The organism is Bacillus sp. Pc3, from assembly GCF_000815145.1.
Taxonomy (GTDB): Bacteria; Bacillota; Bacilli; order Bacillales; family Bacillaceae; genus Bacillus; species Bacillus velezensis.
On sequence record NZ_CP010406.1, the window covers coordinates 634,387 to 749,729 of the forward strand.

Below are 115,343 nucleotides of genomic sequence, written 5' to 3' on the forward strand. Positions count from 1 at the left end.
TTTAAGTTATCGGAATGAAGGGAAGGAGCAAGCTGTTTATACTTCATTTGCATCAGCACTTTTGTGATAGAAGCAATTCCCGCCGCAGCCTCTAGGTGTCCGATATTTGACTTAACCGAACCAATTGCACAACGATAATCGCTTTTCGAGCTGTGCAAAGCTTTGGTTAAACCTGAAATTTCAATCGGGTCTCCCAAAGATGTCCCGGTGCCATGCGCTTCAATATAACTTATGCTGTCTGCATCAATCCCCGCCTTATCAAGAGTTTCACTGATGACGTTTGCCTGCTCGCCTGGATTTGGCACAGTGTATCCGTTTGTTTTTCCGCCGTGATTTACAGATGTTCCCTTAATCACACCGTAAATCCTGTCCCCGTCAGCCTTCGCGGCAGAAAGCGATTTCAAAAGAACGGCCCCGACTCCTTCTCCCGGCACATATCCGTCTCCTCCCGCTCCAAAGCTTCTGCAGCGCCCATCGCTTGAAACAAAATGATTTTGTGAAAGCAAAGTATATTTATCCGGGTGTAAGGATAAATTCACTCCTCCGGCAATAGCGAGGGTGGATTCTCCCCTTTTTATACTTTCACATGCAAAATGAACAGCAGAAAGTGAAGAAGAACACATTGTATCAATTGCAAGGCTGGGCCCGTGCAGATCAAAGAAATATGATACCCGGTTTGCGATAGACGAATAAGAAGACAAGAGCGCCTGACGTTCCTCATCATCTGAAGCACCGGCTGCAAATAACTGATAGTGGCTGTAGGTGACACCGACAAATACACCTGTCTTATGCCGTTTCAACTTTTTCTTTGTGTAACCCGCATCTTCAAACGTGTGCCATGCTGTCTCTAAAAATAACCGTTCCTGAGGATCAATTAACTCGGCATCACGAGGCGAAATTGAGAAGAACAGCGGATCGAATTTATCAGCGTCTTTTATAAAACCTCCCCATTTGCTGTCATGACGGGCATTGTCACCTGTGTGATAATATTTCCGAAAATCCCAGCGCTCTTTCGGTATTTCCGTTATACAATCTTTTCCGGAAGAAATATTTTCCCAAAACTGTTCCACATCTTTCGCCATCGGGTAGCGGCCGGCTATACCGATAATCGCAATATCTTCCTCGGAAGGTGCGGATGGTGTGCGGGAAACGGAAAGCTTCTCCCGTTTCGCCGGCGCCGAATGATCAATTCGCTGTTCGGCTACCGGTAAAAACGCCTTCTGCAACTCATGCTGATAGTGTTCAAGAAAATACTCTGACAGCTCTTCAACACTGCTGTATTCAAAGAAAAGAGTCTTAGACACTCTTCCAAAATATTTTTCCAGACGGGAGTTAAGACCTAAAATCGTTAGAGAATCAATTCCGTAACGGTCAAACGTATCCTCGGGTAAAATACTGTCCGCCGGTCTTCCCGTTTCCGCTCCGACGATCTCTGTTAAAAGACGGACCGTTTGCTTTTTCAGATCTTTTTCATGTAATTGCGGAAGGTTACTGTTGTTTTCAGGCACAGTCTCTATTTCTTTATGATTAGTTGAGAGTAATTCACTTATTCTATCTTTGTCTCCGCTGATAACAGCCAGCTGAGAAGCAGAGCGGCTCATACTGTCCTGAAAAGCGGCAAGCCCTGCTTGGGCGGATAAAAGTTCCAGCCCTGCATGTCTTAAAGCCTGCAGCTCTCCCGGCCCGACTGTCATATTGCCCGCATCCCATAACGGCCAATTAATAGAAAGTGTTTTCCCGGGACGTCCCTTAATGCTTCGATACTGGGTGAATCCGTCCATACATCCGTTAGCGAAGGCGTAGTCGCTTTGACCCGCATTAGGCAGAACGGCCGAAAGGGATGAAAACATAACGAAGAAATCTAGAGGCTCTTCTTCAGCTGCTTTATCCAGCCAAACGGTTCCGAATACTTTAGGCGCTATAACTTCTTCTATGCTTTCTTTCGTTTTTTTTATGATAAATGCATCCTTAACAAGTCCGGCACTGTGCAAAATTCCGTTTAATTCTCCGAATGTCTGCTTAATGTGCTTAATCAAAGCGTCCGTCTCTTTTTCCTTTGAAATATCTGCCGGGACATATAAGGCCTCAGCGCCGAGATTTTCTAGAGCGCTCAATTTTTGCGCCGTTTCACGGGAGGCCGGGGAACGCCCGGTTAATATCAGCTTGACTTCTGCCTGTTTCGCCAGATATTCAGCAAACAGATACCCGAGACCGCCGGCTCCTCCTGTAATTAAATACACACCGTTCTTTTTTACACTGAAACTATGTTTCTCCCCATCTTCTTTTTTTACTCTTTGAAGCTGCCTTTTATAATAATGCCTCGGCTCATAGCAGGTAAAGTGGTCCGTCTTACATTGATTGTTCCATTCAAAAGAGATGACATCTGCAATATGCTGCTTTGTAAACGGCTCGTCAAACATTGATTTCAGCTCTGCAGCCTTACATGTGAAATTCGGATTTTCGGCCTGTACGGTCTTAAGAAAACTTTCAACCGCGTTATAAATCGGCTGAACCTCGCCCTCGGCATTTTCATACAGATACAAAATTTCTGCTTTCGGACAAAGTTTGTTCGCCATGAAGGCCTGAAACATTTGAAACAAGGAATACAGACTTTTATTGAGCTGCTTTCTCATTGCATCTTCTGTATTTTTGAAGAGCCCGGCAGCCAAAAAATGAATAATATGGCGGGGTCTTATATTTTGAGAACGCAGAACCCCGCATAACGCGTCATAATCCTCACCTTTTGCAAAGTTCATTGTAAAACGGCCGTTCCGGCAATCTTCGAAACGCTCGCCGGAAGTCACGTAAATGAAAGGCGCCTCATAACCTTCAAGCTGTTTCTTCATTACGGTATACATGCTGTCGTCTTCGCAAAAAAATAAAATTGGCTCTTTCGTATGCGGGAATTTTTTACTGCCTTTAAATGCATGTCTATCCCATACCATTTCATATAGATGGGTTTTCCCCAAGCTCTTAATTAATTCCAGCCCTTCTTCAGGTGTCAGGCTGCATTCTTTCACCTTTTTCACGATTTGCTCAATTTGCATCGTTTTTTCATTCATGGAAAAGCAACTCCTCTATCAGCTCTGACGTCTCTTTCGTATTCATCTCACCTGTTTGTGCTTTTTCAAGAAGCGACATGATTTCTCCATCCGCTGTATCTTTATTTGAGTTGTGAAGCTCAGTGTTCGAGAAAGCCTCAGCCTTCTGCGCTTCATCTTTATTTAGATGAATCCAATGTCTGTTCTTGCTGAAAGGATAAAGAGGAAGAGACAGTTTAACCGGTTTGAGCTCCTCCTCATACAAGTCTTCCCAGCTGATTTCACAACCGATCGTCCACAACTGAGCCAGTTTGGCCGGCTTGTTTTGCTGAATCAGTGATAGAACATATGCATGACCTTCGGGGCCGCCGAATAAAGGAGCGTACAGACTATCAAAATCCGTTACATTTCCTTCATAAACACCTTGCAGCCTGCTCCCCTGAATGTAACCGTTTAATTTTTCAAGAAGATCACCTGTATTCGAGCAAGTGATCGCAAGGCGGCATTCAAATGGTTCCCTTCCGGTTTGCAGCGTATATGCTATTTCTTCAAGACCGAATCCGGACTTTTCTCTAAAATTGCTGTTATACGGTTTATCAGCTGATCGATTCCGGATGCTGCTGATATAGCGGCACAGCTCGCTCAGTGTCTTTAATTCCTGAAATATGTCAAGTGATATTTCTGTGCCGTACATTTGGTTTATAAAAGAGATTAATTCGGAATAAGCCAACGGATCAAATCCGAATTCCGATAGAGGTGTCTTTGCATCTATATCTGCGGTATCTAAACGCAGGATACCCGCTGCCGCTTCCCGAACCGCCTCTTGCAAATCACGTTCCTGTACCTCTTGCTGACTGAATTGAACTGATAGTTCTTCATGTAAAAACGTTGTTAACTCTTTGGCTTTAACCATCAGTCTTTCCTTTGTTTTGGCCGATAGAACAATGATTTGTTCCCGCTCGCCAGTTACTGCTTTATCTTGTCCGTATTCAAATTCTTCCACGATGACATGAGCATTTGCCCCGCCGAATCCAAAGGAACTGACTCCGGCACGGCGCGGAATTTCATTTCCTTTTCGATCTTTTAATCTGGCCCACTTCATAGTTTTATTGACAATATGAAACGGTGTTCCGCTTAATTGAATGTAAGGGTTCAGTTCCTTGACATGTAGTGTGGCAGGCAGTGTTTTATACTTCATGGATAGTAATACTTTAATCAGCCCCGGCATTCCAGAGGCGGGCTCTAAATGACCGATATTCGTTTTTACTGAACCGATGCCGCAATATTGGTCATGATTCTTTCCTGGATGCGGCTCAAAAGATCCAAACGCTTTTTTCAAGCCTTCAATCTCAATCGGATCTCCCAGTTCTGTCCCGGTTCCGTGTGCTTCAATATAAGATATCGTATCAACAGGAATATCGGCATTTTTGTAAACAGACGTTAACAGTTCAGCCTGAGCTTCCGGGTTCGGAGCGGTCAATGAAGCAGATCTTCCTCCGTGATTTGCTCCGGTTCCTCTCAGAACTCCGTAAATATTGTCTCTGTCATTCATTGCCGCTTGCAATGGTTTCAATAACAGAACAGCTGCACCTTCACCGCGGACATAACCGTCGGCAAGTTTATCAAATGTCTTACACCGGCCGTCTCTAGACAAAATACCGAGTTTATCAGTATACATATGCGTGACTGGATCTAAGAGCAGCGAAACCCCGCCTGCTACCGCCAGCTCACTTTCACCATTTTGAATCGAGCGCACAGCTCTGTGGATTGCTACAAGACTGCTTGAGCAGGCTGTATCAATGGACTCACTCGGACCTCTGAAATTAAAATAGTGGGATACACGATTGCTGATGAGCGCCTGGCTGTTTCCGGTTCCCGCAAACGCATGCGCCCCGTCCGAATGCCTCATCAGCAGCTGGCGGTAATCATTAAATTGAATGCCCGTAAACACCCCGATATGTTTGCCTGACAGCTTTGAAGCTTTGTAACCCGCATCTTCTATCGCTTTCCAGGTTTCCTGCAAATAAATTCTGTGCTGAGGATCCATGAGTTCTGCTTCCCGCGGATTAATATTGAAAAACGCCTCATCAAATTTATCAGCATCTCTGATAAAGCCGCCCCATTTCGAATGTACTTCGCTGCTTCCTTTGCCTTCGGCGTATTTTTTCCAATCCCAGCGATCCGGGGGAATTTCCTGAATTGAATCTTTTTCATTGATTAAATTGATCCAAAACTCATCTGCATTTTTTGCTCCCGGAAAAACACAACTCATCCCGATAATGGCAACTGGCTGCTTCTCTGGATGATGGTCAGCCTGTCTTGCTGTCTTTTTTTCAAACGGAAAACTTCGCGGCGGCTTCACTGTTTTCCCGGCGTGCACTACTTTCCTTTTTTCAGAAATGTTTTTTTCTGCATCTGTATTCCCTTTTGCAACAGTACGCAGTTCACTGTTTAGAAATTCCGAAAGAGACTTTATATGGCTGTAAGTAAAGAAAACGGCAGGTGTCAGCTTAAGCTTGTATTTTTTATTCAGTCGGACAGCTAATGTTTTCAAACTGATAGAATCAAAGCCGAGATTGCCGAAATTCTCTGCCGTATCCAGCTGTTCAATGTTAATTTTCAATAATTCCGATACCATTTGCTTCAGTTCTTCAAGGACATTGTCTGCAGAATCCGGTCCTGTATAAGAACTTTCCTCTTGACGAGCCGGAAGTGTATTTACTTTTTGATGCGGCAGATCTTTTTTTGCTGGTGTTGTTCCGGCATCCCCGGTAACAACCGAAATTTGCGGACAGTCACATGCCAAAATCGTCTCAAAAGCCGCTATCCCTTCTTCCGTTTCCAAATAATCAAACCCGGATGCGGAAAGATATGCGTCTTCAGCTTCTTTGTTTAAATGCATTCCGCCTTTACGCCACAACGGCCAGTTAATCGAAATGCTCTTGCCTTGTCTCTCTTGCCGGCGGCTCTGTTCGGATCTCCAATTTATATATTGATCTTGAAAATAATTGCCCATCGCATAGTTAACCTGTCCAAAATCACCGAAGACCGAAGAAATAGAAGAAAATACAATAAAGAAATCAAGCGGCTCATCTTTCGTTAATTCATCTAAGCATACCGTTCCTTCAATTTTAGCAGTCATGCCTTCTGAAAAATCAGTCAGATTCATCTCTGTAAATAACCGATCATCGGCATGACCAGCTGAATGAATAACGCCTTGAAGGGAGCCCCAAGTCCGTTTCGTTTCTTCTATGACCCGTCCCATCGTCTTTTGATCTGCGGCATCAGCTTGATAATATACCGCATCCCCTCCAAGCGCCTGCAGCCGGTCAATGTTATGTCGTTTATCAGCTGTTAACGGTGACCTTCCCGTCAATACCAATTTTGCTTGATACTGAGAGGCTAAATATTTCGCGAAAATCAGGCCCAGACCGCCCAAACCGCCCGTTATGAGGTAAATCCCTTTCTGTTTCAGCTGATGAGAGTGCTCTGTATGATTGAATACATACTCCTTTAATGTCTTAACATACCTCTTGTTATTTATATATTTAACTTCTTCCGCCTGCCGTTCCACGCCTGAAACCATTTCGTTAAGACAAAATTCAGCCATTTTTTCAATTGATATACGTTCTGAAAAACCGATTGACTTCACATTCTCTGCGGATGGCACCAACATATTTGCCGTTTTTAAACAGCCTGCAAGAGCGCCCGTATACGGATCATTCACGCCTTCTTTAAAAGAGTGAACAAGAAGCAAAGAATGGAGGTAAAGAGAGGCGTCACTGCGGGCGCTCAGGGCTTTTAATAAATAAAAAATTGATTCCAGGCCGCTGAGAAGGCGGTCACCCGCGTAAAATGTTTCTCCCGTGTGCAAGATGACATCAGGAGAAAACCCCTTTTTCTCCAATTCTTCGAATAAACGAATATAATCTGACGTCACTTCCGGGTTTATACAGAATGTCAGCAGATTTTGATCGGTCTGCCGCTGATCCGGCGTGACGAGAATGACACGGCTGTCTGATTGATTTTTCAGAGCTCCAGCCAATGCTTCATCTTTTGCAAAAACCAGAATTGTTTTTGGCTCCCTATCTTTCATTTCAATCAGAGGGTTTTTTTGATCCCACTTATGCTCATAAAAACGTACATTTTTATTAGGCTTTTCGCCAAAAACCAGCCCGCTCAGTTCCATCAAAATCCCGCCGGCATTGTCTAATACATACACATCATAAGCCGAATCGCTTTCTTCAGTTTGTTCTGCATATACATAAACGGGTTCAGTCTCATGATCAAAAATCGTACATTCTTTAATATTTTCCGGGGTCTCTCCGGCATTTTCCCCCGCAAGGTATATGACGGCTTGATATGCGCTCTCAATCACTTCCGGTTTGATTATGCACCCTTTCGGCCCGGCCTTTGCTTTTATCTTTAAAAGCACCTGTCCGTTCCTGCTGACGCAGTGCTCTGCCGCTTTCAGACTGTCACTGCAGCTGTATCCGAATTCGGCAAGCCGCTGATAAAACGCTTCGTACAGTATGCGGTCTGCACGCTGAGACAGAAACGGCTCAAGATGAATATTTCCGTTCTCGTACGCCCCGTCTTCTAATTCGATCCGCCCTGAGGAATAAATGGATGAGTCGCTCTGTTTTTCTATAGAATACGATGCACCCTGATTATCCGGGGTTAATACAATCCGGATCTGCTCATTGCTTTCGCTTTGTAACATCGGTTCTCTAAAGGAGAGCTCAGTTAATTTAATAATCGGATTTCCTGAAGCCATCGCTCCGGCAGCTCTCGCCATTTCAATCTGGCTGAGAAACGGAAACATTTCCTTGTCTTGATACTTTGTTTTTATATACAAATCGGTATCGCTTACATTGATAAGAAACTTCTGTGCTTTAAAATCAGATATATTGCATGAAATGTAAGGATGCAGATCGTTATTTACGTTCATAAAGCGGCTTCCCGTATTTTGCGCATCTATTCTGCATAGCTCTTTGGCAAATGGATATCCGGGTGCTGATACCCGTCTCAAAGTGACATCTTTATAAAGTGACGGCCAATCTACTCCGTTACCGCCAACCCAGTATTCAGCAATCTTCACAAGATCCCTGTTTGCGGCTGCTTCTTCAATCTCAGCTTTGTTCATCCTTTGAGCTTCTGTTGTGTCTTTGCCGCTTGTAAAAATATGATCCCTCGCGTTTCCGAGAGTATAGTCTGTCAGCCCTTTAAGCAATTCATCTCTTGTGGAGGCGATAACAGCCAATCTGTGCGGCATTTCTTCTCTGCCGGTTTGTAAAGTAAATGCTGTATTTCTAAGTGTTTCTAATGGATAATCTCTGGCTGCTATATGTTCTTTTGCGCGTTTTGCATATTCTGCCAGCCTGTCGGCATTTTTTGCAGAAAAAACAAATAAAAGCTGTTCAGGTTCTTCAGCCGCGAGAGGAGAGGTAGCTTCATCCGCAAATTCTTCTAAAATAACATGGGCATTAGCTCCTCCTGCCCCGAAAGAACTGATTCCGGCACGCCTGGGAACGGATGACTCCCATTTTTCTGCACTGTCCGGTACATAAAAAGGTGTTTTTTGAAACGGTATATTCTCATTCAATTCAGCAGAATGAGTCAGTGACGGAACAATCGTTTTATGTTTCATTTGAAGAATAACTTTCGTAATGCCCGCTATGCCTGCAGCAGCCTCAAGATGTCCGATATTTGATTTAATCGACCCGATCGCGCATGTCTTCTTATCGCGTTCGGCACTTGAAAATGCTCTGGTCAGACCGGTGATTTCAATCGGATCTCCTAACGCGGTGCCTGTTCCGTGAGCCTCTATATAGCTGATGCTTTTTGTATCAATACATCCTTTTTTTAAGGCCCTCGTAATGACCTCACTTTGAGCTTTTGGATTCGGCACAGTATATCCATTCGTCTTAGCACCGTGGTTAATGGCTGTTGCCTTAATAACTGAATAAATCTGATCACCGTCGGCAATAGCCTTTTTTACAGGTTTCAGCAGCACGGCACCTGTCCCTTCTCCCGGCACATAGCCGTCTCCTCCTGAACCGAAGCTTCTGCACCGGCCATCACTGGATAAAAATCCGCCTTGAGTCAGGAGTTCATATTTATGAGGATGAATGGATAAATTGACGCCTCCTGCAATTGCAATTTCACATTCATTCCTGATTAAACTTTCACAGGCAAAATGAACAGCCGTTAATGATGAGGAACACATCGTGTCCAAAGCAATACTTGGTCCGCTGAAATTAAAGAAGTACGATACCCGGTTGGCGATTGATGCATATGAGGAAGAAACGGCCGCTTCGTGACCAACGCTGTACAGCTGATAGTGGCCGTACATAACCCCTGCAAAAACACCGACGTTTTTTCGTTCAAGCGTTTTCTTTGCGTACCCCGCATCTTCTATGGTGTGCCAAACTGTCTCTAAAAACAGTCTCTCCTGCGGATCAATTAATTCAGCTTCAGCAGGAGAAATATTAAAGAACAACGGATCAAAATGATACACATCGTCAATAAATCCCCCCCATTTGCTTTGGTTTTTTACTTCATCGCCCGCTGCGGGCTGATAGTGCAGCCCCGAATCCCACCGATCCTCAGGTATCTCAGTTATACAGTCTTTACCGTTCAATAAGTTTTCCCACAGAGTATCAAGATCATTTGCCATCGGGTAACGTCCGCTGATACCGATAATCGCGATATCATTGTCATGATACTTCTCCTGCTGCACCTGATTTTTCATCTGGATTTTCTGTTTCCCGTTAACTTCGGCTGTCTGTTCATGATCTTTTTTCTTCTGTGATGGGGTGCTGCTCCTGTTTTCTCCTAACCGGAGTTTATGAAGAAGAGTATCCCTGTGCTCCTCAACGAAATACTGTGACAATTCTGCCGCAGTCTGATATTCGAATAACAGCGTTTTTGAGAGCGCGCCGAAATGTTTTTCAAGCTCATTCGTCATATTGATAATCATAACGGAATCAAGTCCGTATTTTTCCAATGCCTCTTCTGCATCTATTTTGTCCGCAGGCATCCTGAATTCTGCAGCAATCACTTTTATGATGAAATCAGATGTTTCAGCTTTCAGTTTCTCTGAATCAAATGATTCGATATTTCTCCCTGTTCCTTCATCTGCCTGAATATTGTCTTTTCGTTCATATAATTGCTGAACATGATTGTCAATTTGCTCATCTCCGTAAAATACAGTAAATTGCGAAAAACCGGAGGACAATGCGACTGCAAACGCTTCTTTACCTTCCTCTTTTTCTAAAGGATAAAAACCCGCCTTTTTCATTGTCTCTACCGTGCGCTCATCCACTTGCATGCCGACTTCTTTCCACAGCGGCCAGTTCAGAGAGAGAGAAATCGTATCAGAATCCTGGGCAGAACGCATATTCATGAAATGATCCATATAACTGTTTCCGAACGCGTAATCAGATTGCCCGACATTTCCCAACACTGCGGAAGTAGAGGAGAAGCAAATGAAAAAGTCAGGATTTTCTTTCTCAACAGCATCATTCAGCCACATCGTACCCAATACTTTCGGTCTGATTACCTGATCGAATTCCTCTCGTGACTTGTTAAGAAGGAAAGAGTCACGGATGATTCCCGCGCCCTGAATGACCCCGTTTACTTTTCCATAAGAAGTTTTGGCTGTTTTGACTACATATTCGGCTTCTTCCTTATTGGTAATATCAGCCTGAACATAAACAGCTGACGAACCGGCATCCTCTAATCGTCTCAGCTGTTTTCTTATATGATCTGAAAGCGGAGATCTCCCCGTTAAAACAAGGCAGCATTTTGTTTGAAAAGCCAAATATTCCGCAAAGGTAAATCCTAATCCGCCCGCGCCTCCTGCGATAATATATACTCCATTTTCTCTCAGCGGCACATCTCCGCTTCGGGAATTTTTTTCGGGTTCATAAGTTTTGAGCTGTTTGACATAACGCTGCATGTCTTTATAACGAATCTCTACATCTGAAGGCTGGAAATCACTCAGCTCATTGCGTATGATATCAGCTGCGTGAACAGCTGCTATTGACTGCTCCATCTCAATGCTTTTTGCTGAGATTAACGGATTTTCCAGCTGCAATGTCCGCAAAAATCCGCTTGCCGCCGCGTAAAGAGGCTGTTCTCCAGAAAGATGCGAAAAATATCCATATAACAGTTTGATCGGTTTGCGGCAGTTATTTTTGAAGAGCGCCTGTTGTAGTAAAAACAAAGAATAGACTCCGCTGTCGCATTGTTCACGAATCGCTCTCTCTGTCTTTTCAAACGGCATGTCTGACCATAAATGCACCGCTTCCCGTATATCTGACTTCTCTTCTTCTATAAGCCATCCTAACAGGTTTATGTAATCTCTTTCAGAGCGGGGGTCGATTTCAAATACACCGTCCCCGGTTTTTCGAAACTCTTTCCCCGGCTTAACCAAGATAACCCTTGTATCATGCAATGCAGCAAGTTCTTTACTCACATCTTCATTTTTATCAAATAATAAAAGGCTGCCCTCACGCCGGCCGCCTTTTACATGAATGCTGAGATCTGTCCGCTGCCAGACCGTCTGATAATATATCGCCTGTCCGTTACCCCCTGCGGAATGAGAACCAAGCTGCTGTATCCGCTTTACTCCTTCTTCCAAAGAAATGATGCCGCTTTCTATGTCAGAAAGTACTTTTTTTCTAATATGACGGGCTTCTTTCATAAAAATCTTCATCCCCTTTACAAATGGCACTGCCGCAAAATGATAAACTAATCCTGCATACGTTCCAGCGCATAATCTGCTTCCTCCGCAGTCAGTTCGCCCGCTTTTAATTGTCTGAGGAGCTCTTTTACTCTCTCGTTCTTTCCATTGGAATCCGCTGTTGCACGAGTCTGTCCCTCCGCGGAAAACGTTTCTTTTTTACGAATGGTTACATCCTTCAAACCTGCAAGTCTTTCTCCTTGTTCATTAAGCAGCTGAATATCGTAAATAAGCTCGGATTGACCTTTTTGGCCTGTTTTACGCGCATAAGCCCAGCATTCTGCTGAAACCTTTTTCCGAACCGTAACCTCTCCTATTGAAAAAGGAACATAAACAGATGCCTCTTCTCTTCCGTCGGTAATTCCGAACAAAGATTGCAGAGCCCCATCAATTAAAGACGGATGCAATGTATAATGTTCAAGAGCATATGCGGCTTCTTTTGGCAGCAATAAGTGTGCAACCGCTTCTGTTTTCCCGCCCCATAAACGTTGAATCGGCTGAAAAGCGCGCCCATACAGGAACCCGTTCTCCCGAAAATACTCGTAACATTCATCTTGTTCACGGACAAAAGCACTTCTGTTTATCATCTCTTGTCTGTCGATGTTCTCTATATCATCATCACTGTAATGATGATCATAATCTAATTCCCCCGTCACAAATCCAGTCCTTACAGCAGCATCCTCGTCAGGTGACATGTTAAATAATATGCTGCCGTCTTTTACGGAAATGTGAGTGTAAATGGTCAGGCTCTCTTGCAAAAGCATGGCCGGTCTGGCAAATATCACGTTTTTTAAACGAGTGACCTTTTTCTTTCGATATGACCGCGTTCCCGCTGCGCATGCCATTTCAAGAAAAGCAGCTGCCGGGAGAATGCTCTTGTTTTTTACGATGTGGTCTTTTAACCAAATCTCTTTTTCTCTTAATGTCGTTTTAAAAAACTGCTGTTCCAGAGTAGATTCATTCGAATCCAGAAGCGGGTGCAGTGAAGACTGTCGCGGCAATATTTCCGTAAATGTTGCACTTTGGTTTCGAGGCACCCAGTAAGACTCCTCAGCAAATGGATATAAAGGAAGCTTGACCTTTTGCGGGGTATATTCTTCATATAACTCTCTCCATTGAATATCAGCCCCGAAAGACCATAATTTTGCAAGAAGATTCAAGTCCTTTGTCTCCATCATCACCTCGAGGAATTTATCTTTCCTCTTTTGATCATGAAAGATAAAGACTTTATCAAAATCTTTCGTAACATTCCCTTTGTATACGCCCTCTCCAATTGTTCCTTCAGTACAGAAAGTTCTCAGCTTCTCCTTAAGTTCCGGCAAATCGGAAGCTACAACAGCAAGTCTGTCTTCCATCGGTTCCCTGCATGTCTGCAATGTAAAAGCGATATCAGCTGCCGAGACCTTTGTCTCCCGCTCTGTGAATTGCAGAAGGCGCCGGGCGTATTCTTTCAGTCTGTCTTCATTTTTAGCAGAGAGAACTGCGGCAAACGGACCGCTTATTGTTTGTGTGTCCGCATGGTTTTGATATTCTTCCACAATGACATGGGCATTTGCTCCGCCCGCTCCGAACGAACTGATTGCTGCTCTCCTGCGGGAGGCGCCTGATTCTTTCCGCCACTCTTCTTCTTTCTGCTGAACGTAAAAAGGCGTCTTTTCAAATCGGATATTTTGGTTCAGCTGTTCCGAGTGAATGGATGGCGCCAATTTCTGATGCTTAAATTGTAAAAGAACTTTTGTAAGGGCTGCTATACCTGCGGCAGACTCTAAATGTCCGATGTTAGACTTCACTGAGCCTATGGCACAAAATTGTTTATCGTCCGTAAATTTCTCAAACGCTTTTGTCAATCCTGCAATCTCAATCGGATCTCCGAGCGAGGTACCCGTTCCGTGTGCTTCCAAGTAGCTGACGGATCGCGGACTGATGCCCGATTTCTTAAAATTTTCAGCAATCAGCTCAGCTTGTGCATTCGGATTCGGAACCGTAAATCCATTGGTTTTTCCGCCATGATTTACAGATGTTCCTTTAATCACTCCGTATATATGGTCCTGATCAGCAATTGCTTTTTCCAAAGGTTTCAAAAGAACGGCGCCCGAACCTTCTCCCGGGACATAGCCGTCTCCGCCCTCTCCGAAACTTCTGCACAATCCTTCGGTGGAAACAAAATTACCTTGACTCAGCCAAAGGTATTTGCTGGGATGTATGGACACATTAACGCCGCCCGCAAGCGCAATTTCACTTTCCCCTCTTTTAATGCTCTCACATGCCAAGTGAATGGCCGTCAGCGATGATGAACACATCGTATCCAGTGCAATGCTCGGACCGGAGAGATTAAAAAAGTATGAAACCCTGTTCGCAATAGATGAAAAGAAGGAACTGAGCGCAATCGGATTGCCCCGCGCAGTTTCTTCTGCGCCGAATAATTGATATTGTCCGTACATGGCTCCGACAAACACACCGGCTTTCATACCGTCAAGCTTCTCTTTTGTATATCCAGAATCTTCAAACGTATGCCAGGAGGTTTCGAGAAAAATTCGCTCCTGAGGGTCCATCAGCTCAGCTTCTTTATGAGAAATGTGGAAAAACAGCGGATCGAATTGATCAACACCGCTGATAAAACCGCCCCACTTACTGTTGATTTTTCCCTTCTCCATTTTGTCAGGACTGTAATTCGATCTGAAATCCCAACGTTCCTCGGGGATTTCAATAATACAGTTTTTCCCTCCGGCAATGTTTTCCCAGAACTCCTCAAGAGTATCCGAATTCGGATATCTTCCGCTCACACCGATAATGGCAATATCCTCACCCGGCTGAACCTTGCTCGGTGCAGATGCAACCCTCTGCTGCCGGTGCTGTTTTTTACTCAGATTTTCTCTTTTCTTCGGCACTCTTGTTACCGGAGCTGCCCCTGCGGCCTTAAGCACTTTTTCTTTAAAAGATGTTAGGAAGAAGTTTGAAAGCTCTTCAATGTTCTGATATTCAAAAAAGATTGTTTTGGGAAGATCCCCGAAAGTATCTTCAAGCTTTGAAATAAGTGACATGATCATAAGTGAATTGATTCCGAATTTCTCAAAAGAGTCCTTCACATTTATTTTATGAGCTTGGATTTTCAAGACACCGCTGATGATCTTGATTAAATAGTCATTGACTTTTTCTTTCGCAGCATATTCCTCTTCTTCATCGTGTTCCGCCGTGAGTGTATCTTGATCTGCTGCAGCTGTATTTCTTTGAATCGAAAGCGCTTTTATCATTTTATCCCGCTTTCCTTCTGCAGGCATTAAGCTGGTAAATGAAGACCGCAGCATTTTCAGAAACGCTTCCAAAACAGAGGAAGTTCGCATCGGAGTCATTCCGTATTTTTCTTTTATTTGGTTGATTCCATTGCTGTCGAGACTCATCCCGCCATCTTTCAATAACGGCCAATTGATTGAAAGGGTTTTTCCGTTTCGGGAGAGCTGAGATCGAAGCACTGCAAAACTGTCCATAAAATGATTTGCGTACGCATAGTCACTTTGGCCGGCATTTCCGTAAGCGGAAAAAGAAGAAAAGAGAACAAAAAAATCAAGGTCTTCGTCTTTTGTCAGCTCATCCAGCCAGATTGTCCCGTAAACTTTCGGTTTCAGTACGTCCGTAAAATCACTGAGACTTTTATTTACAAGAAATGAGTCACGAAGGATGCCGGCAGCATGAATGATCCCGTTTATGCTGCCGTACCGCTGTTTAACGCCGAAAATGAATCGCTCTGCCTCTGTTCGATCTGTGATGTCCGTCCGCTGATATTCAACAATAGAGCCGCTCTCATTAAGCTTACTGATCCGTTCTTTTTGATCAGCGGTTAAAAAAGAACGGCCTGTAAGTATAATCACGGCTTGGTTTTCTTTAGCGATGTGTTCCGCAAACAGCAGCCCGAGTTTTCCCGCTCCTCCGGTAATGATATATATGCCGCCTTTTTGATACGTTACAGATCCGTTATCGTGTTCAGGAATATCAATATGCTGCAGCTCTTTCACATAACGGGTATATGAGTCTATTAAAATCTCACATTCATCCGTTTGAAAGCGCTGTATTTCACTGATTGCAGCATCCCACATCTCGGAAACCGGAGGATTTTTGTCAGAATCCTCATGGCGTATCTGTATGGTTTTCGCTTTAAGCTTAGAGCTTTCCATGTTTACCGTTTTCATGAACCCTCCGACAGCTTCATGAAACGGCTGATTCAGACCGCTTGTCCAATAAATATGCAATAACGTAACAGGTTCGTTTCTCCGCATTATAGCTTTTGATAATAAAAAGAGCGAGTTGATCCCTCTGCGAAGAGTTTCATTAACGGATTTTTCAGTGAATTCTCTGATTTCTCCGTTCCATAAATAAAGCACGACATCAGGTGTAAATCCGTTTTCAGCCAAATCAGACAGCAGCATTTCGACATGATTTTCATCAGAAGGATTGATTGTGCATCTATTCCGTTCAATTCTATAATCAGAATCGGGCGTTACGAGAATGACACGGTTATGATCTCCATTCATCATCTCGGCATGCTGAAAAAGACGGTTATCCTGATCAAAAATCAGCATATTCCCCGGTGCCTGCTGATTCGGCATATCAATGTTGTTTGTTCTTACCCAATCGTTCTTAAAGAAAATGGTTGGGGACGGAGCTTGTGATTCCGGCTCCGCCTTTTTTTCCATTTGTTCTTTTCTGTAAGTGCGAATTAGCTCCAGTCCTGCATCAGGAGACATTTGCTGTTCTTCAATTAAGGAAAGTATTTGTTTGATCTGCACTATTTTCCCTCCAGCAGCTGATAAACTTGGTCAGCAGAAAGTTCACCGTTTTTCAATTGTTCTAATAAGAAGAGAATTTCCTGATCTTCATTTTTACGTCCTGCGGTTAATTCTCCCCCGGTCACTTTTCTGACAGAAAAGTCTTTCATGCTCACGGCTATTTCGCCGCTCTCGTTAATAAAATCAATGTTATACGTATAAAAACCGGTTTCTCTCACCGAGACATGGCATCGGGCAGTAAGCGCCCTCTTAATGTGAAGCTCTCTAAGTGAATATGGAACAAATAAGCCGTCTTTCTCATTATCTCTTAACAAAAATGCCGCCGCTTGAAAACCGCCGTCAATTAATGAAGGATGAAGTGTAAAATGTGAAAACCCGTTCGCTAAATGAGCCGGAAGCTCCAATTCTGCCATTAACTCCATATCACCGCGATATACGGCTTTCAACGTTTGAAAACTGCTATGATATGTCAGGCCCATACGACTGAAGCGGTGATAACACTCTTCCCGGCTTATGACAGCCTTACTGCTGCGTTTGAACTTATCAATATCGACATACTCAGCATTGCTGTTTATGTCCCCGAATACTGTTTCACTTTGTGTGCAGATTTGCTGCACGCCATCCGGACCCTCTTTACATATCGTTACGTTCAACTTATCTTGTTTCATTTCCAAGTCGGTATAAATGTGCAGCGTTTTTCCTTTATATAATATAGGTCTGTTCCACATCACGTCTTTTATTTTATATACTTTACTTTCTCCGCTTATTTCCGCACAAACAAGAGCCATTTCAAGCGAAGCGGCTCCCGGCAGCACATAGTCTCCTGAAACAAGATGATCAGTGACGAAAAATTCAGTTCCGGAAATAACAGTTTTAAATGCTTGTTTCTTTAGTGTTGAGACATTCTCGCTGATTAATGGGTGAAGACTTTTGCTATTAACCTCGCTTTTGTTCTTTTTCGGGGTGAACCAATAACTCTCTTTTGCAAACGGATAAGTTGGCAGCGGCACTCTATTCAATTTCTTATTGCCGATTGTCTTCCATTCAAACTCGGCTCCATTGGCCCACCATTGTGCGAGCAGCTCCTCTTTTCCGCTATGAAGAGCCTCCTCAATCATATATTCAGAAACAGCTGTGGGCTCTTCAGTGTTTTCGCTTATAAATACGCCTTTTTGCACCCTGCTGTCATCAAGAAAGCTGACGTATTTATCTCTCAGCTCAGTCAGACTCGCTGCACATACGGCAATTCTTTCGTTCATTGCTTCCCGGCCGTTTTGCAATGTAAATTCCATGTCACTGGCATTAACGGTCATCTCACCGGCAATCACGCGATCCAAGTACTGAACCATATGCCGGATATACTCAAGTAATTGATCTTTGTTTTTCGCAGATAAAACAAAAATATGTGTGTTACCGTTGTTTTCCGGCACTTCTTTTTGAGGTTCCCTATATTCCTCTAAAACAATATGCGCGTTCACACCGCCGAATCCGAATGAGCTGACACCCGCTCTCCTCGGCAGATCGTTGTTCTCTTTATCTTTTATCGGATTCCACTTTTGAGCGGTTTCTGTGATATAAAATGGCGTATTTTCCAGTTTGATGTATGGATTGAGTTCTGAAAAATGGGCGAGTCCCGGAAGTTTGCGATATTTAAATGCCAGTAACACTTTCATCACTCCGGCTATTCCGGCAGCGGTTTCGAGATGGCCGATGTTTGTTTTCACAGACCCGATTCCGCAGCATTTCTGTTTCGCAAAAGGAATGTCCCATTCTAGATATAACGTTTTAAATGCCTTTATGATGCTGTTTACTTCAATCGGATCGCCAAGACTTGTCCCTGTGCCATGCGCTTCTATATATCCCGCAGTGGCAGGGCTGACCCCCGCCTTCCGCCAAGCTTCGGTTAATAAGTCCGCCTGTGCGTTCGGATTCGGAGCAGTCAAAGAATTGGCGCGGCCGCCGTGATTTACAGCTGACCCTTTAATCAAACCATATATATGATCACCGTCTGCCTGTGCTTTGCTGAGCGGCTTAAGCAATACTGCAGCCGCCCCTTCACTCCTTACATAGCCGTCAGCGCTTTTATCGAACGTTTTGCACTTTCCGTCTTTGGAAAGCATACCTGCTTTATCAAAAGCTATAAACAGAGTAGGGCTTGTCATAATATGCACTCCGCCTGCAATCGCCATTTCAAAATCGCCTCTTTGAATCCCCTCAGCCGCACGATGGAGTGCAACTAACGAACTTGAACAGGCAGTGTCAATCGGTTCGCTCGGACCCGTCAGGTTCAGCTGGTAAGAAATACGATTTGCCAATATACAATGATTTAAACCGGTTGCGGTCTGCGCCTGAACAGAGACGCCATTTTCATTCAGACGTTCAGCATAATCCGTTGTGGCGACCCCTGCAAACACCGCGGTTTTCGTCCCTGCCAAATCAGACGGCTTATAGCCCGCATCTTCTATTGTTTTCCATACAGTCTCCATAAAAATTCTTTGCTGGGGATCCATTAATTCTGCTTCGGCGGGAGAAATCCCGAAAAACAACGGATCAAAACTGTCCGCGCCTTTGATAAATCCGCCTTTTTTTATTTTTGTTCTATTGACGTCCCTGATCGGATCGCCGTCAAACTCTTTCCAGTCCCAACGATCTTCAGGAATGTCTGTAATCATATCCCGCCCTTTTTCAATTCCTTCCCAAAAGTCTTCCAGCGAATCTGTTTGGGGGAAACGGCCGCTTATTCCCACTATTGCAACCGGTTCATTCATATGTCTTTCCTCTTGCCTGGTTTTGTTTTCAGGCTCAAGGGAATGTTCATAGGTTTCCGGCGGAGGCGTGCTGTACAATGTTTTTTCGTCAGCTGCAGAAAAAGATTCTGTCTCAGCAAAAAGAATTTCTCCGTATTGCTCGATTACATAATCAGTTATTTCAGCCAGTGAATTGCATTCAAAGAAAATGGACGGCAATAATTCCGTACCATATTGTTGATTGATTTCATTTCCGAGTCTGGTAAACGTAATCGAATCAAATCCGTACTCGCCGAATGAAGTCTCTTCTTCTATTTCCTTTCTGTCAATCTTCAAAATACTTGACATCATCTTTGCGATGCCCTCAATCAGATTTTCTCTCCGGTCTTTCGCCGCAGATTCATCTGAAGAAAAAGAACCGCAGAGATGAAGCTCCTCGGAATACTCACTCTTTAAAAACTCAAGAAGTTCATTAAAATCAGTAAGACCGAAAAAATCTGACGGCATCATTGATATTCCTAAAGTTTCGTTTAATTCGTTGCCCAGCATTGTAAACATAATTGAATCAAATCCGTATTCACTTATCGGCAGTTCAAAATCAAATTCCCGTTCTTCAATTTTTAATACGCCGGTGATGATGCGCGTCAAAGTGCTTTTTAAAGATTCAGTTATTGACAGCTCTTTCGGTTCGTGATTTTCGTCGGCGATTGCCGGATCACTTTTTCCGCTGTCAATCGTTATCATTCGTTCCAGCTTTAATTCATTACCGCTAAATACCATTATTTGATGTTCACACCCTGTCATTGCTTGATCAAATGCTGCAAGGCCTTCCCGTTTTCCCAGAGGCAGCATTCCGAAACGGTCATAAAGGAACTTCTCTGAATGAATATCAATTTGCATACCGCCTTCTTTCCATAAAGGCCAATTAATCGAGACTGTTTTTCCGGGTTTATTTTCCGCCGCTCTCATTTCCGCAAAATAATCCATAAACCGGTTTGCATAAGCATAGTCAGTTTGTCCGGCATTCCCGATTATTGCGCTGATAGATGAAAACATAACAAAAAAGTCCAGAGGTTCACTGTCTGTATACCGGTCAAGCCATATCGTTCCGTAAACCTTGCTGGCCAAGACTGAATTGAGATCCTCTTCACGCTTATTGATGAGTAATGAATCTTTTATCACACCGGCGCTGTGAATAATTCCTTTAACAGGACCTAATTTGTTTTTGACGAGTTTTATCAGGTTATTGACATTTTCCTTATCAGAAATATCGGTTCTTACATAAAAAACCTCTGATCCGTTTTTTTCGAGCTCTTTTACATTGCTTACGGCTTCCTCAGAAAGCTCTGACCTGCCGATAAGGACAAGTTTTATTCTCCCTTTTCGCACAAGATGTCTGGCGAAAATCAGTCCCAGACCGCCTGTTCCTCCTGTAATGAGGTAAACTCCCCCTTCTTTTACTTCCATCTTTTCGGGGGGCTCGGCACTTTCAATTTCTGCAGAGTGCTTTACCTGCCTTATTCCATCTCTGTATCTGATTTCTGAAGTTTCATCGCTGATGATTGTTTCTTTCACAAGGTTTTTTAATTCAGGCAGACCGGCGTTCAGCTGTAACTGAATTTCGTCGCTGTGTATTTCAATATTTTTACCGGACAACATAGGATGTTCTAAATGAAGCGACCTAAAAAAGCCGCTGATTGCCATTTGATAAGGTAAGATTTGATTTTCCCTTGTGAAAAATACATGTGATATCAGGATTTTATGTCTTGGGATTGTTGCTAACAGAGCTTTCGTTACATTGAAAACCGGCAAAACAGCCTCTTCCAGCTTTTCACGAATGTTATGCTCAATTCCCGTTTCAGGGCTCATCCCGATTAAAATGACGCGGTCAATTGTCACTTGTCTTTCTTTAAGAATCGCCAGCAATTTCTGATAGCCGTCAAGTTTGACGCTGTTCAATTCAAAGGAATCAGCTTCTTTTTCTTGAAAACTGCCGCCATGGCGGACAAAGATCATGTTCAGGCCGATATCTTTATATGCCTGGCGGATCAGCGGTTCTGATATATCCCGACGGAGTGAAATCACAAGGCAGCTGTTTAAACCGCTGGCTTCAGGCTGATGAAGCAGAGGGGCCCGCTTCCACATATCTGTATAATACTTAACTGAATGCCGCTCATCCTGAGTCTGCGGTGCAGCCCTTAATGCCTTCAACGCTAAGTTTTTTATTTTAAGACTTACAGATCCGTTTTCATCCATGAATAGTATATGAAACCTTTTGACATCATCATGTTGTCTTTCATCGGCAGCTGTAATGTAAGCATAGCCGTTTGCCGAAGGTGCGTGAAGAATCTCCAGCTCACCTAATTCAAAAGGCAAATATGCGGTGTGATCGTCTTGCTGACCGGACGTAAACCCTGTTGTGGATTGAAAAATGCCATCCAATAAACACGGTTCCAGCAGCGTGCCGGATTTTTTATGAATGCTCTCAGGAAGTGATATTCGTGCAAGAACAGCATTTTCATGGATAAACAGCTGTTTTATTACCTGAAAACTGGTTCCATAGTCCAAACCGCTCTGCCGGAAATCCCTATAACACTCAGCGCCGCTGATTAATCTTTTCTGTCCGGTTAACCAGCTGTCCAATTGAAAACGCTCTGTTTGAGAGGCATCTTGATCTCCGCATGTGATAATGTTTCCTTGGCAGTGAACTGCCGCTTCAGGTTGCATATCGGTTTTCACCACAAATCTGCCGTCTTTTTGATTCGGCAGCAGATCTATCATTATCGTCTTTTCTTTTTCAACGGTTATCGGAACCGCCCATACAACCTGACTCAGTTTTATGACTGATTTTCCGTACAGCCTCTCTCCCGCTTCTCTGGCCGCTTCGATGATTGCCGCTCCGGGCAGAACCGCTTTCCCATGCACAACATGGTCTTTTACATAATATTCAGAATCAGAAAGCATTTTATAAAATCGGCACTCACCTGCTGAAAAATCAAATAAAGGAGCTGTACCGGCTGCTGATGTTGTTTGCGCCTTATTTGACACCCACAGTCTGTTTTTTAAGAAAGGGTAAGTCGGCAGGGCAATTTTTCTCGGTTTTCTGCCGGTGCGGAAATCTTCCCAGCTTAAATTGCCTCCTGATACCCAAAATTCAGCCATTTCGGTTAATGTGGTGCTGCCGGATTTGAGCGGAAGATCCGATTGCCGCTGTCCGCGTTTATGATTCGGTTTTTTCCCTCTAAATATTTCGTGATCGTCAATTCCATTATAAAAGTGATTTAATTTCAACATCAGATCATCGATATTATTTGAAATGACAGCAAGCCTTTCCGGCATGGCTTCACGCCCTTCAAGAAGGGTATACGCAATATCAGAAAGGTGAAGCGGCTTGTTTGTTCCCGGCGGCTGTAAAAACTCGCCCTGCTTATGACGGGCCTTTTGAAGATATTCCTCCAGCTGTTTTGCTGATTCCCGTAAACTCAGTGAATGCTTGGCTGAGAGTACGATAAGTTCCTCACTTTCCTCACGCCTCGTATGACAGTCAGCAGCAGACTCATACTCTTCCACAAGGATATGAGCATTTGCCCCGCCCGCTCCGAAAGAACTTAATCCCGCACGCCGCGGATATTTGCTGTCAGAATGTTTTTCATTCGCGGGTTTTATCCAGTCGGCGGTTTCCTGTTGAAGACAAAAAGGTGTCTCTTCCAGATAAAGATCCGGATGCACCCGTTCAGCATGCAGTGTTGCGGCTATTTTTTTATACTTCATTTGTAAGATAATCTTTGTCAGGCCGGCAATACCCGCGGCCGCTTCCAGGTGGCCGATGTTAGATTTAATCGATCCGAGAGAGCAATATGAAACATCTTCGGTATAAGCTCTAAACGCCTTGGTCAGGCCTCGGACTTCAATCGGGTCACCCAGCGGCGTTCCCGTGCCGTGGGCTTCAATAAAGCTGACACTTCTGGCGCTCCAACCGGCCGCTTTAAGAGCTCCTTGAATTAAATCCGCCTGTGCGGCAGGATTAGGCACCGTATAGCCATTTGTCTTTCCGCCATGATTAATTGCCGTTCCTTTAATGACGGCGTACACAGTATCATTATCACGTATGGCATCTTTAAGCGGTTTAAGAATAACGGCCCCGACACCTTCCCCGGGCACGAAACCGTCGCCGCCTTCTCCAAAACTTCTGCATTTTCCCGATTTTGAAAGCATCCCCATCTGACATCGGTATAAATAGTCAGAAGGATGAAGATACAAATTTACTCCTCCCGCAACCGCAACCGAGCACTCACCCTTTGTTAAACTTTGGCAAGCCATGTGAATTGCCGTTAAGGATGAAGAACAAGCCGTATCTACAGGGACACTGGGACCTGTAAAGTCAAATGTGTAAGACACTCTGTTCGCGAGAGACCATGGGAACGAATTTGGAAGTACATCGTTTTTGTCCGTCGGTATTCTTTCGCCGAGCAGCTTGTAAGAATTGGTCGTCACTCCCGCAAATACACCGACATGTTTTTCGGTCTGCTTTCTCAACCCTTCAATGGTATATCCCGAATCTTCAAATGCTTTCCATACGGTTTCGAGAAATATTCGTTCCTGAGGATCCATCGCTTCTGCTTCTCTCGGCGATATTTGGAAAAACAAAGAATCAAATGATTCAGCATTCTTTAAAAATCCGCCCCATTTGCAATAAATTTTCCCCTCATGCGCTTTAGCGGGGTCTGGATCATAGTAGGTCTCATAATTCCATCGTTCTTTCGGAATTTCTGTGATTGCGGTTCTCTCTTTTGATAGAAGCTCCCACAATTCTTCGATATTTTCAGCCCCGGGATAACGGCCGCTGATACCGATTACCGCTATCCCGTCAAGATGTTCTTTTTCCTCCGCCGCAGGTGCAGTGATGTTTTGTTCCGGCCTGGCGGGGGTAATGCTCTGAATCTGTTTTCCTTTTTCCTCCCGTGAAAATAAACGCCCCAGCCGATCCGGATATTCCTTTACAAGATGATCTGCTAAATCTCTGATTGTATGAAATTCAAATAAAAGCGTTTTCGAAATTGCTCCCAGTGACTGCTCCAGCTTTGTGTTGCATTGATGAATCATAACCGAATCCATTCCATATTCAGCCAGATGCACATCTTGATCGATCTCTTCCCGTTCTGCACCGATCTCAGAGGAGATGATATTGGTTAAAAACAAAACTGTCTGATCCAAAATATCGCCTTGAGCCAAAGGAATGGCACTGCCTGTCTCTGTTTCATCCGTCAAAAATCTCTGCCGCATAAATTGTTCAAAGCGCTCATGATCACCGCAGACTGCAATATTATGCAGCTGACCCGAAGTTACAATCCGCGAAAACCATTGCGTTCCGTCTTCAGCAGGAAGTTCTTCGAGCCCGGAACCATGAAAAAGAGACGTCCGCCCTTGACCTGACAGGTTCGCCCCCATTCCGATGTCTTGCCATAAAGGCCAATTGATTGTCAGCGTGCGGCCGCTGCGCAGAGAATTTTGCCGTTTCTGTTCCCGATATTCGGCAAAATGATCTAAAAAGCCGTTTGCATATGCATAATCACATTGGCCTTCGTTCCCTGCAATAGAGACGACTGAAGAAAAAACGGCGAAAAAATCCAATTCCAGCGACTTCGTTGCATGATCAAGATTCAATGCACCATGAACTTTCGGAGCAATCACCTCTGAAAGTTCATGCTTTGTTTTTCGAAAAAGCAGCGAGTCTCTGATAACTCCTGCACAATGAATGACGCCATGAAGACCTGCATGCTGATCGGTAATACCGTCAATCATTTTTTTTACCGCTTCTTTATCGGATATATTCGCCTGTATATAATAAACCTTTGCTTTAAAGCTGTTCAGGTATTCTAAATGTTTCTGCATATCTCCGTTTAAAACAGATCGCCCCGATAGGATAATGGTGGATCTTTCAGTTTTCGCGCAATATTCAGCGACTTTACTGCCAATCCCCCCAAATCCCCCTGTAATTAAATACACTTTATCTTTTTCAGGGTATTGAACGGTCTTTCTGTTTGTTTCTCTCTGCTTCACTAACATCCGTACATATCTTACGCAGCCTCTGTAAGTGATATGAATATGCCGATCAGGCGCTGTGTTTATTTCTTTATAAAGAATGTCAGCCCTTTCTGAAAATGAAACGGATGCAGAATCATGTTCAAAGCAAACCGTCTTACAATGAAGCTGCGGGTATTCTTGTTTTACCGATTTTAAAAAACCGTTCACACCTTCAAAATACGGCAATTTTTCTTTTTGATCTGCGCTGAATGTATAAATGAACGTTACTTTGTTTATAAGGTTCTCGCTGATTAAAGCCTTAGTCAGATAAAACACGGAATAAATTCCTGATTCGAGTGTTTCTTCCAGTTCAGGCTGTTTTTCAGACCACGTATGCAAAATTGCATCAGGCGCTACGCCTTTTTCCTTTAACAGACGAATGACACCTTGATAATCTTCGGGACGCTGCCTGTTGATCGTGAAAACACTGTCGCTTATCTGCTCTAAACGCTCACCGGGCATAATAAGATATGCGGACGTATTCTCTCTTTTTTTCAGCTCTTCAAAATAGTCTTTATTCCCGGAGAACAACAAAATAGTACAAGCTTGTCGGCTGCCCGCTTCATTCTCAATTGCGGTTTCTTTCCATACCGGCGTATAAAGTGCCTGATTCTTCTTTTCTGAAAAAGCCGCGTCTGATTTTACCGGCTGAGGGTTTAAAGAAAATTGAGAGCGCTCAAACGGATAAGGCGGAAGCGGGGCTTTTCTTTTATGATCATCACCTAGTTTCGCCCATTCAATCTCTTCTCCTGAAAGCCACATTTGCATAAATGAATGATATAGAGCCTCATCGGCTGGTTTGTCCGCTTCAAAAGCAGCCGCTTTGTTTAGTTTTGCTGATGGAGGGAGCGATCCGAATTGAAAAACTGAAAAATCAGAAATATTCACATCCGGCTCCGTTCCCTTTTCTTCCGTGTGAAGCGGCATATGGTCAGCTATCTCCTGAGACACGGCATCCATTTGATTGTATTCTGTCATCAACGGAAAACGAGTTTTATCATAAAAACCTGCCGGCTGCTCATTAATACAAGCAACAGCCTGTTTAATTCCGTCTTGCTTTTTCAATAACATGCTCAGAAAAAGTTCTTTAGACAAGATTCCTTCATCCAGTAAATTTAATATTTCCAGAACATAATCATTATTAAAGAATCCATCATAATCTGTTAAATCCCATCTCTTATACAGTCTTCTCATAGAGGCAAGGATAGCCATGATCGCCGCTTCCTCATCAGCCGGCAATGCGTTTCTTTTATCCGCCGTGCGCTTCACAATATAAGATAAAATCTCGATTTCCTGAGTCTTCCCCGCTTTATCCCACTCTTCTAAAAACCCTTTAAACGTATATTGGTGCTCAAGAAGCAGCCGTGTTTTCCCGTACAGGCGGTCTGCAAAATCAGCCGGGAAGCTCAGACCGTTCAGCAGCACCCTTACATATTCTTCATTTAATCGAACCGGCGGGTACGTTTTTGAAGTGTACGGATTGACAAATGGAATGGACGGCGGCTCACAGGATAAATGCGAAGGTTTTTCAGCGCCTGTGATGACAGAAATGGCCTTTTCAATTTTGATGATATCCGCTGCTGCAAGAGCGACGTAATATCCGTCTCCGGCGCCTGTAATGAGGCTTGGCTTAAAACCGGATGCCAGGATACTTTTTATGATTTCCGTATTGATAACTAAAGAATACAAGCGGATTTTCTCAGGTGTCCATTTTCTTTTAAATGAACTGTGCAATGTTGGTATACCCTTCAGCACCGGCCTTACGTTCTTTTCTAAATCAGGGAACACCCGTTTCAAAACGGCAAATTGTTTATAACTTTCCCATTTGAAGTCACCGATGGCAAGCGCCCATTCAGAATCTTGTTTCCTCCGAAAACTCAATCCCTCTTTAAGCTGATTTTTAAATTCCTCCTTGCTGCCTGCCAATAAACCAGCCCTGTAATCAAACGATGTCCTCCCCGTTAAAAGGGTGCTGCTGATCACTTCATTTGATATTTTGCAAAATTCCTCTGAATCGTCAGCAAAGGTTCTCCAATGATGTATCATTTGTTTCATGCTTTCTTCACTTTTAGCGGAAAAAAGGAAGGGTACCCTTCCTTTTCTATCAGATTCGTCTTTTGTATGTATAAATTCTTCGATGATGACGTGAGAGTTAACACCCCCAAAACCGAAGGAGCTGATTCCCGCCCTGAGCGGAGCCCCGTCTGCCGCCTTCCAATCACTTGAATCAAGCGCCGGCCTAAACGGTGTTTTTTCAAACTGTATAATTGGATTTACCGTATGTACATTCAGGCTTTTCGGCACCCTCCGGTGTTTCATCATCATTAGAACTTTTATCAATCCGGCCATTCCCGCTGCTGCTTCTGTATGACCGATATTTGTTTTCACACTTCCGATCCTGCAATATTGAGTATCCTCAGTATATTGCCGATACGCTTTTGTCAATGCTTCTATTTCTATCGGATCGCCCAGAGATGTACCTGTGCCATGTGCTTCTACATAAGAAACCGTCGCAGCATCGACAGCAGCATTGTGTAAAGCTTCTGAGATGACCCGGCACTGCGCTTCTGCTCTGGGAGCGGTTATGGAACGGGTTTTACCGCCATGATTAACAGCTGTCCCTTTTATGATCCCGTATATATGGTGACCGGCTTTTACTGCATCACCAAGGCGCTGCAGCAATACAACGCCTGCCCCTTCTCCGGGAACGTACCCGTTCGCTGCTGCGTCAAAGGTTTTACATTTGCCGTCAGGACTCAGCATTCTGGCTTTAGAAAAAGAAATATATTTTCCGGGTTGGAAATTCAAGTTTACTCCCGATGCGATTGCATAATCGCTTTCTTTTGTCCGCAATGACTTAACCGCTTCATGTAAAGCAACAAGCGACGATGCACAAGCGGCATTTACAGACATGCTTTTTCCGGTCAAACCGAATGTGTATGAAAGCCGGTTGGAAAGCATAGCTTCGAAACTTCCTAAACAGGCATAACTGTCGATTTCCGATTCAGCATGACCTGTCTGCCGGTAGTCAGAATTCATAATACCCGCAAAAACAGAAGTGGTTTTACGCTGGAGATCCTGCAAAGAAACCCCGGAATCTTCGATGCACCGCCAAGTTTCTTCTAAAAGGATTCTTTGCTCAGGGTCCATGTTTTTCGCTTCCCGGGGGGAGATATTAAAAAACTTATGGTCGAAATGGTCAGCTTTATGAATAAAACCTCCCCACTTGCTGATTGTTTTGTTCGGTATACTGATATCAGCTGAATAATAAAGATCGGGATCCCACCGTTCAATCGGCACTTCCCGGATGGAATCTTTGCCGCTATTTATGTTTTCCCAGAATTCATGATAATGATCTGCATCGGGGAATCTGCAAGCAACCCCGATTATCGCGATATCCGCACTCTGTTTATTCAAATGAACCATTGGCCTCCACCCGCCCCTTCTTTAGTGTAGAAATAACGTATCCAATCTGCGCCTTAGCAGACTTTCGGTCTCATTCATCAATTTTTCACCAATGTCATCGACATGTCTGTTTCTCCATGATTCCAAATCCGTGCCCTTTACCCAATGATTAAAAGCGCCTAAAGACGGGCCGCAATGAACTTGGAAATTCACCTTTTGTTCTTCCTGCCCTTCCAAAGCAAGCAGACATCCTCTCTGCAAATACCACTTAAATAGTAACAGCATCTTATATTTTTGATTGCGCTCAGCTTTTTGGGCCAGGTTCGGCTGTTTTTCTATTATGCTTTCGTAGATTTCATCAAAAGTCTTGTTAAAATAATCATTTTCGAGCTGAATTTTTGTCTTTTCATCTATCTCACTCAAAGACTCATATTGTTGGTAGATTTGAAATAATTTATTTGCCCTGACCGGAAACAGCGTGCCCTTTTTCAGCACCTGAACTTTTGTTCCGAACTCAAACAGAGTCTCCGAAGGCGCATAAGCAGTATCGCATATTCCTGTCTCACTCAGCATTTCTTTAACAAAACCGCTTGTTTCGGCTTCAACTGTACATTGATTAATGGATCCCGTCATAATAAAATCAGCGCCCATTAAAAAAGCAGACGCGGCAGACTCGGGAGTTCCGATTCCTCCCGCAGCCCCGACCCTTATCTTCCTTGCGTATTTGTGTGTTTCCATCATTTCATCCCGCAGGTTAACAAAAAACGGCAGCATCGCTGTCAATGAGCCCTGTTCAGTATTACTTCCGCAATCTGCTTCAATAATGATATCGTCTGCTGCCGGAATACGGCTGAGCCACTCCGCCTGCTCTTCCGTCAGCATACCGTGCTGACACATTCTCTTTACGATACTTTGAGGAGGCGGACTCAGAAATGCGGCCGCAACTTCCGGCCGTGAAACTTTGGCAATGATCCGATTATGAGGTATGACCCTGCCGCTTTTGTCTATCTTCAACTGATGCGCTTTGTAATAGATTAATGGTGCGCTGACGGAAAGATACGAAGACGCTTCTATTACTCGTACGTCATGCTTGATATATAAATCTATCAATTCCTTTTCTCTATCTTGATGATCCGGCTCAAATCGCAGATTCATTCCGTAGGGCTGGCCATTTTTGAGTGTCTTCTTAATAGAAATAAGGGCCTGTTCAATTTCCCTTATAGGTAAACCCGCTGTGCCAAAGAACCCCAGCATTCCTTTCTTCCCGAGGCGGATCAGCATTTCAGCGGAAGAAATCCCCCTATTCATCGCACCTGCCAAATACGCGTATGTCAAACCGTAATCTTCTTTGAAAGATTGATCACCCAATCGGGACACCGGTGAAGCTGCACCGCTCTCTATATTTTCGGCCAAGAGGCTATGCTCTTTCCCGCTTTCCGAATTGTCCTTGTTCCCTTCAGAAAAAAAGAGACTGTCTTCCGGCGCACTGATAGTAAGCGGTTCCTCATCTCTTTGTATGGTTTGAATTAATTTAGTCAGAATGTTTCCGGGACCGATCTCTTCAAACAGAGTGACGCCTTGTCCCATTAGATACCTAATGCTTTCAGTCCATTTTACCGAGTTTGTTATTTGTTCAATTAAATTCCGTTTGATATCTTCTTGTTTATAAGGTCTTGCCGTATAGTTAGAAATGACCGGGAAATTCAATTCAGAAAAATGAAACTCCTCGATAAATTCCGCAAATTCACGCTGTGCACTTTCCATGAAACGAGAATGAAAAGCTCCGCCGACTTGCAATACGATATAAGCTTTCGCCCCTTCTTTTTCAAAAAAAGAGGCTGCCCGCTTTATCTCTTCTGCAGCCCCTGCTATCACAATTTGTGAAGATGTATTGTAATTGGCGATATCTATCTGGCCGAGTTCATACTTTTGAAGTATTTTTTTTATGTGATGCTCATCCAGTCCGATCACGGCAGCCATTCCGCCCTCGGAAGCCTCACTCATTAACTCGCCTCTTTTAGCAACCAGCCGGAGACCTGTTTCAAAATTAAAAACGCCGGCCGCAAAAAGCGCAGTATATTCACCCAGACTATGTCCTGCAACAGCATCAGGGCGTGTATGACCTTCTTTTAAACCCTTTAAATATTGCAGTGCGCTCACTGTATAAATTGCAGGCTGTGTATACTTCGTATCAGTCAGCCTTTCTTTTTCATCTGAAAGGCATAAATCCTTTATGGAGTATCCTAAAATATGATCTGCCTTTTTAATGAGCTCACTGAATTCATCGAATAAGTCTCTGCCCATTCCTTTAAACTGCGCTCCCTGTCCGGGAAAGACGTAAGCAAGCATTTGTTTTCCTCCTGTTCCGTATTTCTGCCGTTTCTTTTCGTTCCGATTTTGATTAACGTTTTTCACTTCAATTTTAAAATTGTCGTTTACTCTCAGCACCCTTACTTAATAAGCATTACGAAGCAAAATAAAAAAACCTTTATGCCGGATAAAGGTTTAAAAGCAAAAGCATGTACAAATATCATATCGCCGTAAATATAAATAGATAGAATTTTCTGATAATTAAAATCGCATTTTCATTCTGTTTTATATATATCAATATAATAAAAACATTCCAACGTGCCGAAACAACGATTGGTTTTATGTGAATATTTCCCTAAATAAATACTATACCATGATTTACTTGTTGTCAATGGGAAACACACGTATATACCAATTCTTCAGCCGCCTTTTTACAGGCGGCTGAACTCGGTTGTTATCAGTTCATCAGCCCATGCCGATATGCCTTCACTATACTATTTGCGGAATAATAGTTCTTTCTCTTTGTTGTAGTCTTTAGTAAATTGATTGAACTCATCTGCTTGTTTATGCACCTTTTCGTAAACTGAGTTTACTTTGCTGATTTGCTCTTCCAGCTGCGCTAATGTGAGCTTTTTATCTTTAATCAGTTTATAAAGGTCCTTATCAAGTGAAATGGCTTTTTCGTACTTTTTGTACAAAAGATCATAAGATGCATACCTTTTCTCCATTAAAGCGACAGCATGCCCGGCTTTTTCTTTTACTTTCTTATCCTTTATTTCTTGAGAAGTTTTTTTTGCGGATTCAAACGCTTTTTTTGAATCATCAATACTGTCTTTTTCTGCTTTCAGATGTTTTTTTCGCTGATTTGCATTACTCAGAGCCTGATCAGACAGTGTGACAATTTTCTGGTAATCATCCATATTCAGTTTAACCGCGCTGTCGTATAGCTTATGCTCTTTTTTCTCCAATTTTTCTAATGTTTTCTGCTCTTTTTGAAACGGTTTTTCCGCTTGAACGGCTTTTTCCATCGAGTCATGAAGCGATTCAACCGGATCTTTTCCCCCGCAGCCGGCAAGAAGCATACTTGCGGCGCCGAGCGCTCCGATTCCTGCTAATACCTTTTTTTGAATCATATTCACTTAAAATCCCCCAATCTTGACAATTTCCACTATAGAAGCCCGAACGCTTTTTGACAATAGCTGAGCTGTAATTGGCGTGACCGTGTAAAGACGCTTACGGTGCTTTCAAAGAATACTTGCGTAAAAAATTGAGAAAACAGGGCGGATGACCATACATCTTTTTGGCTTTTACATAGTTTATAGTAGACGCCGGCCCTGCTGACAGAGGGTCAGCGTAATTAAAAGAGGAGGTTTTTTTATGTACGGATATGGATTTGGCGGCGGATTTGGCGGCGGTTGTTGCGGCGGCGGATATGGTTATGGCGGCGGTTACGGTTACGGCTGCGGCGGCGGATACGGCCGCACATTCGCATTAATCGTCGTATTGTTTATCTTATTAATCATCGTCGGTGCCGCTTATTTAGGCTGCGGCTGCTGACATTATACACCATGACATCGGCCGGCCTGCTATGGCCGGCCAATTGTTTCATTGCGCCGCGATAAAGAAATTCGCTATAATTTACATATTAAGCTTTAGGAGTGAAGTTTCTTGATTACTATGGAAAATATTGTACGAGACGGACATCCCGCGCTCAGAGAGATCGCTGAAGAGGTACAGCTTCCCGCTTCTGACGAAGAAAAACAGCATCTTGCTGATATGATTGAGTTTGTGAAAAACAGCCAAAATCCTGAATTAGCCGAGAAATACAAGCTTCGTCCGGGCGTCGGTCTTGCCGCTCCCCAAACAGACGTAAAAAAACGGATGATCGCCGTCCATGCAGAAGATGCGAAAGGCACTTTATACAGCTATGCTCTTTTTAACCCTAAGATCGTCAGCCACTCAGTGGAAAAAAGCTACTTGACGAGCGGAGAAGGCTGCCTGTCGGTAGACGAACCCATTCCCGGCTATGTGCCGCGCTACGCCCGCATCCGCGTAAAGGCGGTGACGCTTGAAGGAGAACAGATTGACATCCGCCTCAAAGGTTTTCCGGCCATCGTGTTTCAGCACGAAATCGATCATCTGAACGGCGTGATGTTTTACGACCATATTGATAAAGAAAATCCGTTCAAAGAACCTGAAAACGCCATTGCCATTGACCGTTAAAAATAACCGGCACTTCCCAAAGTGCCGGTTTTCTTTATTTCAAAAGGCCCAGTTCTTTGACGGCCCAGCTGATTCCTTCCTCATCCACCGGCTTTGTGACGAAATCAGCGGCAGCTTTTAATTCCGGAACCGCATTTCCCATCGCCACCCCGGTGCCGACAAAACGGATCATCTCAAGATCATTTAGTCCGTCGCCGAATGCATAAGTGTCACTTACGCCGTACGGAAGCCGCTCAAGCACTCTTTTAATGCCTTCCGCTTTTGAACCGCCTTTCGGAAGCACATCCGTTGACAATTCATGCCAGCGGACATAATCAAACTCCGGAAAAGCGGCATATGCTTTTTCTTCATGTCCGCGGCAGAATAAAAGCAGCTGATAAATTTCTTTTCCTTTATAAAATGTTTCATCAACTTCGGGATAAGGCGCTTTCAGACTGCCGATTCCTTCCGAGACGTGCGGATGTCCGGGGACGGTCGTTTTCATCGTGTCTTCCGCCATAAATACGACGGGGTGCTCCCCTTCTGCCGCCTGCTTTAATAAACGCGCAACCGCATCTTCAGGAAGCGGATTTTTATAAATGACCTCACCTTCAAATACGACATACTGGCCGTTGTATGAAATAAATGATTCAATCTCAAGCTCTTCCAGAATCGGTTTTACCATAAACGGGGACCTTCCGCTGGCGATAAAAACGTGATGGCCAGCTTCTTTAAGCGCCTTCACGGCGTTTCTTGCGCTATCGGGAATATGTTTATCATGGTCATAGATCGTGCCGTCAATATCAAAAAAGATCAATTTTGGTTTCATGTCAATTTCTCCTTTTTCCCGTTTATCAGTCGTGTCTTTTTCAATATCATCATACAGAAAGTTTTTCTTCCGGAAAACCGCCTTGATGAAATTCCAGTTTTACCCACGAAAACAAATTCATTTTTTCCGCATACTACTGCTATAAAGGGCTTTAAAGGAGGTATACGATGCTGCGCCGATTACGGAAGAAACTCAGAAGACAGTGGGGCGGAATGCTCCGGAAAAAAGTCATCGCGTAGAAGGGATCTTTCGTTTTTTGAAAGTCCCTTTTTTGCTCGAGACTTTCCTTATAATCCGTTTTCGAATATAATAGAATAAGCGAGTCTAACATACGGCATTTAAGGAGAGATTTGGATGATTTATAAGGTATTTTATCAAGAGAAGGCTGACGAAGTACCTGTTCGGGAAAAAACAGATTCACTTTACATTGAGGGCGTTTCAGAACGGGACGTCAGAACGAAACTGAAAGATCAGAAATACAACATTGAATTTGTTCAGCCTGTGGACGGTGCTTTTTTAGAATATGAGAAGCAGAGCGAAAATTTTAAAGTATTGGAGTTATGAGCGGAATGAAATTTGTAAAAAATGACCAGACTGCCGTTTTCGCCCTCGGCGGATTGGGCGAGATCGGGAAAAATACGTACGGGGTGCAGTTTCAGGATGAAATTGTACTGATTGATGCGGGAATCAAGTTCCCGGAAGATGAACTTCTCGGCATCGATTACGTAATCCCCGATTACACGTATTTAGTAAAAAATGAAGATAAAATTAAAGGTCTGTTTATCACCCACGGTCACGAAGACCATATCGGCGGTATTCCGTACCTGCTCAGACAAGTAAATATTCCCGTTTACGGCGGTAAACTCGCGATCGGCTTACTTCGGAATAAACTTGAAGAGCACGGGCTGTTAAGACAGACCAAATTAAATATCATCGGTGAAGACGACATCGTGAAGTTCCGCAAGACGTCAGTATCCTTCTTCAGAACGACACACAGCATTCCGGATTCATACGGAATCGTCGTCAAAACACCGCCGGGCAATATCGTACATACCGGGGACTTTAAGTTCGATTTCACACCGGTAGGCGAACCGGCAAACTTGACAAAGATGGCTGAAATCGGGAAAGAAGGCGTTTTATGCCTGCTTTCTGACAGTACAAACAGTGAGGTTCCTGATTTCACCATGTCAGAACGCCGCGTAGGCGAAAGCATTCACGATATTTTCCGGAAAGTGGACGGCAGAATTATATTTGCGACATTCGCTTCGAATATACACCGTCTTCAGCAGGTGATTGAAGCAGCCGTTTTAAACGGCAGAAAAGTTGCCGTATTCGGACGCAGTATGGAATCGGCTATTGAAATCGGACAAAATCTCGGTTACATTACCTGTCCTAAAAATACGTTTATTGAGCATAACGAAATCAATCGTATGCCTGCCAATAAGGTAACGATTTTATGTACGGGAAGCCAAGGTGAACCGATGGCGGCGTTATCACGTATCGCTAACGGGACGCACCGGCAGATTTCCATTAATCCCGGAGATACGGTCGTCTTTTCTTCCTCTCCGATTCCCGGAAACACAATCAGCGTAAGCCGCACCATCAACCAGCTGTACCGTGCGGGCGCAGAAGTCATTCACGGTTCATTGAATGACATTCATACATCCGGACACGGCGGACAGGAAGAGCAGAAATTAATGCTCCGCCTGATCAAACCGAAGTTCTTTATGCCGATTCACGGTGAGTACAGAATGCAGAAAATGCACGTCAAACTCGCGACTGATTGCGGCATACCCGAAGAAAACTGCTTTATCATGGATAATGGCGAAGTGCTGGCCCTCAAAGGCGAAGAAGCCGCTGTGGCAGGCAAAATTCCGTCCGGCTCCGTTTACATTGACGGAAGCGGAATCGGTGATATCGGCAATATCGTGCTCCGCGACCGCCGCATTCTTTCAGAAGAAGGCCTTGTTATCGTTGTTGTCAGCATCAATATGGATGACTTTAAGGTTTCGGCGGGGCCTGATTTAATCTCAAGAGGTTTTGTATACATGAGAGAATCCGGTGATTTGATCAATGACGCGCAGCAGCTGATTTCGAACCATTTGGAGAAAGTTATGGATCGGAAAACAACGCAGTGGTCCGAAATTAAAAACGAAATTACCGATACACTTGCTCCGTTCCTATACGAAAAAACAAAACGCCGCCCGATGATCCTTCCGATCATTATGGAGGTCTAAAAAAAACTGCACTCGTAATGAGTGCAGTTTTTTTATTGCAGCGGAATATGCTGAAAGGCTTTGACATCAAACAGACCGGCTGCTGTCATTTTAATATCCGGAATCACCGGAAGCGCTAAAAACGATAATGTGAGAAACGGATTGAAATCACCGGTGAATCCGAGCAGAGGAAGCTTTTCATGAAGCACGCCCAAGCTGTCATTGACCCATTCCGCCGACTTATCAGACAAAAGCCCGGCGATCGGAAGCGGAACGGAGTGAAGCAATTCTCCGTTTTTCACGGCTGTTAATCCTCCTCCAGTGTCACGGAGCTTGTTGATTGCTTTTCCCAAATCGGCATCGTTTGTACCGACGGCGATGATATTATGGGAATCGTGAGAAATGGTTGTGGCGATGGCGCCTTCTTTTAACCCGAACCCTTGTACAATCCCGAGTCCTATCATTTTTTCGCCGCTGTGCCGCTCTGTGACGGCGATTTTTAATAAATCATTTTCTGTATCAGAACAAAACGCGTCAGCAGACGGTGCAGGCACTTCTTTTTTTCTCGTCTCCAAATGATTCGGTATCATTTCGATTACATTCATTTTCTTGCCCTCTTGAATCGGTATATGAAAATCCGATTCAGTCAGCGGCGCTTTCAGCCGCACTGTATCCAACAGCGCCTGGTCCGGCGAATAGGAACCGGCAGACTGTTCATAAACCGTGCGTCCGTTCTCGGCAACGGTCCGGCCGGCGACCATGGTCTTCGTGACGGCAGCCTCCCGTACATCTGAAATGAACAGCAGATCTGCGTCAAAACCCGGCGCTACCGCCCCTTTTGTTTCAAGACCGTAGCACTCAGCCGCATTTAAACTGGCGAGTTGATACGCAAGGAATGGATCAAGTCCCGCCTTTATCGCCATTTTGACTTGGTGGTTCACACTTCCTTCTGAAAGCAGATCATCTACATGCTTATCATCCGTGCAAAAGAAAAAGCGCCGCGCGTTTTTTTCATTCACCGCCGGCAGCACATTGAGCGTATTTTTTGCCACCGATCCTTCGCGCAGCATGACGTACATTCCCCGTCTGATTCTGTCCAGCGCTTCTTCTTTTGTCGTCACTTCATGATCATTTGACACCATTGCGGTTCTGTATATATTGATGATATCTGAAGACAGTCCGGCTAAATGCCCGTCGATCCGTTTTCCGTGACGCTTGGCATCAAGCAGTTTCTGAAGCATATCCTCTTCACCTTCCGCAACAGATACATAATCCATTACTTCCGCAAGCCCGAGCACCTCTTTCTCCTGATAAAAAGGCTTTAAATCCTCGGCTTTTAATACGGCTCCTGAGCGTTCAAAGCTAGCGGCGGGAACACAGGAAGGAAGCATGAAACGGATGTTCAGCGGCGCCTTTTTCGCCTGCTCTATCATAAAAGAAATGCCTTTTGCTCCGGAAACGTTCGCAATTTCGTGAGGATCAGTAATGACAGTAGTCACTCCGTGTGGGAGGACGGCTTTAGCAAATTCAATCGGAGTAACCATAGAGGACTCGATATGAACATGTCCGTCAATAAACCCCGGAACGATCATTTGACCTTCTGCATCAATGACTTCTTCCCCTTCATATTCGCCCAGCCCGACGATCACTCCGCCCGTAATGGCGATATCTGCAGAAATCCATTCCTGGTTAAATACATCCATGATTTTTCCGTTTTTAATGACGGTATCGGCTTTTTGTCTGCCGGCTGATACATTCAGCCGTTCAGCCAGTGTTTCTTTGTTCAAAATGAGGCCTCCTCTTTTTCTTTATATGGTACAATATGCTATCGGATCGCCTGATCATAGTCAATAAAAATTGCAGAATATACCGCTTACATGATAAATGTCTTTCTATTCTGACATAATAAAAGACCGTCCTTTTACGGACGGCTTTTCACTTTGTGTGAAGCACTCTTTTTTCAAATCGGGAAATGTCCGTAAGAGAGCCGATAACGATGAGAATATCTTCTTTTTGGATCATTTCAGTCGCCAGCGGAGATACGATCACTTCTTTTTCTCTCTTGATGGCCACGATATTAATGCCGTACTTCGCCCGGATGTCCAGATCAAGCAGTGTGTTGCCCGCAAGCCTGCTGTTGGCCACGATCTCCACAATGCTGTGTTCGTCGGACAGCTCCAAATAATCAAGCACATTATTTGATACGATGTTGTGGGCGATGCGTTTTGCCATGTCACGTTCAGGGTGGACGATGTGGTCGGCCCCGATTTTCGCAAGCACTTTCTCATGATAATCGTTCTGCGCTTTAACCGTGATCGTGTTCACGCCGAGTTCCTTTAAGATCAGCGTCGTTAAAATGCTCGCCTGTATATTTTCGCCGATTGCCACAATGACGTGGTCAAAGTTGCGCAGCCCTAAGTTTTTCAGCACTGATTCATCGGTTGAATCGCCGATGACCGCGTGTGATGCGATTTTGGCGTATTCATTTACTTTATCTTCATCAATATCCATCGCCATGACCTCAAGGCCTTCTTCACTTAATGCTTTGCAAATACTTCCGCCGAAGCGTCCGAGACCGATAACGGCAAACTCTTTTCTCATAACAGTACTCCTTTAAACAATATCTCTAATAGGAATAGTATCACATTTTCGGCAATGAGTTCATATAGCGTTTAAGCTTTTCTGAAAAGGCGGGCGATAAATACAGGTCCGCTCCGCGTTCGATTTCTTCCTGATAGTGACCCGGAGGCGCAATTTCCTCAGCTTTATCAAGAACGAGAAATGTCAGGACGCCTCTGTATACACGGCCGCCGGCACACACTTCTATGAACGCGGGACGGTATGTGTGGTTATCAACACCTTCTCTTTTGTACAGATAGGTTGCCGCTTCAAACGGGAGCTTGTACAGCACGCCTTCAGTTCGTCCCCCGTCTTCAACAAGATCGGCTCTGGAACCGTCAGGACGCCTTAATGTGAATCTCGTCGAATACCCTTCAACAACCGCCCCTCCGACCGGCTCGGCAAAAAAGTGGTCGACCCTCGCCTGTTTAAACCGGGCATTGTCCATACAGGAGCCGTATGCGAAATAATAAACCGGACTGTCATTCTCCCGTTTCATAAAACGGTATTCTTTCCAGTCTCCGCTTTTGATACGGCTGAATGAGGCACACTGGTCGGGCTTTACGACATATGCGAAGGCGGTTTTATTCCCGGCATCCGTCGTCACGGCAACCTCTTTTCGATCAAAATCAGCATAATACGCATCCAGCTTACGGATCATCTGATGATCTGTTTCATACAATTCCCCGTACACAAAAGCTGTTTCTGCTAAAGACGCCGCAGGCTGACCTTTATCCGTTTCGTACAGCACGCCGTTTATCGCAGCCTGCTCGCACACACACGGAGCGCCTTTCAGCAGTTCATGGTTTTCTTCACGCTTCCGTAACAAACCGTATACAAAAAGAAGCAAGTTATTTTTCCTCCTTTTGGACAGCAGCCGCTTCTAACGGCAGAATCACCTGAAACGTACTGCCTTCTCCATTTTTGCTCTTAATGTTAAGTTTACCATTATGCTCCTTCAGAATTCGTAAACAAATCGGAAGCCCGAGACCCGTTCCCTGATCTTTTGTTGAGAAAAACGGTTTCCCGATGTTTTCAAGCTTTTCTTTCGACATGCCGTTTCCTTCATCCTGTATGCTGATCACCGCGTATTCTTCATCCCGTTTTGTATAAATATGAATATTCCCGCCGTCAGGCATCGCTTCAATCGCATTTTTAATAATATTGATAAATACCTGTTTCAGCTGGTTTTCGTCACCGTTGACCATACAGGACTCAGTCTGCCTGAAATCCTTCTCAATCACAGTGTTCGACAGCACCGCGTTCGTGTCAAGAAGCGTCGCCACCTGCCGTAAAATATGGTTGAGATGATGAGCGGTAAACGTCACGGTCTGCGGCTTGGCGAGCAGAAGGAGCTCCCCCAGCACAAGGTCAATCCTTTTAATCTCCGAAAAAATAATATCAAAATAATCCGTTCTTTCCGGATACTGGGCTTTCATCAGCTGGAGAAAGCCGCTGACTGATGTTAAAGGATTTCTTACTTCATGGGCGATTCCTGCCGCAAGCTCCCCGGCAATGGCCAGCTTTTGAGATTGCATGGCAAGGCGTTCGTTCGTTTCCAGAAGCTCGTCGACCGCTTTTTTCCGTTCACTGATATCAGACATCGTCCCCAGGCTTCCGACAAATTTCTGTCTGCGGTCATAATACAGCTTATAATGGACTTCTCCCCAAAAGATCGAGCCGTCTCTTTTAATATATTTGGCCGTAAACATTCCTGACGGGGACTGCTGCTTGATTTGGGAGATAATATAATCAATGATATGTTTTTCTTTTATAAAATAATCATTATACATCGTGCCCATACATTCGCTGATGGAGTGGCCCGTAATCGCCGTCCAGGCCTGATTCAAATATGTAATATTCCCTTGAGCATCCGTCTGAAAAACGATTTCCTGCAGATTGTCCATGATCCGGTTTTTCTCATCTGAAAGCGCCTTTGCTTTCTGCTCGCTGTCCTTCAGCTCCGCCAGCAGCTGCTTTTTATTATCCACATAATAAGCCAGCAGCCAGACGCTGATTAATGTGACGGCGGTAAAGGTGATGTCAACGGGCCAGTTAATCGGATTCCGTTCAATCATATAAAATAAATAATCCCAAAACATAATAAAAATCATTGCCAAGATTAAGGAAATGATACGCGCTTGATATTTTCCCATAGTCCCACCTGCCGCTAGCATTTCTACATATATTGTAACATTGTTGACTGCATTATTGACTAAAAAATGATAACTATTCCCAATTAATTGAGCAGGTTCGCTTACTTTTCCCGTGAGTTTTTGCACAAGTTCATAATAAAAGGACGGAATGATGCTCCGCCCTTTTTGCTGATTATGATCTATCTTTTAACGCTTCCTCGATTTCCTCAAGCAGCATTTTCGCTCCTTCAGGACTTAAAATAATTTTGCCGTTGCCGTACTCCTGATTTTCGGGAGTAATTTCCCCCGTCATTAAGCAAATGCCGTGCGGCTTGTATTTTTTCAAGACAATTTTGTCTCCGTCAACGAAAAATTCAATACTATCTTTAATAGCGATATCCAATGCTCTTCTCAATTCAATCGGCATGACAATACGCCCGAGTTCGTCTACTTTTCTTACTACACCAATTGATTTCATAGAAATCCCCTACTTCCTTTAATGTCTCTTCTTTATGTCCAAGGAAAATCCTTCATAAACGTAGACGAAAGGAACGGAGCAAAAGTTTCTCAGCATCCGGAACTGAATGTTTTTTTACAAAAGAAAATCCTTTTGAAATATGGGATACAGACTTTCCCTCCTTTTTTACAAAAACATTTCATTCCCGGCGGAAACCCCCAAAAATCGTGGTTTTTCTCAGAAACTTTAAATGTAGAATCAATTAAATCAGGATAGGGATTGGGTGAAAACATGTTTCAATCAACTGAGATCGGAATCGACTTAGGAACCGCTAATATACTTGTTTACAGTAAAAATAAAGGAATTATTTTAAACGAGCCTTCCGTTGTCGCTGTAGATACAACAACGAAAGCGGTGCTTGCCATCGGAACGGATGCCAAAAGCATGATCGGAAAGACGCCGGGGAAAATCGTCGCCGTTCGACCGATGAAAGACGGTGTCATTGCTGATTATGATATGACAACTGACTTATTAAAACACATTATGAAAAAAGCCGGAAAAAAAATCGGAATGACTTTCCGCAAACCGAATGTCGTCGTCTGCACGCCTTCAGGCTCAACAGCCGTTGAACGACGCGCCATCAGTGACGCTGTCAAAAACTGCGGAGCGAAAAACGTTCACTTGATTGAAGAACCCGTAGCCGCTGCAATCGGGGCCGACCTCCCTGTTGACGAGCCGGTCGCAAACGTCGTCGTAGATATCGGCGGCGGTACGACTGAAGTCGCCATCATCTCATTCGGGGGCGTCGTATCCTGCCATTCGATCAGAATCGGCGGCGACCAGCTTGATGAAGATATCGCCTCGTTCGTCAGAAAAAAATACAACCTGCTGATCGGGGAACGTACGGCAGAACAAGTGAAAATGGAAATCGGATTTGCATTGATCGAACATGTGCCGGAAACGATGGAAATCCGCGGGCGTGACCTTGTAACCGGTCTGCCGAAGACAATCAGACTGCAATCTAATGAAATTCAGCACGCGATGCGTGAGTCGCTCCTGCATATTCTTGAAGCGATCAGAGCGACACTTGAAGATTGTCCGCCGGAGCTCAGCGGTGATATCGTTGACCGCGGCGTCGTGTTAACCGGCGGAGGCTCCCTTTTAAACGGGATGAAAGAATGGCTGACAGATGAAATCGTCGTTCCCGTTCATTTGGCGGCGAATCCGCTTGAATCAGTGGCTATCGGCACGGGACGTTCATTAGACGTCATCGATAAGCTGCAAAAAGCAATTAAATAATAAGATTGTGCTTCTTTTTTCTCCGGCCGGCTCATATTGTGAGAACTGGAGAAACATTAAGGAGGAAGCATATGCTTAGAGATGTGGGAAGACGCGTAGCAGTAGCCGTCATTTTAAGCGGAATTATTTTGGGGGGTATGAGCATATCACTGGCCAATATGCCCCATTCTCCGGCCGGCGGCGCCGTAAAACTGAATCACCCGTAAAGACGCAGCAAAAGCTGTGTCTTTTTCGTTTGTGCTCCTTTCTTTCCTTTATGAGGCGATATCTGATATGATGAGAAAAACCGATGAGGAGGAATGAACGATGAGTTCGTTTACTGAAAAGTTACATACATATGCTCAGCTCGCGGTAGAAGTCGGCGTCAATGTCCAAAAAGGACAGCACGTCGTAATCAATGCCTCAACTGATGTCCGGGAACTTGTCAGACTGCTTGCCAAACATTCTTATGAAAAAGGCGCTAAAAACGTCACCGTAAATTGGCAGGACGATGAACTGTCCAGATTAAAATACGAGATGGCACCTTTTGAAGCGTTTGAAGAGTATCCTGAATGGGAAGCAAAAGGAAAAGAAGAGCTCGCGAAAAAAGGGGCTGCGTTTATTTCTGTCGTCTCATCCGACCCCGACCTGTTAAAAGGCACTGACGGCAAACGGATTGCAGCGTTCCAAAAAGCCGCCGGAAAAGCATTGCATACATACAGACAATATATTCAATCAGATAAGGTCAGCTGGACGGTGATCGGAGCGGCTTCAACAGGCTGGGCGAAAAAAGTGTTCCCGGATCAGCCGGAAGAAACAGCCGTTCAGCTTTTATGGGAAGAAATTTTCAAAACGACCCGCGTAAATGAAGAAAACCCTGTGGAAGCATGGAAAAAACATGATCAAAACCTTCATGAAAAAGTGGAACACTTAAACAAAAAACATTACAGCGCCCTGCATTATCAGGCTGAAGGAACAGACTTAACCATTGAACTGCCGAAAAAACATGTATGGGCAGGCGCGGGAAGCGTGAATGAGAGCGGGCACGAATTCATGGCCAACATGCCGACAGAAGAGGTTTTCACCCTCCCGCAGCGTGACGGGGTGAACGGCACGGTTTCCAGCACGAAACCGCTGAGCTACGGCGGCAACATTATTGATAACTTCACTCTTACCTTTGAAAACGGCCGCATTGTCGATGTGAAAGCTGAAAAAGGCGAGGAGATTTTAAAAGGCATCGTCGAAACCGATGAAGGCTCACACTATCTCGGTGAAGTGGCCTTAGTGCCGTACGATTCACCGATTTCACAATCAAATATTCTATTTTACAACACACTGTACGATGAAAACGCCTCTAACCACTTGGCGATCGGCAGTGCGTATGCCTTTAATATTGAGGGCGGCAAACAAATGACACGGGAAGAGCTTGTCAAAGAGGGCTTAAATGAAAGCATTACACACGTAGATTTTATGGTCGGTTCCAAAGACATGAATATCGACGGCATTACCGCGGACGGCAAAAGAGAACCGATCTTCAGAAACGGAAACTGGGCATTTTAATAAAAAAAGGAGGCGATCAGGCCTCCTTTTTTTATTTCGCTTCATACATTTGCAAGTTGGCGCAGACGGTTTCCAAAACAGGTGTATCAACTGACAAGCCTTTCGCTTTCTCAAGCAAAAATCCGTGTAAATGATCACCTTCCGTCACCCTGCCCTTTTCCATATCTCTCAGCATCGACGATTTCATATGGAAAGACATGCTTGTCAATGTGCGATAACTCTCTTCTTCCAGATCAGGATCTTTCGGGATGCCGGCAGCCTTGAAAATGGCGCCGATTTCAGCAAAGAGGCGCTTTGCCGTGTTGCGGCCGCCTTCTGTTTCTAAAATCGGTCCGACCGGCTGTTGAAACAGAGTGGTCACTCCCGCCTGCGCGGCAATAAACATATATTTTTTCCAAATGTCCTTTTCAATATCCCGGCTGATGATGACATCCGCTTTCACACCTGAAAATGCGTTTTCCAGCTCGTTCATACGTTCTGTGCGTTCCCCGCTCCATTCACCGAAAACAAAGCGGTGGGCAGCGCTCGTATGAAGAATGTCCCCTTTGTCGTTAAGGGCGCTCTCAATAAAGCAGAGGCCGCCCAGCACCTGCCGTTTTGAAAAAGCTTCAAACAGCTGGTTATAGTGCCTGTATCCGTTTAAAAAAGGAATAATGACCGACGAAGGTTTGACAAACGGTTTGACATCCCGAATGACGTCCTGCAAAGAATACGCTTTTGAAGCGATGATAACCGCGTCAAATGCTCCTTCTTCGCCCGCCATGATTAATTTCGGCTTGATTGAAACATCACCTTTTTCACTTTTGACGGTCAATCCCGTCTCTTGTAATTGTTCCGCCCGTTTCTTGCGGACGAGAAACGTCACGTCATTTCCCTTTTCTGCAAGACGCGCGCCGATATATCCGCCCACTCCCCCAGCTCCGACAACTAAAAACTTCATGATGCATTCCTCCGTCTCTTTTCAAGTTATGTATTCATTTATTGTAACGCGAAGTCAGAAGATTGAAAACTTTTTTCATAAATAAAAAAGCAGAGTCTCCCCTGCTTCTTTATTACGCGTATAGCTCTTCAAGCTTTTTCTGTACATCCGTGTTTTCAAGAAATTCGTCATAAGACATTTGTTTGTCAACAATGCCTTTAGGCGTTAATTCAATGATGCGGTTGGCAATTGTCTGTACAAACTGATGGTCATGAGATGAAAACAGCATAGCGCCTTTAAAGCTGATTAAGCCGTTGTTAAGCGCCGTAATGGATTCCAAATCTAAGTGGTTTGTCGGTTCATCCAGAATTAAAATGTTCGCGCCGGAAAGCATCGCTTTTGAAAGCATGCAGCGCACTTTTTCTCCTCCGGAAAGGACGTTTGATTTTTTGTTGACTTCTTCTCCTGAGAACAGCATGCGTCCTAAGAAACCGCGCAGAAAGCTTTCGCTTTGGTCATGCGGCGAGTACTGGCGGAGCCAGTCAACAAGGTTCGCGTCGCTGCCGTCAAAATATTCGCTGTTGTCTTTAGGGAAGTACGCCTGAGAAGTGGTCACACCCCATTTAAATGTGCCGCTGTCTGCTTCCATTTCCCCGGAAATGATTTTAAACAATGTCGTAACGGCAAGTTCGTTGCGGCCCGTAAAAGCGATTTTATCTTCTCTGTTCATAATAAAGCTGACGTTATCAAGCACCTTAACCCCGTCAATCGTTTTTGTTAAGCCTTCAACCCGCAGCACGTCATTTCCGATCTCACGTTCCGGCGTGAAATTGACATAAGGATAACGGCGTGATGACGGTTTGATATCATCAAGCGTGATTTTATCAAGGAGTTTCTTTCTTGATGTCGCCTGCTTTGATTTAGAGGCGTTGGCGCTGAATCTGGCCACGAACTCCTGAAGCTGTTTAATCTGCTCTTCTTTTTTCTTGTTGGCTTCCTGAGAAAGCTTTAAAGCAAGCTGGCTGGATTCATACCAGAAATCATAGTTGCCGACGTACACTTGAATTTTATTAAAATCAAGATCGGCGATGTGCGTGCACACTTTATTTAAAAAGTGACGGTCATGGGATACGACGATGACTGTGTTCTCAAAGTTGATTAAAAACTCTTCCAGCCACTGAATCGCTTTCAGATCCAAGTGGTTGGTCGGTTCATCAAGCAGCAGAACGTCCGGCTTGCCGAACAGCGCCTGTGCCAAAAGCACTTTCACCTTTTCTGAACCGCCTAAGTCAGCCATTTTCTTCGTATGCAGGTCTTCAGAGATGCCCAGGCCCTTTAACAAAATAGCGGCTTCACTTTCAGCTTCCCATCCGTTTAATTCCGCAAACTCTCCTTCAAGCTCAGCGGCGCGGATGCCGTCTTCATCTGAAAAATCAGGCTTCATATAAATCGCGTCTTTTTCCTGCATGACTTCGTATAAACGTTTATGTCCCATAATGACGACTTTCAGCACTTCGAAGTCTTCATATTCAAAGTGGTTCTGCTTCAGAATGGCAAGACGTTCGCCCGGGCTCATATGGACATCGCCGGTCTGCGGCTCCAGCTCACCGGATAAAATTTTCAAAAATGTTGATTTTCCGGCACCGTTTGCGCCTATTAATCCGTAGCAGTTGCCCGGCGTAAATTTAATATTGACATCTTCAAATAACTTGCGATCCGCAAAACGCAAGCTCACATTATTTACAGCAATCATTTAGAATCCTCCATCGTGTCTATCATCATTAAAAGTATACCATGAATAAAGGGGAAGAGAAATGTTTCCCTGCGAATATACGGGTTTGAAAAGATGCAGGCGTCAAACCCGGAGCCCTGTGATACAATAGATATATATACATATTCATCACGGAGGAACAAGTTGAAGCTTTTAACACTCACAGAATATTGTCTTATGATTTTCTTTACCGGGGTTTTTCTGGCCGTCACAGGCTTTACCGCACGTGACATCGGCTTGTACGTCGGAATCGCCCTCATTTATACGTTTTCGCATCTCTTTTCAAAACGGATGCTTGAAAAACGCGGCAAAGAGAAGCAGCAGGTGAATCTTTTTTTCAGCGTTCTGGCCATTGTCGGATCAGTGCTGGCCACGGTAATGTTCATCGCCATCGCCGCCTCGTTTGCCAAATAAAAAACGCCTGCTGTCCAAATCGGGCAGCGCGGCGTTTTTATTTTGTCTGACGCATATCATGAAACGGGAAGAACACAAACTTCGAGGTGCCGACGATCCGGTTTTCGGCAATTAAACCGAGTCCGTTCCGGCTGTCCATTGAGTTCAGCCGATTGTCGCCCATGACGAAGTATTTGCCTTTCGGAACCTTTACGGGGCCGAAATCTCCCGTCAGGTTGACTCCCAGTTTTTTCGCTTCTTTTTTATTGCTCGCGAGGTACGGTTCTGCGATTTTTTTGCCGTTTATATAAAGCGTGTCATTTTTCATTTCCACCGTTTCTCCAGGTTTTCCGATGAGCCGCTTTACATAATGGACTTTCGATGTATCGCCGTTAATAATGACGATGTCCCCCCGCTCGATTTCTCCGATATAATTGACGCTTTTGTTGACAAACAGCCTTTCACCGTCATGTAATGTCGGGTACATTGATGATCCTTCCACTAAGTACGGTTCAAACAGGAAATGGCGGATTAACAGCGCAAGTGCGACTGCTATGATGATGGCCTTTCCCCATTCCCAATATGTGTTGGATTTTCTTTTTACCGATTTTTCAGAAGTAGGTTTTTGTTCTTCAGTCAACGTGGTTCCTCCTAGACGATCACTGTTTCAGTTCATGTACCATCTTTACTTTATCATAACTCATCATAAAATACATAACGCTTCTATGCGTACATGATTGAAAAAAGCGCCCGTAAAGGACGCTTTTTGTTTATTTCTCTGCAACCGGTTTTTTGACGATTCCCAAGATAACCGCCGTTACAATCGCTCCGATCACGATGCTCATTAAGTAAAGCAGCGGATGGTTCGTAATGAATGCAACGAATATTCCTCCGTGCGGTGCAGGAAGCGTTACCCGGAAAAACTCTGTCAACCCGCCCGCTACCGCAGAACCGACAACGGCTGCAGGGATGACGCGAAGCGGATCAGCCGCTGCAAACGGGATGGCGCCTTCTGTAACGAAAGCTGCTCCCATGAAGTAGCACGTAATACCGGCTTCACGGTCACGTTTAGAGAATTTGTGTTTAAAGAATGTTGTCGCCAGTGCAATTCCAAGCGGCGGAGCCATTCCGCCCGCCATGATGGCCGCATGCGGCGCATAGTTTCCGGCATCGATCATCGCAATTCCGAAAGTGAACGCCGCTTTATTGAGCGGGCCGCCCATGTCGATAGCCATCATACCGCCTAAAATAATACCCATTAAAACAAGGTTTCCAGTTCCAAGGCTTTCAAGCCAATTTGTTAAGAAATTCATGAACGCTGCGACAGGTGTGTTTATGACAAATTGCATCAGAACTCCTGTGATAAAAATACCGAGCAGCGGATAAATCAATACAGGTTTTAATCCGTCAAGAGTCTGAGGAATAAAGACAAACAGCTTTTTCAAAAGGACTACGACATAACCGGCTAAGAATCCGGCAATCAGTCCGCCCAAGAATCCGGCATTCGCCTGCGTAGCCATAAATCCGCCGACCATACCCGGCGCAAATCCCGGACGGTCCGCAATACTCATTGCAATGAATCCGGCAAGAACTGCAACGATCAGTTTTAACGCATTATCGCCGCCGATAAAGTTCAGCGCTGCGGCAAACGTGTTGTATGTCGGGTCTTTCGGATCAGCTGAATGAATTCCCCAGAAGAATGAAATCGCAACGAGAATTCCGCCGCCGACGACAAATGGCAGCATGTTGCTGACACCGCTCATTAAGTGTTTATAGAAAGTACTTCCGATGCTTGTGCCTGATTTCTGTTTCGGGCCGTCTTCATTTGAAGCGGAAGATCCTCCGCCGCTGCCCTCGTAAATCGGCGCATCTTGGTTAACGGCTTTTTCAATCAGTTCCTGAGGACGTCTGATACCGGCCGTTACAGGCACTTGAAGAACATGTTTGCCTTTAAAGCGTTCCATTTCAACCTGTTTATCAGCCGCCACGATAATCGCAGGCGCGTCTTCAATTTCTTGAGCCGTCAGCTTATGTTTGATACCGCTTGAGCCGTTTGTCTCGACTTTAATGTCAACGCCGAGCTCTTTCGCTTTTTCCTTCAGTGCGTCAGCTGCCATGAACGTATGGGCGATACCTGTCGGACATGCCGTAACGGCAAGGATTTTGCCCTTTCCTGACGGCGCTGCCTGTTCTTCCTGCTCTTCTTCTTCCTCATCGTCATCTTTGTCATGCTGATTGATGATGTCAATGATCGCATCTTCTGATTCAGCTTCAAGAAGCTGTTTGCGGATTTCCTCACGCATGAGAAGCGTTGAAAGTCTTGATAATGCCTCAAGGTGCGTATTATTCGCTCCTTCGGTTGCCGCAATCATAAAGACCAGGTGTGCCGGCTGACCGTCTAATGATTCATAATCCACACCATCTTTTGAACGGCCGAATGCGATGGCCGGGTTAATGACGCTCGCCGTCTTCGCATGAGGAATGGCAATGCCTTCGCCGATTCCCGTCGAGCTTTGGCTTTCACGATTTAAAATGGCTGCTTTGTAAGCCTCTCTGTCATTTAATCTGCCGGCTTTGTCAAGCACTGTCACCATTTCATCGATAACGTTTTCTTTCTCTTTGCTTTCTATATTGAGATGAATTGTATCTCTTGTTAACAGCTCAGTTATCTTCACTTTTCTTTCCTCCTCTATAGACGTGTGACTTTAACTTCAGGAAGAAGCTGCTGTACAAACTCTTCAGTTCCGAGTTCTTCAGAAAATGCCGTCGCGCTTCCGGAAGCAACTCCTAAACGGAACGCATCTTCCAAAGGCAGCTGTTTTGAAATTCCCGCAAGGAATCCCGCGACGACGGAATCACCCGCGCCTACCGAATTGACAAGCTTTCCTTTAGGAACATTGGCGAGGAAAACCGCCTCTTTCGTAAATAAAAGCGCACCGTCGCCAGCCATCGAAACAATCGCATGTTCAGCGCCTTGTTCAATCAATTTTTTACCGTAAGGAACGGCAGCTTCGGCTGAATCAATGACCGTATTGAACATTTCCCCAAGCTCATGATGATTCGGCTTCATCAAAAACGGTTTCATTTCTGTCGCTTTCATCAGCGCTTCACCGGAGATGTCCACCACTACCCGGGCATTCTGCTTTCTGCATGCCTCAGCAATTTTTTCATACGTGTTATGCGGCAGGGAAGAAGGAATGCTTCCCGCTAAAACGACGATGTCTCCCTCTTCCAGAGCGGAGAACTGTTCTAAAAAGGCATTGAACACTTCGTCTGAAATCGTCGGGCCCTGTCCGTTAATTTCCGTTTCATCGCCCGTTTTCAGTTTTACATTTATACGCGTGTCTTCATCCACCTCAGAAAAAGCCGTTTCCAGACCTTCCTGCTGCAAAAATGACGTGATATAATTTCCGGTAAATCCGCCGACAAACCCCAATGCTTTTGACGGCACATGGTGTCTTTTCAGTAATCTCGAAACGTTGATGCCTTTTCCGCCGGGATACTTCGTGTCATAGCTGGAACGGTTTAAACCGCCTACGGCAAAATCTTCAACGTGAACGATATAGTCAACAGACGGATTGAGGGTTACAGTGTAAATCATGGTTTCACTACCTTTACGACAGTTTTTTCTTGGTAATTATCGAATGCAAGTTCTTCAGCTTCAGTGGTAATGATAGCGGCATCGCCCAAGGCGGCGAACGCTGCGAAAGAAATCTCTCCGAATTTAGAAGGATCGGCTAAAACATACGCATTTTTCGCCTGTCTCACAGCCTTTGTCTTCAGAAGAGCCTCATCCGGATCGGGTGTTGTAAAGCCGGCTTCAATGTGCACGCCGTTCACCCCGAGGAAGCTTTTGTCAAAACGGTACTGGCTGACCGCGGTTAATGAGGCGCCGCCGATCATCGCACCTGTTCTATGCTTCACATATCCTCCGAGAAGATAAAAGGGAATCCCTTTCCTTATTAAAGCGTCGATATGCATAACTCCGTTTGTGACAACCACAATGTCCTTAGATGGATCTATAAAATCAATCATGTGCAATGTAGTTGTTCCCGCATCAAGATAAATACAGTCACCTTCTTCTAATAAAGATGCCGCTTCTTCTGCGATCTTCAGTTTACCCTGAAGGTTTTTGGAGGATTTTTCAAGCATATCGGGTTCTTGCCTGCTGTTGGAAAGTTTAGACGCCCCGCCGTGAACGCGCTTTAAAAATCCGCGCTCTTCGAGTGTTGATAAATCTCTTCTGATCGTTGATTCAGAAGCATTTGTCATGCTTATCAGCTCTTGAATCTTCACCACATCACGCTTTTCAATCTGATCAATAATCAGCTGATACCTTTCAGGAGTGAGCATATTCCGCCTCCTTTGGAAACGTATTCATTTCGGCTGCAAGATAATTGTAAACGCTTTTTTTACTTCTAGCAACTAAAATCACTCAAATTCATTCAATAACTATCAAAATCTTTCACATTTGTTCATATTAACGTATGTACATAGGGTTTGTAAACTGTAAATTCGACAAAAAGGGGGACAATTGTATGACATTTTCTTTTTATCATAAATGAAAAAAGTCTATTATATTCATGCAATCATTAAAACACAAAAAAACCCCATGCAGACTGCATGGGGTGCCGGTTATTCATACCGTAACGCTTCAATCGGATCTAAGCGAGATGCTTTGTTGGCGGGCAGCATGCCGAAAATGACACCGATCAGCATACTGAACAGCACACCGATACAAACCACCTGCCAGGAAACGAGCGACGGCCAGCCTGCGATAAGGGAAACGAGTGATGCTCCCCCGTAGCCGAGACAGATTCCGATTAAGCCGCCGATTAATGTAAGCACAACAGATTCAATTAAGAATTGTGTCAGAATCTGTCCTCTCGTGGCACCGAGCGATTTGCGGATGCCGATTTCTCTTGTCCGTTCCGTCACTGATACGAGCATAATATTCATGACCCCGATCCCGCCGACAACGAGAGAAATACCGGCGATCGAACCGATGATCGTCGTCATGACGGTCGTGACCTGGCCGATTCCCGCCGCGATTTCTTCCATATTCATGACTTGATAGGCCTCTTTTGTACCGTGATTGTCATTTAAGAGACGGGCCGCTTCTTTTCCTGTTGATTTGATTTGATCAGCTGACTCCGTCTGAACGGAAACGTTGCTGTAGTCGTTAGTACCGAAAGACGTTTTCAGCATGTTGAACGGCACATACATTTCACTGAGTCCTAACGATAAAAAGCCGCTCTCTTCTTTCAGTACGCCGATTACTTCAACGGGCTGTCCGCCGGCCCAGACGATTTTTCCGAGCGGAGACGTTTTCCCGAACAGCTTTTCAGCCATTTTTTTCGAGATGATTCCTGCTCTTTTCCCGGAAAGAAAATCATTATCCGTAAATGTCCGTCCATCTTGAACGTCCAGCTTTTTTACGTCCATGTAGCCGCTGTTAATGCCGTTCAGCGTAATATCCGTGTCTTCTTCATGGTAACGGGCCGTCATGGATTTTACCGCGGAAGCGACAACCTGCTTTACGCCGTCCACTCCTTTTAATCCATTAATATCTTCTTCTGTAAAACTCGCTTCCTGTAAGGCGTTCGGATTGGCTGTTAATTCTTCATCACTGGGCATGTAAAACAATTCAATCGTATTGCCCGGCCCGCTGATGGATTGCTTCAGCATTTGCTCTCCGCCCTGGCCGACAGCCACAACAACAATTACTGAACCGACGCCGATAATGATTCCGAGCATTGTCAGAATCGATCTCAGCTTGTGAGCTCTTACGGAACTGAGGGCCATCCGGAGATTTTCTAACAGGCTCATTCCCCCACTCTCCTCTGCTCAGCATCGCGGGAAACGATCATGCCGTCACGGACGAAAATCACTCTGTTTGTACAGTCCGCCACTTCAGGCTCATGAGTGACGAGCACCACGGTCACGCCCTCTGCATTAAGCTCTGTGAACTGCTCCATAATGGAAATGCTTGTTTTCGTATCCAGTGCGCCGGTCGGTTCATCAGCTAAAATGAGCTTCGGTTCGTTCACGATGGCTCTTGCAATCGCGACACGCTGCTTCTGGCCGCCTGACAGCTCATTCGGCATGTGACGCATCCGATCCGCCAAACCGACTTTTTCCAGCGCATGCTCAGCCCGTTCCTCACGCTCTTTTTTACCGATACCGGCGTAGATCATGGGGAGTTCGACATTTTTTCTTGCATTCAATCGCGGCAGCAGCTGAAATTGCTGAAAGACAAATCCGATTGATTTGTTCCGGACCGCCGCAAGCTCTTTTTCGGTGCATGAAGAAACATCTTCGCCCGCAAGCCTGTAACTGCCGGACGTCGGTCTATCCAGACAGCCGATGATATTCATGATCGTAGATTTTCCCGATCCCGACGGTCCCATAATTGACACATATTCTCCTTCTTCAATCGTCAAGTCAATTGAACGGAGAACATCAAACGTCTCCTTGCCGATCTGATAGCTTTTTTTCACCTTTGAAAGCTGAATCATCTATGCTTTCACATCCGTTCCGTCAGTCAAACCGTCAGCCGGATTCAGAATGACTTTATCATCCTTTGAAAGCCCCTCTTTTATCTCCGTAAGCTGATTTGCGGTATCGCCGACTTTAACTTTCACGCGTTTGGCCTTCCCGTCTTTTACCGTAAAGACCCAGTGCTCATCTCCGTCTTTTTTGACTGCGGAGGACGGCAGCGTATCGGCTTTCCGTTTGTCGGTTTCAATGTTCATAATTAATTTAAATCCCGGTTTGCCTTCCGGAAGGTTTCCGATCAGCTTAACCTGAAACGGATACTGGACGGCTTGTTCCGTATTTTCCCCCGAAGCAGCGCTTGACTTTTGATCAGGAACGAGGCCGACAGCCGCCACTCTCCCTTTCCACGTTTTACCTGGAATGGCGTCTGAGGTAATTGTAACGCTTTGTCCCTTTTTCACTTTCAGCGTGTCGTATTCGGACAAATTGCCGGCAACGATCAGGTGTTCCGGGTCTCCTATATGTATAACCGGTTCTTGAATATCCGATTTTTTAGAAGCCGCTTCTTGATTTACCGAGATTACCGTCCCGTCCATCTCACTCTTAACATTGAGATTCGCCACCTGATTTTCAAGAGACTGCTTTTGCAAATCAGATTGCTTTAATTCGATTTCCGCCGTTTTTTGCTGAAGCTGCAGATCAGTCCGTTCGGATTCAATTTGTTTTTTGGCTTCCGCTTCTCCCACTTGTTTTGCCAGATCTTGTTCCTTGCTGTTTAATGCTCTGAGTTTTTCTTCAACTTGTTCGATTTGCATCCGTTTTGATTGTTCTGTCAACTCATTTTGTTCTTTATCAAGATTGAGCTGCTCATTTGTATACGTGACTAACGACGACCCTTTTTTTACTTTGTCGCCTTCTTTTACTTTCACTTTATCAAGAGTTCCTTTATCCGCTTCATAAAAAACATACTGTTCTCTAGAGAATTTAAGTGTTCCCGGAACCATAACCGTAGAGGAGATTTCTCTGTTTTCCATGGTTCCGGTTTCGATTTTTTTCCCGGCGCTGCCGCCCGCGGGAGCGGCAGACTTATAAATATTGATACCGATGAATACTGCAACAATTACGGCGATGCCGATTCCGATCCAAATTTTTTTCATGTTATACACCTGCTGTCACTGAACTTAACAGTCCTCCGACTGCCGAAACTAAAAGCATAATAACAAACAGGACAATCGCGGAAGTCCAGGCCGCTTTTTTCGAAATGCCGCCTGTATAGCGAAGTCCCAAAGCGAGCAGAATATAGCTCCAGATGCTGAAAATGTCGAACGCGCTTAAAAAGACCGCGACGCCGTCTCCGGCCGGTATGACACTCGCCAAAGATGTAACGGCATACAATGAGCCCGCACCGGTAAAATAAGTGACAAGACCGTTAATAACTAAGCCGATATTGGTAATAAATGCCGTAAACAGGCTGAGTGAGAGCATTTTTTTGTAAGTTGTCACGCCGCCTGAAATTTTGACGCACAGCCAGTAAATGAGCGGAACGATAAACAGAGCGATAATGCCCCCGAAGATTCCTCCGAACATCGAGCCGAATTTAGCGAAGGTTTTGGTCATTTCAATCTGATCATCCGTCAAACCGTCAAGAGATGAGCTGTTCAGCACTTCTTCATAATTCATCCCAAGCCCGCGCAAAATACTGCCGGCCGCGATAAGAATGATGACAATCAGGAGAGGAATGCCGATGACCGGCTTTTCTTTTAATCTTTTAAACTGCACAACAGGACTTGTAATGACGCCGAAAATTGACGGCTTTTCCGTTACTGCCGTATTGCTTTTTTCCAGGTTTGGTTCCATATTGCTGATGCCTCCTATGTATTATTCTGTTTATACGTACGCTTTAGGCTGAGAGAAGTTTCAATTTTTTTGCCGTTTGCGTATTTATGCTAAATTGTAACACAAATTCTCAGCTTTACGTTCCATAATTATGTAAAAAAAAGCATTGTCAGACCGGTATGACGGGAGGTTCAATGCCTTGTGAAGGCACTGTCTTCAGCCTATTCATGCAGTCAAAACCAGCTCAATCACAAATCCCTTTAAATCCCATTTAAATATTCTCTGGAATTCAGCGCCTATATACAAAAAAGCCGGATGGCAATGATGCACATCCGGCTCTTTTTTCACCCTCCGCTTACAGGAGGGATAAAGGCAATGGTATCACCTTCTGTTACGATGCTGTTGTCTTTTACATATGTTTCATTGATTGCGATCATGGCATTGTCAATCGTCTGAAGTCCGTACCGTTCCTTTAACAGTGTTTTTACAGCAGACGCCGCCGTCTCTTTTTCGTCAAGTTCAATGACCGGTGTTCCCGCCTGCTCCGCAAGCCCGGCAAACAATAATACTTTAATCATCGCGATTCCCCTTTATGCAAATCCGGTTTTCCGTTCGGATAGGGCGTTGTTTCCAGCTGATCGCCTATCCATTCTTCGCCGTCTTCCCAGATTTCTTTTTTCCATATCGGCACAATCTGTTTTATCCGTTCAATTGCATATTCATTCGCCTCATATGCCGCCTTTCTGTGCGGTGAAGACACGGCGATTACGACCGCTGCTTCTCCGATATCAAGGACGCCGACACGGTGAGTGATTGCAGCTTCGGCTCCTTCCCATTTCGCGCTGATTTCATCGCCGATTTGAGAAAGCATTTGAACAGCCATCGGTTCATACGCTTCATATTCGAGACGCACCGTCCGCCGTCCGGCAGTCCACTCTCTGACCGTGCCGATAAACGTTGTGATGGCGCCGGCTTCACGCTTTTCAACTTTTTTTACGATATTTTCCGCAATGATAGGTTCCCTTGTAATTTGAAAACGTTCCATTTATGCAGATTCCCCTTTCAGCTGCGAAAGCACAAACATCATGGCAGCCGGATCGTCCGCATGGAATACGGGCATGCCTGCATCTGCCGGCATATACTCCGTATTTCTGCTGATAACCGCGATCACGCGCTCCAAATGCTTCAGCTTTTGCCAATCTTCGCTGTCTTTGATCATAATGATTTTCGGATGCGGCGCATGTTTAAATCCCTCTATGAGAAGACCGTCAATTCCCAGACATTCATACAGACTGATCAAACCCGCCAGATCCCATTTTTTTCGCGCCGTAAGCTGCAGGACGCCGTCCCCTTCTACTGCCGTAACCGCGGCTCCGGCTTTTGAAAAACGCTCCGAGTCTTTTCCGTCAGAAAAAGGTTCCGGTTCTCCGCCGTGTCCGTGATGTTTTAAACATCCAATATCGCACTCTTTCGGCGCCGCTTTCAGCACACGTTCAATAAACGTTGTTTTACCGCTGTTTTGAAAACCTACGATCTGGACGATCGGGAAAGAATTGACCACGGCCATTCACTTCCATTCTCATCACGGATGAGGAGCACGTGAACCGTCCGGCCCGCTTCATATCCCCTCGTTCCTCCCGGCAGAAGGATAAACGCGTTTGCTTCGGCTAGAGATGTGACTGAGCTTGATTTGTCGAGACCGACCGGTGACGCCATCATCTTTCCGTCCTTATGATAAACAAATGCCCTCACAAATCTCGTAAACGGATTCGGTTTCGGAAAGTCGTTTGTTAACACGGCTTCCGCCCATCCGGAATGAGGTTTTTCATTCAGAAGCCACGTCTGAATCATCGGTTTGACAAACAGGGTGAATCCGACATAACATGCGGACGGATTGCCTGAAAGGCCGAACAGCAGCATGTCATCGGCCCGGGCGACAGTTGTCACGCTCCCCGGGCGCATTGCCACTTTGTTAAAAAGAACTTCCGCTCCGAGCTTATTATAAATGTCTGGAAGAAAATCAAAATCGCCGACTGACACGCCGCCGGTCGTGATCAGAAAATCAACTTTTTTCATAGCTTCCTTCACCGCATCATAGCTGTCATCAAAATCATCGGAAATTTTCCCTAAGTTCAGCGGCACCGCGCCCGCTTCAATGACCTGGGCATACACCATCGCAGCGTTGCTGTTGCGGATTTTCCCCGGCTCAAGCGGATCGCTGACATGAAGAAGCTCGGTCCCCGTTGCTATAATGCCGACAACCGGCTTTCTGACCACGGGAACGGAAGCATAGCCGAAGGTTGCTAAAAGAGCGGTTACGCCCGGCGTGATTTTCGTCCCTTTTTTTAATAGCGAGCTGCCCTTTTTCGCATCTTCTCCTTGATATGAAATATTATCGCCCGCATGGAAAGGGCGTTTCACTGACATGTAATTCGTCCCGTTTTCAGAAAACGTTTTTGTCAGCTCAAGCATCACTACGGCATCCGCGCCTTTTGGAATCTGCGCCCCCGTCATAATGCGGACCGCTTCATAAGGGCCGAGTTTTTTTTCCGATACGGCGCCGGCTCCGATATGGTCAATGACTTCAAAGGTGACGGCATTGTCACGGGAAGCCGTTTTTGAATCGCTCGCCCTGATGGCAAACCCGTCATACGGGGAACGGTTAAAGGCCGGCACATCATGATCCGCCTTAACATCCTCCGCCAAATAGCGGTGGAGACTGTCCTCAAGCGCCACCCATTCGGTATCCCCCTGTTTTTTATACCGGCTCACCCGGCGGACTGCTTCGTCCACCTGAATCGGCGTTCTTTTTTCAAGCATAGCAATATCTCCCCTTCCTACAGTCCGATCACCCTGGCCAGAACTGAATTTGCTTCTTTTATATCGTTTGTACCGTGAATCAAAGCCCGTCCGTCCTGAAAAATAACGATTCTGAAGCGCTCATACGCCATGTGCAGCAGAAATTCATTTGCTTCCACTTTACCGATCTGCTTCAGACGTTTGACAAGCTCTTCTTTATCCAGCCTCTTTAAGGCTTCCGATCTGATTTGAACGGTGTCTCTCCCGCACAGCACGCTTGCTTTCGGCCTGTTTTCAGGCTGCAGATACGGATATACGGGCTCCGCGCCGCAGGAAGGGCAATGATCCCGTTTGATCTGATCCACATTTATGCTCATATTGGTGTTATTCCACACGTCAAACGTGAAAAAGCGCCGATTTACCGCCGCATGATTTCCTGTCAGCAATTTCAGCGCCTCAGCCTGCTGATAAGCAGAGACGATATGAACCGCCGGAGGTATGATACCTGCTGTATCACATGTCGCTCCGCCCACGGGCATTTGCTCAAACAGGCAGGATAAACACGGCGTAACCCCCGGAATAATCGTCATGCACATTCCCTGACTGCTGACACAGGCCCCGTAAATCCAAGGTGTTTTCGTTTTCAGCGCCAGATCATTGATGACCATTCTCGTTTCAAAATTATCTGTCGCATCCACGATGCAATCCGCTTGTTCGATCAGCGGTTCGAGCGTTTCCGCCGTACCTTCCGCCGCGTAAGCATCGATATGTATATCACTGTTTACCGCCAAAAGACGCGCCTTGGCCGCCATTGCTTTCGGCAGGCGCTGTCTCGCGTCTTCTTCTGTATACAGCTGCTGTCTTTGTAAATTGCTCCATTCCACATAATCCCGGTCAATAATCGCCATACGGCCCGCTCCGGCTCTTGCCAGGCCCTCTGCCGCGGCTGTTCCGAGAGCTCCGGCTCCGACAATCAGGACACTGCTGTCAGCCAGCGCCTGCTGCCCTTTTTCCCCTATCGGCTTAAATCTTGTCTGCCGCGAATAGCGCTCTTCCATCTGTGTTGTCCCCTTGCATTTTTATTTCCATCATACCATGTTTCTTCCCGATCAGTCCTGATTTGAAGACTCGACATGCGCCAAAAGTCTGGTGTAATCATCCTGTGTGTTGATATTAGCGAACTCCTCCGGCCCGGCGCCGATGTCTTCAGCCTGCACATAACAGACAGACAGCCGTTTCAGCGTGTCTGTCATTTTCAGTTTGTTTTGTGTCAGCTGATCAAAAAGCACATCCTGCACCCGTTTATGGTAAACCGCCAAGAGGGGCTGCTCTCTGTTTTTACAAACCGGTATGACAGCGTCCAGATTTCCCGTCAGCTTCATTTCAAGCGCAGCCATCGTTTTTCTTGTCACGAGCGGCGTGTCACAGGATATGACCGTATATGTTTCGCCTTCCGTTTGTTTCATTGCCGTATATATGCCGGCAAGCGGGCCCATTCCCCGAAACCGCGGCTCATCGGCCAAAACATGCCGCTCTCTGTTTGATAAGAACTTTTTTATATGCTCAGGGCGGCTGATAATTACCGTTTCTCCGCCGCCGAAGGCTTTTTTCGCCTGTTCATAAAACATGCCGCCCTTCCACTTTGCAAAAGCTTTCGGTTCTCCGAATCTTCGGGAAGCTCCCCCTGCTAATATTACATTCACCCGTTTCATGTCATCTCTCTCCCATTCTATATAAAAGCATAGCAAACGCCTCAGCCGAAATACAATATTACGGTGCTTGTCTGTTTAATTAAGAGGAATAGCCGTTGATCCTTTCCCATATTGTAGTGTTAACATCATGAGGGAGATGGTTCTTATGAAAATATCCGGTCCGTTTTTCCACGACACTTCTCAAGAGAACCTTTACTTGAAATCCGAACTTTCCAGATGCAGAAAATTAATTTCAGAATTTGAAGCAAGCTACTTCCATCAGAAAAATAATAAGCTTCAGGAAGAAAACGCCAATATTAAAGAGCGGCTTCACAAGCTTTCTGACGAATTGGAAGCCATGGCTCAAAAACACAAACAGACAAGTGACACGGAACGTTCTTTGCATGAAATCAGAGCCGGGCTGCTCGATAAAATCGTCATTCTGCAAGAACTGCTTCAGCAGGAAACGTTTCGGCGGAAAAATGAGATGGAAGAAAAGCACCGTCTGCATCTTACAAATGTAAAATTTGAAGAAGAAAATAAAAACTTACATACCCGCATCCGCTCACTTGAGACCGCCATTCAAACTGAACGGACTTCTCACGAAGATATGAAACAGCGTTATCATGCCGCTGCAGACGAAAATACCCGGCTCCAAACACAAATGATAGAAAAAGAATACCAGCTTAAACATATTAAAATAGAAATTAATCATATGAGAGATCGAATACTAGAAACAAAAGAACGGCTTGTAGAAATAGAAAAAACGAAAGAAAAGTTATTTCAAGAAACCATTCTTTCGTATAAACGGCAGCTGGACGAAAGTGATGCTTGGATTGCCGGCCATTTTGCTGATATTGACAGCCGCACGGCGGAACCGGCGGAACAAGCTCTGGAAATCCCTTCTGTTTCCAAAGAGACTGTTCAGGCAGAAGACTTGCTTAAAGCCGTTACCGAACAAGTCATCTCCCTGCAAAAACAATTTGTACAATCAGAGTCCCGCGATCAGTCGTTTGATGAAAAACTGGATGCGTTGAAAGAACGTGCTGACGGCGAAAAGCCTTTCCAAAAATATGTCGTCAAGCTTGAAAAAAAGCCTGGAAAAGAGGCGTCACTTCCGCAGAATAAGCGGGAAAGCGCAAAAAAACTGCTTGAGTAACGCAAGCAGTTTTTACTGTTTTATTCAGCAGCCGTATCATTTGCCGTTTCTGCTGTTTCCTGAGAAATTTCTCCCTCAAGAATATATTGGCCGCGGTATGGTTTTTTCACTTCCGGATACATTTTAATTAAGCTTTGCATAAATGTTGTCATATTAGGAATTTCAAGGCCGCTTTCCTTTTCAATTTCCTTTTGCAGTTCGGAACTTTTAATCGCTGCATTGTGGCGTTTCAATGTTTTAATCGCTGCTTCGCGCAGTTTTGCCGCTTTTGATCCCGGTCTCGCCGTCCCTCTTCTTCTTCTTGTAGAACCGTCTGGAATGCCGGCAGGAAGAGACGTAATAGACTGCATCTGCGGCTGGGAGGATTGAGGCTGTGCCTGCGGCTTTTGATAGCTTCTCATTTCCTGTGCTGCAAGCTCTGCAAGCACCGGGAGAGAGTCACTTTTTTTCTCCGGACGAAACTCTTTTTTTGTATCGGACAGGCTGCCTGTATTGTCTAATTCTCTCAGTTTTGCATATATTTTATCACGTTCTATTTGATATTCACGAATGACTTTTACCTCTGCTTCGTTCAATTGTTCTAAACGTAAGCGCAGCGCTTCTCTTTCATTAAACATGTGTAAAACCCCCTGTCAAAAATTTAAACGCTTTTATTAAGATATTAGATTACAAAAGTAATTTTATCAACTATTATTTTATCATTTTACTATTTTATTTACTCTATGAAAAATTGCTTATTTTCTGAAAATGGTACTTTATATACAAAAATCCCTTATCATATAGGGGATTCTGGACAAAGTTCCAATTTATTCAACCATTTCAAAATATAACTTGAAATTACTTGTTTAATGAAAATTAGCGTGATATCTACAATTTTCGACTATAATATGTAAAAGATAATGATATCGATAAAACAAGCGGTACAGCGTGTTTACGGCTGTTTCTCTTATTTTTTAAGCCACACATGTCATATTGGAATTTTTTATCCAATAGGCACAAAAAAACCCTGTTACCTAAACGGCAAAGGGTTTGCAGAACCGAGACAATAGTCCGGCGGAGATTGTCCCGATTACTCAGAAGCCTGCTCCGTTTCTAAAAGTACTCGGCTGACGCGTTTTTCAAGCATTTTCATCCCGCCTCCTCCCGCTTGAAAATGGCGGAGCTGTCCGGTTTTATCGAAAAGGTAATAAGCCGGCACATATTCATTTTCACATGCTTCAGTCAGCGTATAATCGCTGTCGACGTAAATCGGCTGAGAGATATCGTGTTCAGCCGCTGTTTCCTTGATTTTCTCAAGGTCAAGATCGTCTTCGGAACGGGGCATGTGAACGGCCACCACATTCAGCTGATCTTTATATTTATCACGAAATTCGTTCATCTCAGGCATCGCTTCTTTACACATGCGGCAGCTGGCGGACCAGAAGTGAATCAGTGCCGGCTTTCCGCCGACCAGCTGTTCCTTCGTGACTTCTCTGTTAATCCATGCTTTAGCGCCTGTCAATTCAGGCATTTGCTGACGTAATTTCATCTTATTTCCCTCCTTATGAAAAAGGTTTTTTGCCGGGGCTTTCAGTTTCGCCGGGCAACGTTCTCCTGTTTTCCCTCCAAAGGATATGATTTGGCTGAATCACCATGTTAAAATGAGTGTGGCGATTCCTTAGTTCATATCTTCACAAAAATGATGATATTGAAACCGGGCAATATGAACAAATCATAAATGAAATAACTGGTTTCTATTAAAAGGTTTATCTTATTTTAAAAACGGGTATATGACTTTTAGCTTTTTCCGCAAAAGACTTGAAAGGAAGACATCACTATGATTGATTTAAAACACTTTGATTGGGCCGGGCTTCTCACATCTGCCGGGATTTTCATCATAAAGCTGGCTCTCATTATTTTAGCGTACTTTATTTTCCGGGCGGCAGGAAAAAAGCTGATCAAGCATCTGTTTCAGAAATTCGAGCAACAAAACAACCTCTCCACAGGCCGCGCTTATACTTTGCGAAGCCTCGCGCTTAATGTATATGGATACATCCTGATTTTCGTTTTTATCGTAATGATTTTGGATTTATTTCACTACAATCCGAGCGCTCTCATTGCCGGCGCCGGCGTGGTCGGTCTCGCAGTCGGCTTCGGGGCTCAGGGGCTTGTCAGTGACATCGTCACCGGATTTTTTATCCTTTTGGAAAAACAGATCGACGTCGGCGATTATATTACGGTTGCCGGCTACAGCGGCATTGTCGAGCAGGTCGGTCTCCGTACGACGCAAATCCGGAGCTTTGACGGCACGCTTCACTATCTTCCCAACCGGGGCATTACGAATGTGAGCAACCATTCCCGCGGAACGATGCAGGCGCTTGTCGATATTAAAGTGCCGCTTGAAAAAAATCTTGATGAAACCATTCAAATCCTGCAAACCGCGTGTGACAAAGCAGCCGCTGAGCTCCCGCAGATTAAGGAAGGGCCGGACGTCATCGGGGTTCAGGATTTAAGCTCGTCAGAAATGGTGATCAGAATCATTGCCAAAACAGAAAATATGGAGCAATGGCGGGTTGAACGCGTACTGCGGAGAGAAATGAAAATCGCGCTCGACCGTTTTAAAAACGCCGCTTCCGCCGAATAGAAAAACCGAAGCGTAAGCTTCGGTTTTTTCTTTTCAATGAAATTTTTTTTCCACTTCGCTGCAGATTTCGTCGGCGGTCATTCCGGAAGCCGTAATGACGGGAGCCTGAGTTGACGTATCGGCAATTCCTTGGACATTGCTGTCAAGTCCGGTTACGACACAGCAGTCACAATTCTTCGCATCCTCAGGAGTCTTCATCATCACTACGTCATATCCCTTTTGTTTTAACGCCTGTTCTACATCCGATAAAGATTGTTCAATTCCAATTTTTTTCGTCATATTGAACACCTCCGTTATGTAGAATGCTCAATTTTTGTTAGATTATTCTTCTTTTCGGATTTAATTGGCATACTTCGAAAAATATCCGACCATGACATTTACCGCGGTTTCCATCGCATCTTCATCCGGGTTCAGCTTGGCGTGATGAAGCCCGTGGGATGAATCGGCCCCCAGCCAGAACATAAAGCCGGGATATTTTTTCAGCATATATCCGAAATCTTCTCCGGTCATCGCTTCTTTCGCCGTTCTCACGTCAGCAAGCTGATGATCGCTGACAAATTGCATAAATTCTTCGGTCAGGCCGCTTGTATTATAAACTTGATGATAAACGGACGGATACGTGACTTTTCCTTTGCATCGGAAGCCGATTTCAATTCCTTTGACAAGCTCTTCAATCCGCTTTTTCACCATACGCATTGATTCCTCGGAAAGCGTCCGGATAGTTCCCTCCAGATGAGCATGCTCTGCGATGATATTTTGCGCCGTGCCCCCCGTAATCGTTCCGACAGTTATCACAGCGCTGTCAAGCGGATCCGTATTTCTGGATATGACCGTTTGCAGCTGCGTGACAAGCGTGCTCGCGGCGACGACCATGTCGTCTGCTGTATGCGGATATGCCGCATGCCCGCCTTTCCCCTCAAGATCGATGACGAGTTCGCTCGTATTGGCAAACAGCAATCCGCTTTTGGTGGAAATTGTGCCTACAGGAAGCTCAGGTGCTATATGGAGAGCGGTAATCAAATCCGGCGTCCATTTTTTCAGCACATCGCTTTCAAGCATCGGTTCCGCTCCGCCCGGTCCTTCTTCAGCCGGCTGGAATAAAAAGAGCAGATCATGTTTGACGGGATGATGGACAAAATGATCAATAATGCCGAGCGCGATGGTCATGTGCATATCGTGGCCGCATGCGTGCATAAAACCGGGGTGTTCAGATGCAAACGGAAGCCCCGTCTGCTCTTCAATCGACAGAGCGTCTATATCCGCTCTGTAGGCGAGCATTTTTTCCGGAGCCGTGCCGTTGACTTTGACAAAGATGCCGGTTCTCCAAGTTTCGATTTCAATTCTTTCCTCCGGATATTGGTTCAATAGATTCAGCAGGTACTGTTGGGTTTTATATTCCTGAAAGCCGATCTCCGGAATGCGGTGCAGATCTCTTCGGATGGCAATGAGCCGCTCTTTTTCCATATGTATTCCTCCTTGAGATAAGAATAAGGCGTGGATTTTATCATCCACGCCCATTCTATCAAACCATTCCTTACAGCTGGCGTAATTCCTGTTTGATTTCTGTTTTGCCTTTTGTTTTTTCATCAATATCTTTGATTTTTTTCGCAGGTGTTCCCGCTACAACGGTATATGGCTCGACGTCATTTACAACGATGGCTCCGGCAGCGACAACCGCGCCTTTACCGATTGTTACGCCTTCAAGCACAACCGCATTTGCGCCAATCACAACGTCGTCTTCCACGACTACAGGCTTAGCGCTAGGCGGCTCAATAACGCCCGCTAATACAGAACCCGCTCCGATGTGGCAGTTTTTGCCGACAGTCGCACGTCCGCCGAGAACAACGTTCATATCAATCATCGTACCTTCGCCGATGACTGAACCGATATTAATAGACGCACCCATCATGATAACGGCATTGTCGCCGATTTCGACTTGGTCGCGGATAATAGCGCCGGGCTCGATTCTCGCTTTAACATCTTTTAAATCAAGCATCGGGATCGCAGAGTTGCGGCGGTCATTTTCAATGACGTAATCCTCAATTTTGTCTTTGTTTTCTTCGATTGCGCTTTTAATTTCAGCCCACTCGCCAAAAACGACGCCGGATTGGCCGTTCAGGAATGTTTTAGCGGAATCGCCAAAGCTGATTCCTTCAAGATCGCCTTTTACATACACTTTTACAGGCGTTGATTTTGTACTATTTTGAATAAATGAAATAATTTCATTTGCATCCATCATTTTCATATGTATTGTCCTCCTCTGATTTTCTACCTCATTACTGTAACAAAGGAAGGATACAAAGACAAGAAAAAAAGGAACAAGCCTTTATTCTGCCGGCTGGCTGCACAGCGCGGCAAACTGTCTTCCGAATTCCCGGAGCTCTTCTTCCTCACTGCCCTCAGGGTTGTTTTCAATTTTGACCGACGGCAGCACCACCCGCCCGCCGCGGGTTTTGATTACTTTTTCCAATTCGTCAACCGCCCCGCAAAAAAACTCATAGGACGTATCTCCGGAACCGAACAAAGCAAATGTTTTTCCCGTAAACTCCAGGTTTTCCATATCTTCAGCAATATCGAGCATTTCATCAGGAAGATCCCCGTCTCCCCACGTATATGTGCCTAATAAAATATACTCGTAATCATTAAAAAGTTCGGCATGAAGATCCATCGCTTCATATCTGTCTACGGATGCTTGTGCTTCGATCAGCCCTTTTTCAATTAAATCCGCCATCGCCTCGGTGTTTCCTGACATTGTAGCGTAAACAAGCAATACATTCCCCATCTTCGTCTCTCCTTTATGCATAAAAACTAATGTGCGAGCCGTACCGCCTCATACGGTCTGACAAACTTACTTTCGTAAAGGCCCGCGCAAAAAAAGTTTTCTTCCCGGTTGGCCACCCGCCATCCGTGACCGCGGATCGTATCAAACCACTTTAATTCACCGGCGGCGAGATCAGCTTGATAAATACGCGAAAATCCGTTTTCGTCCTGTGACGATGTGACATAAATAATCCCGTTATCCTCAGAAACGTCGAGAAATGATTTTTCCCGTACGGCGGGCTCGGCTGTAATGGCAAACTCCTCTTGCGTCCGCACGTTTCGGACGGCAACCTCGCCCCGTTCTCCCTTTGCCGCGCCCTTTACTGCAATGAGCCAGTCATTCTGATACATCATCATTGAAGCCGTCATGCGCTGCCTTTCGCGGCTTATACGCCGGATGCGTTCTTCCTTCAGATCATACGCCCAAATGCCGCCATGATTCATATGAATCCGGGTGCCGATATAAATCGTCTGACCGTGTAAACAAAGCGAACGGATGACAGGCGGCTCCTTTAATTGTGAAAAGGGCTTAGCCACATGCCAAGTGACGCCGAAATCATCAGATAAGTAGAGGCAGTATGTGCCGTGGGCACAGACAAACCCGTTATTCCGCCCGGCAACGGCCCATACGGAGGCGCTGGTCGGAAACCGGGACGCCGTCCAAGTCTTTCCCTGATCGGCTGATCTGAGGACGGCGCCTTTTTCTCCAGCCGCGAATATGTAGGGCCCTATGTAAGTCAGCACATGAATTCTGCTTTTCACTTGGAACAGTCTTTTCCAGCCTTCTTCCGCCGAAAAATGAAAAATACCTTCGCCTTTCACTGCGACAAAAAATCCCGAAGATACTGATGCCATGACAGCCGTCGCGCCTTTATGAAACATGGCACCGGTCTCCGTGGTGAGCGGCCCATGCAAGAAAACCGCGGACAAATTCTTTGCAGCATTCTTGATCTTCAGCCGTCTCGGGCGCCAGCTCAATTTTCAGCGTTTCCGGATATAAATTGGCTCCGGCCTGTTCAAACGCATCGCAAAACAGCGTGACCGCTTCGCAAAACTTCGGGTAGGCGTGATCGCCTGAACCGAAACAGGCCGTTTTCAGTCCGTTGAGCTGGCTGTGCAGAATATCTTCGTAAAAATCTTCCGCTTCGTAAGGAAGATCACCGTCCCCCCATGTGTACGTGCCGACAAAAACATAATCATACGCTTCGAGAGAATCCGCATCTGCTTCGTCCATGTCGAGACAGTCAACTGCTATCTGATGCCCGCTCAGTGTTTCTTTTATAATGCCGGCAATATCCTCTGTATTCCCCGACATGCTTGCGTATATCATTAATGCTTTCTGCATATGATCACCTCGTAATTGATAATGATTTTCATTAACATATATAACACTTTAAATGATAATGATTTTCATTGTCAATAAAAAATAAAAAAAAGACAGCATGATTGCTGTCTTTCTAAAATGGGCGTTCCTGCTTCAGCATATCTTTAATGACAGAAACAAAAGCCTGCACTTGTTTTAATTCAAATGCCGGCTCATATCCGAGCAGCCATGTGTCACGGCCGATCGGATGGTCCTTTGTATCAAGCAGGGGCATTTTATTTACTTTGTCTTCCTCTTCCAAGGTGACTGACGGCAGAATGGCATAACCGATCCCGTGCAGCGCCATCTGCTTGCACGTTTCAATCTGATCGACAAGGATGGTCTGTTTCGGCGAGGTTTTGAATTTTTGATGCCACCAATGCTGAATTTCCTGAAAATATGTACTGTCACTTTTGAATTGGATAAACGGCCGATCGGTATGGGCTATATCATCAATACAGGAAATTTCCGTATCAACCAAATATAAATGATCGGTCATTAAATAATCTTTCCGGCCTTTCCATTCAGGATTTCCCCGGATAATGCCGATATGTACCTGATCTTCATACAGACTTTTCAGCATTTCGCTGCTCCACCCTGTAATGAGAGAGACCTTTGCATTCGGATAACGCTCCACATATGTTTTTAACACTTTCGGAAGCCAGTGCTGCCCGATAATGGAGGCGACGGCAAGCTTTAATGTGCCGTGAATCTCACCCTCAAGTTCATCAATGTTTTCTCTGATTCTTTCTTGCCGATCCGTGACGTCATTTGCAAATTGTATGATTTTTTCTCCTGCCGGCGTTACCGTAAGTCCTTTTTGAGATCTTAGAAAGATCTTTGTTCCCCAGGCTTTTTCAATGGTCTGCAATCGCTGGGACAGAGCCGGCTGTGACACGAATAACCGTTCGGCAGCCTTCCTCATGTTTAATTCCTCAGCTAAAACTACGAGCATATGAAGCTCTTGAAGCTGCATGTCGTCCTCCTTTTCAATGCCTTTCGTATTTCTTATCTACCATTCTAATAAAATAAAGGCTGCCGAGGCAAGCGCCACTCATATGTATGCGTTTTCTTTTTCCGGCATGCAAAAGAACAAATAGGCTGATCGTGCGAGCCTACTTATTCAATGATCTGATATGACTGCTCAACTGTTTTAACACGACTCTTCTCGTGAAAATGCCTTCAAAGACGCCTTCATCATTTTCAACGCAGACAAAGCCGTTGTTAATGACCATGCTGAACCCTTTGATAATCGGATCATTGATGTGGAGACGGGGAATGTCTTTCAGCATGACTTCCTCAACCGTAATTTGGTCCAGCTTCTCAAACTCGATCCGTTCAAGTCCGAAAATGCTGTTCATAATCATATTTGTCCCGATCAAACCGTGCAGACGGTACGAAGCGTCGAGGACGGGAATGGCGGTATAGCCGGTTTTCGTCAGCACTAATAGAGCATGTTCAAGGTTGTTTCCGACTTGAACGTGCGCCACTTTATCCGCCTCGATCATAAATTGTCCGACTGTTGCATCAAGAAGCTGATCTGATTGTAAGCTAATCATGTCACTTCGACCCCTTTACATTTTTCATCAAAGCATGTATTCCCTATATTGCAATAATATAAACATTATCATTTTTTGTCGAAAAGTTTCCGTCAATAAAAAAGATACTCTTTGCAATCGAGTATCAATTTATAGGCCGCTGATTAATTTTCGTTCCGAAAACGGTCATAGAGCGTTACGAGTTTTTTATAAGTGGTTCCATCAACGCTTTTTGACCCTGCTTCTATATCATTGATTTCGCTGGTCAAAAGCTCAATGGCATATTCTTGATTGATCAGGATATTCAGCAGAAGTTTCTGTTCTTCTTCCGTAAATCGTTCACTGATAAGACTCATACGTAATCAGGCCCCCTATTTTTAACTGAATACCTCTGAAAGCAATGTGAAATTTGCTTTCAGCTCTACCGCTAGAATAAGTAAACAGAAAAAAATCGTCAACCGCATAATTCGACATTTTGCGGATTCTGTATGAAATATTATTTTGTGTAACGATTGGCATAACTGAATGCTGTGCAGGAATCGGGCTTGATTTTCGCTTCAATGCCCATCGAGGTAATGCGGCCGGTCATTTCTTGTATCAATTCTTTTGTCAGTCCTTTTTGACCGATATCCAGATGCACTTCAAATGAAAGATCCGCCCCTTCATCCGTAAAAGGCAAGAGCAAATCTGTCAGTTCCATAAGACGGCCGTCGAGGATATGCGCAGCCATCTCCTGGCTGAACGCGGTTTCCAGCGAAATTTTTTCGCGAAGGCTATGTATCGGTCTTGCAAGATCATGATTTTTCAAACAGCCCCAAGCTCCCTTGCCTGTACGGTGCAAGTGTATAGCTGTAATAAACTTTGTGAAGTCGCGGTAAACTTGTGAATCAGTCCCTACAGACAGCACGTATGCTGAACGGGGGTCTTTATTGACAAAGCGTTTCAGCCGCTCCGTCACGTCTTGAAAGGTCATCTGTGCCTCAGAAAGATTATAAAACAGAAAAGAATCAGCCATGTACGGACACTCCTCTTTCCAGAGTCTACAACCAAACGAACAAGCACGTTCCTTTGCATAATTTTATAAAGCTCCGCTTGCGGAAGACCGGAAGCTTGGTCAGCCTGAAAAATCAAATCAAATTACTGAAGGAGCTCAAAAATTTCAATAGAAATCATGTCAATGTTATCAAACGGATATGTGTTAGGTTTTTCACCTTTTTGGAAAACCGTCAGTTCAAACGTTTGATTTTTTTCGAAATATTTAACACTGCAAATTTTTTCGCCGTTAACTTCAAAATAACGCTGCATCGGCTCGTTAGCCGCTTCCGCTGTTTCTTGCAGACTTTGCAGCCGCGTGATGATACCCATTAATTGTGACATTCTAAAAAAAGACTCCTTTCAAAAAACAACTTCAAATCAACAAGTATTTATTATAATACAAGTTCTACAGAGCATCATACCATAAAGTAGACCGGGATGGCATTTTCCCGCTGGATTTTCAAAAAGAAATAAACGGGAAAACCGTGTTTTCGAATAGTTTGAAGCTTTTTTCGGAATGTCATACACCTTTCAAAAATAATTTTTCGCTTTTTGAGCCGCCATTATCAGATGTATGTAAGGAGAAGCCTTTTTATGCGAGACGGCATAAAAAAACTTGGCGGGGGTAGCGCCAAGTTTTTTCGGATCTTGATCTGATAGAGGGGTTGGGGAACAGAGAGTAACTTCTCTCTATAACCAAATGATAATGATTATCAGTATCATTGTCAATCGTTTTTTAAAACTTTTTTCAAATGAACAAAAAAAAGCGGCATACAGCAGCCGCTTTAAAGTAACCCGTCCTGTTCATATAAATAAGAGTAAGGCAGATCGATAAATAAATACATATTTTCATCCATCGGGTATGAAAAGGTTCTGATCATCTCACCTGTTTCAATATCACTGTACAGGTCACTGAAAAAGCCTTTTCTTGAATTCCGCATCTTCATGATGTTTTCTAAAAAGTACGGACGCCAGCTCCAGTTTTTCTCCATGTATTCAGGCTGATAAAGCCATTCGCCGGACTGCTTGAACACATTTCCCGTCAGCTGATAGCCTTCTTCATCACACATATAAATTCTGAAGCAGCAGTCGGTCAGGTTTTCCGCCAGTTTTTTAATAAACTCATCGTCCGCCTGATGGGTTTTCTTCAGTTCGGAAACTGCCTGATTGACCCGCTTATAAAAATTCTCAGAGTGTTCATATACCGTTTCCAGCTTCTTTTTTTCTCTCGTAATAAATTGCTGAAACTCCGTTTTCAAGCGTGCTTTTAACAGGCTCCGGTCTATAAAATCCCCGCTCGGCGCCTGCAGATAATAGCCTTGAAAAAATCGGCCTCCGTTTCTCCATGCGTACTGGAGCTGAAAATCAGCTTCTATATCTTCATACAGCAGCGCGGCGCCGATTTTTCTCGCCAGCAATGAAATGCTGTACAGCACATGCTCATATGATGGTGACGGCTGAGATACCTTCAGCGCCTGCAAATCGATTTTCAGAAGGTCCGGTGAGAGGAGCGCGATTCTGTCCAGGTTGCTGCTCTCCTTACCTATATTGTCCACCGCGATTTTAATGCCGTATGTACGATAGTAGGCAAGCATATGGTACAGCTGTTCAATGTCGCCTTCGAAATTGTGCTCGGTGATCTCAAGCACAATACGGTTCAATTCAATGCCCTGCTCTTCGTATTCTTTCAAAAGCTCAAGAAAGCTTTCGCCGTGGTCAAGCATCAATACATTCGCATCCTGATTGATAAAAATCAACAGATCACGGTCAGCTTCTTTAAACCGCTCCAGCGCCTGCCTGATGACTCTGTCATCGACCTCAAGCTTATATTCTTCCGGAATGCCGGAATCTAAGAAAAACGGCCCGAGGCTCTCAATCTCCGCATCTGCCAAAATCCGGCCAAGCACTTCGTAGCCTACGACTCTTTGTTCCTCAGCGTTAAAAATCGCTTGGTAATACGGAATGACATCATCAATATTCGTCAGTATATCAAGTGGGTCCAACATGTTATCACCTGCTTCTCTATCTTTGTCTGATTATACACAATTATATCAGCACCACAAATGTTTAGATTAGGGGAAAAGGAGGCAGTATGGCCGCAGCTTAAAATAAAAGGGGGACATTTTTAAGATCACTCTTCAGACCGGTTAATTAAGGACGTTATTCATTTGTTTCACAATCACAAATAAAAGGATAAATATAAGAGCATTATAACCGGCAGCTGTCCAAAAATAATGGCTCCAATCAGTTCTGTTATATATCCAATCATCCTCATGTTCCAACTGAAAGAAAGTTCCTTTTTTATCTAAAGTGCCAAATGTAAGAGTTGTTAACCCGCCAACACTCTCGGAAACGTCAACTCCATACATTGAACCCGCATGATCAGTATGATGTATTGGCATATACGTATAATCTGATAAAATTGTTTCCGCCAGCTTAGTTGGCAGAGACACATATAATACAGCCGATGTATCGCCTCCGAGCCCACTCAAATACTCCCTGGCTTTAATAAATTTCGTTTCATCAGGAAAATCGATGTGATATAGCTTTTCAAATCTGATTATTTCATCAGATGTAAGATTGGTATTTTGATAATACTCCGGAGTAAAAGCACAAATAATAAAGTACCAAATATTAAAGATGATAACGAAACTGCTTACAAATAGTACAACGAACCATTTTAATAATTTCTTCAATTAATCGCCCCTTAATCTTTCAAAATTATATCATAATTTTGAATAGAAAATAAAACAAGCGAACGGCGGCTTTAACGTTCGCTTGTTTTGCAAAATAATCAATATATGAAAAATTAAAACGGATAAGGATTCAGCCATTGCCCCCCGTCCATTGTGATACAATCCCCGTTTATGTAGGACGCTTCATCAGATAGCAAAAACGCTGCCAACGCGGCGATTTCTTCCGGTGTGCCCAGCCGGCCGAGCGGCACACTGTTCATAGTGCGGGACACCGCTTTTTCCGATTCAAACAGCTTCTCCGCACCGCCTGTCCGTTCAATCGGGCCTGGGGCTATCGCGTTTGTGCGGATGCCGTATTTGCTCCCCCATTCAACGGCCAGCGTTCTTGTCAGTGACAATACCCCCGCTTTGGCTGCAGCGGAATGAACGACACCCGCTCCCGCTCCCCATGCGTATGTAGCGGCCATATTTAAGATGACGCCCTTCTGCTCCTGCTCGATCCAATGCCTTGCCGCTGCTTGGCTGCAGAAAAATGTGCCGTTTAAAACAATCTCAATAACAGCTTTCCATCCATTGGGTGTCAGCTTCTCTGCCGGGCAAATAAAGTTGCCGGCCGCATTGTTAATCAGCGCATCAAGCCGGCCAAAGACTTTTTTCGCTTCTGAAATCATGTCTGAAGCGGCGGAATCAGAACGGACATCCATTTGAAAACAGGCGACCTGCCCCTCAAAGGTTTCAATTTCTTTTTTTGTTTCCTCAAGTGCTTCATGGTTCCTCCCTGTCACCATGACGTGCCATCCTAATTCAGCCTGTTTTTTCGCCATTGCTTTTCCCATGCCGCTTGAACCGCCTGTAATGATTACCGCTTTCTTATCCATAACAAACCCACCCCTTATTATTGAATGAATAATCATTCATAATTTTATCATAGATGTCTTTCCGCGTCATTACATGCTGAGAAGGGATTTTTCAGCCAAGCTGATGATATAATAGAACAACTCTGACAAAGGTTGGTTTTACATATGGAGAAAATGACCAGAAGAACATTTTTAAAAAGAGGATTCGGCATTTTGGGTGCAGCTCTCGCAATGGCTTGCGGAGGTTACGGCTATGCCCGGTATATTGAACCGCGCATGATTGAGATCACCCGTCATACAATCACCAGCCGCCTGATCCCCCGCGGCTTTGACAATTTTAAAATCGTTCAATTCAGCGATACGCATCTCAGTGATGTGTTTACATCCGGTGACTTGAATAAAGCAGCGGAAAAGATCAATCAGCTGAAACCCGATCTGCTCATCTTTACGGGAGATTTAATTGATAAGCCGCATTTATTTAATGATCACCAGCGTGCACTCGCCGTGCTGCAAAATCTTGAAGCTCCCTTCGGCAAACTTTGTGTTTACGGAAACCATGACCACGGAGGCTACGGTACGAACACGTACAAGGCTCTGATGGAAGCGGCTGATTTTCAAGTGTTTCGAAACGGCTATCGTCAGGTGCAGCTGACAGACGGAAGCCGGATTGAACTCGGGTTTTTGGATGATGTAATGCTCGGAAAACCCGATTATGAAGGCACCCTGTCACGCCTTTCCGAAGATGCGTTTTCCATTTTAATCGTCCACGAGCCTGATGCCGCTCTCAAGATAGGCGGATATCCCGTAAACCTCCAGCTGTCGGGACACACTCACGGCGGCCAGGTCCAGCTCCCGTTTTTCGGCCCTCTCATTACGCCTCCTTACGGAAAAACGTATACCGACGGCATGTATACGCTGCATGACACAGCCGTTTACGTCAATCGCGGGCTCGGTACGACAAGACTGCCGTATCGATTTTTAGCCAGACCGGAAATCACGCTGTTCACATTAAAAACCGTACAAAAATAAGACTTTTATCCTGATGCACAGACACCCCCTCCGTAATATGTATATGGAAAAGAGCAAAAAGGAGGGTGATGAAACTGCTGACATATCAAGTGAAACAAGGAGAAACCATCTCAAGCATTGCGCAAGACTTCAGAATAAGCACTGCTGCTCTCCTTCAGGCAAATCCCTCAATCCAATCGGTCATATACGCGGGACAGCATATTATCATACCGAATCTTCCCGACCCATCCACCATTCCCTACTCCATCATCGTGTATATCGGAGCGAAGAAACTGGAGTTATACCGCCTTGGCAGGCTCATCCGTACGTATCCCATCGCAGTCGGAAAAATATTGACGACCACGCCGACCGGAGAATTTTACATCGTGAACCGCCAGCCTAAGCCCGGCGGCCCGTTCGGCGCTTATTGGCTCAGCCTCTCTAAAATTCATTACGGCATTCACGGAACAAATAATCCTTCCTCCATCGGCAAAGCGGTATCAAAAGGATGCATCCGGATGTACAATCAGGACGTCACTGAACTTGCCGCTGCCGTTCCTAATGGAACAAGGGTGACTATTATAAGATAGAAAGATCTTATTTGTTAATGGAACGAGCTGATGATAATATATTACAGTGGGACCTTTAGGGTAAGGAGCGTGTTTATGGATATATTTAAAAATCGCAATTTTGTCCGTCTCTTTTTCGCAGCACTCGCTTCTCAAATGGGAACGACTGTAGGTAATATGGCTTTCGCTTTTTACTTGCTGGACCATTTTTCAAACCAGCCGGCATACACGACTTTGGCTGAGCTGATGTATTCACTGCCGACAGTTTTCGTATTTCTGATTGTCGGTGTCGCAGCTGACCGGCTTGACAGGAAAAAGGTCGCAGAGAATTGTGACTGGATCAGAGCCGGACTGACGATCGTATTGTTTGCCGCATTATACACCGGGAGCATCCCTCTCGTGTTCTGTATTTTGTTCATCAGAAGCGCCGTGACCAAGTTCTTTTTCCCGGCGGAAGCCAGCCTTGTACAAGCTATTCTGCCTAAGGAGCATTACGCGAAAGCGGCGGGACTTAACCAGATCCTGTTCAGCATCTTCATGGTATTCGGCGTCGGTATAGGCGCGTTTATGTATAAAACGATCGGTATTCACGGAGCCATTATCCTTGATTTTGTCAGCTTTATTGTATCAGGCTTTCTGATCCGCGCGTGCCGCATTCCGAAAGAAGCCCGTCAGCCGAACGGCCCTTTTAAATGGGGAGATTCGTTTCTGAAAGACTCGGTCGCTGATTTTAAGGAAGGGATCGTATATATTGTTAAAAACAAATTGCTTGCTTCCCTTATTTTCGGCTTTTTTATCTTTGGTTTTGTCAACGGCGGCTTTGCCGTACTGCCGATGTTTACGATGAAATACGGACTTGCGCCTGATCATTATGAATCACATACTTCCATCTTCACCGTTGCACTCGGCTTCGGCCTGCTTGCAGGAAGTGTGATCGGAACGATGATCGCAAAAAAAGTCAAACCGCATCATTTGATGTCGATTCCTATTTTGGCAGCCGGACTGCTCATCTTTGTCCTCGGCTATACGGATAAGCTGTGGATTTATTATGCGGCGGCTTTCGTCCTCGGCATGTGCATCGGCCCTGTCAATATCGCCATCGGCGGCTGGATGCCGAAAATCGTTCATCCGAAAATAATGGGCCGGGTCAGCGGCTGGCAGGATCCTTTTATGATGTTTGCCCAATCGATTACACTCGGACTGGTCGCCCTGTTGTTTCCGAAATTCGTTACCAATATTGATTACCTTTATTACGGCATGGGAATCGTGATTTTAGCGGTATTTGTGTTCTATTTTATCGCTCTTCCGAAATACAGCGCCGAGGCAGCAGAGATCGATGTGCAGCAATCATTAAAGGCTGATTCTGAAAAACATGCGAAACCTGTCTAATAAAGGAAAAAGATGCGCCCTTTTCATCAGAAAAAGGCGTATTTTTATAATCAATATTTGCATTTCAACGCTAAAAAAGTATAATCTATATATGAACTTGATCAATGCAAAGGAGAGAAATAATGGACGACCACGCTTATTCGAAAGAGCTGCAGCCAACCATCGAGAATCTTTCAAAAGCTGTTTATACTGTGAACCGCCATGCAAAAACCGCCCCCAACCCTAAATACCTTTATCTGCTGAAAAAACGGGCATTACAAAAGCTTGTGAAAGAAGGCAAAGGGAAAAAAATAGGGCTTCACTTTTCAAATAATCCCAGGTTTAGCCAACAGCAGTCAGACGTACTTATCTCTATCGGAGACTACTATTTTCACATGCCTCCAACAAAAGAAGACTTCCAGCATCTTCCGCATTTAGGTACGTTAAATCAATCGTACCGCAATCCTAAAGCACAAATGTCTTTGACAAAAGCGAAAAACGTATTGCAAAAATATGTGGGCTTAAAGGAAAAACCGCTTGCCGCCAACAGGCAGCAGCCCGCTTATCATAAACCCGTATTTAAAAAACTTGGTGAGAGTTATTTTTAATTCCGCCGCAAAAAAAGCCGATGCGTTATGGGACTGACCCCCGTTTTTGAGACAGGGATCAAAACACCTTCATACAGCCAATTGCCGATATTGTATCGGCGATTGGCTGTTTAGTTTCGTTTGAATACGAATATTGTTATAATAATGAATGTATTCTATGGCAGTGCGTTCTACGATGGCGGTCGTAGTTCGATCAATGCTGTTAAGATAGAACGTTTCAGACTTTAGTGAGGAATGAAACGATTCGATGGAGGCATTATCAGCGGGCGTCCCTTTGCGGGACATGCTCATGGTAATGCCTTTTGTTTTAACAGCTTTCTGATACTCATAAGATGTATAAACAGAACCTTGGTCACTATGTAACACACAGTTCTCTGGCAGTGCGGGCAGCTAATCAAGTGTGTGTAAGACAAAGTCTGTGTCCTGTCTATCGCCAATCGTAAAAGCAATCACTTCTCCATTGTATAAATCCAATATACTGGAAAGATACAATTGTTTCTGCCCATAAGGCAAATATGTGATATCCGTTACTAGCTTTTCCAGAGGGCGATCAGACTGAAAGTTCCGATCCAATATATTCTCGGCCACGGCATATGGCTGCCCATTCTTCTTGCGCTTTTTCACCTTAACCCGGCATTGCCACTGATTCTTCTGCATAATGCGCTGAACCGTTTTATGATTCATACGCATTCCCTTTTTTAATATGGCTGTGATTTTCCGATAGCCATATCGATACTTGTGTTCTCGGCACAACGTGCCGATTTGTTTCTCCAGTCGTATCTTAGGATTACTCTTAGTCAGATTCTTTCTCCATCTATAATATGAAGTGCGTGAAATATCTAAATGGACACAGATGTCCTGTACCGTCATCGTCTTGCGCAATTCTTCTACCAGTTTGATTGTCGTTTCCCTATCAGCTTCCTTTCCAATTCGTTGTACTTTTTTAACACTTCATTCTGTTGTCTCAGATAACGATTCTCTGCCTGGAGTTTCTCTAATTCAGAAGAATACTCTGGACCCTTTCCATAAGTATATTGCTTTCCAACAGGCTGTTCGAATCGGTGGGTATCTCCAGCCTTATGCCATCTAACCCATGTCTGAACCTGAGTCTTATTTTTGATATTCAATTCCTGCATGATCTCTTTCATAGGCACGCCCGCCAATCTCATTCCTACAGCCTTCTGTTTGACTTCAACCGGATAACTCACTCTTGTCCCCATAGAAAAACACCTCCAAGTTTTATTTCGGATAACAACGGTCCGTTTTCAAACTTGAAGGTGTTTTTTGTTTGTCTCATATTATGGGGTCAGTTCCTTATGCATCGGCTTTTTTCTATTCAATCACGTACGTATCCACTTTTTTAATGAGCTCGCTGATTTCAGGCTTGCTGATCTGTTCATCCGCTCCGACGACTTCGCCCCGGTGGCGCAGGTCGTCCGTAATCAGGGACGAGAAAATCATAATCGGCACATCAGAGCTTTGCGGGTTATCCTTAAGGAGCTTCGTCAAACGATGCCCGTCCATTTTCGGCATCTCAATGTCACTGATAATCATGTCAATATGGTCTGACAGGTTTGCTCCGTTATCCGTCAGTTCCACGACGTAATCATACGCTTCTTTTCCGTTTTCAAACGTAACGATTTCACTGTACCCCGCCTCAGTCAGCTCATCCGTCAAAAGACGCATCAGAAGCGGAGAATCTTCAACGATGATCAGTTTTTTACCCGCCCGTCTTTCATCAAATCCTTCCTGATGGACATGATAAGTCTCAACTCCGGATGCCGATTCAATATCGTAAATGATCTTTTCATAATCAGGCAGAAAGATCATCGTCTCTTCCAGTTTGATGATTCCCGTTAAATGCCGCTCCATGCCCTGGTTCAAGGAAGTCGGCTTTTCAATCGCCTCCCAGGACACCCTGTGGATTTGTGAAACGGAACCGACGTGAAAGACGATTTTCCGCTTGTTGAATTCCGTTACGATATATTTATCGTCTTTTGCTCCTTCGGCATCAACGCCGAAAAAGGTATACAGACTGATGACGGGAAGAATTTCGCCTCTCAGCTTAATCATCCCTTCTACGTCTTTATGAGACTGAGGCACAGATGTGACATCTACCGGCTGAATGATTTCCCGGACTTTCATCACATTTATGCCAAATGTATTGACGCCTACTTCAAATTTGACGATTTCTAATTCGTTTGTGCCTGAATCCAATAAAATATCGTATTGTTGTAAAGACAATTCAATCCCTCGCTATCCGCATTCAGTATTGTACTGTATATATCGGCTGGAAACGGAAAAAGTGAATGTATTCGGTCCAACTGGCCATGAACTCTTTATAAAAAAATGCTTTTTTCTGATATCCCATTGACTTTTTGACATCGAGTGGTAAAATAGTCAAGGATTTTTCAGGAAGAAGGGTGTAATAAATGGGTACAGTAGTCATATTCGATCAAGATCAAATGACGGTGTTAGAAGATATCAGCAAAACGGCTTACCTGCAAATGAAAAAAGAGGCGAAAGAGCGTCCCGACAAGCCCGCTCCATACATCTTATGGCGGGAAGACGTCAGCTTTGAATACGGGTATTAATGACATTCGCCACATATCACAATAGATAGATCATGATACAATGAAGACAATCATTTCAGCTGGTTGTCTTATTTTTTTCTGAAAGAAGGTATGTTTTCACATATCGGACATATACTCGGGATAGTTCAATAAAAAGATGACAAATGCTCAGCTAGTGGTAAAATAGGAGAAACTCAATATATAGTATAAGGTGATGAATTATGGAACATTTGCTTAATCCGAATGTAAAAGAAATTGAAATTTCAGGAATTCGCAAATTCTCAAATCTTGTAGCTCAGCACGACAATGTCATTTCGCTTACGATCGGTCAGCCGGATTTCTTCACGCCGCACCATGTCAAAGCGGCTGCCAAAAAGGCAATCGACGAGAACGCAACGGCATATACTCCGAATGCGGGCGGCCTTGAGCTGAGACAGGCCGTACAGCTTTATATGAAGAAAAAAGCTGATTTGAATTATGAAGCTGAAACTGAAATCATCGTCACAACCGGGGCAAGCCAAGCGATTGACGCGTCTTTGCGGACGATTTTATCTCCGGGCGATGAAGTTATTCTCCCCGGACCGATATATCCGGGCTACGAACCGATCATCCGCATGTCGGGCGCCGTTCCGGTCCATGTGGATACGACGACACACGGATTTAAGCTGACGGCGCGGCTCATTGAAGAATCGCTGACACCAAAAACAAAATGCGTCATTCTTCCTTATCCGTCAAATCCGACCGGAGTGACATTGTCTGAGGAAGAGCTGCAAAACATCGCAGCCGTCCTGAAGGGCAGAAATGTTTTTGTCCTGTCTGATGAGATTTACAGCGAATTAACCTATGACAGACCGCATTATTCGATCGCGTCTTATTTGAGAGACCAGACGATCGTCATCAACGGCCTGTCAAAATCACACAGCATGACGGGCTGGAGAATCGGTTTCATTTTCGCACCGAAAGAAATTGCCAAGCACATCTTAAAAGTTCACCAATACAGTGTGACATGCGCGTCTTCAATCTCTCAGAAAGCGGCTCTTGAAGCGGTGACAAACGGTGTTGATGATGCGCTTATTATGAGAGAACAGTATAAAAAGCGGCTTGACTATGTATATGACCGTCTTGTTTCAATGGGGCTTGACGTCGTAAAGCCGTCAGGCGCATTTTATATCTTCCCTTCCATTAAGTCATTCGGAATGTCATCGTTTGATTTTAGTATGGCTCTTTTAGAGGATGCAGGTGTGGCTCTTGTGCCCGGCAGCTCGTTTTCAAAGTTGGGTGAAGGGTATGTGAGGCTGTCATTCGCATATTCACTGGATACATTGAGAGAAGGCTTGGACCGGCTGGAAGCATTTATTTTAAAAACGAGAGAATCCATGCAGACTATTTAAACAACGGCATAACGCCGTTGTTTTTTATTGTTTCGGGAATGTAATATGAAAGGCCGTGCCTCTATCCGGTTTGCTGTCTACTTGGATAGCTCCCTGGTGGTTTTTAATAAGGTTGAATGTGACCATCAGCCCCAGGCCGGTTCCTTTTTCTTTCGTTGTCAAAAACGGTTCGCCTATTCGTTTCAGCACGTTTTCCGGTATCCCGTCACCCTCGTCTTTCACCGTCACATTAACGGAATACTCATCTTCTGTCATGATGATGTGAACCGTTCCCCCATCCGGCATCGACTCAACGGCATTTTTAATCAGATTGATAAACACCTGTTTCAGCTGATTTTGATCACCGTTAATATACATGCTGTCATGTTCGTAATCCGTTTTGATAAAAATCCCTTTAAGATTTGCCTGCGTCTCTAAAAGAGCGGTCACTTCACTTATAATTTTCTTTAAGTTTACACGCTCTTTCACGGCGTTTTGCTGAGGTTTGGCAAGCATTAAAAGCTCACTTAAAATTAATTCAATTCTGCTCAATTCAGAAAACACAATTTCAAAGTAATGTTCGTTTTCCTCCATCGTCGGCTTCATGAGCTGTAAAAATCCTTTGATCGCCGTCAGCGGATTGCGGATTTCGTGAGCGATTCCCGCCGCCAGCTGCCCTGCGATAGACAGCTTCTCCGACTTCAGCATTAATTCCTCAGTCTGCTTCCGCTCAGAAATGTCACGCAGAATGACCTGCACGGCCGTTTCTCCGAAAAACGTCGTCGGAATGCAGACCATTTCCGTGTAGATCAGCCGGTTTTTAAAGGTAAACCACGACTGCTTAATGATTTCTGACTCGGTCTTTCGGTCGATAATATTTTGGATCCGCTGTTTTACGCCGTCATGATCGCAGGGATGAAGCTGATCATAGACGTTTTTCCCGATTAAATCTTCATAGGTTTCAGCCTCAAACAGCGAAATGCCCGACTCATTCATGAATACCCATTTATCATTGTGAATCACGGCAATCGTGTCAATTGAATTCTGAATGAGGAGCTGATAACGTTCTCTGCTTTTTTGCAGAATCGTTTGGAATTTTTTCCGTGAAGAAATATCAATCAGAAGCAGCAATTCCGCCCGCTGATTTTTATATGTCGTCGGTGCCGCCTTCACTTCTAAATGAACGGGCGTGCCGTCGAGCCTTCTCCACGTCTGTTCGATCATTCCGACTTCCATTCCTTTTTGCATCCGCACAATTCGGTTTTTCACAATGTCGTGATACTCTTCTTCAATAAACTCATAAGAGCGCCTGCCGATTACCTCGTCTTTGCTTTCGGCTCCCAGCATGGCAAGCATCGCGTTGTTGGCGTAGGCGATTGTGCCGTTGATGCTGACATATAAAGGATTCGGCAGCATTTCGACAAGACGCTCGAATTCGCCGTTTCCAGCCGCATCTTCCGACTGTTGTTCTGCCTTTTGCTTCTTTTGTTCATACATATAAGGCCGGCGGGGCGTCTTCTCCTCAAGCACCTTGATTTTGAGGATGATTTCCCGATCCGTCCCCTCCATTTGCGGTGTGACAATTTCCACACCCGCTTCAAGCCATACGATGGTATGATCTTTTTTAATAAGACGAAAGGTGCAAGGCATCAAATGATGCTCATTATAGAAGTAACTTTCAACCAAAAATTGATCTTCTTCATGCAGGAACGTTTTGAGAAATGAGCCGATCATCTCTTCCTGAGAATAACTGAAGTACGATTTGCAGTTTGCAGAAATATACATAATACGCCCGTTAGACGTCAAAACGGCATGAAGATCGGTTTTCGATTGAAACTGTTTGACATGCTGAGTATCCTGTTCCACAGAATCCCTCCTTTGCATTATACTCGCACTGCAGGCTGGACACGGACTGATATAAAAAGAAATTCCACTAGATTGATTCGCTAAAAAATGAGCATTCTCCTTCTATTCTTATTGTGAACGTCAATTTTCCTGAATGAAAGAAAGGGCGCACGAGATGTTCGGCCGCCCTTTCATTTGTTATTTTTTATTGTATTTCTTTTCAAGCTCTTTGTAAGCGTCAACTGCTCCCTTGGCAATGTTTTTGCTGACATGATCGTGATCATCCTGAACAGACGGAACGACGACGCTGAATGCCACTCTTGGATGTTCTGACGGATAATAGCCGACAAAGGTCAGGTTATACGTCTCTTTCCCCCACCAGTTTTTGTTCGTGCCGTAATAGTGCGTCTGCGCGGTTCCCGTTTTTCCGGAAACATCAGCGCCGGAACCTTGGAATGTTGAATAAGCCGTTCCTTGAGGTGAGCTTGTAACCAACTTCATTCCTTTATGAACTTGGTCAAAATCGCTCGGACTGTTATTTACTTTGTTCAAAATTTTAATATCTCGCTGTTCAATCGCTTTTCCAATCTTGCTTTTGCTGTCCGGTTCATGAATGCTTGTGACGATCCGCGGCTGGACGCGATACCCGCCGTTTGCGATGGCTGAAATATATTGAGCCATTTGAAGCGGCGTATACGTATCAAACTGTCCGATCGCAAAGTCCAGCAGCAATCCCCCGACCAATTGCGGATTTGACTGCATGCCCGCTGATTCCTGCGGAAGATCAATCCCGGTCTTCACACCCAAACCGAATTGGGCATAGTAGTTGCGCATTTTCTTAATATCGTCTAATCCGGCAGGCAGCGTGCCGTACGGCCTGTAGGTAATGCCGGCGATATGCATGGCCACATGAAACATATACACGTTTGAACTTCTTTGCAGCGCGGTCAGCTCAGTAATGGCTCCCATTTGTGTCCACGATTGTTTTCTCGTTTTGCCTTTAAATACAAGCGGTGCATCGACAAACGTTTTATAATGCGGGAGGCCGCTTTGGTAACCCGCGAGAACAGTCGCTCCTTTAACAGAAGAGCCCATCTCATATTGGGTCGTAAATGATCCGATCGCAAAATCCTGTATTTTATTTGTTTCGAGATCGATGCGTTTCCCCGCCATTGAGAGAATATCCCCGTTGTTCGGGTCCATCATGACGGCAAATCCTCTGTCAACCATATAGTTGCCTGCAGCGCGGCTTCTTCTCAGCTCTTTTTCAATGACTTTTTCGACTTTCGACTGTAATTCCATATCGAGCGAGAGCTGCAGATCGTAGCCTCTGCTGCCTTCATCGACGGGCTTTTGGCTGACGACTTCACCTTTGCTGTTTTCCACATACTCTACTTTTTCTTTATGTGCGTTTAAATAGTCTTCATACTGATATTCAATGTAGCTTTTTCCCACCCGGTCATTCAGTGAGTAGCCTCTTGTGACATAATAATCTTTCCGTTCGCCCAACAATCCCTGTTCCGGTGTCGTCACACCGCCGAACAGAGAGTACAGCGTTTTATCGTACGGATATTTCCGCGTCCAGTCATTGATTACGTCAATGCCGGGGAGCTCTTTCAGGTGCTCGGATACGACGGAAACTTCTTCATATGTCAGGTCGCTTTTTGGTTTTTGCTTGTTGTTTTCATGCTCGTCAAGCAGTGAACCGCTGTTTCCGTTTCCGTTCAGCTTATTCGGGTCCATTGATTTAACGACTTGCGGCTGATAGGCGTTGCCGCTTGAAAAACGCGTATAAATCGCCGCGATTTCCAGCTCTTTTTTATTTTGTTTGATCGCATCAATCTCCTGCTTCGGGACGCGTTCAATCTGGCGTTTGTACACTTCTTGGGATTTCAGGCTGTTTTCTGAATCCTTCATAAGCTTTTCCGCCTTCTTTGGATGTGCGGCAAGCCAGTAATCAATGATATTTCGATCCTTCATAAATTCAGTATCAATATGAATCAGTGCGGCGAGATTTTTTGCCGTTTTCAATTTGTCCTTAGCCGAGGTTTTTGAGGTAGAAACATATACAATTTCAGGCACAGCCTGGTTATCAACCGCAACTCTGTTCCGCTTGTCATACATCTTTCCCCGCGGTGTCGGATAATAGGCGGTTTTTGCATTTGCCTTCTCCGCATCCTGGCGGTGTTTATCCCCTTCGACAATCTGGACGATGCCGAGTTTAAAAATCAGTGCCGTAAAGAGAAGAAAAACAATCAAAAAATAGAGATTCATTCTCAGCGCTCTGTAACGTTTCGTTTTTTTCTTTGGTTCGCGCGCGACTTCAGCCACTTTCTGTTACACCTCTCAAATCATTGAATATATTTACATAAACAGATTTTAATTGTAACATTTTTGTAAAAGTTGTTACAGCGAAAACGGGTAAAAAAAACTGTCAAGATCAAATTATCTTAAAATATATCTAACACTTCAAATAATTTGAAGAGATGTAACGGATTTTAAAAAATAAATACAGATCGTTTTTCCTGATATAAAGCCATTTTTCTGTGCTCAATTACAATTATGACAAACGTTTGTTGTCAAAGGAAATGGCTGCCTGCATTATGACAAAAAAGCTGTGATAAGATTTTTCATGTAGAAAAAAACAACTTCTCTGGGAGGCTATAAACTTATGAAAAAAGCATTTCTCTTATCTGCCGCCGCGGCAGTCAGTTTAATTACATTCGGAGGCATTCAGCAGGCATCTGCCAAAGAGCTGTCATGCCAGCACGTCGTTACCGTAAAAAAAGGAAACACCGTACAGCATCTGACTCTTCAAGAGGCTGTTGAAAAACTACATATGAAAACGAGCGTGAAAAAGCTGAACGTTAAAAATGAGAAAGAACTGAAACAGCAGCTGCAAAAACACGCAAAGCATTCTGATATGACAGTTAAAGACGTTCAAAAAGAAACACCGGCAAAAACGGCTCCGGCAGCTGCTGAAAAACCGAAAGCCGATCAAAACCAGCAAAACCAGGCTGCTGACAATGCAAAGCAGACAGATAACACAAACAACAGCAGCGAGAAAACTCCTTCATCTGTCAGTGCGTACGAAAAGAAAGTCGTTGAATTGACAAATGCAGAGAGACAAAAGCAAGGCTTAAAACCTCTGCAGATTGATGATAAACTAAGCAAATCAGCTCACGCAAAATCACAAGATATGAAAGACAAAAACTATTTCGATCACCAAAGCCCGACTTACGGCTCACCTTTCGATATGATGAAATCTTTCGGAATCACTTATAAAACCGCCGGTGAAAATATCGCCAAAGGCCAGCCGACTCCTGAAGCCGTTGTCAAAGCTTGGATGAACAGTGAAGGCCACAGAAAGAACATCATGAATCCTGAGTTCACTCAAATCGGTGTCGGTTACGTAGAATCAGGAAACATCTGGACACAGCAATTTATCGGAAAATAAATAATAAAAAAGATTGCCCCTGCGGGCAATCTTTTTTATTTCACCCAAAGCTTATAAATGCTTTGAGTTCCGCTGTTTTCTTCACCTTGCGCGGAAAGCTTGTCGTATAATGATTTGGCGAGCGCCAATCCGGGCATCTCTTCTCCCATGAGCTCCGCTTCTTCAAGGGCGATTCCCATGTCTTTAATAAAGTGTTTCACGTAGAATCCGGGCGCAAAATCACCTTTCAGCATACGGGGAGCAAGATTTGACAATGACCAGCTGCCAGCCGCTCCGGTTGTAATGCTTTTCAGCACTTGTTCCGGGTTCAGACCGGATTTTTCAGCGTAAGCCATCGCTTCAGCCACTCCGACCATTCCCGCTGCAATCGCGATCTGATTGCACATTTTCGTATGCTGGCCGCTGCCGGCCGGACCTTGATACTGAATGTTTTCCCCCATAACGGAGAAAAGCGGCAGGCATGCTTCAAACGCTTCTTTTTCTCCTCCGGCCATAATGGCAAGCGTTCCGTTCCGCGCGCCGATGTCTCCGCCGGAAACGGGTGCATCCAGAGCGTGAATGGATTTTTCTTTGGCCTGCTCCGCAATCTTTTTCGCCAGAGACGGTTTTGATGTCGTCATATCAATGACAAACGCCCCTTCTTTTGCGTGCCGGAGAATGCCGTTTTCGCCGAGATAGATGTCCTCGACATCACTCGGATAGCCGACCATAGTAATAATAATGTCAGCTTTCTCTGAAAGGTCTTTGACCGTCTCCTGCCAGACCGCTCCCTTATTCAGAATCTCTTCCGCTTTTTGTTTCGTCCGCGTGTAGACTAAAACAGGATAGCCCGCTTCTAAAATGTGCGATGCCATACTGTTTCCCATGACGCCCAAACCGATAAATCCGACCGTTTTGTTCACTGCGCTTTCCTCCCCTGATGCGATTCATATATCACTCTTTCATGTCTATATTACCATATTATAGGCTGATAGAGACCGCGTCACAAGGTGAATTTAGAAATGGCGCTGATCAGATCTTCGCTTGCGCTCTTTAACATATCAGTCGATTGCTTCACTTTTTCAAGCGTAACGAGCTGTTCATCAGTAGAAGCATTCACTTCTTCCGCCGCTGCCGCAGATTCTTGAGAAATGGCGGAGATGCTTTGAATCGCTTCTTGAATCGCGGCTTGTTCTTCACTCATTTTTTGAATGTCATTGTAAATATGATCTATACCTTGAACGAGAGACTGCATTTCCGTCGTAATCAGATTGAGAACCTCACCCGTTTCATGAATAGCGCTGTTTTGTTCATCATTCATTCTGCTTGCCTCAATCATCGCGTGTGACGCTTCTTTTGTCTCTGATTGAATCAGACGAACCGTCTCACTGATATGGCCGGAAGAAAGAGCTGATTGTTCAGCAAGCTTGCGGACTTCTTCCGCGACGACGGCAAAGCCCCGTCCGCTTTCTCCCGCTCTTGCGGCTTCTATGCTCGCATTCAGCGCCAAGAGATTCGTCTGGTCTGAAATAGCGGATATTGCCGTCACGACTTCTTCTATGTTTTTCGTTTGTTCTTCCAGGTCATTCAGCATTGCCTCTACTTTTTTCGTTTCTGAATTGGCTTCGTTTGACTTCATCAGCAGCTGCCCGAGCGCGTCCAATCCTTTGTAGCTGGCATCCTCTGAAGATTTTGAGAGTTGTTTTATGCTGCCTGCGCGATCTGCGATTCCTTTTATTTTGACTGAGAGATTTTCTGATTTTTCGTTGATCGTCTCAACCTCTGACGCTTGCTCTGTCGCTCCGGCGGCGACTTCCTCTATCGCTTTTGCGATTTGTCCGCTCGTTTCATTTGTTTCTTGTGAAATGACGGTTAGCTGGTCAGATGTATCAGACACATTTTCTGAGGAGGCCTTGACCTGTTCGACCATCTCTTTCATATTTTCAACCATTTGGTTAAAGTCTTTTGTTAACTCGCCTACTTCATCTTTTGATTTCGTCTGAGCGCGGACGGTTAAATCTCCCGCTGAGACTGAATTTGTTTTTGCGATCAGCTGCTGAATCGGCCCGGTTATCGTTTTTGCGAGGAAATAGCTGAGTCCGATCGTAATCACAAGGGCGATCAGTGACATAAAAATGCTCACCGTGTTCATTTTGTCGGCTACTCCCATCAGCTGATCTTTTTCAAACTGCGTTCCGACTTTCCACCCTGTTTCTTTTACCGTTTGGTAGACGACCATGTTCCCCTGCAGCTCTTTGATGCCTTCTTTGTCCGCAGTGATGTCTTTTAACGTCTGATCTTCCGAAATATTTTTTCCCTGTTTTGCCGGATGGGCCAGAAGAGAGCCGTTTTCATCCGCCAAAAACGCAAATCCTTTATACGGAACCTTTTGCTCGTTGACCATGCTCTGAATGGAGGACAGCTTCAAATCTAAGCTCGCCACTCCGACGACGGTTCCGCTGTTTTGAATGGCTTTTGACGCCGTCACGATCATGTCTCCCGTCACTGCATCTTTATAAGGGTCAGTCCAGACAACCTTATCGGGTTTTTCAGCCGCCATCTTATACCACGTTCGATTTGTCGGATCATAGTCTTTGGCAAAATCGGCCTTTGGATATGTAAACATTTGTTTGTTTGCGGTTCCGACGTACGCAAGCGCGACATATTTGTCATTCTGTCCGATCTGTTTTAACTCATCGTTAAAAAGCCGCGCGGTTTCTTTCTTCCCATCTGATAGAAAAGACCGGGACAATTCACCGTCTGCTAATCTCATTAATACGGTCTCATCATTTTTCAGCTGAAGCTCAATGTTCTGACCGAGTGAATTGGTGACATTCTCTGTCGTACGTTTTGCTTCCTCCGTCATCATCGGCTTTAATGTCAAATATGAAGAAACCGTTAAAAAAATAACCGTTACGATAAGCATTGCCGAGACAAACACAGCAATTTTGATGTGCATTTTTTTAAACATAACCATCCCCTCCTGAGAGTTATATCGGTCTTTCGGCCAAGAAAATGAATAAACCTTGAAATAAATATCAAACATTTCCGCCATTTGGCGCAGCAAAAAAAGAGCCGTCGTACCGACAGCTCCGCCTTACGTAAAATATTCGATTTTCGCTTTCGGGAAATAGGTTTCGATATAAGATTCCAGTGTTTCCCTTAAAGCATGCTCTTCGTCTTTTTGGTATATATACTTGCCGATTCCGTAGCGACCCCATTTGTATCTGCGCTTTTCTTCATCAAGCTCAAGCTTTGTTTTCGGATAGTTCTTCTCAATCACCCGTTTGGCCGGTTTTGTAAAACGGTGCTGGATCAGTTCAAATGTGATGTCATGCCGAACGTCTTCATCAAGCGCCGCATCAAGTTTCTCAAACAGTTCCTTATAGCCTTCCTCCCAGCCATCGTGAATATAAATCGGCGCCACGATGAAACCGAGCGGATAGCCCGCTTTAGCGACTTTAACGGCGGCTTCTATCCGTTTGTCGAGCGGAGAAGTTCCCGGTTCAAAGTTTTTAATGACATAATCCGCATTGATGCTGAATCTGAACCTAGTCTTTCCGTTATGTTTTGCATCAAGCAAATGATCGACGTGGTGAAATTTAGTCACGAATCTGAGCTGTCCCAATTCGCTTTGTCCGAAATGTTCAATGGCTCTTTTTAATGTATGTGTCAGATGATCGATTCCTACGATATCAGACGTACAAGAGGCTTCAAATCTTGTAAATTCCGGCGCCCGTTCTTTCATATACTCATCAGCCTGATCCAGAATCTCTTCCACATTGACATATGTCCGAATGTAGGGCTTTGACCCCATCGTCGTCTGCAGGTAGCAATAGTGGCAATGCCCCATACAGCCCGTCGCAAACGGAATGGCATATTCGGCGGACGGCTTTGAAGAATCGAATTTCAGTGTTTTCCGGACGCCGATTACCAATGTTGATTTCGCGTTCCGGTATTGCTGCAAGTGATTTTTTCCCGGAATATTCCGGACTTGATTATGCGATGTCGTTTCTCTGATCTCAAGCCCCATGTTTTCAAACTTATTCTTCAGCTCTTTTCCTAACGGGTATTCGAGCGCTCTCGGTTCAATATAAACAAGCTGGGGCACAAACGGCTTCAGCATAGACAGACACTCCCTTTACATATTCTCATGTTGTTACTTTCCGTTTAAAAGAGAGTGAATATGCGTTGTAAACATTTCCTTTGATCAATGATACCGGTCTTCTTCAAAAAGCTCGCTGTAAAGCGCTTCCGCTTCCTCATATGTCGAAAAGACCGCGTCATCTTCGGCCAGCGGATGATAGGTTTCGTATAAAAACAGAGACAGTTCTCCCTCATGATACGGGTGATGGACGATCTCCGCCTCTTTAATATGGGCAACATTGGCGGCATGCGGATTGCGGTAAATCACATAGACCGTATCCCCCGCTGCAAATGATTTTGTCATGATAATCCCTCCTGTTGAAAGTTATTGTTCCCCCCTTTTTTCCGAATATGAAAAAAACCAGACGGCTTACACCGTCTGGCTTTTGTATTACTTATTGAATGTTTCTTTAACGAATGCGACAACCTCTTCTGTCGTGCTCATAGACAAGATTGTTTCTTTGAATGATTCAGCTTCTTTTTTAGAAAGCTTGCTGATCTGCGTTCTTGCCGGAAGGATGGATGTAGCGCTCATCGAGAACTCATCTAAGCCTAAGCCGAGAAGAATCGGAATCGCAATTTCGTCTCCCGCCATTTCTCCGCACATGCCGACCCATTTGCCCTCTTTGTGAGCGGCTTCAATAACAAGGGTGATCAGACGGAGAATCGCCGGATTGTATGGCTGATACAGATAAGCTACGCGCTCGTTCATGCGGTCAGCAGCCATCGTGTATTGGATCAAGTCATTTGTTCCGATACTGAAGAAGTCAACTTCTGCGGCAAACTGATCTGCGATAACGGCTGTAGACGGAATCTCTACCATCATACCGACTTCAATATCGTCAGAAACCGCTACGCCGGCTTCGACGAGTTTTTCTTTTTCTTCGAGAAGAATCGCTTTCGCCTGTTTAAACTCGTTTACTGTCGCAATCATCGGGAACATGATTTTTAAGTTTCCGTATGTACTTGCACGAAGCAGCGCACGAAGCTGAGTTCTGAAGATTTCTTGCTCTTCAAGGCAAAGGCGGATGGCTCTGTAGCCTAAGAACGGGTTCATTTCTTTAGGGAGCTGCAGGTAAGGAAGCTCTTTGTCGCCGCCGATATCCAATGTCCGCACGACAACTGATTTTCCTTCCATACGCTCAAGAACCGTTTTATAAGCGTCAAACTGCTCGTCTTCCGTCGGAAGCTGGTCGCGTCCCATGTAAAGGAATTCCGTACGGTAAAGCCCTACAGCTTCTCCTCCGTTTTCAAGAACGCCTTTTACATCGTCAGGTGTGCCGATATTTGCGGCAAGCTCTACATGATGGCCGTCTTTAGAAACAGTCGGTTCATTGACGAGCTTCGCCCACTCAGCTTTTTGCGCCAGGTAAGCACTGTGCTTTTCTTCATATTTCTTTAACGTTTCACTGGAAGGATCGATGATCACATCACCATCGATGCCGTCTACGATTACCGTAACACCGTTTTCAATTGTCCCTGTAGCCGCTTTTGTGCCGACGACAGCCGGAATTTCAAGCGAACGGGCCATGATCGCGGAGTGTGAAGTGCGTCCGCCGATATCAGTTGTAAAACCTTTTACAAACTGACGGTTTAATTGCGCCGTATCAGACGGTGTCAAATCTTCAGCCACGATAACAACCTCTTCTGAGATCATGCTCGGGTTCGGAATTTCCACGCCCAGCAGGTGCCCCGTCACACGTTTTGTTACGTCACGGATATCCGCCGCACGCTCTTTCATGTATTCGTTATCCATTGATTCAAACATAGTAACGAACATGGAAGCTGTTTCTTTCAAAGCGAATTCAGCATTGACTGAATCTGTGCTGATTTTCTCCTTTACCGGGTTCAACAGCTCAGGATCACTCAGAACTAAAAGGTGCGCGGAGAAAATGTCAGCTTTGTCTTGTCCCAGTTCTTTTAAAGCATGCTCTTTAATTTTTTCAAGCTCTTCTTTAGAACGTACAATCGCTTCATCAAAACGGCTTACTTCAGCCGCAGCATCAGCAATGTTTTTCTTTTCAACCGTTAAGTCCGGCTCTTCAAGCCGGTATGCTTTCGCAATCGCAATTCCGGCTGAAGCGCCTATTCCTTTTAATTCTTGCATTACTCGCCGAGTCCTTCGCTTTTCATTGTTTCTTCTAAAGCGTTAAGAGCATCGTTTTCGTCAGCGCCTGAAGCGGAAATTGTGATTTCAGCGCCTTTAGCGATACCTAGAGACATAACGCCCATGATTGACTTAAGGTTTACTGTTTTGCCGTTATATTCTAAGTTTACGTCAGCATCGTATTTGCTTGCAGTCTGTACAAGAACTGTCGCAGGACGAGCGTGGATTCCGGAATCTGCTGTTACTTTAAATGTTTTTTGTGCCATGATTATCATTCTCCTTTAAATTAAAGCTATTTTACTACACAATATTATATCATACAGCCGTACTTGTCATCTGACAAGCACGGCGTATTTATATGCTTATTTTCCGATTTTCACAATATCTTTTTGTTCCCGTTTTACGGTACCTTCGGCCGAAAGGGAAATCGCTTCACCCTCGGCAAGATTTGTAAAGACAATCGGTGTCATTAATGAAGGAACATGAGGTTTAACCGCTTCAAGATCAACTTCAAGCAGCTTTTGCCCCGGTTCAACCCGGTCACCCTCAGAAACAAAAGAAGTGAATCCTTCGCCTTTCAGACTGACTGTGTCGATTCCGAAATGAATCAGGATCTCTCTTCCGCCGTCAGACTGAAGGCCGATCGCATGTTTTGTCGGGAAAACATTCAGCACTTTTCCGCGGACAGGCGATACGACGATTCCTTCTTCAGGAAGAATCGCAAAACCGTCACCCATCATTTTTCCTGAGAACACCTGGTCAGGCACATCGGTAATCGGATGGATTTCGCCGGTGATCGGAGAAGCGAACACTTCTTCACCCTGCTCGTTTCGGAGCGGATCTGCGATAACCTCTTCAACCTGCTGGCTGACTTCTTCTTGCGCGGATACTTTCGGTTCAGGGCGCGGCGTGCGTCCGGCGATAATATCCTGCATCTGTGTTTTTAAACCGTCAGAACGCGGGCCGAAAATGGCCTGAATGTTGTTTCCGACTTCAAGAACGCCTGAGGCGCCAAGCTGTTTCAGACGGGCCTTATCCACTTTCTTCTGGTCGTTGACCGTAACGCGAAGTCTCGTGATACAAGCGTCAAGGTGCTTAATGTTTTCCTGATCACCCATTGCCTGCAGGATTTCATAAGGAAGGTCGCCGGCTTCGCCTGAGGCGCCCGCACCTTCATCCGCAGTCTCTTCTTCACGGCCCGGCGTTTTCAGATTGAACTTTCTGATCGCAAACCGGAAACCGAAGTAGTAAATGAGTGCTAGTCCTAAGCCGACCGGAATGACAAGCCACCAAGCCGTCCGGTTAGGCAGAATTCCGAACAGGAAGTAGTCAATCAGACCGCCTGAGAACGTCATACCGATTTTTACATGCAACAGCTGCATAACCATAAAGGAAAGTCCCGCGAATACGCAGTGAATCGCAAACAGGATAGGAGCCACAAATAAGAATGAGAATTCAAGCGGCTCGGTAATTCCCGTTAAGAAACTTGTCAGAGCGGCAGAACCCATGATTCCGGCTACAAGTTTTTTCTTTTCAGGCTTCGCTTCATGATAGATTGCAAGCGCTGCCGCCGGAAGACCGAACATCATAAACGGATATTTCCCCGTCATAAATGTTCCCGCCGTCAGCTGTACGCCGTCTTTGATCTGAGCCATGAAAATCCGCTGATCTCCGCGGATGATGTCTCCTGCGGCATCTTTATAGCTGAAAAATTCATACCAGAACGGCGAGTAGAAAATGTGATGAAGACCGAACGGAATCAATGACCGCTCAATCATCCCGAAAATAAAGGCCGCCAAGGTTGGATTCGCTTCCACAAGGCCCGTGGAGAAGGAATTCAGACCGTGCTGGATCGGAGGCCAGATCACTAACATAATAAGACCGAGAATTAATGCGGAAATTGATGTGATAATCGGGACAAACCGCTTACCCGCAAAGAATCCGAGGTACTGCGGAAGTTCAATTTTATAAAACTTGTTGAACAATAACGCGGCCAGGACCCCGACGATAATACCGCCGAACACGCCCGTCGCCAAAGTGGGTATCCCCAGCATGTTAATATAGGCCGGATGGTTTTCCGCAAAAAACTTTGCCCGTTCAATTTTGTCAGACGGAATACTGCCGTTCGCCATAAGCACGGCGCTCATGGATACGTTCATGACCAGGTATCCGATAATGGCCGCGATTCCGGCAACACCGTCTCCGTTGGCAAGACCGATCGCAACCCCTACTGCAAAAAGAAGCGGCAGGTTGTCAAATACGATTTGGCCGGCGCTTTCCATGACGTTCGCCACAAGCTGAACGTTATCATTGCTTAAGAAATGCATGACTTGAATCATATCTTTGTTCTGCATGGCATTCCCTAACGCAAGCAAGATCCCCGCAGCCGGTAAAATCGCAACCGGAAGCATAAGAGCACGGCCGATTTTCTGGAGAACGCCGAATAATGCTTTAAACATAAAAGATGTACCTCCTCTGTTAGCTAGTGTGACCTTACAGCGAAAATTCATGACAACGAATTCACTGGCGCAAGTCTTCAGTTTAACCGTTTACATTTGCCCTTTTACACAACAAAAAAGGCATGAGTAAAAAGGGTGTGCAAAATAACGGGACCGTTCTTCCCGTTTTTTACCCTCAATCACTCATGCCTGATCGAATCAGTGACACGTTTTTAAGGTTTCAACTGAAATTATGAAATTTTATTGGTTAATCGGTACAAATGAAGCGTGAGATAAACCGCTTCCGCCTCATGAACTGGTTTTTTCAGTATTTGCTGCAAGATTTTTATCAGTTTCCAAGCAGTATTGTAGCATAGCGGGTATTCATTTTTCAATAATAACATTAACTTTTCTGGTTCTTTTGTCTGCTCTTCCCGATTAATCCTGTCTATGGTAAATCTGATATGCCGGATCAGCCGCAAATAGTGGACGCTTTCTTTATTCACTTTCATCTGGAAAGATTCCTCAATCACCTGAACGAGCCGGGACATCAGCTGTGAATGCTGATTGACCTCTGAAAGGGGCCGATTCGTCAGGGCGGAGTGGATATGCAGAGCGATAAAGCCGATCTCTCCTTCCGGAAGGCAGATTCCCGTCTTTTCATTAATCATGCCGACGACTTCACGGGCAATTTGGAATTCTTCCGGATAAAGCGTTTCGGTTTCCATGAGAAACGGGTTTTTAATGTCAAAACCCTGCTGCAGCCGCTTTACCGCAAAGGCGATATGGTCAGTCAGCGCAATATGGATATGCTCATTTAACGGTTGGCTTGTCCGCTTCTTGATATGATAAATGACGTCATTGGAGATGTCGACAAGTGTCTCGTCCACATAACCGAGGAGCTTTTTAAATTGTTTTTGTTCTTTTTCATCCTTTAAGATGAACATCTTGTCATACCCTTTATCTTCAATGACATCCGCTTGTTTTTTTCCAAAGCCGATCCCTTTTCCGATTAAGACGACCTCACTGTATCTATCATGTGTTGCGATGAGCACATTGTTATTTAATACCTTTTCAACTGTAAAGGACCCCTTCATGATCCTCAGCTCCTTTGTCATTCAATACCTCATATCGTACAAAACGAACGGAAAGCGCGTCAATTCTTTTTTTAGACGGTTGATCGTTCAATAAGGCGGTAATCAAGAACTTTCCTTGCCGGAGGCCCGCCGCTGATCCGGTTCTCAAGCATGTGAAAAGCCTGCTTTCCCATTTCTTTTGTTTGTATATCTATTGTGGAAATACCTAACATCTTGCTGATATCATGATTGTCGATGCTCAAAATCGCAAGCTCTTCCGGGATGCGCGTCCCGTTTGCCTTGGCTTCAAGGTAAAGACCTGCGGATACTTGATCATTCGCCGCAAACAGCGCAGTCGGTTTGTCATCCCAGCTCTTCCATCTATGAAAAAGGGCTTTCCCGTCAAGCAGCGTCAGCGCCTTTTCCACAACCAGCTCTTCCCTGTAAGGCTGCCCGATCTTCTTGAGCGCCTCTTTGTATGCGGCAATGCGTACTTGACTGTTTTTTCCCTTTTTTCTGGCCAGGCTGATCGCTATTTTCCGGTGTCCCTTTTCTATCAGATAATCCAGACCGTGCCGAAATGCTTCCCGATGCGGATTACTGATGGAGGAAAGCCCTGCCGCATCAGTGTACTGGCAGAGGATGAGCGGTTCTTTCACGGTAAGCAGATGTTCATCAGGAATTGCTTTGGAGCAGATAATCAGGCCGTCCACTTGGCGCTCCTGTAATTGTGATAAAGCAAAACGTTCTTTTTGCTGCTGATAATCTGTCTGGTATAAAGAAAGATGCACGCCTGACGCTTCGGCAGCCTCGGCAATACCTGCAACAAGGTCCGCAAAATACGGAAGATTCACCGACGGAAGCACAACGCCGATCATATCGGAAAAACCTTTGGATAAATGCACAGCATGAATGTTGCGCGTATATCCGAGCGATTGCATCGCTTTTTTCACTCTTTCTCTTTTGTCCTTACTTACATAAGGATGATCATTTAATACTCTTGATACCGTTGTAACGGAAACCCCGGCAGCGCCGGCAATGTCTCTGATCGTAGCCATGGCGTCCCCCCCTTTCTTTTTTTCCCTTGATCTGGAATGCGTTTCATACAGTAAGCTAGAAACAGATACATCCTATTCGTTTGAAAGGAGAAGAACAGCGATGGGAATTCTTTGCTTAATCGGTTTGTGTCTGGCCATAGTCGGCGGCAGTTACCTTGCCATGCGGCCCCTGAATGAAAAGCATGACATCAAACCATTTCAGCATTTTGATGATTTTTTCATTTAAAAGGTGATAAAAAAGGACGCTGCGTTCCAGAACCGTCCTTTTTTATCACAAAGCTTTCTATTTCAGAATCGTTAATTCTTTCGGATACTGCGTTAATGCTTCGGCGCCGTCTTTTGTGACGAACACATCGTCTTCAATGCGCACGCCGCCGACATCCGGCACGTAAATCCCCGGTTCTATCGTGTACACCATGCCTTCTTTGAGGAGTGTGTCGTTCGCGCTGCTCATTGATGGATATTCGTGAACCGAAATCCCGAGTCCGTGGCCGAGGCGGTGCGGGAAATAGTCTCCGTATCCGGCTTTTTCAATAATGCCGCGGGCTTTTAAATCGAGATCGCCGATTCTGACGCCTGGTTTGCTTAATTGAAGCGCCGCCTGTTCAGCTTTAAGCACCGTTTCGTAAATCTCTTCCTGTTTCGGGCTGATTGATTGGTATGCGAATGTTCTCGTAATGTCTGAACAGTAGCCGTCAAGAATAACGCCCAGATCAAACAGAACAAAATCGCCTTTTTTCAACCGGTCTGCACCCGGATTCCCATGGGGCTGGCCTGATTTTTCCCCGAACAGCACCATCGTTGAAAATGACATGCCCTGCACGCCTTTTTTCTTCAGCTCAAACTCAATCTGCGCGAGTACTTCGGTTTCACTCACACCCTCTTTGAGCGCCGCAACACCGACTTCAACTCCGTAATCCGCGAGCTTTGCCGCTTCCCTGAGAATGCTGATTTCCTTCTCATCTTTCACGAGACGAAATTGGTTGAGCGTTTCTTCTGCCGAAACAAATGCCGCGCCCCCTGAAGCTTGTTTGAGCTGTTCTGAGCGGGAAAGAGAGATCGAATCCTTTTCAACCGCGATGGAATCAAGCCGCACATTTCGTTTTGTGAGCTCGGCTTTGATCAGCTCCCACGGATCTTCGTGATCGCCGTAGCCGATAATATCATGCTCCCACCCGGCGTTGCGGGCTTGTCCGGCTTCCATTCCCGGACAAACGAAAAACGGCTCCTGTTCCTGAAACAGGAACAATCCCATTAACCGCTCATGCGGATCCGTGTAAAAATCAGTTAAATAAAATACGTTTTCCTTTGTATGTATAAACGCCGCATCATGTCCTTCTTTTTTCAGCCAAGATGAAACACGTTCTAATCTGTTCATTTTTTGCTTTTCCTCCTTACCAAAGTGACTCTTTATTCATTCTATCAGTTTTCTGGCGTTTATGCTGTGAACGAACATTTAAAAAACAGCCGCCCGATGTGCGGCTGTCATGTTTATTTTAATAATCTCAGTCCGTTCAGAATGACCAGAATCGTGCTCCCCTCATGCCCGATCACGCCAAAGGGCAGTTCCATCACCTGCAGAAAGTTAGCGCAGATCAAAAGGCAGATGACCGAGAGCGAGAAAACAATATTCTGCTTAATAATCCGGTTCATTTTCCTTGAGAGTCTGCACATTTTCACAAGCTTGTGAAGATCATTTTTCATAAGGACTAAGTCAGCCGTTTCAAGGGCCACGTCCGTCCCCCCGCCCATCGCAATACCGACGTCAGCGGTTTTCAGAGCGGGCGCGTCATTAATGCCGTCCCCCACCATGGCGATTGTGCCGTACGTTTCTTTCAGCTTCTTCACTTCTTTTGCCTTTTGGTCCGGCAGACAATCGGCAACAACCGTCGTCATGCCCGCCTCTTTTGCAATGGCAGCCGCAGTTTCAGACTGATCGCCGGTGAGCATGGCTGTTTTAATACCCAGTGATTCAAGCTCAGCCATCACGGCTTTGGCTTCAGGTCGGATTTGATCCTTTAAGGCGAAGCAGCCTGCAATCCGGTCATCTTTTTTAACAAAGACCAGTGTAAAGCCTTTATCCTTTAATTCTTTTCCCGATGTCTGCAAAAAAGCATCTGCCGCATGTTCGCCTGCAAATCCCGCTTTTCCGACCATCCATTTGACGCCTTCTATTTCAGCCTGAACGCCGAATCCCGACGTCTCGTCAATCGATAGATGGCCTGCGGGCGCGGCGCCCCGGCTTTCGGCAAATTCAGCTATCGCTTTTGCAAGCGGGTGGCTTGATTGCTTTTCTATCGCATACACCGCCTGCATGATCTCATCTTCACTCACATGTTCCGCAGCTTGAAATGCCGCGACTGCCGGCTGTCCCTTTGTGACCGTGCCGGTTTTGTCAAATGCGATCATCCGTACGCTTCCCAGCTGCTCTAAAAACACACTTCCTTTAACCAATAATCCGTTGCGGGCCCCATTTGAGATAAGGGAAAGCGCAGCGGGCATAATAGAAGCGACAAGCGCGCACGGGGAGGCGACCACCATAAACACCATCGCCCGGTAAAAGGTTTCACTCCAGCTCCAGCCTAAAGCGAAATGAGGAACGAATAAAAGCAAAGCCACGGCTAACAGCACGCCTTTGACATAGACACTTTCGAATCGCTCAATAAATGCCTGAGCCGGTGACACGCTGTTTTGGGCTGATTCCACCAGCCGGATGATTTTTCTGAATAAAGACTGTTCATTTGTTTTCGTCACACGGACCGTTAAGGAGCCGTTTCCGTTTACCGTTCCTGTAAACACAGAATCTCCTGCTGTTTTTTCCGCCGGCATCGCCTCACCCGTCAGCGCCGATTCATCGAGGCTCGTCACGCCAGACTCAATGATCCCGTCTGCCGCTACGCGTTCGCCCGGCTTAATGACGATCATGTCACCGATCTTAAGTTCAGCAGCCGGCACCCGCTTTTCCCGTCCGTCCGCAAGCAGGGTCGCTTCCTCCGGTTCCAGTTTCATCAAGGAGGTTAAATCACGGCTGCTTTTATTCATCGTATATGTTTCGAGCGCGCCGCTTAACGAAAAAATAAAGATAAGAACAGCGCCTTCCGCCCAATAACCGATCAGGGCGGAGCCGACAGCCGCAAAAATCATCAGCAGTTCCACATTTAACGCCTTCGTCTCAATGGTATCCTCAATTCCCTCTTTCGCTTTTGCAAATCCCCCGATCAGGAAGGCAAGGATATACAAAGTGACGGACAGGCCTTTTGTTTCGGTAAAAAACCAGGCCGCAAGAATAAGGACGCCGGATACGAGCGCCGCAATGAGTTCTGCATGCTGGAGCCACTTTTTTCCGGCCCGCTCTTCTTGTATGTGCTGTTGTGAATGGGTTTGTGTCATCACTTGTTCATTCATTATGAATTCTCCTCTCTAATTGAGAACGCAAATCATCTTCAATTCCCCGATAAAAGTAAAACAGCCGCCTGACAGGCAGCATTTTCACAGTGTTATCGCAGTGTTTTCTTTATTATAGCATGCCGGCGGAAGATTTCAATTATAATTGTTTTAATTTCTTTTTGATAATAATTATCATTAGTGTTTCTTCAGCTGTTCATTATATGCAAAAAAAGGTGCGGGAGGAATTCCTCCCGCACCTTTTTAATTCTCTGACCATTCTTTTAACTGTGAGGCGGTCATCGGACCGACGATCTTTTTTTCGATTTCTCCTTTTTCATTCAGCAGAAATGACGTGGGAATCGTCATGACATCGTATTCCTTCATAAGCTCGCCTTTCGTGTCAAGAACAATCGGGAATGTGAGATGGTGCTGAGTGACAAAGTTTTGAACGGTATTTTTATTTCGCTCGGCATTCATCAAATTTACCGTTACAAGGCTTACATCATCAGACTGATGCTGTTCAAAATAGGTTTGGAATTGCGGCAGTTCTTTTTTGCACGGCGGACACCACGATGTCCAAAAATGTAAAATCGTTTTCTGCCCTTTATTCGGAATCGATATTTCGTCTCCTTCAATCGTCTTCATCAGAAACACGGCGGGAACTGCCTGTTTTTCTGATGAGGCTTTTGCTTCAGGCATCCAGACGGCGGCAGCTATCAAAAGGACTGCACATACAATTAGGCGGGTTTTATGCATATGATCTTCCTTTCACGCGTTTCGGATAGCTTGCCCTTCCTTATTGAAATGTATCAGCCTTTTCAGCTTTCAATCCGGGGCGCTGTTCTTCCGCCGCCCGTCAAAAACACAGAGACACCGAGGTCTTTGCAGATCGTCGCGTAATGTAAACTTGTCAGAAGAATCATGCCGGTATTCATACCGAGTATAATGCCGAGCATTTGCAATTCCGGCATAGAACCGAGCACATACATCATCGAAAGCCCTACAATGCTGCTCCATACGTTATGATAAAACGCCGTTTTCACGTGGCCGATGCCGATCAGACAGGCTTGAAGCGGCATCACAAACAGATGAAAAAGAAAAAACGGCCACAAAAGCTGCAAATAATACTGCGCTTCCGGAGACTGAAAAAACAAATGGGTCAGCGGGCCCGCGAACTGAAACATGACCCAGACCGCCGGAATGCCATAGCCGAATGTAATAAAAATCGCTTGTCTCAGCCGTTTCAGCACAATATCATATTGGGACAGCGCATACGCTTCTGAAATGCTGGGAATCATGACGACCATCAGCGAATGGGCGATAAATGCGGGAAACGAACCGATTGTCATCGCTACACCGGCAAGCATGCCGTATTGATCAATCGCGGCTGTCCCGGCTGCCCCGGACGCCAGCAGCGCTCCTTTAACCAAGAAGGGTTCAACTGCGTTTGTCACCGCATGAAATATACGAAGTCCCGTTGTCGGGATGGATACGGCCAGGAGGCGTTTCCGCACGTCTTTCCCGCGAAGATGAATGTGCTGATGGCCGGAAAGCGCCCTCCGCGCCAAAATAAACTGCGTATACAAATAAACGAACACCACAACATCGCTTGCGACCAGCACAAATAACGAAATAAGCACGGCCATATCAATTTCAAAAGAGTACCATTGAAAAAAGATAAACAGACAAAGCACTTGAATGATTTTTTTCAAGACATTCGCAACCGCGATTTTTCCCATTTGCTGCACACCCATAAAATAACCTCTGGCGATGGATGTAAAAGCGACGACTGGAATCAGCCCGATGACAATCCCTTTAATAAAGGGGTGATACGTATCGAATACGGGAATGAACGGCAGCGCGACGCTTGCGGCCGCGGTTGAAAACGCGGTAAAAACGGCGGTCATTCTGAAGGCATGCCGGAGCATGCTTTCATGCAGCTTCTGATTGGATTCCGCGATGAATTTTGAAATAGAGATCGGAAGCTCCAGACTGGCGATCACGATAATTAAAAAGATGGTGGGCAGAATGCTCATGTAAAGCCCCATCCCATGCTCGCCAAGCTCCCGCGCCAGTATCATATTCACGACAAATTCCAGACATTCCGCGAAAAAGGCGGCGATGGATAAAAGAATGATCCCTTTCACAAATCGATTCATGGTGTCTCTCCTTGTCTCTCGTTCTTCCATCATCATATGAGACAAGTTCTGAAAATATTTTCGATTTCTCAAAATTGAAAAAAGCATAGCGGGGATATTTTTTATCCCGCTATGCTTACATCGCAAATACGTGTCTGCCGATCCGTTCGATAATTTTTCGGGAACGGATCCAGTGGTCAGATGCCGTTTTCGGATTGTAGAAAAACAACGCGTCCGTTTCTCTTCCCGGATGGTCAAGCGCCTCATTTGCGGCGGCGATGGAATCCTTATCCGGCTTTTGATTAATGCTTCCGTTTGCTACCGGTTCAAATGCATTCCTTTGATAGATCACACCCCGAATGGTATCCGGGAAGCCGTTTTTTTCAGTACGGTTCAGCACTACGCTGGCTACCGCAACCTTCCCTTTATAAGATTCACCTTTCGCTTCTGCGTGAACGAGACGTGACAGAAGTTGTCTGTCAGCGCGGGAATACGTTTTTTTCGGCGGCTGATAAGCCGTCTCTTCCGGTTTTGCCTTCTTCTCTTGGTGAGATGACAGCTTTATCGGTTGGATAGAATGCTTATGATCCGTTTTTGAAAGCTTCGGAACCGAGCTTTTTTTATTTAAATCAGCAACCAGTGTGCTGGGTTCTTGCTTTGGCTTCTTCGCAAAAGTAAACAGAGCTTCTGTATGTTCAATTTTTGATGCAGGCATAAAACATAGAAAAAAGACAGCCAAGGCAGCAAATTTTGTCGTCATACGATTTCCTCCTTAAATACTTCACTACCTTAACAAGAGCTGTGCGCAAATTCACGGTTAAAGATTTTCCAGTGCTCCCAATCAGCTTTTATGATGGAAGAAGTTCGTTAACAGCCTTGTTATTGGCAGGAAAACAGCCGTCATTTTCACAACATTAACCAAATAGCAGTAAAAGTATCCATCGGAGGGATTTTACATTTTGTTTACATCTGTTACAGCAAGATGAAATGAGAAACCAAAAAACAAAAAAAAGACTCCTCAAGTGCGAGGAGCCGTCAGCTTCTTGGCTGTTCTAAATACTGAAATACAACATCTCCGCCCTGCTGTGCAATACCGCGGAAATGCTTAAAATCTTCCTGCTTCGATAAAACTGCTCGAAATGCAAGAAAATGTTCTTTCTGCACCCTGAATTCTTTGATTTCACCGGTGCGCATTTGGTTGATACATTCTGAAATTTCCTCAGGCAGCAACGAACACAGCCTCCTTTTCTCGGCTTTTTCCCGAAAATCAATATACCATCTTTCCCCCGCCGGGACAATGATTGAGCGGGCTGATACCCATATCGCTTTACTTCTTAAAGAAAATACTGCAAAATATTTTCAAACAGGATTTATGATAAAGGAGAGGAAGCTCGTGAAAATTGCTAAGGTTGGAAACGTCATTGAATTTAAAAACGGATTAACCGGTATTGTTGAAAAAGTAAATGAAAACTCCGTCATCGTTGATGTAACCATCATGGATAATTATCGTGACCTTGAATTAGATTCCCTCACTGTCGTCAACCATAAGAATTATAAAATCATCAGAGACTCCTATTAAACCCCCCGAACAATCCGAACCATTTACATATCCCGCACAAAAGCTGCCGCCCGGCAGCTTTTTCAAATGAATTCAGATCTCGGTCATTTCTACAAAAAAATCACCTGTCTCATCTTTATTGTAAAGATTAGTGACGGATGTATAGTAGTTGGTTATTTTACCGCGGAATTCAAGCCCACGCTCGGGCGCCTTGATGTCAAATGTTTTTTCATACAAAAGGACGGCAATATCATGATACGTTTCAGAGGTCACCTTCAATATAAATGAAATCATGCGGCCGTTTTCACCCGCACTTTCTTTACAATCATACATTTTCAGTCTTACACCGTTTAACTCTAACGGCTCCATAACGAACACTCCTTCTTTTTACAGGACATGCTATCATGCTGACCATTCCTTTACAATTGATCCGCTCCGAATGAGAAAAAACAGCGCAGGCCTTTACAAACATACGTTCCCTATTTTATAATGAAACAGACGAGCTGCCATCCAGCATCCCGTCTTTTCATTAGAAAGCGGCGAGTGGAATTCCCCCCGGATTCGCTCGTCTTTTTTATGTAAAACCCCCTCATTTCTGAGGAGAAACTATATGGTCGATTATCAACAAGTCATGGTTCTCCACGTACCTTGGCGCCTTGAATTTCCCCATCCTTTAATGAGAGTGGTCAATCAATTCTCATCATGTTTTTTTTAGATAAACCAGCATCCATTCAGGATAGAGATTCATTGCAATTATCTTCGAATTTTGCTTTGAACTATAAATCATTATATATTTTTAAACACTGTATTCCAGACTGACGCATCCTCTTGTCCAAGACTCCAGCTGCCAAGACCTTTCAGATTATATTTTTGAGCAAGTTTTATTTTTGCTCTGAGTGACTGTTCATTTTCAAACCATAATGTATATGTTCCCGAAGGCAACAGCCCCTTGTTATCGTGATTGACAGTAAAAATAGCTTTTGGAGATTGACTCTTTGTGTCAAAAATAATTGTCCCGTTATGCCTTTTTACTAATGAGTCAACAAGGTAAAGGGGAATGGCTTGAGAGGCAGATTGGCCTTTCATCCAACAGCGGCCATAGAATGGCAATCCTAAAACTAGTTTTTTAGGAGAGATTTTTTGGGTCAGAGCATATTGAATGGACTTTTCCACCCATCCTACACTTGCAGTAGGTCCAGCAAGGTGGCTTTCATCGTAGGCCATAATCATAAGGTAATCTGCATATTTAGCTAAATACTCGTAATCATATGATCCGTGCCAGCCCTTTGTCCAGCCAAAAGGATTTGCCGCCACTGCAACTGATACTTCTTTATGTCTAGGAATACTTTCTCTTACCAATCTAACAAAATCTGTAAATAAATTCCGATCTTTTTCTGTAAGGTTTTCTATATCGATATTAACTCCGTCCAAATCCAGTTCTTCTATTGCATGAGAAATTTGTTTAGCTAAAAAAACTCGCTTCATTAATGAAAATCGTCCCAAATCCTGATCCCAATGATTGCTTAGAAAAGGAACTACTTTTAATTTTCTTCTATGAAGAGCTTTAATCACATCGGGATTAGCTGAACGGAGAAGTAATGATCCATCTTTTCTGATATAGAAAAAATCAGGAGACACAACATTTAATACTCCGTTCGTTTGATCAACGTGTTGAATAAAATCCCATCCTAATCCAGAATAGAAATAGCTCATTTGAAACATCTCATAACCCCTTCATCCCCAAAAATATCAAGTTCCCCACAAATAAAAAAATGAGGATTGTCATTTCAATTTGATTCGTTTCCGAAACCTCAAAGATTATCTTTCTCTTATCTTTATAATTTGTCCAGGATAAATTCTATCTGAAGAAAGCTTATTAAGATTCATAAGTTGTTGTACCGGGATATTGAAGGATTTAGAAATCGTCCATAATGTATCGCCGGATTCCACATGATATACTTCGTATGTCACGGGAAATTCCATATAACGAGGCGTTCTTTTTACTTTATTCGCTTGATTTCTTATTTTAGGTATTTTCCCCTTCATTCATATTACTCTCCTTTAGAAAAATTTGTTATCAATATTTCTAAACAGTTTCTCTCTAATCTTAATGATTTGTCCAGCATATATTTGATCTGATTTGAAATGATTAAGCTCCATGAGTTGCTGCAGGGATACATTATACTTCCTGGCAATTATTGATAATGTTTCACCGGGAGTAACATGATGGATCACGTATTTTTCTTTGAGAACATCTACATAATGAATGGTTTTCCCTAAGTTTCTTATAATTCCTCTGCTTTTTAGCACCTCAAGCATTCTCTCGGCTCTATGCAGATAGGAATCATTCTTTACAGCCTTTTTACCGTTTATCTGAATCTTTTTTCTCTCGCTATCATGATTCAAATAGTATTTAACCTTTTCCAATGTTTCTTTTGGGGAGGAAGAAACGATGAGATCGCGGCCAGGTTTGAATTTACCTCGAACTGCTGGTGTATCCGATGTCAATAAAACCCCCCCGGAACCAAGAATCTCATAGGTGCGTTGCGTAAGTTGGCTTTCACAGTTTTGCAAACCGATAACGACTTTTGCTGAACTGTAGACTTTATATGCTTCAGTATAATCAAGGTATCCATGGATCCAATTGCGGGGAATTTCTCTTCCTATATATTTACTCATTTTTTCCCAGTTTCTCCCCCAAAAATCAATGCGAATACCCTTCCGTATAAGAGGACGAATAAGCGTTTTTAAAGAGGACGAACGGAACACTTCCGGATGTTCTTCAAGAAAATTAGGGTAAGCATTAGCCACCACTGCTATATCACAACTGTATTTTGCTAATGGTTTAATCTGGTGATGTATACTTTCGTGAAATGCAAAGTCTAAGTGAGCTGCTTTAATCCCCATGCTTTCATAAGTTTTACACAGAGAAGGCGTAACCGTGAAAACAAAATCTGGTTTCACCTTTTTAATTAACGGGATAGTAAAGTTTTGAGTGTGCAGCGGGTCTTCAGTTGCCCAATAAACGAGAGGGATATTCACCTTTTTAGTAGCGTTGCGAATCCAGGCCTGCTTTTCCCTTGAATGCTCTGGTGTCCATCCCATAGATACTATTAGATCTGGTTTAAATTCGTCTATCATTTCAGTGATATTTTCCCGACTTACAGGACCGGAAATCATTACGGTATGTCCTGCTTCCCTAAACCCATTTGGTAAACCATAGAGCCACATGGGATGACTCTCGAGGAAAAGAATTTTCACACATTTTCGCCCTCTCTTTCACTTTTTAATGTCTACTTTATTGGTATGTAGAAGAGAAATAATTTGTCGCGGTACCAGTCTATAAAAAATGTTCAAGTGCAAGATAACGTGATTGGATATGGATGCCCCACAAAAAAAGAAAGCAATCTACAACATATTTTCCTTTGATTTTGTTAGCCTTTCTGCCAAAATACTTTCGTTAATAAATTGTTTTTGTGCTTAAAAGAAAAAGACGTACACATTTGTACGTCTTACATTACCTCTGCAATAGCAATTTATTTGCATAAAAAGTCATAATAGGCACGCTTTTATAGTGATTAACGATTATCAATCGTCTCCGGATACAAATCATGATTCATCATGCGGTACTCGGCCATTTTTTCATATTTTGTTCCCGGTCTGCCGTAGTTTGTATACGGGTCAATGGAGATTCCGCCTCTAGGCGTGAATTTGCCCCATACTTCAATGTAGCGCGGGTCCATTAATTCGATCAAGTCATTCATGATGATGTTCATGCAGTCCTCGTGGAAGAAAAGGCAGGTCAAAGTCTTGTCCCATAAGTACTTGCTCTAGACATTAATCATGAAGTCACACCAATTTCACACCTTACCAAACGATTGATTTTAACCTTTTTTGGGGACTATTTGTAATCTCTGCGCAGTGAAATTATACCTGTGCTAGCCCGCCATCTACGAACAATTCAACACCCGTCAAGTAAATGCTTTCGTCTGAAGCAAGGAAAGATACAGCGTTTGCTACTTCTTCAGGTGTCCCAACTTTTCCAGCTGGAACAGTATTTCTGGTATTTTCCATTGCTCCTTCAAGTGCATCACCAAAAAGTTCATCGTATGCAGGTGTAAGAATAACTCCTGGACTCACCACATTTACACGGATTTCAGTACCTTTTAGGTCAAGAATCCAGTTGCGAACTAGTGCTCTTAATGCTGCTTTAGATGCTCCATATACACTAAACGCTGGGTTGCCAATTGATCCAGCAGTAGAGCCCGTTACAATAATAGAACCTACTTTGTCCGGGAATAGTGATAACGCTTTTTGAACAGTAAAGATGGTTCCTTTAACGTTAATGTCGAACGTTCTATCAACCTGCTCTTCAGTAATTTCACCTAATGGAAGGAAGTTGCCGGTGCCTGCATTAGCAAAAAGAATGTCCAACTTACCTTTTTCCTGCTTTATCATGTCATATAGTTTATCTAAGTCTTCAAGCTTAGAAATATCACCTTGAACACCGGTTACGTTCTTGCCAATTTGGTTAACAGCTTTATCAAGTTCGTTTTGTCTACGTCCCGTGATATAAACATATGCACCTTCGTTTACAAATTTTTGTGCTGTAGCAAGACCAATCCCACTTGTTCCACCCGTTACAAGCGCTATTTTACCTTCAAATTTACCCATACTTAACACTCCTTTAGAATTGATTTTATTTTATGTCTAGTACCTTTAAGTACTTGAAGAACAACTTACAAGATATAGTATCCTTCAGTAAGCACATTATCGGAAGTACCCACTTTTTTGTGATATAGTAACTAAAAAGTAATAAATGCGGAATGGAGAGCTTTAGACATGAAAAAATTTAGCTGTGGGTTTGAAGTGACAAAGGAAGTGATTGGCGGAAAATGGAAAGGCCTTGTATTATACTTTTTAATGAATGGACCAAAGAGAACGAGTGAATTAAAGCGCATGATCCCAAATATAACTCAGAAAATGCTGATTCAAACACTTAGAGAGCTTGAAGCCAGTGGACTTGTGAGCAGAAAGATGTATAATCAAGTACCGCCGAAGGTTGAATATTCATCCACTGAACTTGGAGAATCTCTTAAACCTATCTTGCAGGAGCTCTGTCAATGGGGAAGCCATTATGCGGAGCAAGAGTATGCAGAAGGTGAATATGAAATTGTACAACCAGAACAACTAAAGTGAGGATTGATGTAGCTGCTGGAGTAAATACTTCAATACCATCACCTAACAGATGAAGAACAGTCAGAAATAAATGAGATATTCAATTTTGAAAGTGAAGTTCTAATAAGAAGTGTCATGGACTATATTCAGGAAAACTTTGATGAAATTCAAAAAAGAGCTGTTTCAAATGTTAAAGAGAAGGTTCAGAAACTTAGCCAAAAAATAAATGAAGATATTGATAATAATATTTAATGCCTATGATCTCTAGATAGGCATTTTTTCTTTCGGATAAAAAAGAAAAGACGTACAAATTGTACGCCTTAATCTGCTTCTGTACTATCAATTTTTCACTGCATAACAGTCACAGTTCAGGTTGCACCTCAGGTCACACTTTTTAATACAATTCCCATGAGTAGAGCCATTTTCAGGTGTGACTTTTCCCACTTTTAGTGTGACCGGGTCACACTTTTATTGAGCTTAGTGCGGGTCACACTTCGCTGTGACTCGGTCACAATTCCGCTGAAAATCAGCACTGAATGTTCGGATTTTACTGTGACTCCACTTCGTTTCACACTCCGTATCACACAACGGAATAATTACCGATTATCAATCGTCTCCGGGTACATATCATGATTCATCATCCGATGTTCGGCCATTTTTTCATATTTTGTTCCCGGTCTGCCGTAGTTTGTATACGGGTCAATCGAGATTCCGCCTCTAGGCGTGAATTTGCCCCATACTTCAATGTAGCGGGGGTCCATTAATTCGATCAAATCATTCATGATGATGTTCATGCAGTCCTCGTGGAAATCTCCGTGGTTGCGGAAGCTGAAAAGATACAGCTTCAGCGATTTGCTTTCCACCATTTTTTCGTCCGGAATATAGCTGATGTAGATGGTTGCAAAATCCGGCTGTCCCGTTTTCGGGCAAAGCGACGTAAATTCCGGGCAGTTGAATTTAACGAAATAATCACGGTTCACGTGTTTATTCGGAAATGATTCCAAAACCTCCGGCGCATATTCAAATAAATAGTTTGTCCCTTGATTCCCCAGGAGCGTAACTCCTTCTAATTCTGATTCTTTTCTTGTCATATAAATCTCCCTTTCTATTAAACTCCCCGTTTATTGCCCCAAAGCAGCGTATGCAGCTGAGGCAGGACTCTGACGAGATTCAGATCCGAATCGGCTGAAACCTTATCAACGAGTGTTTCGTATTTTCCGAGCAGATGTGCGATCAATGCCCGGTCGTCCGTCGTATGGACGTTATCGTTTCCGACCTGAAGATAAAACGGGATATTCGGATACCGCTTGTGCACGGTTTTCGCGAATTGCAGATCTTCATCATTAAAAATGACGACCTTTAAGCTGACCGCGTTAAGCCTTTCTGCCGCATCAAGCGAAGACACAATGTGATCGAGCTTTGCAAAATCGGTTGTCATCCCCGAACTTGGCGGCTTCGGTGAAATCGTCAGGTCGTTAATCATTGTGAACCAATCCTGATAGACCGTTCCCTGCGTTTCTAAAGCGGCGCGCACCCCGTGCTCTTTCAGCAGCAGAATCAGCGCGTCAAGCTGCTTTAACAGCGCCGGGTTTCCTCCTGAGATGGTGACATGGGAAAAGGCGTCTCCGCCGATTTCTCTCAGCTCGCGGTAAATGTCTTCCGCCGTCATCCAGCGGATATCTTTTTTGGCTGAGCCGTCCCATGTAAAAGCGGAGTCGCACCAGCTGCAAGAGTAGTCGCAGCCCGCCGTGCGGACGAACATGGTTTTCTGGCCGATAACCATGCCCTCCCCTTGTATCGTCGGTCCGAAAATTTCTAATACCGGAATTCCTTTAGCCATTCCTATCACCTTTTTTCGGGCGGTATACGCAATAGCTTGTCGGGGTTTCCCTGACAAAAATCTGCACGCAGACCGGCTGATTCTCCAGTGTTTCGAGGTAGGACTGCACCTTATCGTAAATCGTTTTGGCCACGACCTCGGTCGTCGGCAGTGAATATCTGTCATCATCAGCAGAAAACTCGTCATGGTCATTCAGCAATGTATGGTCATAAGCGCCGTGCACCAATTTCTTCAGCACGCTGAAATTCACGAGAAAGCCCGAATCGTCCAGTTCATCCCCCGCAACTGTAATATTTACTGTATACGTGTGCCCGTGGACTCTGCTGCACGCTCCGGCGCTTTCGCGGGGAATAAAGTGCGCGGCTGAGATGTGCATGTCCTTATTCAACTCAAACGAATAAGGATGCTGAACCTGCGGATAAATTTGAGAAAGCAATTAGTTTCGCTCTCCTTTCATTTTCATATATTCATCATATCCTTTATTGCGGAGCAGGCATGCCGGGCATTCGCCGCATCCGTCCGCAATGATGCCGTTATAGCAAGTCAGTGTGTTATTCTTTACAAAATCGAGCGCGCCGAGCTCATCCGCAAGTTTCCACGTTTCCGCTTTGTTCAGCCACATAAGCGGCGTATGAATGACGAACGGCTTTTCCATCGCCAGGTTGACGGTGACATTGCAGGATTTGACGAACTCGTCACGGCAGTCCGGGTAGCCGCTGAAATCAGTCTCGCAAACACCGGTGATAATGTGGCGCGCGCCGATTTGATATGCAAGAATCGATGCAAAGGATAAAAATACAAGGTTGCGTCCCGGCACAAAGGTTGTCGGCAGTTCCCCGTCCTTCGCTTCAATTTCGATATCATCTCTTGTCAGCGCATTCGGCGCGAGCTGATTTAAAAGAGACATATCAAGCAAGTGATTTTTGACACCGAGCTTTTCGGCAATCGATTTTGCCACATCGATTTCTTCTTGGTGACGCTGATTATAATGGAATGTAACGGTTTCCACTTCTTCGAAATTTTGCAAAGCCCATAATAAACAAGTCGTGCTGTCTTGGCCTCCGCTGAACACCACAACTGCTTTTTCTTTTTTCATGTCTTTCTCTCCCTTATCTATCATTCCATAAAAAAAGCGCCTTTTTCGGAGAAGGCGCCCTAAAAAACATAAAAAAACCGTATCCAAGGATACAGCTCGTCCTTAGTTTTTTATAGAGGGTGTAGCTAGAACCTCTCCCGCATCAATACGGATTTTCTTCTTTTTTCACTTTTGCTATCATACCATAATGTTGTTTCCCGTGACAATAAAAAAACAGCCTGAACCCTGTGTCAGGCTGCCAAATCGGGTTTAAGCCCCGCGTTTTTTCCCCGGAAATACCATCAGCGCAATCCCGATCAGAACAAATAAAGCAGGCCAGAAAACAGAAACCGGAATGATCGGCTGATTCGTCATCATAAAGCAAAGTGCTGTCAAGGTCAGCACCGCAACCGGGATGAGCAGCGCCTTCTGTTTCCCGCCGAACAGCCACAGCTCAAATAAACCGAATGCCGTTGCCAACAGGTAAACAGGCCATGTCACACCGGAGTAGGACCAATTGGTTGCCGTTTCAAAGGCAAACAAGATCCCCGTAATCAATAAGATGCCGCCCGGTACGAGAAGTCCCGCGTTTTTGACAGGTTTCGGGCCGAAAATCGGAATGTGAAAAGCGGCGCCCAGCAAAAGAATGAGAGCGGGCCAGCCGCGTTCGCTGATGACTTCATTTGCATTGGTGAATATGCCGAAAATGCCCGCGGCGCACAGAACCGCCGCAGCAGTCAAAAGCCCTCTTTGCCTTCTGCCGAACAGCCAGGCTTCAAACAGGCCGAACGCAACGGCAAAGAGGTAGACAGGCGATGTCACATTTGCGTATGTCCAATCCGTCAGCGTTTCAAACCATAACAACCCGCCCGTCACAAGCAAAATGCCGCCCGGAATAAGAAGGCCCGATCTTTTTTTCGGCTGCATAAAGGCAGCGGCGTGAAACAAAAGCGCGGCTGCGATGATCAAAAGCGGCCACAGCCCCGTCATCAGCATACCGGCAAAGCATAGTGCTCCCACGGCTGTCAGGATGAAAGCAGGAATCAATACACCTAACTTCCTCCCGCCGAAATACCACAGCTCAAACAGACCGAGAGCAGGCGCCCATATATAAACAGGCCACGTCACGCCTGAATACGTCCATCCCGTTGCCGTTTCAAAACAAAACAGGCAGCCCAGCACAAAAAACATACCGCCCGGAACGAGCAGTCCCGCCTGGTCAGGCGTTTTTTTCGCAAAAATAAATCCGGCGTGAAACCCTGCGGACATTATAATGAAAAGAAACGGCCACGCCGAACCTGCGGATATATGAATAACTCCCGCCCTCTGTAAAAAAAACGCAATGCCGATACAAATAAAAATAAATCCCAATAATACACGTCGAGCTTTCATCTCTTACTCCTCCCCATCATTTCCCAATTCATTATACAGAAATGTCAGGAAAAAAGAAGGGGAATTCCCAAAAAATACAGACATTTTCCTTATATCCTTATTTTTCTTTCGGGATTTTTTTGCAAATCAATGCGCCGATGAAAGCGAGGCTCACATACCCAAACACCGGATAAACGGTGGAAATCAGCTGTCCGTAGCCGATTTGGCTGATAATGAAAGCAAACGCCAAAATGCCGCCGTAAATATATGTACTTTTTATATGAAGAAAACTGTTTAATTGTTTTTCCAATCCGTATAAATTACCGATGACCGACGTAAACACTTCTCCGAAAATAATAAACAAATAAATGATATGAAGCGAACGCGAATACGAATAGACGACTTGAGCCATCGGAATGTCAAACTCCAGCACATCCGGCAGCACCGATAATGATAAAAAGCTCGCGGCAAGCACCAGTGTCAACAGAACGCCGCCAAAATAAGCCCCCCTTCTGATCACCTTCTCTGAAGACATTTCATTCGCAAGCGGCACAAGGACGGCTTGGGCGAGCGATAAATTTAACGCGCCGTAAGAGACGGCGGACAAAAGCCAATTCCACTTGTCAGGCCATACCCATTCGTCCGCGTTTCTCGTGCTTGTAAATACAAATGAATCTGCTGTCACGATAAAAGAGAAGGAAATTAAAAGCGGCACAACCAATATATTGACGCCGAACACACCTTTAACGCCGCTTGTCATGACGGCAAAGCTCAGTACGATCG

The 115,343-nt window shown here is 44.7% G+C and carries 92 protein-coding genes, 3 pseudogenes and 1 riboswitch (2 of these 96 only partly in view); of the genes and pseudogenes, 20 read left to right on the plus strand and 75 right to left on the minus strand.

Annotated elements, in window-relative coordinates; translation table 11 throughout:
* From SB24_RS02505 to SB24_RS02535, 6 genes are all read right to left on the minus strand, one after another.
* On the minus strand, window positions 1-3,062 hold the 5' end (the start) of the coding sequence (locus SB24_RS02505; protein ID WP_039251582.1) for an SDR family NAD(P)-dependent oxidoreductase. 3,943 nt of this gene lie to the left of the window's left edge; the window shows 3,062 of its 7,005 coding nt (coding positions 1-3,062); its start codon is at window positions 3,060-3,062; its stop codon lies beyond the left edge, outside the window.
* Complete coding sequence (locus tag SB24_RS02510) at window positions 3,055-11,751, minus strand: type I polyketide synthase (RefSeq protein WP_039251583.1); 8,697 nt, start codon at window positions 11,749-11,751, stop codon at window positions 3,055-3,057. Before SB24_RS02510 ends, SB24_RS02505 begins: the two co-directional genes overlap by 8 nt.
* A 47-nt stretch (window positions 11,752-11,798) precedes the next feature.
* Window positions 11,799-16,571, minus strand: a complete 4,773-nt coding sequence (locus SB24_RS02515; protein WP_039251585.1) for a type I polyketide synthase — start codon at window positions 16,569-16,571, stop codon at window positions 11,799-11,801.
* Window positions 16,571-28,828: an SDR family NAD(P)-dependent oxidoreductase gene (locus tag SB24_RS02520; RefSeq protein WP_039251587.1), complete on the minus strand. Its 12,258-nt coding sequence runs from the start codon at window positions 28,826-28,828 to the stop codon at window positions 16,571-16,573. Before SB24_RS02520 ends, SB24_RS02515 begins: the two co-directional genes overlap by 1 nt.
* Before the next feature lie 21 nt (window positions 28,829-28,849).
* Complete coding sequence (fabD, locus tag SB24_RS02525; RefSeq protein WP_039251589.1) at window positions 28,850-31,156, minus strand: ACP S-malonyltransferase; 2,307 nt, start codon at window positions 31,154-31,156, stop codon at window positions 28,850-28,852.
* Window positions 31,157-31,611: 455 nt separating this feature from the next.
* Entirely contained in the window at window positions 31,612-32,250 is a 639-nt protein-coding gene (locus SB24_RS02535; protein WP_032865273.1) for a YkyA family protein, read from the minus strand.
* Window positions 32,251-32,494: 244 nt separating this feature from the next.
* Between SB24_RS02535 and SB24_RS02540 the strand changes: the two genes are divergently transcribed.
* Entirely contained in the window at window positions 32,495-32,674 is a 180-nt protein-coding gene (locus tag SB24_RS02540) for a YjcZ family sporulation protein (RefSeq protein ID WP_007409651.1), read from the plus strand.
* 111 nt (window positions 32,675-32,785) lie between these two features.
* Window positions 32,786-33,340, plus strand: a complete 555-nt coding sequence (gene def / locus SB24_RS02545; protein ID WP_003154544.1) for a peptide deformylase — start codon at window positions 32,786-32,788, stop codon at window positions 33,338-33,340.
* 34 nt (window positions 33,341-33,374) lie between these two features.
* On the opposite strand, the gene SB24_RS02550 is transcribed toward def, so the two are convergent.
* Window positions 33,375-34,148 carry a Cof-type HAD-IIB family hydrolase gene (locus SB24_RS02550; RefSeq protein WP_015239775.1) on the minus strand — a complete coding sequence of 258 codons (774 nt, stop codon included), beginning with the start codon at window positions 34,146-34,148 and terminating at the stop codon, window positions 33,375-33,377.
* Window positions 34,149-34,502: 354 nt separating this feature from the next.
* On the opposite strand from SB24_RS02550, the gene SB24_RS02555 reads away from it, so the two are divergent.
* A complete protein-coding gene (locus SB24_RS02555) occupies window positions 34,503-34,712 on the plus strand; it encodes a DNA-dependent RNA polymerase subunit epsilon (RefSeq protein WP_003154548.1) in 210 nt (69 codons plus the stop codon).
* Between the two features lie 5 nt (window positions 34,713-34,717).
* Window positions 34,718-36,385, plus strand: coding sequence for a ribonuclease J1 (rnjA, locus tag SB24_RS02560; protein WP_003154550.1), 1,668 nt, complete (start codon window positions 34,718-34,720; stop codon window positions 36,383-36,385).
* A 32-nt stretch (window positions 36,386-36,417) separates the two neighbouring features.
* On the opposite strand, the gene ade is transcribed toward rnjA, so the two are convergent.
* The 5 genes from ade to SB24_RS02585 all read right to left on the minus strand — a co-directional run bounded on the left by ade (window position 36,418) and on the right by SB24_RS02585 (window position 41,596).
* Window positions 36,418-38,151, minus strand: a complete 1,734-nt coding sequence (ade, locus tag SB24_RS02565; RefSeq protein WP_039251592.1) for an adenine deaminase — start codon at window positions 38,149-38,151, stop codon at window positions 36,418-36,420.
* A gap of 148 nt (window positions 38,152-38,299) precedes the next feature.
* Window positions 38,300-38,965 carry a Ktr system potassium transporter KtrC gene (gene ktrC, locus SB24_RS02570; RefSeq protein WP_003154554.1) on the minus strand — a complete coding sequence of 222 codons (666 nt, stop codon included), beginning with the start codon at window positions 38,963-38,965 and terminating at the stop codon, window positions 38,300-38,302.
* 40 nt (window positions 38,966-39,005) lie between these two features.
* A complete protein-coding gene (locus SB24_RS02575) occupies window positions 39,006-39,833 on the minus strand; it encodes a gamma-glutamylcyclotransferase family protein (protein ID WP_039251594.1) in 828 nt (275 codons plus the stop codon).
* 1 nt (window position 39,834) lies between these two features.
* Window positions 39,835-41,139: an ATP-binding protein gene (locus SB24_RS02580; RefSeq protein WP_007409646.1), complete on the minus strand. Its 1,305-nt coding sequence runs from the start codon at window positions 41,137-41,139 to the stop codon at window positions 39,835-39,837.
* A 172-nt stretch (window positions 41,140-41,311) separates the two neighbouring features.
* A complete protein-coding gene (locus SB24_RS02585; protein WP_003154557.1) occupies window positions 41,312-41,596 on the minus strand; it encodes a transcriptional regulator AbhA in 285 nt (94 codons plus the stop codon).
* A gap of 270 nt (window positions 41,597-41,866) precedes the next feature.
* Here SB24_RS02585 and mreBH point away from each other — a divergent pair, with 270 nt between their 5' ends.
* The 3 genes from mreBH (at window position 41,867) to SB24_RS02600 (ending at window position 44,413) form a co-directional block, all read left to right on the plus strand.
* On the plus strand, window positions 41,867-42,874 hold the full coding sequence (gene mreBH, locus SB24_RS02595; protein WP_003154558.1) for a cell shape-determining protein MreBH: 1,008 nt from the start codon (window positions 41,867-41,869) through the stop codon (window positions 42,872-42,874).
* A 71-nt stretch (window positions 42,875-42,945) separates the two neighbouring features.
* A complete protein-coding gene (locus tag SB24_RS19885; RefSeq protein ID WP_003154559.1) occupies window positions 42,946-43,080 on the plus strand; it encodes a protein YkpC in 135 nt (44 codons plus the stop codon).
* 100 nt (window positions 43,081-43,180) lie between these two features.
* Window positions 43,181-44,413, plus strand: a complete 1,233-nt coding sequence (locus SB24_RS02600) for an aminopeptidase (RefSeq protein WP_007409644.1) — start codon at window positions 43,181-43,183, stop codon at window positions 44,411-44,413.
* Between the two features lie 31 nt (window positions 44,414-44,444).
* On the opposite strand, the gene SB24_RS02605 is transcribed toward SB24_RS02600, so the two are convergent.
* Together SB24_RS02605 and SB24_RS02610 are read right to left on the minus strand one after the other, a co-directional pair.
* Window positions 44,445-45,353 (minus strand): ketopantoate reductase family protein, encoded by a 909-nt coding sequence (locus SB24_RS02605; protein ID WP_039251596.1) that lies wholly within the window; start codon window positions 45,351-45,353, stop codon window positions 44,445-44,447.
* A 112-nt stretch (window positions 45,354-45,465) separates the two neighbouring features.
* Window positions 45,466-47,085 (minus strand): ABC-F family ATP-binding cassette domain-containing protein, encoded by a 1,620-nt coding sequence (locus SB24_RS02610; RefSeq protein WP_015417383.1) that lies wholly within the window; start codon window positions 47,083-47,085, stop codon window positions 45,466-45,468.
* A gap of 162 nt (window positions 47,086-47,247) precedes the next feature.
* Between SB24_RS02610 and SB24_RS02615 the strand changes: the two genes are divergently transcribed.
* Window positions 47,248-47,517, plus strand: a complete 270-nt coding sequence (locus SB24_RS02615) for a hypothetical protein (protein WP_015239771.1) — start codon at window positions 47,248-47,250, stop codon at window positions 47,515-47,517.
* A gap of 37 nt (window positions 47,518-47,554) precedes the next feature.
* On the opposite strand, the gene sipT is transcribed toward SB24_RS02615, so the two are convergent.
* The 14 genes from sipT to SB24_RS02685 all read right to left on the minus strand — a co-directional run bounded on the left by sipT (window position 47,555) and on the right by SB24_RS02685 (window position 60,341).
* The gene (gene sipT, locus SB24_RS02620; protein WP_003154568.1) at window positions 47,555-48,136 is read right to left on the minus strand and encodes a signal peptidase I sipT; all 582 of its coding nucleotides are present in this window, start codon (window positions 48,134-48,136) and stop codon (window positions 47,555-47,557) included.
* A gap of 130 nt (window positions 48,137-48,266) precedes the next feature.
* Window positions 48,267-50,171, minus strand: a complete 1,905-nt coding sequence (locus tag SB24_RS02625; protein WP_025284667.1) for a PTS fructose transporter subunit IIABC — start codon at window positions 50,169-50,171, stop codon at window positions 48,267-48,269.
* A 14-nt stretch (window positions 50,172-50,185) separates the two neighbouring features.
* Window positions 50,186-51,097 (minus strand): 1-phosphofructokinase, encoded by a 912-nt coding sequence (gene pfkB / locus SB24_RS02630; protein ID WP_003154572.1) that lies wholly within the window; start codon window positions 51,095-51,097, stop codon window positions 50,186-50,188.
* On the minus strand, window positions 51,094-51,849 hold the full coding sequence (locus SB24_RS02635) for a DeoR/GlpR family DNA-binding transcription regulator (RefSeq protein ID WP_015417380.1): 756 nt from the start codon (window positions 51,847-51,849) through the stop codon (window positions 51,094-51,096). The genes pfkB and SB24_RS02635 overlap by 4 nt, the downstream gene beginning before the upstream one ends.
* A gap of 282 nt (window positions 51,850-52,131) precedes the next feature.
* Window positions 52,132-53,325 (minus strand): ABC transporter permease, encoded by a 1,194-nt coding sequence (locus tag SB24_RS02640; RefSeq protein WP_015417379.1) that lies wholly within the window; start codon window positions 53,323-53,325, stop codon window positions 52,132-52,134.
* Entirely contained in the window at window positions 53,322-54,014 is a 693-nt protein-coding gene (locus SB24_RS02645) for an ABC transporter ATP-binding protein (protein WP_007409637.1), read from the minus strand. Before SB24_RS02645 ends, SB24_RS02640 begins: the two co-directional genes overlap by 4 nt.
* On the minus strand, window positions 54,015-55,151 hold the full coding sequence (locus SB24_RS02650) for an efflux RND transporter periplasmic adaptor subunit (RefSeq protein ID WP_039251600.1): 1,137 nt from the start codon (window positions 55,149-55,151) through the stop codon (window positions 54,015-54,017).
* Window position 55,152: 1 nt separating this feature from the next.
* Window positions 55,153-55,851, minus strand: a complete 699-nt coding sequence (locus tag SB24_RS02655; protein WP_015417378.1) for a YknW family membrane protein — start codon at window positions 55,849-55,851, stop codon at window positions 55,153-55,155.
* Between the two features lie 323 nt (window positions 55,852-56,174).
* Window positions 56,175-56,408, minus strand: a complete 234-nt coding sequence (gene moaD, locus SB24_RS02660; RefSeq protein WP_007409633.1) for a molybdopterin converting factor subunit 1 — start codon at window positions 56,406-56,408, stop codon at window positions 56,175-56,177.
* Window positions 56,405-56,875 carry a molybdenum cofactor biosynthesis protein MoaE gene (locus tag SB24_RS02665; protein WP_007409632.1) on the minus strand — a complete coding sequence of 157 codons (471 nt, stop codon included), beginning with the start codon at window positions 56,873-56,875 and terminating at the stop codon, window positions 56,405-56,407. Before SB24_RS02665 ends, moaD begins: the two co-directional genes overlap by 4 nt.
* On the minus strand, window positions 56,876-57,397 hold the full coding sequence (gene mobB, locus SB24_RS02670; RefSeq protein ID WP_015417376.1) for a molybdopterin-guanine dinucleotide biosynthesis protein B: 522 nt from the start codon (window positions 57,395-57,397) through the stop codon (window positions 56,876-56,878).
* Window positions 57,358-58,650 carry a molybdopterin molybdotransferase MoeA gene (locus tag SB24_RS02675; protein ID WP_015417375.1) on the minus strand — a complete coding sequence of 431 codons (1,293 nt, stop codon included), beginning with the start codon at window positions 58,648-58,650 and terminating at the stop codon, window positions 57,358-57,360. Before SB24_RS02675 ends, mobB begins: the two co-directional genes overlap by 40 nt.
* A gap of 17 nt (window positions 58,651-58,667) precedes the next feature.
* A complete protein-coding gene (locus SB24_RS02680; RefSeq protein ID WP_007611113.1) occupies window positions 58,668-59,687 on the minus strand; it encodes a molybdopterin-synthase adenylyltransferase MoeB in 1,020 nt (339 codons plus the stop codon).
* A gap of 51 nt (window positions 59,688-59,738) precedes the next feature.
* Window positions 59,739-60,341, minus strand: a complete 603-nt coding sequence (locus SB24_RS02685; protein WP_039251605.1) for a molybdenum cofactor guanylyltransferase — start codon at window positions 60,339-60,341, stop codon at window positions 59,739-59,741.
* A 145-nt stretch (window positions 60,342-60,486) separates the two neighbouring features.
* On the opposite strand from SB24_RS02685, the gene SB24_RS02690 reads away from it, so the two are divergent.
* Complete coding sequence (locus tag SB24_RS02690; RefSeq protein ID WP_012117448.1) at window positions 60,487-61,479, plus strand: coiled-coil domain-containing protein; 993 nt, start codon at window positions 60,487-60,489, stop codon at window positions 61,477-61,479.
* 20 nt (window positions 61,480-61,499) lie between these two features.
* On the opposite strand, the gene rok is transcribed toward SB24_RS02690, so the two are convergent.
* Both rok and SB24_RS02700 read right to left on the minus strand, forming a co-directional pair.
* Complete coding sequence (gene rok / locus SB24_RS02695; RefSeq protein ID WP_012117447.1) at window positions 61,500-62,096, minus strand: transcriptional regulator Rok; 597 nt, start codon at window positions 62,094-62,096, stop codon at window positions 61,500-61,502.
* 452 nt (window positions 62,097-62,548) lie between these two features.
* Complete coding sequence (locus SB24_RS02700) at window positions 62,549-63,007, minus strand: redoxin domain-containing protein (protein WP_015417374.1); 459 nt, start codon at window positions 63,005-63,007, stop codon at window positions 62,549-62,551.
* Between the two features lie 288 nt (window positions 63,008-63,295).
* Here SB24_RS02700 and SB24_RS02705 point away from each other — a divergent pair, with 288 nt between their 5' ends.
* Window positions 63,296-64,102 (plus strand): mechanosensitive ion channel family protein, encoded by an 807-nt coding sequence (locus SB24_RS02705; protein WP_015417373.1) that lies wholly within the window; start codon window positions 63,296-63,298, stop codon window positions 64,100-64,102.
* Between the two features lie 33 nt (window positions 64,103-64,135).
* Here the strand turns inward: SB24_RS02705 and SB24_RS02710 are convergent, their stop codons facing one another.
* From SB24_RS02710 to fadH, 14 genes are all read right to left on the minus strand, one after another.
* A complete protein-coding gene (locus SB24_RS02710) occupies window positions 64,136-64,381 on the minus strand; it encodes a YkuS family protein (protein ID WP_003154596.1) in 246 nt (81 codons plus the stop codon).
* A gap of 60 nt (window positions 64,382-64,441) precedes the next feature.
* Complete coding sequence (locus SB24_RS02715; protein ID WP_012117444.1) at window positions 64,442-65,566, minus strand: N-acetyldiaminopimelate deacetylase; 1,125 nt, start codon at window positions 65,564-65,566, stop codon at window positions 64,442-64,444.
* A 70-nt stretch (window positions 65,567-65,636) separates the two neighbouring features.
* Window positions 65,637-66,347, minus strand: coding sequence for a 2,3,4,5-tetrahydropyridine-2,6-dicarboxylate N-acetyltransferase (dapD, locus tag SB24_RS02720; protein ID WP_007409623.1), 711 nt, complete (start codon window positions 66,345-66,347; stop codon window positions 65,637-65,639).
* A gap of 81 nt (window positions 66,348-66,428) precedes the next feature.
* A complete protein-coding gene (locus SB24_RS02725; protein WP_033574618.1) occupies window positions 66,429-66,884 on the minus strand; it encodes a flavodoxin in 456 nt (151 codons plus the stop codon).
* Between the two features lie 26 nt (window positions 66,885-66,910).
* The gene (locus SB24_RS02730) at window positions 66,911-67,804 is read right to left on the minus strand and encodes a WD40/YVTN/BNR-like repeat-containing protein (RefSeq protein WP_033574619.1); all 894 of its coding nucleotides are present in this window, start codon (window positions 67,802-67,804) and stop codon (window positions 66,911-66,913) included.
* On the minus strand, window positions 67,794-68,267 hold the full coding sequence (locus SB24_RS02735; protein WP_012117440.1) for a flavodoxin: 474 nt from the start codon (window positions 68,265-68,267) through the stop codon (window positions 67,794-67,796). The genes SB24_RS02730 and SB24_RS02735 overlap by 11 nt, the downstream gene beginning before the upstream one ends.
* Before the next feature lie 112 nt (window positions 68,268-68,379).
* Window positions 68,380-69,261: a transcriptional regulator CcpC gene (gene ccpC, locus SB24_RS02740; protein ID WP_007611101.1), complete on the minus strand. Its 882-nt coding sequence runs from the start codon at window positions 69,259-69,261 to the stop codon at window positions 68,380-68,382.
* A 139-nt stretch (window positions 69,262-69,400) separates the two neighbouring features.
* Window positions 69,401-69,844, minus strand: coding sequence for a cyclic-di-AMP-binding protein CbpB (gene cbpB / locus SB24_RS02745; RefSeq protein WP_003154608.1), 444 nt, complete (start codon window positions 69,842-69,844; stop codon window positions 69,401-69,403).
* Window positions 69,845-69,987: 143 nt separating this feature from the next.
* Window positions 69,988-70,179 carry an antirepressor AbbA gene (gene abbA / locus SB24_RS02750; RefSeq protein WP_003154609.1) on the minus strand — a complete coding sequence of 64 codons (192 nt, stop codon included), beginning with the start codon at window positions 70,177-70,179 and terminating at the stop codon, window positions 69,988-69,990.
* Window positions 70,180-70,319: 140 nt separating this feature from the next.
* Window positions 70,320-70,838, minus strand: coding sequence for a ribonuclease H-like YkuK family protein (locus tag SB24_RS02755; protein WP_007409617.1), 519 nt, complete (start codon window positions 70,836-70,838; stop codon window positions 70,320-70,322).
* Window positions 70,839-70,960: 122 nt separating this feature from the next.
* Window positions 70,961-71,200: a YkuJ family protein gene (locus SB24_RS02760; protein ID WP_003154613.1), complete on the minus strand. Its 240-nt coding sequence runs from the start codon at window positions 71,198-71,200 to the stop codon at window positions 70,961-70,963.
* 443 nt (window positions 71,201-71,643) lie between these two features.
* A complete protein-coding gene (locus SB24_RS02765; RefSeq protein WP_039251609.1) occupies window positions 71,644-72,864 on the minus strand; it encodes an EAL domain-containing protein in 1,221 nt (406 codons plus the stop codon).
* A gap of 141 nt (window positions 72,865-73,005) precedes the next feature.
* Window positions 73,006-73,554 (minus strand): hypothetical protein, encoded by a 549-nt coding sequence (locus tag SB24_RS02770; RefSeq protein WP_031378778.1) that lies wholly within the window; start codon window positions 73,552-73,554, stop codon window positions 73,006-73,008.
* A gap of 113 nt (window positions 73,555-73,667) precedes the next feature.
* Window positions 73,668-74,432 (minus strand): 2,4-dienoyl-CoA reductase, encoded by a 765-nt coding sequence (fadH, locus tag SB24_RS02775; protein ID WP_015417368.1) that lies wholly within the window; start codon window positions 74,430-74,432, stop codon window positions 73,668-73,670.
* A gap of 144 nt (window positions 74,433-74,576) precedes the next feature.
* Here fadH and SB24_RS02780 point away from each other — a divergent pair, with 144 nt between their 5' ends.
* The 4 genes from SB24_RS02780 to SB24_RS02795 all read left to right on the plus strand — a co-directional run bounded on the left by SB24_RS02780 (window position 74,577) and on the right by SB24_RS02795 (window position 77,964).
* Window positions 74,577-75,440, plus strand: a complete 864-nt coding sequence (locus tag SB24_RS02780) for a metallophosphoesterase (RefSeq protein WP_039251611.1) — start codon at window positions 74,577-74,579, stop codon at window positions 75,438-75,440.
* Between the two features lie 74 nt (window positions 75,441-75,514).
* Complete coding sequence (locus SB24_RS02785) at window positions 75,515-76,009, plus strand: L,D-transpeptidase family protein (RefSeq protein WP_095284082.1); 495 nt, start codon at window positions 75,515-75,517, stop codon at window positions 76,007-76,009.
* Window positions 76,010-76,084: 75 nt separating this feature from the next.
* Window positions 76,085-77,377 carry an MFS transporter gene (locus tag SB24_RS02790; protein WP_015239757.1) on the plus strand — a complete coding sequence of 431 codons (1,293 nt, stop codon included), beginning with the start codon at window positions 76,085-76,087 and terminating at the stop codon, window positions 77,375-77,377.
* A gap of 122 nt (window positions 77,378-77,499) precedes the next feature.
* On the plus strand, window positions 77,500-77,964 hold the full coding sequence (locus SB24_RS02795; protein WP_003154622.1) for a YkyB family protein: 465 nt from the start codon (window positions 77,500-77,502) through the stop codon (window positions 77,962-77,964).
* 69 nt (window positions 77,965-78,033) lie between these two features.
* On the opposite strand, the pseudogene SB24_RS02800 reads toward SB24_RS02795, so the two are convergent.
* Window positions 78,034-79,184, minus strand: a pseudogene (locus SB24_RS02800) (IS3 family transposase).
* A gap of 112 nt (window positions 79,185-79,296) precedes the next feature.
* Window positions 79,297-80,208, minus strand: coding sequence for a chemotaxis protein CheV (cheV, locus tag SB24_RS02810; RefSeq protein WP_039251615.1), 912 nt, complete (start codon window positions 80,206-80,208; stop codon window positions 79,297-79,299).
* Between the two features lie 188 nt (window positions 80,209-80,396).
* Between cheV and SB24_RS20140 the strand changes: the two genes are divergently transcribed.
* Complete coding sequence (locus tag SB24_RS20140; RefSeq protein ID WP_007409608.1) at window positions 80,397-80,558, plus strand: hypothetical protein; 162 nt, start codon at window positions 80,397-80,399, stop codon at window positions 80,556-80,558.
* 200 nt (window positions 80,559-80,758) lie between these two features.
* Window positions 80,759-81,972: pseudogene (locus SB24_RS02815) on the plus strand (aminotransferase A).
* Here SB24_RS02815 and SB24_RS02820 read toward each other — a convergent pair.
* On the minus strand, window positions 81,953-83,773 hold the full coding sequence (locus SB24_RS02820; protein WP_015417363.1) for a PAS domain-containing protein: 1,821 nt from the start codon (window positions 83,771-83,773) through the stop codon (window positions 81,953-81,955). The pseudogene SB24_RS02815 and the gene SB24_RS02820 overlap by 20 nt on opposite strands.
* A gap of 177 nt (window positions 83,774-83,950) precedes the next feature.
* The gene (locus SB24_RS02825) at window positions 83,951-86,083 is read right to left on the minus strand and encodes a peptidoglycan D,D-transpeptidase FtsI family protein (protein WP_039251618.1); all 2,133 of its coding nucleotides are present in this window, start codon (window positions 86,081-86,083) and stop codon (window positions 83,951-83,953) included.
* 340 nt (window positions 86,084-86,423) lie between these two features.
* On the opposite strand from SB24_RS02825, the gene SB24_RS02830 reads away from it, so the two are divergent.
* Window positions 86,424-87,209, plus strand: coding sequence for a CAP domain-containing protein (locus SB24_RS02830; RefSeq protein WP_039251620.1), 786 nt, complete (start codon window positions 86,424-86,426; stop codon window positions 87,207-87,209).
* Between the two features lie 35 nt (window positions 87,210-87,244).
* Here SB24_RS02830 and SB24_RS02835 read toward each other — a convergent pair whose 3' ends face one another.
* From SB24_RS02835 to SB24_RS02875, 9 genes are all read right to left on the minus strand, one after another.
* On the minus strand, window positions 87,245-88,111 hold the full coding sequence (locus SB24_RS02835; RefSeq protein ID WP_025284653.1) for an NAD(P)-dependent oxidoreductase: 867 nt from the start codon (window positions 88,109-88,111) through the stop codon (window positions 87,245-87,247).
* Window positions 88,112-88,191: 80 nt separating this feature from the next.
* The gene (locus SB24_RS02840; RefSeq protein ID WP_039251622.1) at window positions 88,192-90,159 is read right to left on the minus strand and encodes a methyl-accepting chemotaxis protein; all 1,968 of its coding nucleotides are present in this window, start codon (window positions 90,157-90,159) and stop codon (window positions 88,192-88,194) included.
* Window positions 90,160-90,285: 126 nt separating this feature from the next.
* A complete protein-coding gene (gene splB / locus SB24_RS02845) occupies window positions 90,286-91,314 on the minus strand; it encodes a spore photoproduct lyase (protein ID WP_007409601.1) in 1,029 nt (342 codons plus the stop codon).
* Between the two features lie 84 nt (window positions 91,315-91,398).
* The gene (locus SB24_RS02850; RefSeq protein ID WP_003154646.1) at window positions 91,399-91,638 is read right to left on the minus strand and encodes a splAB operon transcriptional regulator SplA; all 240 of its coding nucleotides are present in this window, start codon (window positions 91,636-91,638) and stop codon (window positions 91,399-91,401) included.
* A gap of 87 nt (window positions 91,639-91,725) precedes the next feature.
* Window positions 91,726-93,441 carry a phosphoenolpyruvate--protein phosphotransferase gene (gene ptsP / locus SB24_RS02855; protein ID WP_015417356.1) on the minus strand — a complete coding sequence of 572 codons (1,716 nt, stop codon included), beginning with the start codon at window positions 93,439-93,441 and terminating at the stop codon, window positions 91,726-91,728.
* Window positions 93,441-93,707 carry a phosphocarrier protein HPr gene (locus SB24_RS02860; RefSeq protein WP_003154654.1) on the minus strand — a complete coding sequence of 89 codons (267 nt, stop codon included), beginning with the start codon at window positions 93,705-93,707 and terminating at the stop codon, window positions 93,441-93,443. Before SB24_RS02860 ends, ptsP begins: the two co-directional genes overlap by 1 nt.
* A gap of 96 nt (window positions 93,708-93,803) precedes the next feature.
* Window positions 93,804-95,900 (minus strand): glucose-specific PTS transporter subunit IIBC, encoded by a 2,097-nt coding sequence (ptsG, locus tag SB24_RS02865; RefSeq protein WP_039251626.1) that lies wholly within the window; start codon window positions 95,898-95,900, stop codon window positions 93,804-93,806.
* Between the two features lie 230 nt (window positions 95,901-96,130).
* On the minus strand, window positions 96,131-96,997 hold the full coding sequence (gene glcT / locus SB24_RS02870; protein ID WP_012117426.1) for a glucose PTS transporter transcription antiterminator GlcT: 867 nt from the start codon (window positions 96,995-96,997) through the stop codon (window positions 96,131-96,133).
* 50 nt (window positions 96,998-97,047) lie between these two features.
* Window positions 97,048-98,013 (minus strand): LacI family DNA-binding transcriptional regulator, encoded by a 966-nt coding sequence (locus tag SB24_RS02875; protein ID WP_015417354.1) that lies wholly within the window; start codon window positions 98,011-98,013, stop codon window positions 97,048-97,050.
* Window positions 98,014-98,113: 100 nt separating this feature from the next.
* Here SB24_RS02875 and SB24_RS20475 point away from each other — a divergent pair, with 100 nt between their 5' ends.
* Complete coding sequence (locus SB24_RS20475; protein ID WP_014721086.1) at window positions 98,114-98,239, plus strand: hypothetical protein; 126 nt, start codon at window positions 98,114-98,116, stop codon at window positions 98,237-98,239.
* A gap of 57 nt (window positions 98,240-98,296) precedes the next feature.
* Here SB24_RS20475 and SB24_RS02880 read toward each other — a convergent pair whose 3' ends face one another.
* The 6 genes from SB24_RS02880 to SB24_RS02905 all read right to left on the minus strand — a co-directional run bounded on the left by SB24_RS02880 (window position 98,297) and on the right by SB24_RS02905 (window position 104,768).
* Window positions 98,297-99,391, minus strand: coding sequence for a M24 family metallopeptidase (locus SB24_RS02880; RefSeq protein ID WP_039251629.1), 1,095 nt, complete (start codon window positions 99,389-99,391; stop codon window positions 98,297-98,299).
* Window positions 99,392-99,504: 113 nt separating this feature from the next.
* The gene (locus SB24_RS02885; RefSeq protein ID WP_039251630.1) at window positions 99,505-101,418 is read right to left on the minus strand and encodes a heavy metal translocating P-type ATPase; all 1,914 of its coding nucleotides are present in this window, start codon (window positions 101,416-101,418) and stop codon (window positions 99,505-99,507) included.
* Window positions 101,419-101,661: 243 nt separating this feature from the next.
* Window positions 101,662-102,156, minus strand: a complete 495-nt coding sequence (gene stoA, locus SB24_RS02890) for an endospore biogenesis thiol-disulfide oxidoreductase StoA (protein WP_039251632.1) — start codon at window positions 102,154-102,156, stop codon at window positions 101,662-101,664.
* A gap of 62 nt (window positions 102,157-102,218) precedes the next feature.
* Window positions 102,219-103,559 carry a polysaccharide biosynthesis protein gene (locus tag SB24_RS02895; protein WP_039251635.1) on the minus strand — a complete coding sequence of 447 codons (1,341 nt, stop codon included), beginning with the start codon at window positions 103,557-103,559 and terminating at the stop codon, window positions 102,219-102,221.
* Between the two features lie 115 nt (window positions 103,560-103,674).
* A complete protein-coding gene (locus tag SB24_RS02900; RefSeq protein WP_015417352.1) occupies window positions 103,675-104,298 on the minus strand; it encodes a cell wall hydrolase in 624 nt (207 codons plus the stop codon).
* A 275-nt stretch (window positions 104,299-104,573) separates the two neighbouring features.
* On the minus strand, window positions 104,574-104,768 hold the full coding sequence (locus SB24_RS02905) for a hypothetical protein (protein ID WP_007409591.1): 195 nt from the start codon (window positions 104,766-104,768) through the stop codon (window positions 104,574-104,576).
* Window positions 104,769-104,931: 163 nt separating this feature from the next.
* Here SB24_RS02905 and SB24_RS02910 point away from each other — a divergent pair, with 163 nt between their 5' ends.
* Window positions 104,932-105,117, plus strand: coding sequence for a YkvS family protein (locus SB24_RS02910; RefSeq protein WP_003154669.1), 186 nt, complete (start codon window positions 104,932-104,934; stop codon window positions 105,115-105,117).
* Window positions 105,118-105,189: 72 nt separating this feature from the next.
* Here the strand turns inward: SB24_RS02910 and SB24_RS02915 are convergent, their stop codons facing one another.
* The 6 genes and pseudogenes from SB24_RS02915 to SB24_RS02940 form a co-directional block, all read right to left on the minus strand.
* A complete protein-coding gene (locus SB24_RS02915; protein ID WP_007409590.1) occupies window positions 105,190-105,465 on the minus strand; it encodes a DUF3219 family protein in 276 nt (91 codons plus the stop codon).
* Between the two features lie 417 nt (window positions 105,466-105,882).
* Window positions 105,883-106,818, minus strand: a complete 936-nt coding sequence (locus SB24_RS02920) for a glycosyl hydrolase family 18 protein (RefSeq protein WP_039062982.1) — start codon at window positions 106,816-106,818, stop codon at window positions 105,883-105,885.
* Between the two features lie 96 nt (window positions 106,819-106,914).
* Complete coding sequence (locus SB24_RS02925) at window positions 106,915-107,142, minus strand: LysM peptidoglycan-binding domain-containing protein (RefSeq protein ID WP_039062980.1); 228 nt, start codon at window positions 107,140-107,142, stop codon at window positions 106,915-106,917.
* Between the two features lie 15 nt (window positions 107,143-107,157).
* A complete protein-coding gene (gene ykvP, locus SB24_RS02930; protein ID WP_007409587.1) occupies window positions 107,158-108,357 on the minus strand; it encodes a spore protein YkvP in 1,200 nt (399 codons plus the stop codon).
* 317 nt (window positions 108,358-108,674) lie between these two features.
* Window positions 108,675-108,887: pseudogene (locus SB24_RS02935) on the minus strand (7-cyano-7-deazaguanine reductase); the annotation flags it as partial.
* Window positions 108,888-109,023: 136 nt separating this feature from the next.
* Window positions 109,024-109,770 carry an SDR family NAD(P)-dependent oxidoreductase gene (locus SB24_RS02940; protein ID WP_039062979.1) on the minus strand — a complete coding sequence of 249 codons (747 nt, stop codon included), beginning with the start codon at window positions 109,768-109,770 and terminating at the stop codon, window positions 109,024-109,026.
* Window positions 109,771-109,938: 168 nt separating this feature from the next.
* Between SB24_RS02940 and SB24_RS02945 the strand changes: the two genes are divergently transcribed.
* Window positions 109,939-110,295: a winged helix-turn-helix transcriptional regulator gene (locus tag SB24_RS02945; protein WP_015417346.1), complete on the plus strand. Its 357-nt coding sequence runs from the start codon at window positions 109,939-109,941 to the stop codon at window positions 110,293-110,295.
* A gap of 575 nt (window positions 110,296-110,870) precedes the next feature.
* On the opposite strand, the gene queF is transcribed toward SB24_RS02945, so the two are convergent.
* From queF to SB24_RS02975, 6 genes are all read right to left on the minus strand, one after another.
* Complete coding sequence (gene queF / locus SB24_RS02950; protein ID WP_003154673.1) at window positions 110,871-111,365, minus strand: preQ(1) synthase; 495 nt, start codon at window positions 111,363-111,365, stop codon at window positions 110,871-110,873.
* A 17-nt stretch (window positions 111,366-111,382) separates the two neighbouring features.
* A complete protein-coding gene (queE, locus tag SB24_RS02955) occupies window positions 111,383-112,114 on the minus strand; it encodes a 7-carboxy-7-deazaguanine synthase QueE (RefSeq protein ID WP_003154676.1) in 732 nt (243 codons plus the stop codon).
* The gene (gene queD, locus SB24_RS02960) at window positions 112,107-112,490 is read right to left on the minus strand and encodes a 6-carboxytetrahydropterin synthase QueD (protein WP_229024199.1); all 384 of its coding nucleotides are present in this window, start codon (window positions 112,488-112,490) and stop codon (window positions 112,107-112,109) included. The genes queE and queD overlap by 8 nt, the downstream gene beginning before the upstream one ends.
* A gap of 60 nt (window positions 112,491-112,550) precedes the next feature.
* On the minus strand, window positions 112,551-113,210 hold the full coding sequence (queC, locus tag SB24_RS02965) for a 7-cyano-7-deazaguanine synthase QueC (RefSeq protein WP_003154679.1): 660 nt from the start codon (window positions 113,208-113,210) through the stop codon (window positions 112,551-112,553).
* Between the two features lie 96 nt (window positions 113,211-113,306).
* A riboswitch (PreQ1 riboswitch) is annotated at window positions 113,307-113,351 on the minus strand.
* Window positions 113,352-113,459: 108 nt separating this feature from the next.
* Window positions 113,460-114,581, minus strand: a complete 1,122-nt coding sequence (locus SB24_RS02970; RefSeq protein WP_039062977.1) for a hypothetical protein — start codon at window positions 114,579-114,581, stop codon at window positions 113,460-113,462.
* A 97-nt stretch (window positions 114,582-114,678) separates the two neighbouring features.
* Window positions 114,679-115,343 carry the 3' portion of a YkvI family membrane protein gene (locus SB24_RS02975; RefSeq protein WP_020953988.1) on the minus strand. It continues 373 nt past the right edge of the window, so the window shows 665 of its 1,038 coding nt (coding positions 374-1,038); its start codon lies beyond the right edge, outside the window; its stop codon occupies window positions 114,679-114,681.

What these genes read in the sequence shown, in the direction of transcription:
- SB24_RS02510 (WP_039251583.1), bottom strand. Translation starts at nt 11,751, where the DNA reads ATGAAAGAAGCCCGTCATATTAGAAAAAAAGTACTTTCTGACATAGAA.
- SB24_RS02520 (WP_039251587.1), bottom strand. Translation starts at nt 28,828, where the DNA reads ATGGTTCATTTGAATAAACAGAGTGCGGATATCGCGATAATCGGGGTT.
- fabD (WP_039251589.1), bottom strand. Translation starts at nt 31,156, where the DNA reads ATGCTTGCTTACGTCTTTCCCGGACAGGGAGCGCAGTTTAAAGGAATG.
- SB24_RS02535 (WP_032865273.1), bottom strand. Translation starts at nt 32,250, where the DNA reads ATGATTCAAAAAAAGGTATTAGCAGGAATCGGAGCGCTCGGCGCCGCA.
- SB24_RS02540 (WP_007409651.1), top strand. Translation starts at nt 32,495, where the DNA reads ATGTACGGATATGGATTTGGCGGCGGATTTGGCGGCGGTTGTTGCGGC.
- SB24_RS02550 (WP_015239775.1), bottom strand. Translation starts at nt 34,148, where the DNA reads ATGAAACCAAAATTGATCTTTTTTGATATTGACGGCACGATCTATGAC.
- SB24_RS02555 (WP_003154548.1), top strand. Translation starts at nt 34,503, where the DNA reads ATGATTTATAAGGTATTTTATCAAGAGAAGGCTGACGAAGTACCTGTT.
- rnjA (WP_003154550.1), top strand. Translation starts at nt 34,718, where the DNA reads ATGAAATTTGTAAAAAATGACCAGACTGCCGTTTTCGCCCTCGGCGGA.
- ktrC (WP_003154554.1), bottom strand. Translation starts at nt 38,965, where the DNA reads ATGAGAAAAGAGTTTGCCGTTATCGGTCTCGGACGCTTCGGCGGAAGT.
- SB24_RS02580 (WP_007409646.1), bottom strand. Translation starts at nt 41,139, where the DNA reads ATGGGAAAATATCAAGCGCGTATCATTTCCTTAATCTTGGCAATGATT.
- SB24_RS02585 (WP_003154557.1), bottom strand. Translation starts at nt 41,596, where the DNA reads ATGAAATCAATTGGTGTAGTAAGAAAAGTAGACGAACTCGGGCGTATT.
- mreBH (WP_003154558.1), top strand. Translation starts at nt 41,867, where the DNA reads ATGTTTCAATCAACTGAGATCGGAATCGACTTAGGAACCGCTAATATA.
- SB24_RS19885 (WP_003154559.1), top strand. Translation starts at nt 42,946, where the DNA reads ATGCTTAGAGATGTGGGAAGACGCGTAGCAGTAGCCGTCATTTTAAGC.
- SB24_RS02600 (WP_007409644.1), top strand. Translation starts at nt 43,181, where the DNA reads ATGAGTTCGTTTACTGAAAAGTTACATACATATGCTCAGCTCGCGGTA.
- SB24_RS02605 (WP_039251596.1), bottom strand. Translation starts at nt 45,353, where the DNA reads ATGAAGTTTTTAGTTGTCGGAGCTGGGGGAGTGGGCGGATATATCGGC.
- SB24_RS02610 (WP_015417383.1), bottom strand. Translation starts at nt 47,085, where the DNA reads ATGATTGCTGTAAATAATGTGAGCTTGCGTTTTGCGGATCGCAAGTTA.
- pfkB (WP_003154572.1), bottom strand. Translation starts at nt 51,097, where the DNA reads ATGATTTACACTGTAACCCTCAATCCGTCTGTTGACTATATCGTTCAC.
- SB24_RS02635 (WP_015417380.1), bottom strand. Translation starts at nt 51,849, where the DNA reads ATGCTCACTCCTGAAAGGTATCAGCTGATTATTGATCAGATTGAAAAG.
- SB24_RS02640 (WP_015417379.1), bottom strand. Translation starts at nt 53,325, where the DNA reads ATGAGCCTGTTAGAAAATCTCCGGATGGCCCTCAGTTCCGTAAGAGCT.
- SB24_RS02645 (WP_007409637.1), bottom strand. Translation starts at nt 54,014, where the DNA reads ATGATTCAGCTTTCAAAGGTGAAAAAAAGCTATCAGATCGGCAAGGAG.
- SB24_RS02650 (WP_039251600.1), bottom strand. Translation starts at nt 55,151, where the DNA reads ATGAAAAAAATTTGGATCGGAATCGGCATCGCCGTAATTGTTGCAGTA.
- SB24_RS02655 (WP_015417378.1), bottom strand. Translation starts at nt 55,851, where the DNA reads ATGGAACCAAACCTGGAAAAAAGCAATACGGCAGTAACGGAAAAGCCG.
- moaD (WP_007409633.1), bottom strand. Translation starts at nt 56,408, where the DNA reads ATGATTAAAGTATTATTGTTTGCCGGGCTTGCGGAGCAGGCGGGAACA.
- SB24_RS02665 (WP_007409632.1), bottom strand. Translation starts at nt 56,875, where the DNA reads ATGGAACGTTTTCAAATTACAAGGGAACCTATCATTGCGGAAAATATC.
- mobB (WP_015417376.1), bottom strand. Translation starts at nt 57,397, where the DNA reads ATGGCCGTGGTCAATTCTTTCCCGATCGTCCAGATCGTAGGTTTTCAA.
- SB24_RS02675 (WP_015417375.1), bottom strand. Translation starts at nt 58,650, where the DNA reads ATGCTTGAAAAAAGAACGCCGATTCAGGTGGACGAAGCAGTCCGCCGG.
- SB24_RS02680 (WP_007611113.1), bottom strand. Translation starts at nt 59,687, where the DNA reads ATGGAAGAGCGCTATTCGCGGCAGACAAGATTTAAGCCGATAGGGGAA.
- SB24_RS02685 (WP_039251605.1), bottom strand. Translation starts at nt 60,341, where the DNA reads ATGAAACGGGTGAATGTAATATTAGCAGGGGGAGCTTCCCGAAGATTC.
- SB24_RS02690 (WP_012117448.1), top strand. Translation starts at nt 60,487, where the DNA reads ATGAAAATATCCGGTCCGTTTTTCCACGACACTTCTCAAGAGAACCTT.
- rok (WP_012117447.1), bottom strand. Translation starts at nt 62,096, where the DNA reads ATGTTTAATGAAAGAGAAGCGCTGCGCTTACGTTTAGAACAATTGAAC.
- SB24_RS02700 (WP_015417374.1), bottom strand. Translation starts at nt 63,007, where the DNA reads ATGAAATTACGTCAGCAAATGCCTGAATTGACAGGCGCTAAAGCATGG.
- SB24_RS02705 (WP_015417373.1), top strand. Translation starts at nt 63,296, where the DNA reads ATGATTGATTTAAAACACTTTGATTGGGCCGGGCTTCTCACATCTGCC.
- SB24_RS02710 (WP_003154596.1), bottom strand. Translation starts at nt 64,381, where the DNA reads ATGACGAAAAAAATTGGAATTGAACAATCTTTATCGGATGTAGAACAG.
- SB24_RS02715 (WP_012117444.1), bottom strand. Translation starts at nt 65,566, where the DNA reads ATGGAAAAAGAGCGGCTCATTGCCATCCGAAGAGATCTGCACCGCATT.
- dapD (WP_007409623.1), bottom strand. Translation starts at nt 66,347, where the DNA reads ATGAAAATGATGGATGCAAATGAAATTATTTCATTTATTCAAAATAGT.
- SB24_RS02725 (WP_033574618.1), bottom strand. Translation starts at nt 66,884, where the DNA reads ATGGGGAATGTATTGCTTGTTTACGCTACAATGTCAGGAAACACCGAG.
- SB24_RS02730 (WP_033574619.1), bottom strand. Translation starts at nt 67,804, where the DNA reads ATGTTTCATAAAGGCGCGACGGCTGTCATGGCATCAGTATCTTCGGGA.
- SB24_RS02735 (WP_012117440.1), bottom strand. Translation starts at nt 68,267, where the DNA reads ATGCAGAAAGCATTAATGATATACGCAAGCATGTCGGGGAATACAGAG.
- ccpC (WP_007611101.1), bottom strand. Translation starts at nt 69,261, where the DNA reads ATGCAGCTTCAAGAGCTTCATATGCTCGTAGTTTTAGCTGAGGAATTA.
- cbpB (WP_003154608.1), bottom strand. Translation starts at nt 69,844, where the DNA reads ATGATTAGCTTACAATCAGATCAGCTTCTTGATGCAACAGTCGGACAA.
- abbA (WP_003154609.1), bottom strand. Translation starts at nt 70,179, where the DNA reads ATGAGTCTTATCAGTGAACGATTTACGGAAGAAGAACAGAAACTTCTG.
- SB24_RS02755 (WP_007409617.1), bottom strand. Translation starts at nt 70,838, where the DNA reads ATGGCTGATTCTTTTCTGTTTTATAATCTTTCTGAGGCACAGATGACC.
- SB24_RS02760 (WP_003154613.1), bottom strand. Translation starts at nt 71,200, where the DNA reads ATGTCACAATTAATGGGTATCATCACGCGGCTGCAAAGTCTGCAAGAA.
- SB24_RS02765 (WP_039251609.1), bottom strand. Translation starts at nt 72,864, where the DNA reads ATGTTGGACCCACTTGATATACTGACGAATATTGATGATGTCATTCCG.
- fadH (WP_015417368.1), bottom strand. Translation starts at nt 74,432, where the DNA reads ATGGATAAGAAAGCGGTAATCATTACAGGCGGTTCAAGCGGCATGGGA.
- SB24_RS02780 (WP_039251611.1), top strand. Translation starts at nt 74,577, where the DNA reads ATGGAGAAAATGACCAGAAGAACATTTTTAAAAAGAGGATTCGGCATT.
- SB24_RS02790 (WP_015239757.1), top strand. Translation starts at nt 76,085, where the DNA reads ATGGATATATTTAAAAATCGCAATTTTGTCCGTCTCTTTTTCGCAGCA.
- SB24_RS02795 (WP_003154622.1), top strand. Translation starts at nt 77,500, where the DNA reads ATGGACGACCACGCTTATTCGAAAGAGCTGCAGCCAACCATCGAGAAT.
- SB24_RS20140 (WP_007409608.1), top strand. Translation starts at nt 80,397, where the DNA reads ATGGGTACAGTAGTCATATTCGATCAAGATCAAATGACGGTGTTAGAA.
- SB24_RS02830 (WP_039251620.1), top strand. Translation starts at nt 86,424, where the DNA reads ATGAAAAAAGCATTTCTCTTATCTGCCGCCGCGGCAGTCAGTTTAATT.
- SB24_RS02840 (WP_039251622.1), bottom strand. Translation starts at nt 90,159, where the DNA reads ATGTTTAAAAAAATGCACATCAAAATTGCTGTGTTTGTCTCGGCAATG.
- splB (WP_007409601.1), bottom strand. Translation starts at nt 91,314, where the DNA reads ATGCTGAAGCCGTTTGTGCCCCAGCTTGTTTATATTGAACCGAGAGCG.
- SB24_RS02850 (WP_003154646.1), bottom strand. Translation starts at nt 91,638, where the DNA reads ATGACAAAATCATTTGCAGCGGGGGATACGGTCTATGTGATTTACCGC.
- ptsP (WP_015417356.1), bottom strand. Translation starts at nt 93,441, where the DNA reads ATGCAAGAATTAAAAGGAATAGGCGCTTCAGCCGGAATTGCGATTGCG.
- SB24_RS02860 (WP_003154654.1), bottom strand. Translation starts at nt 93,707, where the DNA reads ATGGCACAAAAAACATTTAAAGTAACAGCAGATTCCGGAATCCACGCT.
- ptsG (WP_039251626.1), bottom strand. Translation starts at nt 95,900, where the DNA reads ATGTTTAAAGCATTATTCGGCGTTCTCCAGAAAATCGGCCGTGCTCTT.
- glcT (WP_012117426.1), bottom strand. Translation starts at nt 96,997, where the DNA reads ATGACAAAGGAGCTGAGGATCATGAAGGGGTCCTTTACAGTTGAAAAG.
- SB24_RS02875 (WP_015417354.1), bottom strand. Translation starts at nt 98,013, where the DNA reads ATGGCTACGATCAGAGACATTGCCGGCGCTGCCGGGGTTTCCGTTACA.
- SB24_RS20475 (WP_014721086.1), top strand. Translation starts at nt 98,114, where the DNA reads ATGGGAATTCTTTGCTTAATCGGTTTGTGTCTGGCCATAGTCGGCGGC.
- SB24_RS02880 (WP_039251629.1), bottom strand. Translation starts at nt 99,391, where the DNA reads ATGAACAGATTAGAACGTGTTTCATCTTGGCTGAAAAAAGAAGGACAT.
- SB24_RS02885 (WP_039251630.1), bottom strand. Translation starts at nt 101,418, where the DNA reads ATGAATGAACAAGTGATGACACAAACCCATTCACAACAGCACATACAA.
- stoA (WP_039251632.1), bottom strand. Translation starts at nt 102,156, where the DNA reads ATGCATAAAACCCGCCTAATTGTATGTGCAGTCCTTTTGATAGCTGCC.
- SB24_RS02895 (WP_039251635.1), bottom strand. Translation starts at nt 103,559, where the DNA reads ATGAATCGATTTGTGAAAGGGATCATTCTTTTATCCATCGCCGCCTTT.
- SB24_RS02900 (WP_015417352.1), bottom strand. Translation starts at nt 104,298, where the DNA reads ATGACGACAAAATTTGCTGCCTTGGCTGTCTTTTTTCTATGTTTTATG.
- SB24_RS02915 (WP_007409590.1), bottom strand. Translation starts at nt 105,465, where the DNA reads ATGGAGCCGTTAGAGTTAAACGGTGTAAGACTGAAAATGTATGATTGT.
- SB24_RS02920 (WP_039062982.1), bottom strand. Translation starts at nt 106,818, where the DNA reads ATGTTTCAAATGAGCTATTTCTATTCTGGATTAGGATGGGATTTTATT.
- SB24_RS02925 (WP_039062980.1), bottom strand. Translation starts at nt 107,142, where the DNA reads ATGAAGGGGAAAATACCTAAAATAAGAAATCAAGCGAATAAAGTAAAA.
- SB24_RS02940 (WP_039062979.1), bottom strand. Translation starts at nt 109,770, where the DNA reads ATGGGTAAATTTGAAGGTAAAATAGCGCTTGTAACGGGTGGAACAAGT.
- SB24_RS02945 (WP_015417346.1), top strand. Translation starts at nt 109,939, where the DNA reads ATGAAAAAATTTAGCTGTGGGTTTGAAGTGACAAAGGAAGTGATTGGC.
- queF (WP_003154673.1), bottom strand. Translation starts at nt 111,365, where the DNA reads ATGACAAGAAAAGAATCAGAATTAGAAGGAGTTACGCTCCTGGGGAAT.
- queE (WP_003154676.1), bottom strand. Translation starts at nt 112,114, where the DNA reads ATGGCTAAAGGAATTCCGGTATTAGAAATTTTCGGACCGACGATACAA.
- queD (WP_229024199.1), bottom strand. Translation starts at nt 112,490, where the DNA reads ATGCACATCTCAGCCGCGCACTTTATTCCCCGCGAAAGCGCCGGAGCG.
- queC (WP_003154679.1), bottom strand. Translation starts at nt 113,210, where the DNA reads ATGAAAAAAGAAAAAGCAGTTGTGGTGTTCAGCGGAGGCCAAGACAGC.
- SB24_RS02970 (WP_039062977.1), bottom strand. Translation starts at nt 114,581, where the DNA reads ATGAAAGCTCGACGTGTATTATTGGGATTTATTTTTATTTGTATCGGC.